84 protein-coding genes and 1 pseudogene (1 of these 85 running past the window's edge) are annotated in these 115,343 nt (G+C 49.7%); 69 read left to right on the top strand and 16 right to left on the bottom strand.

Translation table 11 applies throughout. The annotated features are described in order from the left end of the window. The 12 genes from AC0LWT_RS00425 to AC0LWT_RS00370 form a co-directional block, all read left to right on the top strand. Positions 1-2,540: the 3' portion of a glycosylhydrolase-like jelly roll fold domain-containing protein gene (locus AC0LWT_RS00425; RefSeq protein ID WP_474679825.1), read on the top strand. 145 nt of this gene lie to the left of the window's left edge; only the last 2,540 of its 2,685 coding nucleotides appear in the window; its start codon lies beyond the left edge, outside the window; the stop codon is at positions 2,538-2,540. Between the two features lie 157 nt (positions 2,541-2,697). Next, positions 2,698-3,906, top strand: coding sequence for an MFS transporter (locus AC0LWT_RS00420; protein ID WP_474679251.1), 1,209 nt, complete (start codon positions 2,698-2,700; stop codon positions 3,904-3,906). A gap of 60 nt (positions 3,907-3,966) precedes the next feature. Beyond that, positions 3,967-4,170: a fibronectin type III-like domain-contianing protein gene (locus AC0LWT_RS00415; RefSeq protein ID WP_474679250.1), complete on the top strand. Its 204-nt coding sequence runs from the start codon at positions 3,967-3,969 to the stop codon at positions 4,168-4,170. Positions 4,171-4,445: 275 nt separating this feature from the next. After that, positions 4,446-5,300 (top strand): aldo/keto reductase, encoded by an 855-nt coding sequence (locus AC0LWT_RS00410; protein WP_474679249.1) that lies wholly within the window; start codon positions 4,446-4,448, stop codon positions 5,298-5,300. Between the two features lie 73 nt (positions 5,301-5,373). Beyond that, positions 5,374-6,555 (top strand): MFS transporter, encoded by a 1,182-nt coding sequence (locus AC0LWT_RS00405; RefSeq protein ID WP_474679248.1) that lies wholly within the window; start codon positions 5,374-5,376, stop codon positions 6,553-6,555. A 56-nt stretch (positions 6,556-6,611) separates the two neighbouring features. Next, a complete protein-coding gene (locus AC0LWT_RS00400; RefSeq protein WP_474679247.1) occupies positions 6,612-7,256 on the top strand; it encodes an NAD(P)H-binding protein in 645 nt (214 codons plus the stop codon). A 21-nt stretch (positions 7,257-7,277) separates the two neighbouring features. Continuing rightward, positions 7,278-8,537: an ankyrin repeat domain-containing protein gene (locus AC0LWT_RS00395; protein WP_474679246.1), complete on the top strand. Its 1,260-nt coding sequence runs from the start codon at positions 7,278-7,280 to the stop codon at positions 8,535-8,537. 359 nt (positions 8,538-8,896) lie between these two features. Further along, positions 8,897-10,414, top strand: coding sequence for a spore germination protein (locus AC0LWT_RS00390; RefSeq protein WP_474679245.1), 1,518 nt, complete (start codon positions 8,897-8,899; stop codon positions 10,412-10,414). 29 nt (positions 10,415-10,443) lie between these two features. After that, positions 10,444-11,613 carry a Ger(x)C family spore germination protein gene (locus tag AC0LWT_RS00385; protein ID WP_474679244.1) on the top strand — a complete coding sequence of 390 codons (1,170 nt, stop codon included), beginning with the start codon at positions 10,444-10,446 and terminating at the stop codon, positions 11,611-11,613. A 17-nt stretch (positions 11,614-11,630) separates the two neighbouring features. Beyond that, positions 11,631-11,873: a hypothetical protein gene (locus tag AC0LWT_RS00380; RefSeq protein WP_474679243.1), complete on the top strand. Its 243-nt coding sequence runs from the start codon at positions 11,631-11,633 to the stop codon at positions 11,871-11,873. 21 nt (positions 11,874-11,894) lie between these two features. After that, positions 11,895-12,992: a GerAB/ArcD/ProY family transporter gene (locus AC0LWT_RS00375; RefSeq protein ID WP_474679242.1), complete on the top strand. Its 1,098-nt coding sequence runs from the start codon at positions 11,895-11,897 to the stop codon at positions 12,990-12,992. Between the two features lie 190 nt (positions 12,993-13,182). Beyond that, positions 13,183-14,082, top strand: a complete 900-nt coding sequence (locus tag AC0LWT_RS00370; protein WP_474679241.1) for a carbohydrate-binding protein — start codon at positions 13,183-13,185, stop codon at positions 14,080-14,082. A gap of 82 nt (positions 14,083-14,164) precedes the next feature. Here the strand turns inward: AC0LWT_RS00370 and AC0LWT_RS00365 are convergent, their stop codons facing one another. Beyond that, positions 14,165-15,070, bottom strand: coding sequence for a helix-turn-helix domain-containing protein (locus AC0LWT_RS00365; protein WP_474679240.1), 906 nt, complete (start codon positions 15,068-15,070; stop codon positions 14,165-14,167). Between the two features lie 171 nt (positions 15,071-15,241). Here AC0LWT_RS00365 and bglB point away from each other — a divergent pair, with 171 nt between their 5' ends. From bglB to AC0LWT_RS00340, 5 genes are all read left to right on the top strand, one after another. Next, entirely contained in the window at positions 15,242-16,336 is a 1,095-nt protein-coding gene (gene bglB / locus AC0LWT_RS00360) for a beta-galactosidase BglB (protein WP_474679239.1), read from the top strand. Next, entirely contained in the window at positions 16,333-17,343 is a 1,011-nt protein-coding gene (locus AC0LWT_RS00355) for an NAD(P)-dependent alcohol dehydrogenase (protein WP_474679238.1), read from the top strand. Before bglB ends, AC0LWT_RS00355 begins: the two co-directional genes overlap by 4 nt. Before the next feature lie 388 nt (positions 17,344-17,731). Then, positions 17,732-26,125, top strand: a complete 8,394-nt coding sequence (locus AC0LWT_RS00350) for an immunoglobulin-like domain-containing protein (protein ID WP_474679237.1) — start codon at positions 17,732-17,734, stop codon at positions 26,123-26,125. 270 nt (positions 26,126-26,395) lie between these two features. Further along, complete coding sequence (locus tag AC0LWT_RS00345) at positions 26,396-29,209, top strand: fibronectin type III domain-containing protein (RefSeq protein ID WP_474679236.1); 2,814 nt, start codon at positions 26,396-26,398, stop codon at positions 29,207-29,209. Then, positions 29,151-32,078 (top strand): fibronectin type III domain-containing protein, encoded by a 2,928-nt coding sequence (locus AC0LWT_RS00340; RefSeq protein ID WP_474679235.1) that lies wholly within the window; start codon positions 29,151-29,153, stop codon positions 32,076-32,078. Before AC0LWT_RS00345 ends, AC0LWT_RS00340 begins: the two co-directional genes overlap by 59 nt. A 147-nt stretch (positions 32,079-32,225) precedes the next feature. On the opposite strand, the gene AC0LWT_RS00335 is transcribed toward AC0LWT_RS00340, so the two are convergent. Next, positions 32,226-32,525 (bottom strand): DUF3817 domain-containing protein, encoded by a 300-nt coding sequence (locus AC0LWT_RS00335; RefSeq protein WP_474679234.1) that lies wholly within the window; start codon positions 32,523-32,525, stop codon positions 32,226-32,228. A gap of 334 nt (positions 32,526-32,859) precedes the next feature. Between AC0LWT_RS00335 and AC0LWT_RS00330 the strand changes: the two genes are divergently transcribed. Continuing rightward, positions 32,860-33,198, top strand: coding sequence for a nuclear transport factor 2 family protein (locus AC0LWT_RS00330; protein ID WP_474679824.1), 339 nt, complete (start codon positions 32,860-32,862; stop codon positions 33,196-33,198). A 180-nt stretch (positions 33,199-33,378) separates the two neighbouring features. Here the strand turns inward: AC0LWT_RS00330 and AC0LWT_RS00325 are convergent, their stop codons facing one another. The 3 genes from AC0LWT_RS00325 to AC0LWT_RS00315 form a co-directional block, all read right to left on the bottom strand. Next, complete coding sequence (locus tag AC0LWT_RS00325) at positions 33,379-33,810, bottom strand: universal stress protein (protein WP_474679233.1); 432 nt, start codon at positions 33,808-33,810, stop codon at positions 33,379-33,381. A gap of 5 nt (positions 33,811-33,815) precedes the next feature. Next, positions 33,816-35,048 (bottom strand): CynX/NimT family MFS transporter, encoded by a 1,233-nt coding sequence (locus tag AC0LWT_RS00320; RefSeq protein ID WP_474679232.1) that lies wholly within the window; start codon positions 35,046-35,048, stop codon positions 33,816-33,818. A gap of 216 nt (positions 35,049-35,264) precedes the next feature. Then, positions 35,265-35,825: a helix-turn-helix domain-containing protein gene (locus tag AC0LWT_RS00315; protein WP_159881278.1), complete on the bottom strand. Its 561-nt coding sequence runs from the start codon at positions 35,823-35,825 to the stop codon at positions 35,265-35,267. A 373-nt stretch (positions 35,826-36,198) separates the two neighbouring features. Between AC0LWT_RS00315 and AC0LWT_RS00310 the strand changes: the two genes are divergently transcribed. The 8 genes from AC0LWT_RS00310 to AC0LWT_RS00275 all read left to right on the top strand — a co-directional run bounded on the left by AC0LWT_RS00310 (position 36,199) and on the right by AC0LWT_RS00275 (position 45,745). Further along, entirely contained in the window at positions 36,199-36,603 is a 405-nt protein-coding gene (locus AC0LWT_RS00310; RefSeq protein ID WP_474679231.1) for a MarR family winged helix-turn-helix transcriptional regulator, read from the top strand. Between the two features lie 84 nt (positions 36,604-36,687). After that, complete coding sequence (locus AC0LWT_RS00305; RefSeq protein ID WP_474679230.1) at positions 36,688-37,710, top strand: NADH:flavin oxidoreductase/NADH oxidase; 1,023 nt, start codon at positions 36,688-36,690, stop codon at positions 37,708-37,710. A 125-nt stretch (positions 37,711-37,835) separates the two neighbouring features. Then, the gene (locus AC0LWT_RS00300) at positions 37,836-38,876 is read left to right on the top strand and encodes an NADH:flavin oxidoreductase (RefSeq protein ID WP_474679229.1); all 1,041 of its coding nucleotides are present in this window, start codon (positions 37,836-37,838) and stop codon (positions 38,874-38,876) included. A 226-nt stretch (positions 38,877-39,102) separates the two neighbouring features. After that, positions 39,103-40,908: a sensor histidine kinase gene (locus AC0LWT_RS00295; protein WP_474679228.1), complete on the top strand. Its 1,806-nt coding sequence runs from the start codon at positions 39,103-39,105 to the stop codon at positions 40,906-40,908. Positions 40,909-40,919: 11 nt separating this feature from the next. After that, complete coding sequence (locus AC0LWT_RS00290) at positions 40,920-42,518, top strand: response regulator (protein ID WP_474679227.1); 1,599 nt, start codon at positions 40,920-40,922, stop codon at positions 42,516-42,518. Between the two features lie 107 nt (positions 42,519-42,625). Continuing rightward, positions 42,626-43,930, top strand: coding sequence for an ABC transporter substrate-binding protein (locus AC0LWT_RS00285; protein WP_474679226.1), 1,305 nt, complete (start codon positions 42,626-42,628; stop codon positions 43,928-43,930). A 75-nt stretch (positions 43,931-44,005) separates the two neighbouring features. Then, positions 44,006-44,887: a carbohydrate ABC transporter permease gene (locus tag AC0LWT_RS00280; RefSeq protein WP_474679225.1), complete on the top strand. Its 882-nt coding sequence runs from the start codon at positions 44,006-44,008 to the stop codon at positions 44,885-44,887. Positions 44,888-44,902: 15 nt separating this feature from the next. Next, positions 44,903-45,745, top strand: coding sequence for a carbohydrate ABC transporter permease (locus tag AC0LWT_RS00275; RefSeq protein WP_474679224.1), 843 nt, complete (start codon positions 44,903-44,905; stop codon positions 45,743-45,745). 147 nt (positions 45,746-45,892) lie between these two features. On the opposite strand, the pseudogene AC0LWT_RS00270 reads toward AC0LWT_RS00275, so the two are convergent. After that, positions 45,893-46,213: pseudogene (locus AC0LWT_RS00270) on the bottom strand (cytochrome P450); the annotation flags it as partial. Positions 46,214-46,780: 567 nt separating this feature from the next. Here AC0LWT_RS00270 and AC0LWT_RS00265 point away from each other — a divergent pair. Genes AC0LWT_RS00265 through AC0LWT_RS00240 form a run of 6 tightly spaced genes read left to right on the top strand, consistent with a single transcriptional unit; the run spans position 46,781 to position 55,961 of the window. Continuing rightward, entirely contained in the window at positions 46,781-48,568 is a 1,788-nt protein-coding gene (locus AC0LWT_RS00265) for a sulfatase (RefSeq protein ID WP_474679223.1), read from the top strand. 47 nt (positions 48,569-48,615) lie between these two features. Continuing rightward, positions 48,616-49,989, top strand: coding sequence for an MFS transporter (locus tag AC0LWT_RS00260; RefSeq protein ID WP_474679222.1), 1,374 nt, complete (start codon positions 48,616-48,618; stop codon positions 49,987-49,989). Positions 49,990-50,038: 49 nt separating this feature from the next. Further along, entirely contained in the window at positions 50,039-51,091 is a 1,053-nt protein-coding gene (locus tag AC0LWT_RS00255; RefSeq protein ID WP_474679221.1) for a LacI family DNA-binding transcriptional regulator, read from the top strand. Between the two features lie 37 nt (positions 51,092-51,128). Next, on the top strand, positions 51,129-52,676 hold the full coding sequence (locus tag AC0LWT_RS00250) for a sulfatase family protein (protein ID WP_474679220.1): 1,548 nt from the start codon (positions 51,129-51,131) through the stop codon (positions 52,674-52,676). Positions 52,677-52,707: 31 nt separating this feature from the next. Beyond that, on the top strand, positions 52,708-54,957 hold the full coding sequence (locus tag AC0LWT_RS00245; protein ID WP_474679219.1) for a glycoside hydrolase family 3 protein: 2,250 nt from the start codon (positions 52,708-52,710) through the stop codon (positions 54,955-54,957). Between the two features lie 17 nt (positions 54,958-54,974). Continuing rightward, on the top strand, positions 54,975-55,961 hold the full coding sequence (locus tag AC0LWT_RS00240) for a formylglycine-generating enzyme family protein (protein WP_474679218.1): 987 nt from the start codon (positions 54,975-54,977) through the stop codon (positions 55,959-55,961). A gap of 87 nt (positions 55,962-56,048) precedes the next feature. On the opposite strand, the gene AC0LWT_RS00235 is transcribed toward AC0LWT_RS00240, so the two are convergent. After that, positions 56,049-56,432 carry a DnaJ family domain-containing protein gene (locus AC0LWT_RS00235; protein ID WP_474679217.1) on the bottom strand — a complete coding sequence of 128 codons (384 nt, stop codon included), beginning with the start codon at positions 56,430-56,432 and terminating at the stop codon, positions 56,049-56,051. Positions 56,433-56,650: 218 nt separating this feature from the next. Here AC0LWT_RS00235 and AC0LWT_RS00230 point away from each other — a divergent pair, with 218 nt between their 5' ends. From AC0LWT_RS00230 to AC0LWT_RS00215, 4 genes are read left to right on the top strand one after another with little or no spacing between them, the layout of a single operon-like run. Then, on the top strand, positions 56,651-58,465 hold the full coding sequence (locus tag AC0LWT_RS00230; protein WP_474679216.1) for a cache domain-containing sensor histidine kinase: 1,815 nt from the start codon (positions 56,651-56,653) through the stop codon (positions 58,463-58,465). Continuing rightward, positions 58,440-59,975 carry a response regulator gene (locus AC0LWT_RS00225; protein WP_474679215.1) on the top strand — a complete coding sequence of 512 codons (1,536 nt, stop codon included), beginning with the start codon at positions 58,440-58,442 and terminating at the stop codon, positions 59,973-59,975. Before AC0LWT_RS00230 ends, AC0LWT_RS00225 begins: the two co-directional genes overlap by 26 nt. A gap of 22 nt (positions 59,976-59,997) precedes the next feature. Continuing rightward, positions 59,998-60,969 carry a sugar ABC transporter substrate-binding protein gene (locus AC0LWT_RS00220; protein ID WP_474679214.1) on the top strand — a complete coding sequence of 324 codons (972 nt, stop codon included), beginning with the start codon at positions 59,998-60,000 and terminating at the stop codon, positions 60,967-60,969. 38 nt (positions 60,970-61,007) lie between these two features. Further along, the gene (locus AC0LWT_RS00215; protein ID WP_474679213.1) at positions 61,008-62,039 is read left to right on the top strand and encodes an ABC transporter substrate-binding protein; all 1,032 of its coding nucleotides are present in this window, start codon (positions 61,008-61,010) and stop codon (positions 62,037-62,039) included. A gap of 1,142 nt (positions 62,040-63,181) precedes the next feature. On the opposite strand, the gene AC0LWT_RS00210 is transcribed toward AC0LWT_RS00215, so the two are convergent. Further along, entirely contained in the window at positions 63,182-63,358 is a 177-nt protein-coding gene (locus AC0LWT_RS00210; protein WP_474679212.1) for a type 2 periplasmic-binding domain-containing protein, read from the bottom strand. A 213-nt stretch (positions 63,359-63,571) separates the two neighbouring features. On the opposite strand from AC0LWT_RS00210, the gene AC0LWT_RS00205 reads away from it, so the two are divergent. The 10 genes from AC0LWT_RS00205 to AC0LWT_RS00160 all read left to right on the top strand — a co-directional run bounded on the left by AC0LWT_RS00205 (position 63,572) and on the right by AC0LWT_RS00160 (position 74,797). Then, positions 63,572-64,600, top strand: a complete 1,029-nt coding sequence (locus AC0LWT_RS00205) for an ABC transporter substrate-binding protein (protein WP_474679211.1) — start codon at positions 63,572-63,574, stop codon at positions 64,598-64,600. 138 nt (positions 64,601-64,738) lie between these two features. Further along, complete coding sequence (locus AC0LWT_RS00200) at positions 64,739-66,259, top strand: sugar ABC transporter ATP-binding protein (protein WP_474679210.1); 1,521 nt, start codon at positions 64,739-64,741, stop codon at positions 66,257-66,259. After that, complete coding sequence (locus tag AC0LWT_RS00195) at positions 66,256-67,272, top strand: ABC transporter permease (RefSeq protein ID WP_474679209.1); 1,017 nt, start codon at positions 66,256-66,258, stop codon at positions 67,270-67,272. Before AC0LWT_RS00200 ends, AC0LWT_RS00195 begins: the two co-directional genes overlap by 4 nt. Further along, complete coding sequence (gene yjfF, locus AC0LWT_RS00190; protein WP_474679208.1) at positions 67,269-68,252, top strand: galactofuranose ABC transporter, permease protein YjfF; 984 nt, start codon at positions 67,269-67,271, stop codon at positions 68,250-68,252. The genes AC0LWT_RS00195 and yjfF overlap by 4 nt, the downstream gene beginning before the upstream one ends. A 1-nt stretch (position 68,253) precedes the next feature. Continuing rightward, positions 68,254-68,493, top strand: coding sequence for an HPr family phosphocarrier protein (locus AC0LWT_RS00185; RefSeq protein ID WP_474679207.1), 240 nt, complete (start codon positions 68,254-68,256; stop codon positions 68,491-68,493). A 238-nt stretch (positions 68,494-68,731) separates the two neighbouring features. Continuing rightward, the gene (locus AC0LWT_RS00180) at positions 68,732-69,961 is read left to right on the top strand and encodes a cytochrome P450 (protein ID WP_474679206.1); all 1,230 of its coding nucleotides are present in this window, start codon (positions 68,732-68,734) and stop codon (positions 69,959-69,961) included. A 275-nt stretch (positions 69,962-70,236) separates the two neighbouring features. Next, complete coding sequence (locus tag AC0LWT_RS00175) at positions 70,237-71,685, top strand: DHA2 family efflux MFS transporter permease subunit (protein ID WP_474679823.1); 1,449 nt, start codon at positions 70,237-70,239, stop codon at positions 71,683-71,685. 279 nt (positions 71,686-71,964) lie between these two features. Further along, entirely contained in the window at positions 71,965-73,023 is a 1,059-nt protein-coding gene (locus AC0LWT_RS00170) for a Gfo/Idh/MocA family protein (RefSeq protein ID WP_474679205.1), read from the top strand. Continuing rightward, entirely contained in the window at positions 73,020-73,880 is an 861-nt protein-coding gene (locus AC0LWT_RS00165; protein ID WP_474679204.1) for a sugar phosphate isomerase/epimerase family protein, read from the top strand. Before AC0LWT_RS00170 ends, AC0LWT_RS00165 begins: the two co-directional genes overlap by 4 nt. Positions 73,881-73,918: 38 nt before the next feature. Further along, the gene (locus AC0LWT_RS00160) at positions 73,919-74,797 is read left to right on the top strand and encodes a sugar phosphate isomerase/epimerase family protein (protein ID WP_474679203.1); all 879 of its coding nucleotides are present in this window, start codon (positions 73,919-73,921) and stop codon (positions 74,795-74,797) included. 66 nt (positions 74,798-74,863) lie between these two features. Here AC0LWT_RS00160 and AC0LWT_RS00155 read toward each other — a convergent pair whose 3' ends face one another. Together AC0LWT_RS00155 and AC0LWT_RS00150 are read right to left on the bottom strand one after the other, a co-directional pair. Further along, a complete protein-coding gene (locus AC0LWT_RS00155; protein WP_474679202.1) occupies positions 74,864-76,939 on the bottom strand; it encodes a S9 family peptidase in 2,076 nt (691 codons plus the stop codon). After that, the gene (locus AC0LWT_RS00150; protein ID WP_474679201.1) at positions 76,936-77,292 is read right to left on the bottom strand and encodes a cupin domain-containing protein; all 357 of its coding nucleotides are present in this window, start codon (positions 77,290-77,292) and stop codon (positions 76,936-76,938) included. Before AC0LWT_RS00150 ends, AC0LWT_RS00155 begins: the two co-directional genes overlap by 4 nt. Before the next feature lie 454 nt (positions 77,293-77,746). Here AC0LWT_RS00150 and AC0LWT_RS00145 point away from each other — a divergent pair, with 454 nt between their 5' ends. Further along, positions 77,747-80,083, top strand: coding sequence for a tetratricopeptide repeat protein (locus tag AC0LWT_RS00145; protein ID WP_474679200.1), 2,337 nt, complete (start codon positions 77,747-77,749; stop codon positions 80,081-80,083). Between the two features lie 11 nt (positions 80,084-80,094). Beyond that, positions 80,095-81,369, top strand: coding sequence for an MFS transporter (locus tag AC0LWT_RS00140; RefSeq protein ID WP_474679199.1), 1,275 nt, complete (start codon positions 80,095-80,097; stop codon positions 81,367-81,369). A 56-nt stretch (positions 81,370-81,425) separates the two neighbouring features. On the opposite strand, the gene AC0LWT_RS00135 is transcribed toward AC0LWT_RS00140, so the two are convergent. Beyond that, complete coding sequence (locus tag AC0LWT_RS00135; RefSeq protein WP_474679198.1) at positions 81,426-82,673, bottom strand: MFS transporter; 1,248 nt, start codon at positions 82,671-82,673, stop codon at positions 81,426-81,428. Positions 82,674-82,941: 268 nt separating this feature from the next. Here AC0LWT_RS00135 and AC0LWT_RS00130 point away from each other — a divergent pair, with 268 nt between their 5' ends. Then, positions 82,942-84,615, top strand: a complete 1,674-nt coding sequence (locus AC0LWT_RS00130; RefSeq protein WP_474679197.1) for a cellulase family glycosylhydrolase — start codon at positions 82,942-82,944, stop codon at positions 84,613-84,615. A gap of 136 nt (positions 84,616-84,751) precedes the next feature. Here AC0LWT_RS00130 and AC0LWT_RS00125 read toward each other — a convergent pair whose 3' ends face one another. The 3 genes from AC0LWT_RS00125 to AC0LWT_RS00115 all read right to left on the bottom strand — a co-directional run bounded on the left by AC0LWT_RS00125 (position 84,752) and on the right by AC0LWT_RS00115 (position 86,781). Next, positions 84,752-85,618 (bottom strand): SDR family oxidoreductase, encoded by an 867-nt coding sequence (locus tag AC0LWT_RS00125; protein ID WP_474679822.1) that lies wholly within the window; start codon positions 85,616-85,618, stop codon positions 84,752-84,754. 2 nt (positions 85,619-85,620) lie between these two features. Continuing rightward, positions 85,621-86,124, bottom strand: a complete 504-nt coding sequence (locus tag AC0LWT_RS00120; protein ID WP_474679196.1) for a hypothetical protein — start codon at positions 86,122-86,124, stop codon at positions 85,621-85,623. Between the two features lie 90 nt (positions 86,125-86,214). Continuing rightward, on the bottom strand, positions 86,215-86,781 hold the full coding sequence (locus tag AC0LWT_RS00115) for a MarR family winged helix-turn-helix transcriptional regulator (RefSeq protein WP_474679195.1): 567 nt from the start codon (positions 86,779-86,781) through the stop codon (positions 86,215-86,217). 159 nt (positions 86,782-86,940) lie between these two features. Here AC0LWT_RS00115 and AC0LWT_RS00110 point away from each other — a divergent pair, with 159 nt between their 5' ends. From AC0LWT_RS00110 to AC0LWT_RS00095, 4 genes are all read left to right on the top strand, one after another. Further along, positions 86,941-88,392 (top strand): spore germination protein, encoded by a 1,452-nt coding sequence (locus AC0LWT_RS00110; RefSeq protein ID WP_474679194.1) that lies wholly within the window; start codon positions 86,941-86,943, stop codon positions 88,390-88,392. A gap of 15 nt (positions 88,393-88,407) precedes the next feature. Beyond that, the gene (locus AC0LWT_RS00105) at positions 88,408-89,574 is read left to right on the top strand and encodes a Ger(x)C family spore germination protein (protein WP_474679193.1); all 1,167 of its coding nucleotides are present in this window, start codon (positions 88,408-88,410) and stop codon (positions 89,572-89,574) included. A 6-nt stretch (positions 89,575-89,580) separates the two neighbouring features. Continuing rightward, positions 89,581-90,693, top strand: coding sequence for a GerAB/ArcD/ProY family transporter (locus AC0LWT_RS00100; RefSeq protein WP_474679192.1), 1,113 nt, complete (start codon positions 89,581-89,583; stop codon positions 90,691-90,693). A 330-nt stretch (positions 90,694-91,023) separates the two neighbouring features. Beyond that, a complete protein-coding gene (locus AC0LWT_RS00095) occupies positions 91,024-92,385 on the top strand; it encodes a DJ-1/PfpI family protein (RefSeq protein ID WP_474679191.1) in 1,362 nt (453 codons plus the stop codon). 594 nt (positions 92,386-92,979) lie between these two features. Here the strand turns inward: AC0LWT_RS00095 and AC0LWT_RS00090 are convergent. Next, positions 92,980-93,174, bottom strand: coding sequence for a tautomerase family protein (locus tag AC0LWT_RS00090; RefSeq protein WP_474679190.1), 195 nt, complete (start codon positions 93,172-93,174; stop codon positions 92,980-92,982). A gap of 495 nt (positions 93,175-93,669) precedes the next feature. Between AC0LWT_RS00090 and AC0LWT_RS00085 the strand changes: the two genes are divergently transcribed. From AC0LWT_RS00085 to AC0LWT_RS00010, 16 genes are all read left to right on the top strand, one after another. Beyond that, on the top strand, positions 93,670-94,287 hold the full coding sequence (locus AC0LWT_RS00085; RefSeq protein ID WP_474679189.1) for a DNA-3-methyladenine glycosylase family protein: 618 nt from the start codon (positions 93,670-93,672) through the stop codon (positions 94,285-94,287). Positions 94,288-94,320: 33 nt separating this feature from the next. After that, positions 94,321-95,004 carry a DNA alkylation repair protein gene (locus AC0LWT_RS00080; RefSeq protein WP_474679188.1) on the top strand — a complete coding sequence of 228 codons (684 nt, stop codon included), beginning with the start codon at positions 94,321-94,323 and terminating at the stop codon, positions 95,002-95,004. A gap of 112 nt (positions 95,005-95,116) precedes the next feature. After that, positions 95,117-95,794 carry a response regulator transcription factor gene (locus tag AC0LWT_RS00075; RefSeq protein WP_474679187.1) on the top strand — a complete coding sequence of 226 codons (678 nt, stop codon included), beginning with the start codon at positions 95,117-95,119 and terminating at the stop codon, positions 95,792-95,794. Next, complete coding sequence (locus AC0LWT_RS00070) at positions 95,791-97,158, top strand: HAMP domain-containing sensor histidine kinase (RefSeq protein ID WP_474679186.1); 1,368 nt, start codon at positions 95,791-95,793, stop codon at positions 97,156-97,158. The genes AC0LWT_RS00075 and AC0LWT_RS00070 overlap by 4 nt, the downstream gene beginning before the upstream one ends. 90 nt (positions 97,159-97,248) lie before the next feature. Next, complete coding sequence (locus AC0LWT_RS00065; RefSeq protein ID WP_474679185.1) at positions 97,249-98,955, top strand: S41 family peptidase; 1,707 nt, start codon at positions 97,249-97,251, stop codon at positions 98,953-98,955. A 217-nt stretch (positions 98,956-99,172) separates the two neighbouring features. Beyond that, positions 99,173-100,408: a glycosyltransferase family 4 protein gene (locus AC0LWT_RS00060; protein ID WP_474679184.1), complete on the top strand. Its 1,236-nt coding sequence runs from the start codon at positions 99,173-99,175 to the stop codon at positions 100,406-100,408. Next, positions 100,405-101,649, top strand: coding sequence for a glycosyltransferase family 4 protein (locus tag AC0LWT_RS00055; protein ID WP_474679183.1), 1,245 nt, complete (start codon positions 100,405-100,407; stop codon positions 101,647-101,649). Before AC0LWT_RS00060 ends, AC0LWT_RS00055 begins: the two co-directional genes overlap by 4 nt. Beyond that, on the top strand, positions 101,639-101,803 hold the full coding sequence (locus AC0LWT_RS00050; protein WP_474679182.1) for a hypothetical protein: 165 nt from the start codon (positions 101,639-101,641) through the stop codon (positions 101,801-101,803). The genes AC0LWT_RS00055 and AC0LWT_RS00050 overlap by 11 nt, the downstream gene beginning before the upstream one ends. Positions 101,804-102,450: 647 nt before the next feature. Then, the gene (locus AC0LWT_RS00045; protein ID WP_474679181.1) at positions 102,451-102,699 is read left to right on the top strand and encodes a hypothetical protein; all 249 of its coding nucleotides are present in this window, start codon (positions 102,451-102,453) and stop codon (positions 102,697-102,699) included. Between the two features lie 778 nt (positions 102,700-103,477). Beyond that, positions 103,478-104,536, top strand: a complete 1,059-nt coding sequence (locus AC0LWT_RS00040; protein ID WP_474679180.1) for a LacI family DNA-binding transcriptional regulator — start codon at positions 103,478-103,480, stop codon at positions 104,534-104,536. 103 nt (positions 104,537-104,639) lie between these two features. Next, positions 104,640-105,998 carry an ABC transporter substrate-binding protein gene (locus AC0LWT_RS00035; protein WP_474679179.1) on the top strand — a complete coding sequence of 453 codons (1,359 nt, stop codon included), beginning with the start codon at positions 104,640-104,642 and terminating at the stop codon, positions 105,996-105,998. 76 nt (positions 105,999-106,074) lie between these two features. Next, positions 106,075-107,022: a carbohydrate ABC transporter permease gene (locus AC0LWT_RS00030; RefSeq protein ID WP_474679178.1), complete on the top strand. Its 948-nt coding sequence runs from the start codon at positions 106,075-106,077 to the stop codon at positions 107,020-107,022. Positions 107,023-107,026: 4 nt separating this feature from the next. Then, positions 107,027-107,878 (top strand): carbohydrate ABC transporter permease, encoded by an 852-nt coding sequence (locus AC0LWT_RS00025; RefSeq protein ID WP_474679177.1) that lies wholly within the window; start codon positions 107,027-107,029, stop codon positions 107,876-107,878. 39 nt (positions 107,879-107,917) lie between these two features. After that, on the top strand, positions 107,918-109,444 hold the full coding sequence (gene arfA / locus AC0LWT_RS00020) for an arabinosylfuranosidase ArfA (RefSeq protein ID WP_474679176.1): 1,527 nt from the start codon (positions 107,918-107,920) through the stop codon (positions 109,442-109,444). 18 nt (positions 109,445-109,462) lie between these two features. Beyond that, complete coding sequence (locus AC0LWT_RS00015) at positions 109,463-111,448, top strand: glycoside hydrolase family 127 protein (protein ID WP_474679175.1); 1,986 nt, start codon at positions 109,463-109,465, stop codon at positions 111,446-111,448. Positions 111,449-111,883: 435 nt separating this feature from the next. Continuing rightward, on the top strand, positions 111,884-115,141 hold the full coding sequence (locus AC0LWT_RS00010; RefSeq protein ID WP_474679821.1) for a DUF5695 domain-containing protein: 3,258 nt from the start codon (positions 111,884-111,886) through the stop codon (positions 115,139-115,141). Here AC0LWT_RS00010 and AC0LWT_RS00005 read toward each other — a convergent pair. Then, positions 115,090-115,343: hypothetical protein (locus tag AC0LWT_RS00005; RefSeq protein WP_474679174.1), on the bottom strand; the 254-nt coding region annotated here is incomplete at its 5' end. The two genes, AC0LWT_RS00010 and AC0LWT_RS00005, sit on opposite strands and share 52 nt — an antisense overlap.

Below are 115,343 nucleotides of genomic sequence, written 5' to 3'. Positions count from 1 at the left end.
AGGCGCGGCCGCATCCGGATTTTCTCGGACCGAAATGGTGGAAAGACATGGACATCATTATGGATGAAGCGCGAAAGCGCGGCATGAAGGTATGGATGCTTGATGACGACCATTTTCCGACGGGTCATGCGGCAGGCAAGGTGAAAGAAGCTCCGGAAGAGCTTCATCGCATGTTTTTAGGTGAACGGTATATCGATACCTTCGGTCCTGCCCAAGGAACATCTCTGCTGCTGGATACTTTGCTGATGCGTGGGCTTCGGCCGACCATCTCGCACAGCCAAAACGCGAGCGGTAAAAATAAGCTGATTTCAGTTATCGCGGTCCGTCGCAATCCATCTAACGGATCATTAACCGGTGACACGGTTGACATAACAGAACTTGTACAAGATGGTATCCTTTACTGGGATATCCCTGAAGGGTATTGGCGTGTATTTATTATCTCAGAAAATAAGGATGGCGGAAGCAAGGAGCAGGCAGATTATTTGAACCCGCTGGACCGGGATTCAGTTCGCATTTTGCTCGATACGGTGTACGAGGCTTTTTACGATCGGTATAAAGCGGATTTCGGAAAGACATTTGTTGGCTTCTTTTCAGATGAACCCGGATTTTACAATGATGAGAAAACATTTGATTTCAATTCGAAGCCTGGAAAGCAGGGAGTACCGCTCCCCTGGAGCCGGGAAATGCCGGCCCTGCTGGAGGAAGCCTTGGGGCCCGACTATCGGAAGCTGCTGCATCTCCTCTGGCACGATGCAGGAGAACAGTCGAATATTGTACGGTACCATTATATGAATATCGTCAGTAAGCTCTACGCCGAAAACTTCTGCAGCCAAATCGGGGTATGGTGTAGAGCCCACGGGGTAGAATACATCGGACATGTACTCGAAGACAACAACGTTCATGCAAGGCTCGGATCCGGCGCCGGACACTTTTTTCGCGCGCTATGGGGACAAGATATGTCAGGCCTCGATGTGGTGCTGTGGCAGATCGTCCCTGGCTTCGATGAATTGAGTTTCCGCTGCGTTTCGGGGGAAACGGATAGTGAATTCTTCCACTATGGCCTCGCTAAGCTTGGCGTGTCGCTTGGACACATGGATCCGAAAAAACAAGGCCGTACGATGTGTGAATTGTATGGGGCATATGGCTGGACGGAGGGCCTGAAGCTGATGAAGTGGCTCACAGATCATATGCTCGTTCGAGGTGTTAACTATTTTGTCCCGCATGCCTTTACTCAAAAAGCTTTTCCGGATCCGGATTGCCCGCCGCATATGTATGCGAGCGGGAAAAATCCGCAGTACCGATATTATAAGCACTTAAATCGATATATGAATCGGATTAGTCACCTGATTACAGGCGGAAGACATGTGGCGACCGCAGCCGTCGTTTATCATGCTGAAGCCGAATGGTCCGGGGCATCGATGTATTTTCATAAGCCTGTGAAGGAATTGATGCAGCATCAGATCGACTGCGACGTTCTTCCTGTCGAAGTTCTTTTGGAAGCGGCGAGCGTGCAAGACAAGAAGCTGTACGTACATCACGAGGATTACGAGTGCCTGATCGTCCCCTATGCAGAAGCGCTTCCGGCGGCGATGATTCTGCGCTTGGCCGAGTTTGCCGAACAAGGACTAGCCGTTCGCTTTATTGACGGGCTGCCATTGCGATCGAGCGAGGGCAGTGATGTTTCTGCCGAACTGTCTTGTCTGGCCGATCACCGGAATGTGAAGCTTGCAGCTTTAGAAAAGCTGGCGCAAGACCTTATTGCAGACGAACATTACGAGATTAGAGCCGGCCAATACGAACCGTATCTTCGGAACTATCACTATCTTCAGCAAAATTTGGATGTTTTTATGTTCTTTAACGAACACCCGAATCAAACTATTCATACGAAGATTGTTTTGCCCATCCAAGGTGATGTATTTGCCTACGATGCCTTCCGGAATCAGTTGATCAGTTTATATGCAGAAAGGGAGAACGGCACAACGGCGGTTCGGCTTGTCCTTCATCCGTATGAATCCATCATCCTGCTCCATGGATCTGATCTTGAAGGTTATGCCGCCCTTCCAAGGCATACTGTTGGGGCGGATCTTGAGCTTAAAGGCGAATGGACTGTTTCCACCGCTGATGCCGAACAGTATCCTCATTTCAAGGAATGGGGGAAACTGACGGCATTGACGAACATGAGCGAGCCTGATTATTTACCGCGATTTACCGGTACTTTCCGTTATGAAACGGAATTTGAGTGGAACGAATCCGCAAACCAAGCTCTGTTAGATTTGGGTGAGGTCTATGAAACGGCAGAAGTATGGTTAAATGACGAACAAGCGGGGGTACGCATATGTCCACCTTACAGCTTGGAAATCAACGGTCTGATAAAAAAGGGCAAAAACAAGCTTGTCATTGAAGTTACGAATACGTTAGTGAAAGATCAGCGCGACTTCTTGTCATCGTTTGCGCAGCAGGAACCAAGCGGACTCATCGGGCCGGTCCGGATTGCGGCGGCAGCTGGGCACCCGGCATCAGTTTCATTTGAATTTAATTGACGTGAGTCCGTGCCTTATGGCACGGGCTTTTTAAATCTAACTCTTATTTTTTTCGAATGAAGTTTTGTTGAAAACCTTTTTCCCCGAAGAACTTGATTTATACTGAACATTCGTTCTATATTATTATATATGATTTTGACAGAGGAGAGAAAACGATATGTCTTTGTTATTGAAAAACAATGGAGCGCTCACCTTATTGATGGCCAATCTTTTCCTTGCGATGGCGGCATACGGGCTTGTGGTTCCCGTTATGCCCACGTTGATGAAAGAGTTGGGATTAACCGGAGCTGCGGTGGGTTTATTGACAGCCGCTTTTGCGGTTACGCAATTGCTATTTTCCCCTCTGGCAGGAAGACTTTGCGATACTGTCGGCAGGAAAAAGGTCATCGTCGCCGGTCTTGCTTTGCTTGCCATTTCCGAGGCCATATTTGGGTTTGCTTCTTCCCTTTACCTGTTATTCATCTCCAGGCTGCTAAGCGGAATTGGAGTTGCCTTTATTTTTCCGGGTATTATGGCCTTTACGGCCGACGTCACCACGGAGGATGAACGGGCCAAAGGAATGGGCTTTGTATCCGCGGCGATGTCGACAGGATTCATTATCGGCCCGGGGTTAGGAGGATTCCTAGCGGAATACGGTATACGCGTGCCGTTCTATACAGCCGCTATCGTCGTTGCATTTTCGGCGGTGTTAACCTTACTGGTGCTGCCTGAATCCTTGAAAATGGTGAATACCGGCACCGCATATCCGGCAGCCGGCACCGCTGCCAAACAAAGCCTGATCTATCAATTGATAAACTCCAGAAAAGCGCCTTACTTTTTTGCGCTTCTTGTGCTGCTCATTCTCGGGTTTGGCCTTTCGAACTTTGAGACGGTTTTTGGCCTGTATTTGGATGCCGAGCATCAATTCGGTCCGCGGGATATCGCCTTGATCATGACGATTGGCGCCATTGTCGGAGTCGTCATTCAGATTGGTCTGTTGGACGTTCTCGTGAAAAAGGTTGGCGAAATCAAAGTGATATATATAAGCCTCGCTTTGGCAGGCGTGTCGATTCTGGCCATTTTGTTGGCCCATCGTTATTGGGCGGTCTTGCTCGTTACCATTATTATTTTCGCCGCTTGCGATCTTCTTCGGCCGGCGGCCAACGCGTATTTGTCCAAATCGGCCGGCAACGATCAAGGTTATGTTGCAGGATTGAACTCCACTTTCACGAGTCTCGGGACGATTGCAGGTTCGACGGCTGCCGGAGCATTGTACGACCTATCCTTGTCCCTTCCGTACCTTGTTGCAGGCATCACTTTCTTGGGCTGTTTTGCGGTACTGGCGATTCGGCAAAACCGCTACCGACAAACCGCCCGAGAATTGTGATGCTCCCCCGAATAATAAAACAGACCGACGCGGCAGTCTGTTTCTAAGCACGGCAGCGTCGTGCGTCCGGTGAAGGAACTGAAAGGGTTTCGCAAGGCGGTGCTGGCCGCCGGCGAAAGCCGGGAAGTCAGCTTTACCGTCACAGTCTCCGATCTTGCTTTCTGGACGGCGGATTTGAGGCACGAAGCGGAACCGGGCGGCTTCAAACTGTATATCGGTTCCAATTCGCGGGATCTGCAAGAAGTGGATTTCGAGCTGTTGTAAGAGAAGCTCCGTCGTGCGGACTCCTGGGAGGTTAACAAGCAGCCAAGATCGTACAATAACAAGCCCATTGACTTTATTGGTCAATGGGCTTTGTTTAAGATTTCTATGGAAACGATAGAATTAGGCAAACATTTGCGACAAATGAGATAACTGTTTTTTGTCGGATGTTTCATAATAAGGTCATGGGCGTGGTTGCGGCCATTGGTACCCGGCAGGTTCAGATTTTGCAAAAAGAGAAGGAAAATAACGATAAATATTGACAGGAGGATTTTGTCATGCAAACTGTGACTTTGAACAATGGTGTTAAGATGCCCATACTCGGCTTTGGGGTTTATCAGATTCCGGATGCAAATGAATGTGAACAAAGCGTTTATAATGCCATAACGGCGGGTTATCGCCTGATTGATACGGCTGCATCTTATTTAAATGAAGAAGCGGTGGGCAGAGCAATCCAACGAAGCGGCGTTTCAAGAGATGAATTGTTCATTACGACAAAACTCTGGGTTCAAGATACCGGGTATGAGCCCACAAAGAAAGCATTTGAAAAATCATTGAGAAGAAGACTGCAATTGGATTATTTGGATCTATATTTAATTCATCAGCCGTTTGGCGATGTTTATGGCTCTTGGCGTGCGATGGAGGAGCTGTATCGAGAGGGAAAGGTTCGGTCTATTGGAGTTAGCAATTTCCAAATGGACCGTCTGATCGATTTGATTATCCATAATGAAGTAATTCCGGCAGTAAACCAAGTTGAAACGAATCCTTTTTGCCAGCAAATAGAAAGTGCAACATTCATGAAAGAAAACAATGTGCAGATCGAGTCCTGGGCGCCTTTTGGTGAAGGAAGAAATAACATGTTCAATAATGAAGTTTTGGTATCAATCGCCGAAAAGTATAATAAATCCGTCGCACAAGTGATTTTACGCTGGTTGGCACAAAGAGAAGTCGTTGTGATTCCAAAGTCTGTTCGGAAAGACAGAATGATCGAAAACTTCAATATCTTTGATTTTGAATTAAAGCAAGAGGATATGGAGACGATTGCTGCATTGGATACGAACAAGAGCTTATTCTTTTCACATAATGACCCTGAAATTGTGAAAAGGATCGGTACCCGCAAACTTGATATTTGATTGAAGGGCCACTGCAAACAGTGGTCCATCTCTCTCTTTAAAGACTACATGGAATTTAGGTGGTTAGGATAACATGAATAATACTTGGAAAATCTATATGCTTGCTTTGATCTGTTTCTTAGTTGGCACTTCACAATTTGGCATCGTTGGTATGTTGGACAAAATTGCCGCTTCCGTCGGTGTATCGATATCGACAGCCGGGCAGCTCATAACAGTATTCGCGCTTGGCAACGCGCTTGGTGCACCCTTGGTCGTGCTGGCGGCGGCAAAGATGAATCAACGCAATCAACTGCTCCTGGCTCTCTCCCTCATCTTGCTTGGTATCGTCTCCATGCTGGCCCTTTCGGGCTTCGGCTTTCTGATGGCTTCCCGCATTGTGCTTGGAGTCGGAACCGGCGTCTTCGTCGTCACGGCTTATTCTATAGCGTCCAAGCTGGCTTCTCCCGGCCGCCAGGGGGGAGCAATGTCCACTGTCGCTATGGGCTTTAGCTCCTCTCTCGTATTCGGCGTTCCCATCGGTCGCATGGTCTCTGCGGTCTATGATTGGAAGACGATCTTCTGGGCCATCGGCGTTTTGAGCCTGCTGGCTTTTGCTGCCATCGTACGGTCGATCCCTGCCTTGGAAGGCGAAGCGTCCGTCTCATTGGGCAAGCGGCTTGCTTTCTTGAAGCAGCCGAGGATCACACTCACCCTTGGCATAACGTTCTTCGTATTTATCGGCTTTTCGATAGTCGATACGTATATCACTCCGTTTCTGTCCGCCGCCATGCCGACGATGGAACGGCATATGAGCGGTATTCTCTTGGCATTAGGCGTCGGGAGCTTGATCGGCTCCAGACTTGGCGGCTTCTTGGCAGATCGGATCGGCATACCCCGCACGATCTTCGGATCAATGGCTATCCAAATCCTTGCCTTAGTCGTGCTATCCTCTGTTTCCGGCTTCGGCTCCGGTTCCGTCGTAATGACGATTCTATTACTCATGATCTGGGAGATCGCTTGCTGGGTATTTGGGCCAACCCAGAACTTTAACTTGGTCTCGCTTGCTCCGGAAGCTTCCGGTATCGTCCTTAGTCTGAACAGTTCTTTTGTACAACTGGGTTTTGCTGCAGGAGCCGGCATTGGGGGAATTACCGTTGGCAGCTTGTCCATCCTATCGATCACTTGGATCAGTGCTGTTTCGGTCGTGATCGCGGCGGGCATCGCGTTCGTATCTACCGGCCGTGTCGGTTCGTTATTGAAGGGAAATGCAGGCTGACGGGAAAACAGATTTTGATATTTATGTAGCATTAATTAATAAAGAGGAATGATATTATGAAAATTTTGATTTTAGGTGCAGCAGGCCAAATAGCTCGTATGTTAACAAATAAATTGCTCAATAACACGGACAATCTCATCATTCTTTATGCAAAAAATGGCCATAAGCGGTTAACTATCACTGATGATCGTCGAGAAACTATTATTGATGGTGATTTTAAAGACAAAGATAAACTGATCGAGGCTATGCAAGATATCGACCTCGTTTATATTAATGACATGGGCGATGAAAAATCCACGAAAACCATTATTGATGCAATGAATTTTGCTGGAGTGAAAAGGGTAATCGCTGCTTCCGTTTTGGGTATTTATGATGAAGTGCCTGGAGCTTTTGGCCAATGGAATAAGAAAATGATTGGTGGAGGCAGTAGAATGCGTTCTCAGACTGAATCCGCACGGTTGCTTGAAAATTCAAATCTAGATTATACACTTTTACGCCTTACATGGCTTTACAACCAAGAGGGTAATACGAATTATATGCTCACGCAAAAAGGAGAATTATTTAAGGGTGCACAGGTTACACGTCAAGCGGTAACTCAATTAATCATCGATATTATTGAAGAAAAAAGTGATAAATATGTTAAAATCAGTCTAGGTGTAAGCGAACCAAATACCGATTGGGCAAAGCCATCATTTTATTGAGGTATAAGGAGGGAGAATAACATGGTCATCGAACAATTCAAACAGGCAGTTGATAATAACGACACTGAAGCTTTAAGGCGTCTATTGCAAAACCATCCATCGCTTGTCGCACAGATCGACGAACCATGGTTTGTTTTCGACACGCCGGCGATTGTGATTTCTGCAAATAGAGGAAACCGTGAGATGGTGGATGTATTATTGCAGTACGGGGCTGACATCAATGCCAAAAGCAACTGGTGGGCGGGAGGATTTGGTGTTCTGCATCATGATCATCACGATTTATCCCGTTATCTTATTGAGCGGGGAGCTCATGTCGATCCGCATGCTGCGGCTGCATTGGGAATGCTGGATATCCTGCAAAAGATGGTAGAGGAGGATCCGGAAGTTGTCAATCAACGCGGCCCGGATGGGCAGGTTCCTCTGCATTATGCCATTTTGCCTGAGATCATCGATTTCCTGCTGGATCACGGGGCTGAGATTGATAAGCGGGATATCGACCACAACAGTACACCGGCTCAGTATGCTGTCAATAACCCGGACAAATGCAGACATTTAATTGAACGCGGCGCTCAGACGGATATCTTCATGGCTTGTAAGTTGGGGGATATCGAACTCGTCCGCAAAATTCTGAAGGAGGATCCGAATGCCCTTCAGGCCCAGGTGGGGAAAGGGAATTTCACCTCCGTTGGCGGGCATATATATGCGTACCATATAGGCGCAGCTGTGAGGCCGATCTTTCTTGCGGATCACCTGGGTTATGAAGCCATTACGGAGTTAATGCTGTCGTACAGTTCAGTTAAGCAGAAATTCCTGTTTGCCTGTATGCGGGCAGATACAGAAACCGTCCATAGCATGTTAAGGGAACATGCAGATATTGTCCGATCCCTGGAGCCGGAAGAGCAGAGTGTAATTACGGATGCAGCATGGAAGCATAAAGCAGATGCAGTGCGACTCATGTTGGATGTTGGTTTTCATGTGGATGCATGGAGCAACGCCCATTCGATGACAGCCCTTCATTGTGCCGCAGCACAAGGAGACTACGAAATCGTCCGACTGCTAATTGAACGCGGTGCTTCTATGGACATCCTGAATGAATTCGGAGGGATTCCAATGAATAGCTGTATCTGGGGATCACTTCATATTCAAGCTCCCAAGGGGGATTATGCCGCAGTTGCGGAGAGCCTCATAGAAGCAGGGAGTAAACTTCCAGATCAAGCAATGGGTAGTGAGAATGTGAAGAATGTTCTTATTCGGCACGGAGTACTCGGCGGGAGAGATTAACAATACAAGGAATCTACAACGCAGAAAACTTGCGGGGAAAACATCAATACTGTAATAACGATCCGACCGACGTGGCGAGTAAACAGGCTCGCGCAAATTTACGATTCCCTGTTTGACTACAAGCAGCAGTTGTCAAGCTAATACCGGTCCGCGAAAGACTTAAATCCGTTTAAGTCTTTTGCGGATTTTTCCATTTCCGGATTCGTCCGGATTCTGACACGACACACCGCGTACTGTCATAAGGTTGGTTAGTCACGGGGACGAACTTAATTTTATCCTGAATTTCGAAAAAGCATAAATAAATCTTATTTGAGTTGGAAATAATTGTAGCATAGTTCTTACTTCCGGAGGTTAACCGCATGAACCAAACGAACTTTGCCGGTACCCGTTCAGAAATGGATATACAACCGATTTCACCCGTATTGGAATCTAATTTAAAGTGGCTCGAAACGCGTTTTGAATCCTGCGATGATTTATCTGTTTTTCAGTGGCACTTTGGACCGGAGCTCCGACACACAGCATTTTCCGTTTATTTCGAGTCGTTATTCGAACATAAAACATTAAATTATATGAAAGCATCACTTCAGGACCTTGTTCCCCACGAAGTAGGCCCTGCAAGTTCTGTCACACCTGAAGATGTAATTCGCTTTTTCAGCAACCACGGTGTTTCCTCGCAATCTGCCAAGCTTGTAAACGATCTAAAAGAAGCAATTGATGATATTGTTACAGGGCATCTTGTTATCTTCTTTAATGGTTGGGATCAAGCTTTGTCTTACAAAGTTGCTTCACTAATAACCAGGCAAGTGAGCGAACCGGTTGCAGAATCCGTAGTTCATGGTCCGCGCGAGAGTACAGTTGAAAATTTGCAAAAGAATATCGGTATGTTACGGCAGCGGTTAAAAACTCCTAATTTTAAATTAGAAAAGTTTACGCTTGGGGTAGAAACCAAAACTGAAATCAATATCGCTTATTTGATAAATACAGTTAATTTGGAAGTCTTAGCTGAGTTAAAAGAGCGGATTTCCAGACTAAAGCAAGTTAATGTTCTTGAGACCTCTTTTATTGAAGAGGGGATTGAGGATTCGACTTATTCTCCATTCCCTCAATACCGCTATACAGAACGGCCGGATACCGCTACTGCAGCTATGTTGGACGGTAAAATCATCGTGCTCGTCGAAGGCACAGGTTCGATTTTAATATGTCCGGGACTATTTACAGAAATGTATCAATCCTCGGAAGACTTTTACCAAGGAAGTATAATTGCCTCCCTAATTCGCTTAATGAGGATATTTGCATTTTTTATTGCTTTAAGTTTGCCCAGCATATATATTGCTTTAACGACTTTTCATCCGGAATTAATTCCTACTGTTCTTTTACTTGCCATCATGAATGCGCGTGAGGGAATTCCTTTCCCTGCGTTTTATGAAGCCGCCATCATGGAATTTTTCTTTGAACTTCTTCGGGAAGCCGGAGCGCGATTGCCAAGACAGATTGGCGCCACGATAAGTATTGTTGGCGCTCTCGTTATTGGTGAAGCAGCCATATCTGCAGGTATTGCCTCTCCGACGATGGTCGTGGTCGTTGCATTAACCGGAATTGCTTCTTTTGCCATTCCTCAATACAACATGGCTACCGCTTTAAGAATTATAAAGATTCCGCTCATGATTTTAAGCACATTCCTGGGCGGATTCGGTCTGATGATAGGTTTTCTCTGGATCTTGCTGCATTTAACGAGTCTCAGATCCCTTGGGCAGCCATATCTAACCCCTGTAGCACCTCTTCAACCGAAGCAATTATTGGATGCATTCATTCGTGCCCCGTTTAAAATTTTGCTGCGTTCACCGCGCAGCAAGAAGATATTCGGATCTGAAAAATAAAAGACAGTTTTTTTGAAAGAAGGCCTATTATGCGAAAAATCGCATTTGTCGGCTGTCTGATGGTATGCGTTCTATTGCTGCCGGGTTGCTGGGATAAGACAGAACTTACGGATCGGTCCTTTATCTTAGGACTTGCCATCGACAAAGCCGATAAAGGAATGGTTGATCTTACGGTGCAAATATACAAACCGGTACATTCCGGCGGTTCACAAGGAAAGCAAAGCGGAGATATTTCCTATATCAATGTGCAAACAAAGGGTGAAACGATGTTTGACGGGATTCGGGATATTATCCTTCATATAGGACGCAAAGGACAATGGAGCCATTTGAGGGCTATCATTGTAGAAGATCAGTTAGTACAAATACATCCTATCGGCGAGGTTTTGGATTTCTTTTATCGGGATCATGAGGCTAGACTTAGTTCTTCATTTTTTATTGCCCACGGGAAAGCATCGCAATATTTGAAAATGAAGCCTTTAATCGAAAAAACAGTAAGTCAACAGTTATTGCAAATTTCAAAATATTCCGATCGGCACAATTACAAAACGACTAACACTTCTTTACTTGATCTTTTCGTCGGTCTTCGCAGCCAGACGGGGATTTCGTTAGTTCCTTACATCACTAAAGGCGGAAACAAAGGAGAGGATCTGGTAGCTGCCGGAATGGCAGTTTTAAAAAAAGGAAAATGGGAGGGGGTCGTTTCTCCTCAAGATTCGCAAATGATACAAATGTTACACAATAAGTACAAGGGAGGAATTATCCGCGTGCCGTGCGAAACTCAAAGCGATTCGAGCGATGCAAGCAATAATTCCCTGGAAGTATTATCCTTCTATTCCAAACTAACTCCACAAATTGAAGGGGAAGCAGTCAAACTTCAAATATTCGTTTATTTCTCGGGAGCTATTGGAGAAATGAGGTGCATGAAATTAAAAACTCCGGAAGATGAAAAAAAATTTGCCGCGGCCGCGGCTCGGACAGTTGAACAATCTTTAAGTAAAACTTTGAACCGAATGAAACAAAAGAAATTAGACCTAATTGGACTAGGGGACCAAATATACCGTAAAGACCCAGCCTTATGGAAACGATGGAAGAAGAATTGGGGAGAGCGTTTCGCTAATACTCAAATCGATATTAAAGCAAAAATTGAAATAAAAAATAGCGGAACTGCAATATCAAAACCGCTTTCTATAGACAATTAGTGAAGGAGCACGAACGGATGGCTGAAAAAATGATTGTTGTGATCTCGAGTTATTTGTTAATGACGTTCTATAATCTTGCCAAAATAAAGAAAATGGCGCTGCGGGACAAGATCGCATACGGAGTGACCGTTATTGCCTCTATTTATCTTGGTATTGAGTATGTTGGGGAATTTGGAATGCCGATTCTTCATGACATCGCATCATGGCTGTATAAAGATTTGGCTCATCATATAGTTGAGTATTTAGATAAAGATTCTTAGAAAAGGAGCAACATGATCTTTATGAATAAACAAATCATAAGTCAAGATCAATTGATCGTATTGTTTTTTGTTTATTTGACTGGCTCAGTTATTGTAAACCTTCCCGGTCCATTAATTGGATTCGCCCATAACGGTGTGTGGATATCTCTGCTGCTCTCCGGCACGGTTGCCATGATTCAATTACTGTTTGTTCTTTACATGGATAAGGAATATCCCGGACTATCTTTTAGTGAATATAGCCAAGCCGTTTTGGGAACCTGGCCCACCATTGTTATTGTTATTCCATTTATTTCGCTCTTATTTGAAATGAGTACAGATATCGTACATGAAGTAGGTAAATATGCTAACAGTTCTTTAATGAGGCAAACCCCTCAATACATATTTGATATCTTTATCTTCACCACAGTGGCCATAACTGTACGTGCAGGGATTGAAGTCATGAGCAGAATGTTTACCATTTTAATTTTCATCGTGATGCTGTTCATCATCTTGACTTTGCTGTTGTCCATTCCTAATTATCACAGAGAGTTTCTTTTACCTGTTCTTCCTGATGGCATAAAACCTGTATTACATGGCGCTTACCTTTCATATGGTTTCACCCACGCAGAACCGGTCTTACTCGCCCTACTTCTTCCTTTTGTTCGTCGGCCGGCCCGAGATTTACATAAAAAGCTGGTTATTGCGTTTGGTATCAGCGTCATCACATTGATTGCGGTCTCTATATCAACCATTCTTGTTTTCGGACCCTTAGCCGGGGAAAGAAAGTATTCGATGGTAGAGGTTGCACGAATGATTGATATACAACCTATTCTTCAGCGGGTAGAATTCATTATTGGGATAGCTTTAATCGTAGGTTCTTACATGAAAGCTTGCATTATACTTTTCATATTAAATCATTTAGTTGTACGTATATGTAAATTAAAGGACGAGAAAGTGTTTATATTACCTCTGACTTTTATCAATATGATTTTTGCTTTTCTTTTACAAAGAAGCGAAGCAAAATTGACCGAGCACATCACGGTAATCCTTCCAATTTGGAAGTTGACCGGATTTACAATTCCTTTGTTACTCGTGGTTACAATTCATCTGCTGAAGAAAATGTTGTTATACAAACAATAAAGTCGCCTCGACTTCTCAATGATACAATGAGTATTGTTTGATGAGGAGGGGCGAATTTCTCTACCCTTTACTCTAGATCGCATTTACGCAATCTTATCAATGGACTATATTGAAAATACCATAGGCATAGATTACGATTCCCTTAAGATTTAACGCGGAAAGGTGAACTAAAGAAGGGAGAGGAAGTTTGGTGGCAATCCATCGCAAGAATCAAACAGCTCAAGACGGGGCTCTGCCTTTTGTTTCTGCTTCCGTTCCTATGGATGATTTCAACTTCGTTAAAACAAGGTTCTCAGATATACATCCATCCCCCGCAATGGATACCGAATCCGGTTCGATGGTCGAATTACCCGGATGCCATAGAACATATCGCGGGTATTCGGGCAATAGCGCGAGCTGCCCGGCCGATGCGGCGGTGGAGGTTCGGATAGGCGGCGTCAACGGTACGCTGATCGGGAAGGTTAACACGCCTCCGACAGCCGCATCGTGGGGCACTTACAAAACCGTTACGGCGCAGCTCACCCAAACGTTGACGGGTATCCAGGATGTCTACCTCGTGATGACGGGCACGGGCAGCGCGGTTTACAAATACATCGGCAACTACGACAACGCGAGCTTTACGTTAAGCCCGCAAGCGCCGGAACAGGATGTGACGGTCGAATTTGAAGCCCGTTCCGCTTGGACAACGGCGGTGAACACGTTTAATAACAATCCGTTAAAAACGGAAAGCAATAATAACGGGACGACCGTGGGCAACACGTTTAACGGCGCTTGGATGACCTACAACGATGTGGATTTCGGAGCAAAGGGCAAAAACTATCTTGAAATCGTCTATGATGCGCCCAGCCAAAAATCGCCGGCCAACGTAGTTGCGGAAATCCATGTGAACGATAAAGACGGTGCTATCATCGGTACAGTAAGCTTGCCCAATACGGGCACCGGCTGGGGAACCTACAAAATGGCCGGCGGACGCCTGGATCAACTGGTGAGCGGCAAGCAAACCATCTGCGTCGTGTTCAAGGGGACGACGACATCCGGTCTTATGTATGTAGGGAATCTGGATCGGATGAAGTTTTCCTTGAAGGAGTAAATTGTAAAATAAAAAATTTTCGAAGGTTTCAATTCCTCTTAGCGCTTGGGCTTCCAAGCGTTTTTGTTTTTCTTCGGCGAAATCAATTGAAAATTGAGGAGACAGTGTTCTTTTGAAACTGTCGAGCATATTTTCCCGGAGCCGTACCTACGGCATTACTAAAAGTACGTATGAAATGAGCATAATCATTAAAACCGCTTTCATAACATGCTTGAGTTGTGGATATGCAGCCCTGCTCTAATAGTTCCCGTGCCTTTATAATCCGCGTATTCACCAGATATTTATGAAAGGAAATGCCGGTAACTTCCTTGAAAAGCCGGTTTAACTGATGTCGGTTTAGACTGAAGAGTTCAGCAACCTGTTGAGCATTTAAATCCTGTTGATAATTGCTGGCGATAAATTCCATAACATGCATCAAGACATGATGGGAAGCAGTTTCAGCGTTATTAGAATCTGTTGAACGTATTCCCCGCATAACCACTTCATTGAGAAAGATAAGGATTTCAGCCAGAAGAATCCTTCGCTTGATATCCCATGCATATGAATTCGAATTCACATCAGCATCTAACAATTCGTCACCATAGTATGATAATAGCTTTTGGGCTTCCTCCGTAGTTAGTTTAAGGCAGTGGGTACGGTTTGAAGCAAGTATGTCGAAACATTCCAGCAGATTGGTATTAGAAGTGCAAAGAGGCTGGATATATAAAGGATTAAAATAAAGAAAGTATCTTTCATACCCTTTTCGGTCATGAATGATGACCCGGTGCTGGTCGCGAGTACTCAACAGGAAAAGGTCATTGGCGGAAACCATGTATCGTTTATTATCGATCCACATTTCTGCTCCCGGAGTGAGGGCCAGATAAATTTCGAAAACATTGTGGAAATGGTAATAGTTCATCACTTCCTTATCTGTCCCAATGACGTGTTCCAATTTAAGATCTACATCGTAGGGTTCTCTGACTTTTTTTAGGCCAATTATGCTATCCAATAGTATCAGCCCTTTTTGTTAGATATATTTGAGTAAATTCTAATCGCGCTTAAACAAAAATGCAATAAATAAAGACAATATTGCAATAATATTTTTTTACAATTCAATATAATCGAAATATGGCGAAAAAATATTTTAAATATGAGCGAAGCGGAAGGAAGAGATGTAATCATGAGAAGAGACGAATTGCTGAAACTATTTGAAAAAGTATCCTACAGGATGCAAACCCTCGACAATGAAACAGGTGTCAATGAGATCTGTCCAATAAGCATCATTGATATGGGGACCTGGGAGTGGGCTCAGGGAGTCGGTTTATACGGTATGCAAAAATACTATGCCGAAACGGGTAATCAAGAAGCGCTTGATTTCTTGATCAAGTGGTTTGACACCAATATCGCAAAGGGCCTGCCGGAAAAAAATATTAACACCGTATGCCCTCTCTTGACACTAACCTATGTGTATGAATATACAAATAATGGAATTTATTTAGATGTTTGCAGGGAATGGGCTGAGTGGGTCATGAAGGAACTGCCTCGGACCGAAGAAATGGGTTTTCAGCATATCGTTTCCGGAGTAGAAAATCCGGGACAGATCTGGATCGATACGCTTTTTATGACGGTACTGTTCATGGCACGAATGGGCAAATTATTAGATCGAGAAGATTATTTGGAAGAGTCATCCAGACAATTTCTGCTCCATATTAAATACCTGACGGACAAGAACACGGGGTTGCTCAATCATGGTTTTGACTTTAACGGACGACACAGCTTCGGTGAAATTCAATGGGCTAGAGGTAACAGTTGGTATACCTCTGGCGTGGTAGACTACCTTGATATCATAGGGAATTCAAACTTAGGGGTAAAATGGTTCTTATTAGATACTCTCCATGGTCAGATTAAAGCTTTGGAACAGCATCAGAACGAAAACGGCATGTGGCATACTCTCATCATAGAACCGGAATCCTATGTTGAAGCTTCAGCTACAGCTGGCTTTGCTTATGGAATCTTGAAAGCAGTACGGATGGGGTACATTCCCGAAACATATCGTGAATGTGGAATTAAAGGGCTTCATGCTATCCTGGAAAGAATTTCGGAGGATGGGACTGTGACTGAGGTATCATACGGCACGGCTATTAGCGACCGACTGCAGGACTACAGGGATGTTCCCATTTGCCCCATGACATACGGCCAAGCGTTAACACTTCTTCTTTTAACAGAGGCATTAAAACTGAAAGCGGACCATCATATACAGGGGCTGAATATATGAAAATGAATAGAAAAGCATACCTCGATAAAGAACATAGATTTACAATACAAGAAGAGGAAATTCCGGTACCGAAAGCAGATGAAGTTTTAGTCAAAATTAAAGCAAATGGTATTTGCGGATCAGATATTCATTTTTACCGGGATGGAAGATTAGGCAATTTCGTTGTAGAAGAGCCCTATGTTCCAGGACACGAATCCAGTGGAATTATTGAAGCGGTGGGAAGTGAAGTTAGAGGCTTTTCTGTAGGCGAACACGTTGTTATCGAGCCTGGTATTACTTGTAGGACTTGTATCTATTGCAAATCCGGGCGTTATAATTTATGCCCGGACGTTATCTTCCTATCAGCGCCTCCGGTCAATGGTACCTTTTGTGATTACATTTCTATACGTCAAGATATGGTATTTCATATTCCCCAAACACTATCCTTTGAAGAAGCGGCAATGGTTGAACCAGTTGCAGTGGGGCTTCACGCAGTAAATCGAGCCAGATTTAAAAATGGCGATACGGCAGTAATCCTTGGTGCAGGTCCCATTGGTCTGCTTACTGCGCAAGCTTTTAAAGCGGCAGGCGGAGGAAAGGTAATTTGTGTTGATTTTAATGAAGCTAGACTCATTTTGGCCAAAAAAATAGGAATGGATAGGGTAGCCTTACCTAGTGATACAGGTATAGAAGGTGCTGTCGTTTTTGAAACTGCCGGATCAAGTAAAGCTACAGCATCGACAGTAAATTATTGCCGTCCAGGTGGCTGTGTTGTACAGGTAGGTTGGCCAGGCGGAAATATCGTGGAGATGAACATTGCTGCCTTTATAGAAAAAGAATTGGACTATGTCGCAGTACATAGATATGTAAACGCATATCCTGCTGCGATACAATGGATTTCCGATGGCAAGATCAATGTAAAAGATCTAATTACGGATACTTTCTCATTTCATCAAATTGCTGAAGCTTTTGAGTATTCAAGTACACATCCGGATAAAGTTGTGAAGACCGTAGTTGTTAATGAGTAAGCGATACATGGGGATAATCACATGGGGAAAAGAGCTTTAGTCATGCAAGCGGTTGTGCTGGAATGACAGGAAGATCCTATCAACCACATTAATTGGAATAGATACAATAAGAAGGCAGCGCTTTGGAAGCACTTACGTTAAGATATTATGTGGTTTCTGAAACCATATAGACAAAGTTAATTATCCATTGTTATATTTTTGGGGAATAAGTCGAATTTTGCGTTCAAGTTTGAAAGGAGTCATCATGTTACGAAAAAAAGTGCTTTCCTCTCTGTCGATTGCTTCCCTGCTAACAGGCATGTGGGCCCCCAATCTAGCTGTTCCAACGGTACACGCAGCATCGGGTGACCCATCTGCAGACTCAACTTCCGCAAGCGCAGGAAGGTGGATGACCGGTGAGTACCATGCCCATACCGTAGAATCGGATGACGCGAAGACGGCGTTGACGGATGTATTGGACAATGCATTTGAGAAAAACGGTCTGGACTGGCTGGCGCTCTCCGATCATTTGCGCTTATCGAGCCATGATGACACCGGAGCATCCCTGTCCGGTTCAATCCCGTTGTCCATGGGTGTTGCTCAATATCAAGCGCCGAAAATCAAGCAGCTCCAGGATGCCGGCAAATACCCGGGCAAAACGATTTTCACCGGATTCGAGTGGGACATGCCTACTCGGGATCACAGTTCTGTCGGAATCGTTACCGACACGCCGGGATCGAATGAAGCGCTGAAGGCGATCCAGCACTTCGAGTATTTATTCTCAAACCGGGCCGCCAATTTGTTCGATCCCGCGGATGTTGCAACATGGAGCTCTGAAACGAGAGCTTATTCGACGCTGGACGATACGAAGAAAGGTTTTCAATGGCTTCGTGACAACTATCCGAACAGCTATGCGCTCTTCAACCATCCTTCAAGGAAGAATGGCACGTCTTCGGAATTGAAGGTTGCGGACATTCGCGACATCAATAATTTGGCACCTAATGTTGCGTTTGGCTTTGAGGGGATGCCGGGCAACCAGATGGCCCCTGATCGGGGTGAGACGACCGACTTATACGGCGGCGCAGACGTTAGAATCGCCAAGGTTGGCGGCGAGTGGGATGCGCTTTTGGGTGAAGGCCGCAGATTTTGGAACTTCGCCAACTCCGACTATCACTTTAAAATCGACAGCACGCGTTCCTATTCCAGCGGATACTATCCGGGCGAATATTCCAAGAACTATACGTGGGTTAACGGTTCCGGCATGAATGCCGTCGTCAGCGGCATGCGTTCGGGCAAGTCGTTTTCTGTATTCGGGGATATTATCAACGCGCTTGACTTCAAAATCTCAAACAACGGCACCTCCAAGGGAATGGGCGAGGAGCTGCAGGCTGCACCGGGAGACAATCTGCAGCTGACCATCCGGTTCAAAAGCCCTGAGAAAAACAATAACGGCGACCCGGTTCAGCTGGATCATGTAGACCTGATTGCCGGCGATGTAACCGGCAAGGCGCAGCCGGGAACGGATGCATACAACAAAGATTCCAACGATACGACCAAGGTCGTCAAGCGTTTCACCAGCGCAGACTGGACGACAGATGCCGAAGGCTATCACACGATTACTTATGCATTGGGTTCGGCGAGCAAGAACCAGTACTTCAGGCTGAGAGGCACCAATCTGGGGACGGATATTCCTGGCGAAACGAGCAACGGCGAGCCGATGATCGATGTGAAAAACGTGACCAAGGACAACGAAACCCGGTTTACCGAAATCAATAAACGCAATTATACCGATATGTGGTTTTACTCCAACCCGATCTTCTTGAACGTGCCGTATTCCGATAGCCAAGCCGTCTCCAGTACGCTGGCCAACCTGAATATCGCCACATCGGGTGTGACCGCGGATTTCCTGCTGCCTTCGACGAGCGCATACGGCAGCGCGACGATCCAATGGAATACATCAGATTCCAGCGTTATATCGATAGCAGGTGGAACGGCGCATGTTACTCGCCCTGCAAACGGCCAAGCGGATGCCCAGGTGACGCTGACGGCGACAGTTACATCCGGAGCGGCAAGCCAAACGAAGACGTTCGTGGTAACAGTCAAGGCTAATAATGTTACTGCCAAGGATTCCATGCTGTTGTGGTATAAATTCGACAATAATCCCGGAAACGGCGTTACTGTTCCTGATGCTTCGGGAAATGGCAAGAACGGTACGCTGCTGAACGGCGCAGCGCTAACCGGCGAGCATGGCGGAGCGGTAGCCCTGGACGGTACGGATGATTCCGTGAAGATGACCGATGAACTGTTGAAGGGCTTGACGAATGCCAGCTTTACCATGAGTGTGAAAGTGGACCCGGCGTATGCCAAGCCTTACTGGTTATACTCGTTTGGCACGGCTGATGCGGCTTGGACCGGCCAAAAGTATCTAGGTATGGTGGAGGATGGGAGCGACGTATTCCGGGTGGCCACTGCAACAAACGGATGGGTCGGAGAATTGAATGTCTCCAAAGGCTCGAAGCTCGCGGCAAACGTATGGAAAAATGTTGCCTATACGGTTTCCGGCACTACGGCGTCGCTGTACGAAGACGGCGTTCTGGTAAAGCAAGGCACCGTTGCGACATTGCCGAGCGCTATCGAGAAGACAATCGCCAACTATCTCGGCAGACCGGCGTATTCAGGCGATAAATATTTCAAAGGCAAGATTTCCGACTTCCGTATTTACAACAAAGCTTTGAGCGCGACGGAAATTGCCGCAGTAGCGGCAGAGGAAAACGCCGGGGTCGTATTCGATGACAAAACGGCTTTGACTCTCGGGGATACTAGTGCCGTAACATCCAATCTGACTCTGCCTGCAACTGGTACGAACGGAAGTACCGTCAGCTGGCAGTCCAGCGATCCTGCTGTCGCAGCAGCAGATGGAACAGTCAGCCGGAGCGGCGCAACGGCTAACGTTACGTTAACGGCAACGATTGCCAAAGGAACGGCATCGGATACCAAAACATTTACGGTTACGGTATTGGGAACAGGTGACGCAGGAATCGTCGGTCTCGATGCACAGGCGCTCAGTCTCGGAACGTCGAACATTATTTCAACGAGCACCCTGACTCTGCCTGCAACCGGGGCAAACGGCTCTGCGATTAGCTGGTCCAGCAGTGACAGTACACTGATCGAACCAAACGGAACCGTGCATCGTCCGGCCGGGGCTAACAATGGCAAGGTTACTTTAACAGCTGCTCTTTCTTATGGCGGTGCAGTCAGCACCAAAACATTCGATCTGGTCGTTTTGTCGCAAACGCCGGTCTTGGCGGATTGGAAATTCAGTCAGGATAATGTCATCTCGGGCTCCTTGAGCAATGGGGACATGCAAATCGGAGACCTGTCCGGCTATGGCAACACACTTTCGCTGGTAACGACAGGCAACGGTCTGAACGCAGCCGCTTCCAGCATGATGAGATGGTCTGACGATGGTAAAAGCCTTATTTTTAACAACTTCCGCGGCCAGTCGGTCGGCAAGTATTTGAAGACCATTTCCGGCGCGCCGATTAACAACGAGACTTTCATGAACGGTTTTACGATTGAAGTTCTGTTCAAAATGCCCGAAGGCTTTACGGCCGCCAACAACCAATGGTCAGGCATCCTGACCCGGCAAGGGACGGGTACGGCAATTGGAAAAACGGGCGGGGAAAAAGAAATCCTTACGACTCTGTCGGTATCCAATATTAGGGAGCTTCAGTGGGAAAGCTTTCCGACCAATTTGAACTATAATCCTAATGCCTGGTCCTTCGCTCTGGATAGTGCAAAGAACTGGTACCATGCCGCCGTCGTAAATGATGGTCACAAATCAAAAATCTATATCGACGGTGTCACCGATTTCCGTAATCCTTCCGACGAAGTGAATGGTATTGCACTCAATAGCGGCAAGGGATGGAATATCGGGGCGTCCGAATGGAACGGTGCGCTTGACGGGCTTTTTGCAGGAACCATTCAGGAAATCAAGATTACGGCGAACGCATTGGATAAGAGCCAATGGATCACCACGAATTTTGATACCGATGGAATTATCGACGGCAACAATAATAACACGCCGGTTGTCAGCAATAGCGGTACGTACAGCTTTGCATTTTTACCGGACACCCAAAATATGGTCAGGTATCAGCCGGAGATTTTTAGCAGTGAGCTAGGTTGGATTGCAGACCATCACACGGACAACAATATCAAAATGACCGTGTCTCTCGGGGATATCGTAGACCAATACGATCAAGTTGCACAGTGGAAGGCCGCCGCTGCCGGCTTCGACAAGCTGGATACGGCAGGAGCGTCCTATATCACGATGAGGGGCAATCATGACTCGCGCGGCTCCAGTGTTTATAATAATTACTTCGGAAGCAGCCGATTTGCCAACAAAACCTACTGGCACGGAGGGTTGCCAAGCGGATACAGCTCCTATGCCATCTTTGAGGCCGGCAGTTACAAGTACATGATCCTCAGTATCGACGGGTACAATTTCAAACAAGAGTTGTCATGGGCACAGGGCATATTGAAGGATAACCCGAAGATTCCTACTATTGTTGTTTCGCACCAAATTCTCATCTTGGACAGCTCTGGTGTGCTTAGTTACGACACTACCGACTATGATTCCGGCGTATCGGGCAACGGACAATCGATATTCGATAATTTGGTTAAAAACAATAATCAGGTGTTCATGACGATCTCCGGTCACAATCACGGTACGAATTACCGGACTGTGAAGAACGCCAGCGGAAATGATGTACTCGAGATGCTGGTGGACTATCAGTCGTATTATCACGGAGGCAACGGATGGCTCAGACTGATGGAGTTCGACGAAGGCAACAACCACCTGAACTTCAGAACCTACTCTCCGTGGGTGGCATCAATGAGCGAAGCCGACCGGACGGTGTTTGACCTGACAAACCTGACCGGAAGTAAGGACGCTTTTACGTATAATTTTGATTTTAACAAACGGTTCAGTTTCTACGACAAAATTGGCAGCTTGACCGGTACGGTAACCGATGGAACGAAACCGCAGGGAGATGCCAAAGTAAGCCTGACGGTTGGCGGAGTTGAATATTCCGCAACAACGGCGTTAGACGGAAGCTTTAATATCGGCAATATTCCTGTCGGCACGGGCTATACGGTAACGGCAAGCAAAGCAGGCTACGGAAACGCAAGCCTGACGAATGTGAGTATAGCATCCAATAAACCCGCTTCCGGCACCATGGCCTTGACTCCTTTGTCATCAACCTATTATACGGTGACCTTTGACAAGAATGGCGGAGACACGGAAGCGACCCCGGCAGCAAAGACGATCATTGTAAACGGACCGATGGGTTCGGTTACAACGAAGCCGACCAAAGTTGGCTATGTCTTGTCAGGCTGGAATACGAAGCCGGATGGAAGCGGCACACAGGTTACGGCAAGTACGCTCGTTACCGGCGATATGACCTTGTATGCCCAATGGACGGATAAGCTTTTGTGGTATAAATTCGATAACAATGCGGCAAACGGCACAGTTGTAACGGACTGGTCCGGGAATGGCAATAACGGTACACTGCTTGGAGGCGCTGCTTTAGCCGATGAGCATGGCGGATCGTTAACCTTCGACGGCTCGGATGATTCCGTACAGATGCCTAACGGCCTGTTAGCAGGATTATCGGATATCACCATATCCATGAACATGAAGATGGATCCGTCAATCGCCGATACTGCGTGGATCTACTCCTTCTCATCCGCACCCGCTGCTGTTGCCGGCACAAAGTACCTGTCGCTGCTGGAGTCTACGGGGGGCGGTTATTTCAGAGGATCGATCACGAAAAACTGGTACACGGATGAACAGACTGCGGGCAAGGGCGCGCTCCTTACTCGGGGCGTCTGGAAGAACATCGTCTACAGGATCTCGGGAACTACGGCAACGCTGTACGAGGATGGACAACAGATCGGGCAGATTACGGGTTTGACCGTATTGCCTAAAGATATCGAATCCACTATTGCAAATTATATCGGCAGACCTGCGTATAACGGCAGTGGCGATAAGTATTACAAAGGTAAAGTGTCTGACTTCCGTATTTATACGAGAGCTTTGAGTTCCAACGAAATTACGGCGCTTGCCGCAGAAGGTCTTGCGGACCAAGGTGCGGTTAAAGGTAATGTCACAGATGGAACGAACCCGCTCCAGGGAGCTTTCGTAACACTGACGACGGGAAGCCAAGGCGTATATACTGCAACTACGCTGGCGGACGGCAGCTATACGATCCCTGATGTCCCGGTAGGCAAGGGCTATACGGTGACAGTCAGCAAGAACGGTTATGAGAGTGGCAGCGCAGGGAATGTGAACGTTGCTGCGGATGCAGCCACAAAGGGAGTGAACGTCACGTTGGCTGCACTTCCGGGCACGATCGGCGGAACGATAACAGACGGGACGAACCCGATTGAGGGAGTAACCGTAAGTCTGACGGTTAACCAAAGCGTGTACAGCGCAACTACAGCGGCGAACGGCAGCTACATCCTCACCGGAGTCCCGGTAGGTACGGGGTATACCGTAACAGCCAGCAAGAACGGTTATGCAAGCGGCAGTGTCGGGAATGTGAGCGTAACGCCAAATGCAGCCACAACGGGAGTGAACGTCACGTTAACTTCTCTTCTGGGTGCGATTAGCGGAACGGTAACAGACGGGACGAACCCGATTGAGGGAGCAACCGTGAGCCTGACAGTCAACCAAAGCTTGTACTTGGCAACTACAGCGGCTAACGGCAGCTACACCATAACCGGAATTCCCGTAGGTACGGGGTACACGGTCACAGCCGCCAAGAACGGTTATGTAAGCGGCAGTGCGGCGAACGTGAGCGTAACGGATGGCACAGCTACGACCGGCGTGAACTTTGCTCTGACCGCGATTCCCGTTGTAGTTATACCAGGCTCCATCAGCGGAACGGTCACCGACGGAGCAATCCCGATCGCGGGGGCGACCGTAAGCCTGTCCGTTTATCAAACAGTATACTCTGCCACTACAACGATGAACGGCAGCTACGTCATACCGGGCGTTCCGGCTGGAACGGGCTATACCGTCACGGTGGTTAAGAGCGGTTATGAGAGCGGCAGTGTAGGGAACATAAGTGTGACGGAAGACAGAGCGACGACCGGCGTGAACTTTACTTTGAGTCGGACTGTGTCGCATCGTTCGGACTTGACGGCCCTGGCGCTTAGCAGCGGCACCTTGAAACCTGTATTTAACAAAGATGTTTTAACCTACCAAGCCCAGGTTGGAAATAGTGTGGACAGCGTAACGGTAACCGCATCGGTATATGATCCGGCTGCAACCTTGAAGGTGAACGGTGTATCCATAACAAGCGGTATGGCAAGCCCGCCGATCCGTTTAGTCTCGGAGACCACTAGTCTGACCGTAGAAGTGACGGCGCAGGACGGTGTTACCAAAACCGCTTATGTTATTGCCATTACCAAGGATAAAGCGGACAACAGCAGCTCGCCTTCCACTTCACCAAGTACTACGCCAGCCAATCCGGATACGAAGATCGACATTCCGGCAAGCGTCAACGGCCGGAATGCGGAACAGCTTGCAGCAGGCGAAATGGTGAAGCAGGATGGAAGATCTGTCATTAAGGCGACAATCGACGGCTTCAAGCTCCAAAACAAGCTGGCCCAAGAAGCTGCAAAATCACATGTGGTCATTCCGGTAACACAGGCATCGGACGGCGTCATCGTCTTGTTGACAGGAGACACGGTGAAATCTATGGAGAACAAGCAGGCGCTCCTGGAAGTTCAAACTCCACACGCCAACTATAAGCTGCCTGCTTCGGAAATTGTGATTGACCAAGTATCCAAGCAGCTTGGCAGCTCAGTCAAGCTCACAGATATCTCTGTACAGGTAGCTATTACCAAGAGTGATGCGAAGACGGTTCAGGATGTTCAGAACAGGTCGGAAAAAGAACGGTTCTCCGTCGTGGTGCAGCCTGTAGAATTCACGGTAACGGCTTCGTACAATGGCAGAACCGTAACCGTGGGCAAATTCAGCTCCTACGTGGAACGTGAGATTCCGCTGCCTGCAGGCGTCAGCCCGGATAAAGTGACGACGGCTATCGTGATCGAGCCGGGCGGAACTACCCGTCATGTTCCGACTTATATTACGAACCGTGACGGCAAATATTACGCGGTGATTAACAGTTTGACCAACAGCGCCTACTCGTTGATCTCGCATCCGGTGACATTTGCCGACCTGCAGGGGCATTGGGCGAAAGCGGCTGTTCATGATCTGGCATCCCGTATGGTAATCAAGGGAACGGATGAAAGCCGCTTCAGTCCGGATGCTGCGATTACCCGTGCAGAACTTGCGGCAATCGTCGTTCGGGCCCTCGGCTTGGCGGAGGACGGCAGCCATTTGTCGTTCACCGATGTGAAATCCGGCGATTGGTTCGCAGGCGCAGTGGAAAAAGCGCGGGAATACGGTATTATCAACGGATACGAGGACGGAGCCTTCCATCCGGAGAACATCGTTACCCGCGAAGAAGCGATGGTCATGATCGCCAGAGCAATGAAGCTGACCGGCCTTGACGCCAGTGCCGACAAACAAGAGCAGCAGCAAGCGTTCGCTCCGTTTGCCGACCGCAGCCTTGTGTCGGAGTGGGCGAAGCAAGAGATGGCGGCCGCTATCAAAAATAAGCTGGTAGAGGGCTCCGCAGGAGCGAAACTGCTCCCCGGCAGCAGCATTACCAGAGCGGAAACGGCAGCCATCATCGAACGGATGTTGGTACAAGCCAAGCTGATCAACTAAGTCAACCGGAAGCCTTCATCGTCATACGCCATGTGTGACGATGGGGGCTTCTGTTTGTATATCCGCGGCAGTGGATAAGCAAAGTCCGGTGCCGACGATCATTAGATTCTGCGAAGTGGTTTTTATCGACCTGTCATTATTATAAATTTATTAACAAAAAATAGGAGGTTTTTCTCGATCTATATCGAATAGTGTGATTAGTTGGGAAAATGTTGTAAAATAAGTCTGACAATAATGATACGAAACGTATCAAAAAGAGGTGGGATTTGAATGTTAAAAAGCATGCTGAGTCTGTTGTTCGTTGTGTTCTCCGCTTTTATCTTTGCAGGAAGTGCGAATGCGGCGGGAGAGGTTCGCGTTACGATCGTGTACCTGAATCAATCTACCCCACTTGAAGGAGATCCGTTTTACAAGGACTTGAAGATCAGCGCTCAAGTAAAGTCCGACAGTGAGCTGAAAACTGTTATCGCCAGAGTGGATGATAGGGAGACCGCTCTTCAACAAGATTGTGAATCTTGTATGTGGACAGGGACACTTTCGCTGGATGGTTTGGCAAAAGGGAAGAAGACGCTTATCGTAGAAGCGACCAATCAATTGAATCGAACGGGACAAGCGTCTTTTAAGTTTGTCCATGACGCTCCCCCAGAGGTGACTGTCGCACCTGCGGACCAAACTGTGATCGATGCATCAAGTCCATTTAAAGTCACCGTTACAACGGAGGATGACCGTTCCGTTCCGAAGATCTACATGGAGCTCTCTGTACAAGATGGAGTCGGATTCGGGACCTTAATCGGGGAAGGGAGCTTGGAGCATACGTTTGACCTTAAGGATTATCTGGGGAAAACGATGCAGTTGAAAGTGGAAGTATACGATTACGTGGACGGAGTAAATTCACTGGAACGGTTTAGAGGGTATTACACTTATCATGTCGTGTCGGGGGCATCGCTTGTAAAAGCGGATGAAGCCGACGGCATCGTTATTGATTATAACGATACCCAAATCCTTTACAGACAAATAAGCGACGGTTCGCTGTATGTGAAAAACCGTTCTACGGGCAAGAGTACGCTTGTCTACAAGGGTTACGGTCATATAACTGAAACCAAACTTACGTCGGAGGCTATCGTTCTTTGGCTTTTAGATACCTCGACCAGGGATGGCCGAATTTACATATGGAAAAACGGTGTGCTTACCGACACGGATGTCAAGTTCACCGAGAGATGCTGCACTGATTCAAACGTCATGCAAATAGAAGGAAAGTATGCACTGATTCCAATACCGTCAGATCAAGTAGTTTGGATAAATACGGAAACCGGTGAAGTGGACAAATCTGTCAAAAATGCCGGAAGAGCGAGCCTTGCTGCTAACGGGCAATTTGTTTTTGATTATAAACCTGGCGGAAGCAGCCTAACCAACATTTATCGTTTTGCAGCCAAAAATCAGATAGAACCTTTTATCCAAGATCCCAACTATTCGAGCCTTGATCCTGCTTGGGACGGTGACACCTTGATCTATACCCGTTCGGACGGAAAGCTGATCAAACAGTCGAACCAATCGGTTTCGGAGGTGGCCGCTTCAACTTCTTCCGATCATTACTTGGTCAATCAGGGGTGGGTCGCTTTTCCGGGAAGAACAAATGAAGGTACGAACCAAATCTTTTTGCAAACGCCTCAAGGCACGGTGACTCAACTGACCTACAATTTTACGGGTAATCCTCGCCTTGATCGATTGGCGGCGGATGGATCCGTTACGCTTACGAATGCGAACAAATTATACATTCGTACACCTGATAATGTAACACCGGTCCAATTAGGCTCCGATCAAGGGAAAGCAAAAAATTTGAATGGAACATGGTACGCGGCATACGGGAAAGAAATTCTTAAGGTCAAGCAAATAGTCTCGGATACCATTCCGCCAACGTGGCCTGCACAGGGTGGACTGAAGGTATCGAGCATCACAGCGCAAACTGCATTTCTTCAGTGGGAGCCCGCTGAAGACAACTTGGGCGTGATCGGCTATAACGTCTATCAAAACGGCAGCCTGGTGACGACGAGAGCTCGTTATGAGCCTGACATAGTCGTATACGGGCTTACCCCGAATACGACATATACGTATGAGGTCGAAGCTTTTGACGATGCCGGCAATAAAAGCCCCAGGCTGAGTGTAACGTTCAGTACAGCTCCCGTTTCAACCAAAGACACCATTCCTCCGAAATGGTTTGCCGGTGCTGAGTTTTTTGTTACTGGTCTCACCTACAGCACAGTGATGTTCCAATTGCCTTTGGCCTTCGATAATGTAGGCGTAACTCAGTACCGAATTTACCGCGACGATGAATTAATCGATACCATTGCCGGATCGGTATACAGCTACCAGGCTGTCGGCTTGGCTCCGCAAACCACTTATGTATTCTCCGCGGTGGCGCTTGATGCAGCAGGGAACGTCAGTGTGGATAATCCAAGCCTGAGCGTTACAACACTTGCGAATGATACGGCTTCGGCTGCTGCAATAGCTTTCAGCTCGAGCTCGGAAATTGCCGAAGTCGGCTCCACAATCGATGTGCAGATACGCGCCAACGACGCCAAGGACTTGTACGCGTTCTTGCTGAAGCTGCAGTACGATACGAGCCGCTTGAAGTTGACGAAGATTGCCTACAGCAGCGAGTTCGGCACGGAGAATGTCACCGCTGTGTTCGGCAAGGACAACCAAGCGGCCGCTGGACTCTTGAAGCTGACCGGCGTGCAGCTGGGAGCGGTGCCGGGCAAGAACGGCAGCATCGGTTTAACCACATTGAGTTTCACGGCGCTCAAAAACGGTGAAACGGCGCTTACGCTGCAGCCGGAGTCAGCTATAACCGACAGTAAGGGGCAGCAGCAGAATTTATCGGCAGCCTCGTTCAATATCGCAATCGGCGGCGGGGATTTCGATCATGACGGCAAGGTAGGGCTTAGCGACCTCTTCCTCATATCGCAAAAAAATGGTTTAAAGAAAGGGCAGCAGGGCTATGAAGAGCAGTTTGACTTAAAGCCGGATGGCATCATCGACAGTAAAGATATTCAGTATGTTGCCAATAAGGCGGCGAAAGGATAATAAATCGAAAGGTGGAAATTGTATGAGAAGAAATATTCTCGGTTTGAGTGTGTTCAGCTTGTTGTTTGCTATCGTGGTCAGTTTATTATTTTCAAGCAGCACCTATGCTGCCGGGGAGATCAGTGTCAAAATCCTCGAACCAAAGACAGCAGGAGACCCTATCCCTGTTGATACTAATTTCGTTGTCCAGGCGGAAGTAAATCCACCGGATATTGAGATCAAGACCGTTAAGGCAAAAGTTGAAAGCAAAGAGATTTCTCTACAAAAAGAGTGCCGGCGTGAGTATGATTGCGTATGGAAAGGCGAAATTCCGTTGGAAGGACTCGAGAAAGGCAACAAGACACTTGTGGTTACAGCAACGAATCAGATCAATCAATCCGCACAGGCGACCAGAGCAATCAAATACGACTCGGCGCCGGTGCTGACCATTGATGAACCGAAAGATCAGTCTGTCCTTACATCGAACAAGCTTCATATCGGTATGAAGGCAACGGATGATTTTTCGGTGCCTGAGATTAAGGTGGAATTGTTCAGCATAGATGATTTTAAAGTGGTTGGGACGGCTACCGGCAATGGAGTTATCGATCATTGGTTTGATGTTACGGATTATGCAGGTAAAGCTCTTCAGCTTTATATTGCGGTCTATGATAATAATTATGTTGACGGGCGCCCGTTTCCACGAATTAACAAATATGACACAACCATATATGCCGAGATTAGCGATCGATTAAACAAGGTCGACCAGGCAGAAGGGGAAATTCTCGACTTTGATGACAATCGCCTGTTGTACAAAGTGTACAATTCCGGTTTATATATTAAAAATCGTTCTACCGGTGAGATTACACTTGTGAAGCCATTAGCCCAGGAATATGTGGTTGAGGCCAAGCTAACAGCGGGTGGGGCAGCTCTTTTGATCAAAAGCACCGCAAATATAGAAACCAGGCTGTATACTTGGAAAAACAATAAACTGACATTTACCGGGATCGAATCTAAAGATTATTGCTGCTCTAATACAGACCTAATGCAAATTAAAGGCGATTACTTTCTCTACCCCTCTGGTATTCAGATAAATACGGTAACGGATGAACAGGTCGCACTTAAAGGATTCGAACAGAATCTAGCGGCAAATGGAGAATTTGTATACGTTAGTAGAGCAGATGAGAGTCAGAAATACAACATTTACCGTTATCGCTCTAATGGCCAGACAGAAACAGTCGTTCAAGACAAAGATTACGATAGCCATTTGCCGAAATGGGATGGAAATGTGGTCGTTTATCAACGAGGAGGCAGCAGTATTTTCAAAATAGAGAATGGCACCAAGACAGAGCTTAGCTCTAATTCATCTCAAATTGATTACGAAATCAATCAAGGCTGGATCGCGTTTACAAAGGAATTGCAGGGGCAAACACAGCAAATTTACCTGCAGTCTCCAGAGGGCACAGTGACTCAGGCGACCTACTATTTTACCAATAAGCCACAGATTGATAACCTTGCGGCGGACGGTACGTTCTCGTTCACGCATTCCAATCAGTTGTATATACGCACGCCGCACGATGAGACGCCTGTTTATTTGGGATCATCCAGAGGCAGAACCAAGATCGTAAATGGCAAGTGGTACAGAGCCGTTAGTAAAGATCTATTCGAAATCAAATTAACCCCGGGAGATTCGACTCCGCCGGCATGGCCGTCACCGGATGTGCTTACGGCGGCCGATGTCACTGGACTAAGCGCGCGCTTGCAGTGGCAGCCTGCTATAGACGATGTTGGCGTGACTACTTATAATATTTACCAAAACGGCGTCCTGCTCGATACGGTCAGCGGCGATATACACAGCTACTACGTAAGCGGACTTGCGCCGAACACAACGTATAGGTTCGAAGTAGAAGCCGTTGATGCGGCCGGCAACAAAAGCGCGGTAAAGCCGGCGGCATCGGTTACGACACCACCGGTTTCGACCGGTGACAATGTCGCTCCCATTTGGCCGGCCGGCGCACAGCTTTCCGTGTCGGACGTAACCTACAGCAGCGCGAAGCTGCAGTGGCCGCAGGCGTCGGATAATGTAGGCGTGAGCCAGTACCAAATTTTCCGAAACGGCGAGCACATCGATACCGTGAGCGGATCCGTATACAGCTACCAGGCTGCCGGCTTGGCTCCGAAAACAACGTATACGTTTTCTGTAGTTGCGCTGGATGCGGCCGGCAATGCCAGCACAGGCAATCCGAGTGTGAGTGTGACGACACTCAGCAGTGTCCCGGCCCAGACTGCGGGAATCACGTTTACATCCGCTTCTGAAATTGCCGAAGTCGGCTCCACGATCGATGTGCAGATACGCGCCAACGACGCCAAGGACTTGTACGCGTTCTTGCTGAAGCTGCAGTACGATACGAGCCGCTTGAAGCTGACGAAGATTGCCTACAGCAGCGAGTTCGGCACGGAGAACGTCACCGCTGTGTTCGGCAAGGACAACCAAGCGGCCGCTGGACTCTTGAAGCTGACCGGCGTGCAGCTGGGAGCGGTGCCGGGCAAGAACGGCAGCATCGGTTTAACCACCTTGAGTTTCACGGCACTCAAAAACGGTGAAACGTCGCTTACGCTGCACCCGGAATCAGCGGTAACGGACAGTAAAGGGCAGCAGCAGAATTTATCGGCAGCCTCGTTTTACATCGCAATCGGCGGTGGGGATTTCGATCATGACGGCAAGGTAGGGCTTAGCGACCTTTTCCTCATATCGCAAAAAAACGGTTTAAAGAAAGGCCAGCCGGGCTATGAAGAGCAGTTTGACTTAAAGCCGGATGGCATCATCGACAGTAAAGATATTCAGTATGTTGCGAATAAGGCAGCCAGGAGTCTGTCCTATGAACCTCAGTAGAAGGTATCAATATCATGTAAATCAGGAATGGTACAATATGGATTAACAAAGAGACTGTCGCGGCACATTAGCGACAGTCTTCTGCGTATTTGTATCTCTCATCCGGAAGATTCGGGTTAGCGGCGGTGGCAGGCTGCTTCGCGCAGATCATCGGCTCCGCACGCGTTTCTTCAAGCGGATGTCCAGCACGAAGTTGCCGAACGGCAGCAGCGACGCCAGGAACGCAACGATCGTCAGTCCGTAGCTCCAGCGGTCGGCGAATTTCACGTAAACGAGGGCGAGCACGTAAATGCCGAACAACCAGCCGTGCATAGTTCCGGCAAACGCGACGGCCTCCGGGATCTCGGCCCAGTATTTTAGGGGCATGGCGATGAACAGAAGCATTAAGTATGAGATGCCTTCGAGGTAGCCGATTATTCTGAACCGACCGAGTGGTGTGCTTAGCATGCGGGCTTTATCTCCTTTTGTATTGAAAATGTCAATTTAAGTATAAGAAAGTCCCGGCGGTCTGCATAGTGAACAATAAGTGACATATCTCACATACCGCCGGGTTTGCCTGACAGCACTCAATTGGTATCAAGGGTTATTTGAGATGCCTTGGCTAATGCTCTTATCTGTAATGATGGGGCTGGCATCAATCAAAATCCCACGAAATTTCCCGCTTGACAAAATAAAGGGTTACATTTACTATTTCAATTGCATGCACATGCATATAATATCCAAAAGGAGAAATGAACAAAATGAGTAGAACGACATTGAAAGACTATGAAGAAATGAAGAAATCGTCAATGCACTGATAAGCTATATTGAAGGTAACATTTCAGGGAAAAGTGAAGTCATGAAATCGACTTTCCATGATGACGCGATTATGTATGGTTACACAAACGACGGCAACCTCAGTGCGGGATCCATTCAAAACTTGTATGATTTAATCGATCAGTTGGGGCCTGCAAAAGATCTCCAATATAGAATTGATGTTCTGGACGTCGCAGTCACTGTTGCTGTTGTTCGTGTCATTTTGGAAGGTCCAGGGGTTGTATATACGGATTACCATACTCTTTTGAAAGTAAATGGCGAATGGTTGTTCGGTGAAAATAAAGTTTTAGACTGGAGTCGTTGATTTAACGTGGTTTTTGAATTGATGAATCGTCAGCTTTTGATAAATAAGTTTTAGACTGATCCCTTAAAAGAAGCAGCGGCGGACCAAGACTTGAAATAAAGTCTTAGACTGCCGCTGTAGTCATTCAAATAACGTATCCTTTAGTATAACAATGCATCATCTCTGCAGTCCCCGAAAGAGTTAATGCACAATGAGGACTGGGCAACTTGATAGCTGTGAAACCTTGTGGCTGACACTTCCAAGCATCATTTCTTTTATGCCACTTAGCCCACGGTTCCCAATAATAATGAGTTGCTGCTCGGTATCCCCTGCATATTTTAATATTTCATGTGCAGGATCTCCCTTAAGATGAACTGTTTCCGGGTTAATCCCCGCAGATTTTAATTTAGACTTGGCTTGTTGCAGCTGTTCCAAACTCGCTTTCTCCATTTCGTTCAATATTTCTTCCAAGAATTTCTCTGGTACATATGTCATGCCATTCGACACATATTCCTGGCTGACATTAACCAAGGTAACTTGAGTTTGTTTGTTTCGGGCTATTTCAATGGTTGCATCGAGGAGTTTGTTCGTTATTTCAGCTTTATCAATGGTCACCATAATTTTGTCAAACATATTTATCATCCTTTCCGTGGCAGCTCGTAACTATTTCGGCTACCTACAAAACGGTTTCTTGCTGCTCCTATACCGACTAAAAAGAGCAAGACCGCAGCGCCAAGCAGAATGAAAAGTGGCAGGTTCCAACTATTTGTCGCATCATGCAGATATCCTATAAGAGCAGGACCGACTGCGGCAAGAAGATATCCGATCGATTGCGCCATGCCAGACAGTTCCGCTGCTTGATGCGCATTTTCAGCACGTAACCCGAAAAACATCATGGACAAACTAAAGGCGAAGCCGCCACCAATTCCGAGCATGATGATCCACAACAGAATGATATCAGAGCTTCCGTAAAGAAGTCCGATCGTTCCCGTCAAAAGCAAAATGGTTGTAATGGCCACTAACATCCGTTGGCTAGACATGCGCCCAGCAATAACGGGGACAATAAAGGCAAATGGAAGCATAGCTAGCTGCATGATCGAGAGGTACCATCCTGATTGGTTTGAGTCAATTCCTTGCTGCTTTAAAATTTCAGGCAACCATGCGATCAATACATAGAAAACCATGGACTGTACACCCATAAACATGGTTACTTGCCAAGCAAGCGGGGATCTCCAAACATTCACATCGTTGCTGGCCATCTTTTGACTCGTCGTGGCTGTTTGCTTCGTTTGATTTCTTAATTGGGGTAACCAACAGAGGATCGATACAAAGCTTAGAATCCCCCATATTCCCAATGCTCCCTGCCATTTTAGACCTGCGTTCAGGGCTAGAGGCACACTGATTCCCGATGCGATTGCTCCACATAAACTCATTGAAATGGAGTAAACACCTGTGATGAAGCCAATTTTATTTGGAAAATCCCTTTTGATTATACTTGGCAATAATACATTACATACGGCAATTGCGAATCCAAGAATTGCTGTCCCAATAAACAGATTAGCTGCGCCAGATAAAGAACGTATTACAATACCTACAGTCAGAAAGAGTAAGGCGATCATTATGATACGTTCAACCCCATACCTTTGTCCTAATTTTGGTACTAGAGGCGATAAAAAAGCAAAGGCAAGCAAGGGTACCGTTGTAATCAGGCCTGCTAATGTATTTGAAATATGAACGTCATCTCTTATGAGACTCACTAAAGGACCGACTGATGTTAAGGGAGTACGTAAATTAGCTGCAATAACAATAATGCCGAGAATGATCAGCCCTATAGAGGATGGTACGGCTTTATTATTTTGTTTGTTCGGCATTCTTAATTTCTCCTTCCTGAATTCTTACGTATTATTTGCTTCCTGCTGATTGAAAAAAACGATACATCCGCGCGAATAAATAAAGTATATTATAGTATATTATTTTTATCAATAATTACTTTATAATATACTTCCGTTCATCTAAAAACAAAAATACAACTCTGAAATTCCCGTCATGGAATTCAGAGTTGTATTTAATAAGTGGAATTTTCGACTTTAGAAACCGTACTTTAAGGATATATGGAGCACTGTTTCGCTATCCGTATGATTGGTATAAGAATGAGGACAATCTGCACGAAAACTGATAGTATCATATTGATTCAATGTGTAAATCTCTCCATTGACTTGAATTTCAATGGAACCAGTCATGACTGTCGCAATTTCAGATGTATTGACATGATGACCTTCAGGCTGATACGAGCTATTTGGCTGTAAGTAAGCCCGACACATTTCAATATCGTTACTTTTAAAGACTGGTTCAATGATCCAATTCTTTTGATCATTAGAAAACCGCAGTCCTTCACCTGCTCGATACAAACTAGCAGAGTCTTCTGATTTGAACAAAGCCAATAGCGGTAAAGATATACCTTTTGAAATTTTCCATATAATCGCCAAAGTTGGATTTGTCTCGCCACGTTCGATATTCCCCAGAGTAAGTTTGCTTACGCCCGTTAGTTCCGATAAGTCGTCTAAGCTCATGTTTTTTTCTTTTCTGTACTTTTTCAAGGCAACACCAATTTGTAATACAATTTCTTTTGATTCATTGATTTCATCCATTAGATTCACCTCAACAAAAAACAGTTATAGCTAGTATATTATTTATCTAGATTCTTTTCCATACGAGTAGTATTTGATGGTGGACTATACTCCTATGAAAAAATAATCTGCCCGTTTAGCTTAATGAAACTTTGTCAGTCTAATACTTTATTTTCTCAGTCTAACACTATATTTTTCAGTCTAGAACTTTATTTTCTTCTAACAATGGAAAGTGATTTCCAAAATATTTCATCAGCACTAATGCACAATAAGCAGCATCTGCCCCTGCTCGATTCATGCCTTTTAGGCTTTGGATCGAGCTTTTGGTTTATGAAATGCGGTCATAAGGGATTTTTCTAAAAGTATACTTTTATATAGATCGGGTGTGCTGAAGTTGAAAGCGAAAAACGGACTTTTGGATACTTGGCTGTCTTTGACTCAAATTCACTGCAACATAAACGATGAACTGGAACAAGCGCTGCAACAACAGTATGATTTATCTTTGAAAGAGTTTTACGTTCTGTATTTCATATCTCAATCAGAACATAAGGAATTGCGGTTACAGCAGCTGCAAGAAATGGTTGGTTTAAGCCAGAGCGCTGTATCGAGGCTTATAGTAAGAATGGAAGCCAAAAACTGCGGGGCCCTGGAAAGAAATATATGTGAGGACGATCGCAGAGGTATTTATACTGGAATTACTGAATTAGGTGAAAATAAATTACAACGGGCACTGAAAACTTTTAACGAGGTTTTACAATCTGCACTTCAAAAAGATGGAGTGGCGTACTGTGTGAGTTGACAAAAGAAAATAAAATGGTATTATATATGCGTGTGCATGCATATTTTAATTCGCTATCCAAACAAATAGAGAGGAGTCTTTCTCATGAAAGATTTATTTAGTCCTTATACAATTAAAGGCCTGGAATTAAAAAACCGCATTGTAATGTCCCCGATGTGCCAGTACTCGGTCGACAAAAAAGACGGTATTGCAACAGAGTGGCATTATTTACACTATGTAAGTCGCGCGGTTGGCGGTGCCGGATTTATTATGATTGAAATGACAGATGTAGAGCCGGATGGACGTATTTCCGACTATGATCTTGGATTGTGGTCAGATGAGCAAATTCCGGCTTTAAAACGAATTGTCGATGCTTGCCACAGTTATGGCGCCAAAGTGGGAATTCAGATTGCTCATGCCGGTCGCAAAGCGGAAGATGCCGAAGTTCCCGTAGCGCCTTCCGCCATTGCTTTTGACGAAAAATCAAAACAACCTAGAGCTCTTTCAACAGAAGAAGTTAAAGGTCTAGTGGAAAAATTCCGCAGTGCCGTAGCTCGCGCTGTTAAAGCCGGATTTGATGCCATTGAACTTCATGGGGCTCACGGATACTTAATTCATCAATTTCATTCGCCCCTCACAAACAAAAGAGACGATGAGTACGGAAAAGACCTCACTAAATTTGGTCGGGAAATTATTGCGGCAGCAAAAGCAGAAATGCCGGAAGACAGGCCGCTTATGATGCGCATTTCCGCTAAAGAATACGTTGAGGGCGGATATGGGATTCAGGAAAGCATCGCTTTTGCTAAAAAATATCAGGAAGCGGGAGTGGATATGTTTGATATCTCATCCGGCGGAGAAGGACCGATTGCTGCATGGGGCAGACCTGGCAGCCACGCGGCTTATCAAGTACCTCTAGCTCGAGAAATCAAACAAGCCCTTAATATTCCGGTAATAGCTGTCGGAAGACTCGATGATCCAATTTTGGCGAATGCCGTAGTAGGCAATGAAGACGCCGATCTGGTCGCTGTGGGAAGAGGGCTGCTAAGAAACCCTTACTGGGCACTGGAAGCCGCAGCGAGTCTGAGAAAAGAAACAGCGGTCCCGAAACAGTATACGACAGGGTTTTAAGATAGAAAGCTGTGTTGAATAATGTATCCCTTCATACACAATAATACCGTTGCAGGTTTGTAATTGATGCGTCCACGTTGTAATCTTTAATTAACTATTATAAGAAAAAAGCTCGGAGGTATACTATGTCTTATTCCGAATCTGTGCAATCATTATTCCGTCCATTCTCATTGGGAAACCTTACTTTATCTAATCGTACAGTGATGGCGCCAATGACTCGAAATATGTCACCTAATGGCGTTCCAGGCTCAGATGTTGCTGCATATTATCGCCGTAGAGCAGAGAATAGTGTTGGCCTTATCGTGACGGAAGGTACGGTCGTAAATCACGTTGATGCATCCAATCAAGAAAATGTACCGTATTTTTATGGTGAGGAAGCATTAAACGGCTGGGCAAAAGTAGTATCTGAAGTGCACGAAGCAGGCGGGAAAATCATCCCGCAGATCTGGCATATGGGCGCACGCGGCAGCGTTAACGATTATTCCGAATCGGAAATCCGTGAAATTGTCGATGCCTTTGCCCAGGCCGCAGCCGAGGCCAAGCGGCTCGGATTTGACGGGGTCGAAATTCACGGCGCCCATGGATATTTGATCGACCAATTTTTCTGGGAGAAAACAAATACACGTACGGATAGTTATGGCGGCAGCATGGTAGCACGCACCCGTTTTGCAGCAGAGGTTGTAAAAGCTTGCCGTCTTGCTGTGGGTCCCGATTTCCCGATCGTGCTGCGTATCTCGCAGTGGAAAGGATCGGACTATACAGCGAAACTGGCCAAAACGCCGGACGAACTGAAACAATTTTTGGCACCGCTGGTCGAAGCGGGAGTTGATATGTTCCACTGTTCGACACGTCGGTTCTGGGAACCCGAATTTGACGGTTCTGATCTAAATCTTGCCGGTTGGGTTAAAAAACTTACCGGTAAACCAACCATTACCGTTGGCTCTGTCGGCCTGGACGGTGATTTTATGACACTTTTTACCGAAGGAAAAGGTGCCGGCAACGCAAGTGTCGAGGGATTGGTGGGTAAGTTAGAGAATCATGAGTTTGATTTGGTAGCCATCGGAAGAGCATTGCTGGTAGACCCTGCGTGGGTCAGCAAAATTCGCGACGGACGAACAGACGATTTAGTTCCGTTTAGTCCTGAAGCACTCAAAACGTTATATTGATTTGGTATCCGAAAATTGGATTATGACAAATTATTCCAATATGAACCGGAGCTGGGGCGATTGATTCGATCCAGTTCCGGTTTTTTAGCTTTTCCAAGGATGCCGGATGGAAATGATGACATTTTCCTTCTACGCTCTGCTGCTTCCAGAAATGCCGGAGTTGTTCCTTCCGCAACAAGATGTATAATGAATAATCGAAAGTCTAATGGAAAGCCGGTGAATCGTCATGAGCATCATTCAGCGAAGCAGTCTGTCGCAATGGTTTCGCAACCAGCGCATTCGAACGAAAATATTCGCGGTATACATTCCCTTGATTCTAGTCCCTCTCCTCGTTCTGGGCTACACCTCCAAGGTTATCTACTCGGAGGCGATCATCGAGAAGACGAAGAAGAACGTGTCGGACAACTCCTCGCTCATTATTACGCGGCTGAGCGGAATGCTGACGAACGCGGAGAGCTACGCCAATATGTTGACTCTGAACCTGAACAAGCTGGCTCCGGAGCTGGCGACGCCCTCAGAGCAGTTGAATCTGCAGCGCTACACCGCGATCACGAATCAGTTGAGCTTCGGATTGCTCGTGTTTCCCGATGTGGATTCGGCGGCATTCATCGACGAGCAGGGGGGCGTGTACGGCTCGACCGCACGCGTGGAGGTCAATTCCGCCACTGCTGTCGATAGCCCGCTGCATCGTCAGGTTGTCGACACGAACGGCCTGAATGTGTGGCTGCCGATGCAGCGACGCGACTATCTCGTAACGGACCCGTCCGTACCGGTGTTAACGCTTGGGAAGAAAATCGTCAATATCAATACAGGCCAAACGCTGGGCGTTCTGATTGTGAATGTCAAAGAATCCTCGCTATCCGCTGTGTACCGAAATATGGGCGCACTCCCTTCCGGCAGTTATTTCATCGCGGACAACGAAGGGAGAATCGTCTCCTCTGCGCAGCCGTCCGAGCTGCTGAAGCCGATTGCCGACCCCAGCCTGTGGCGGTGGGTGCATGATACGGAGCATGCGGCCGACATTCGTTCCATGGAGGGGATGGATCGGCTCGTCACGAGCCATAGCTTCCCCCAGCTCGGCTGGAAGCTGGTCAGCATGATTCCGCTGCGCGAGCTGACGGCGGATTTGGACCAGATCACGCTGGTTATTGCGGTTATCGGCGCACTGTGCTTGCTGTTCGCGCTGGGCGGCGCTGCGCTGCTCTCGAAGTTGATCGCCGGCCCGATCATCAAGCTGGCCAAAGGGATGAAGGGCTTCCATGAAGGCAACCTGGATGTGCGCATCGAGGTCAATTCCGCCGACGAGATGGGGCTGTTCTCGCAAGGCTTCAATACGATGACCCGGCGCATCAAGGAACTGGTGGAGAACATTACGCAGGAACAGAAGAAGAAGCGGGAGTACGAGCTTGCGCTAATTCAGGCGCAGATCAAGCCGCATTTTCTATACAATACACTGGATGTCATCTATGCCCTGGCCGAAATGGGCCGCACCAAAGATGTATCTCGGACGACGAAGGCGCTCGCCGATTTCTACCGGGTGGCACTCAGCAAGGGACGGGAGCGAATCCGAATCGATGAGGAGCTGCGTAATGTGAAGGATTACCTCGCCATTCAGCATATCCGCTATTCGGATGTGTTCACGTACCAGTTCGAAGTGGAAAGCGACATCATGCTGCAAGAAATTCTCAAGCTGACGATCCAGCCGATTGTGGAGAACGCTATCTACCACGGACTTAAGGAGAAGGGGGACATGGGGCGGCTGCTAATCCGAGGCTATCGGGACGCAAATTCGATCGTCCTTGAGGTGCATGATGACGGCGTCGGGATGACGCGGGAGAAACTGGCGGAGTTAAAGCGGCACATGACGGCTCGGGATAGCGGCGGACAGAGCGGATACGGATTGCATAATGTGGACGACCGGATCAAGTTGTTTTACGGAGAGGAATACGGCCTGCATATTGAAAGCGCCCCCGGCGAGGGAACGGTCGTTACGATCACGCTGCCGGCGCAGCAGGTAAATGTGGAAGGATAGGTGGAGCCAGTATGCTCAAAGTCATGATTGTCGATGATGAAGTCATTTTCAGAGATTACCTGCGAACTAGCATTTCGTGGGGGGAGTACCGTTTAGAAATATGCTGCGAGGCGAAGAACGGCGTCGAGGCGCTGGAGCTTGCCCGTGAGCACCGGCCGGCCATTGCGCTGATCGACATCAATATGCCTTTCATGGACGGTCTGGAGCTGACGGAGCGGCTGAAGCTGGAGATGCCGGATATCGGGATCGTGCTGGTGACGGGCCACAGCGAGTTCGAATATGCACGGCGCGCGCTGAAGCTGGGGGTCGAGGATTACATTCTGAAGCCGTTCTCCAAGGAGGAGCTCATCCTTACGCTGCTAAGGCTGCAGACGAGCATCGTCCGCGCCCGGGAGGAGCGGATGACGCTGCAGGCCAACCAGGTGCTGCTGAAGGAGGGCTTCCTGAACCATCTTGTGAGCAGAGACTACAACCTGACGCAGGAGGAGACGCGTCAGCGTCTGGAAACCCTTGGGATTAAGGCGCTGTCTGGCCCGCTTCAGGTGGCATGCATCGAGATCGACAGTATGGATCAGAAGTGGAACAAGGTCAGCGACAAGCTGCTCTGGCGTTTCGCGGTCACGAATATTCTTCAGGAAACGATGGCTGCGGGAGAGCCGCCGCTTGTATTTAACGGCACGGAGGGCCGAATTCTCTGCATTCGGGAGCGGCAGGCCGGACAGGAGCCGATGCAGGAGCAGGAAGGCTATGAGAAGCTTTGCTTCCTCATCAAGAAGTATTTGAAATTCACCATTACTATCGGCATAGGCGGGTGGCATGAGGGCTACGCAGGGATTCGTACGTCGTATGAGGAGGCGCTTAATGCGCTTCAGAAGAAATTTCTGCTGGGCAACGACCGAGTCATTCGGTACGAGCAGCAGGGGGGCGGAGGAGCCGTAACCGATCCAAGCGGCTTCATTTCGCCGGAGACGAACGAGGAACTGCTGATCCGGCTGCGCATGAGCGATTGGAGCGCGGTAAGAAGCGGGCTGGAAGCGATTTTTACAAAAATTAACGAGCAGCGGCTGTCCATCGAATATACGTATGTCATCTGCATGGGCTTGGTATCGCTATGCCTTTCGTATGTGTCGGAAAGCGGACATCCTATTGAGGACTGCTTCGGGGAGGATTTTTTCCCGTACAGCGAGATTACCCGGATGGAATCGATCGACGCTGCAGGCCAATGGATCGAGGGATTGTTCCACAAAGCGCTGCAATACGGGCAGATGCACAAGCAGACAAAGTCGCGCAAAATTGCGGAAGCGGTGAAGAAATATATCGAGGATTATTATCAGGACTCGGAGCTGCAAGTGGAGCAGATCGCGCAGCATGTATTCATAAATTCGAGCTATTTGCGGGTGGTATTTAAGAAGGAGCTAGGCATGACGGTGACCGACTATCTTACACATACGCGGATGCAGCGGGCCAAGGAACTCATCGGCCGCGGAGGAAGCAAGCTATCGGACATTGCCGAGCAGATCGGCTACAATGACCCGGCCTATTTCAGCAGAGCTTTCAAAAAATATTACGGCTATTCGCCAAGCGATTACGAGAATCAGCGCAGTCATTAGCCGATATGCGCGAATAGTGCAAGAATGCATCGTTTAATCCATTAACGGAATGGCCGATTCCCGGTAAACTCATGACTTGCAGGGAAGATAAAAGGGAGGTTATACAAATGAAGAAGGCGCTTTCGACTATTCTAATTGCAGGTGTGGTGGCAAGCCTGGCGGCGTGCAGCTCAGGCGGGCAGAAGCCGGCGGAGCAGGCGGCCGGCGGCAAGGACGCGTCGACAACCGGCGGCACAACCAAGCTGCGCATCTACGCGCAGTATGCCGATGACGATACAAAGCTTCCGTACGACTACGCCGTTGCGGAGCTGAAGAAGGAAATGCCGAACGTGGAGCTGGAGCTTGAGGTTCAGGCGCAGGATGACGGCCAGAAGCTGAAGACGTATGCTGCGACAGGCAACCTGCCGGATATTTTCCAAGCGGGTTTGGATCAGATCAATACGTTCAAGAAGTCAAACAACATTCTGGTGCTGGACGAGTATGTAGATAAGTTCAAGTTTAAGGAGAAGATGCAGCCAAGCGCGATGAACACGCTGTATGCTCCGGATGGCAAGGTGTACGCGTTCCCTTACGCGGGTAACGAGCTGGTGCTTTTGTTCTATAACAAGGAGTTGTTCGAGAAGAACAGCGTGAAGGTGCCGACGACCTTTGATGAGATGATGACTGCGGTGAAAACGTTCCAGGAGAAAGGCATCACGCCGATGTCCCTGTTCGCGAAGGAAAAATGGCCGACAGTGGCGCTGTATGATATTTTTGCAACGCGTTATAACCCGGCTGGAATTACGGCGCTCGACCAAGGCAAGGCGAAACCTTCCGACGAGGCGTACAAGAAGGCGGCTCAAAACGTTGTGGACTTGGTGAAGGCGGGTCTGCTGCCGAAGGGCGCAACGAACCTGAACTACGACCAAGCTGCGGCCATGTTCCATGAGGGCAAGGCGGCGATGTTCTTGAACGGCCAGTGGGAGATCGAGGCGGCAACGAAGGCGCTTGGCGATAAGGCAGCCTACATGTACTACCCGGCTCCGGACGCGGCTTCCTACGAGAAGAGCAAGCTGGCATTCAGCGGCTCCGGCGGTCCTTCCGGCTACGCGGTATCGGCGAACACGAAGGATAAGGAGCTGGCTGCGAAGGTGGCAAGCTTCATGTCCCTGAAATACGCCGAGTACAAGTACACGCAGCGAGCCAACCCAATCGTAGCGACGAAGGTAGACAAGCCGATTGAGAAGAAATACCCGCCAATGATGGAACAGCTGTCCAAGGACATTCCCAACATTACAAGCACTACCGCTTTCACCTGGGGCTTGTCCAATCCGAAGTTCAAAGCCGCTGTAGAGGATGCGGCGCAAAACCTGATGACAGGAACCTACACGGCAGATCAGTTCGTTAAAGATTTGGAAAATGCAGTGAAGTAAACGTCGTCTCCCTCGCACCGGTCATGCAGTTTTGTGGCCGGTGCGAGTACTTTCTAGGCAGGGGAGAGAAATGCTATGAAAAAATTTATGGGCAATAAGCTGGCGATCGCGCTTTTCACGTTGCCGACGCTGCTGCTGTTTACCGTCATGGTATTCTGGCCGATTATACAGGTTTTTTACCGCAGTCTGTTCGATTGGGACGGACTTACGCCAGGCACGTTCATCGGACTCGACAATTATGCGCGGCTCTTCAAAGACCGCATTTTCTATACGTCACTCTATAACGGTATCGTTTTCGCAGTCGTGCTGGTGGTGCTGCAGATCGGGATCGGCACGCTGCTGGCGCTGGCGGTATCGGATGCGAAGCTGAAGGGGCGCAAGCTGCTGCGAATCAGCTACTTCATACCGGTAGTGCTCTCGATCACTGTAGTATGCCAACTGTGGTTGGCGATGTATAACGGGCAATACGGTCTCATCAACAAGCTGTTCGAGATGTTCGGCTGGGAATATCGTCAGGACTGGCTGACGAACGAGACTACGGCGATCTTCGCGATTGCGGCTGTCAATGCATGGCAATATATGGGCTACCACTTTGCTTTGCTGTTGGCGGCGGTTCGCTCCATCCCTGAGCAGTATCTCGAAGCGGCGCGCATTGACGGAGCCGAGCGCTGGAAGGCGCACTGGCATATTACGATTCCGCTCATGGCGGAAACGTACAAGTTCTGCCTGGTGCTCGCGGTGACGGGCGGGCTGAACGCCTTTGCCAACATGTTCATCATGACGGGGGGCGGTCCGGGTACGACGACGTATACGCTCACATATCTGATGTACCGTGCGGCGTTCCGCGTCAATGAGTTTGGCTACGGCAGCGCGGCTGCGGCGTTCCTGGTCATCGAATGTCTTTTGGTGACGCTCGTGATTAACCGTCTGGTGGCTCGAGAACGGATCGTATATTAGAGGAGGTGAGGGAGAATGATCTGGGCAGCCAGAATGAGAAAGAAGCAACCGGTTTTACAATTGTTTCTGTGGATTTATGCAGTCATTTCGGTGTATCCGTTACTTTGGATGGTTTTTTATTCTTTGAAAAATAATAACGAAATTTTCGTCACGAACCCTTTCGGTCCGCCGACGAGCTTCCGCTGGGAAAACTATATGCAGGCGTGGTCCAAATTCAACGTGCCGATGTATTTTATGAATAGCCTGTTTGTTTCTGTAGTAACGGTGGTGGGGACAATTGCGTTGTCCGTCATGTTCGCTTATGCGGTATCAAGAATGCAGTGGCGCCTCAAGGGAATTGCGAACACCTATGTGATCATCGGGATGTTCGTGCCGGTACAGGTCATCATGATTCCGCTGGCGATTCTGGTGAGAGATTTTCATCTCGCGAATACTTACTTGGCACTGATCGTGCCGTATATTGCGTTCAACTTGTCGTTCTCCGCGATGGTGTTCTACGGCTTTTTCCGCAGCATTCCGGTGGAACTGGAGGAATCCGCCTGTATCGACGGGGCGACGATCTACCAGACTTTCCTGCGCATTATGCTGCCTATCGTGAAGCCGGCGATTGCGACGATGGTCATCTTCGTCTTCCTCGCTGCGTGGAATGAATTCCCGATGGCGCTAATGCTGATTACGAAGGAGACCTTGAAGACGCTGCCTCTAGGCCTGCTGTTCTTCCAAGGGCAGTTCACGACGGAGTGGGGCGCGATGGGCGCTGCCATGACGATTGCGAGTTTGCCGACGGTGCTGATTTACGTGCTGTTCAGCGAGCAGGTGGAAAAGGCGCTCACGGTCGGCTCGGCGGTGAAGGGGTAAGCGTTGCGTACATGAGCAGACGACGGCAAACAGAGGAAAGAGGCTGGTTCCCTGGGCAAACAAGTGTTGCCTATGGGTTAGCCTCTTTTTGTATTGGCTTATTTTGCAAGCTGAGTCTGTTTAGATGATCGCCTATGCCGATAAGCGTTAAGCTAAGCGAATTGGAAGGCTTTTAAGAGATTGGCCCATCGCTGAATCGGTCAAATGTTCGGTCACCGCGAATTCCTCCACCGAATGAATATCGGTGAACCGTTTCACAAATGCGGTTAAAGCGGTGTACGCTTCCATACGAGCCAGCGGGGCGCCCAAGCATAAATGCGGGCCGGACCCGAAGGTGAGATGGTGTTGGTTTCCAGGTCGATGGATATCAAACTTTTCCGCATGGGCAAATTGAGATTCATCGCGGTTGGCGGCGCCGGTCCATACCATAATCATTTGACCTTGCTTCATCTCGGGCCCAAAAACTGAGTGATCAAACAGCACACGCTTGACATGTTCATATAAAAACACATTCCAGACATCCTGCTCGGCGGCAAATTCCTCCTTATGATTTACTCACACTGGTTAAAATATCCGAATCAGAGGGGGAAAATTGCAGATTTTGGAAAAATGATGAACGGGACCGGTTGAAAATCCCTTATCCAAGCTGTCCCATAAACTTTATTCCATTTTGAAATTTTTACAAGCCATTTCAAAAGAATTTTCACGGAAATTTCAAGGAAATTTCGCCATGTTTCTATTTTTCTTAACATGTTTTTATCTTTTTGAATTTTAGTAGTTGCACAACGTTCTGTTTTGATTTAAAATTGAGTCAAGAAAGCGCTCGCTTTATAAAATGTAGAAGCGCTTCCACAAAAACAAATCACAATAAGTATTCGTTTTTAGCGATAAGCTTGGTGTTTTTTATTCAATGTGGAAGCGCTTCTAGAACAGGGCGCTCAATCTTATCTTGGATGGAGAGAAATCAGAGATGAACACGAAAGTAGGCCGGCAGACAGCAGTATCGATCGGCAAAATGAATATGGGAGGTGAAGCATGATGCGGGCTATCATGGTGATGTTTGATTCGCTGAATCGTCATATGCTTCCGAACTATGGGTGTGAATGGACCGTTGCCCCGAATTTTAAGCGATTGGGTGAAAGAACGGTTACTTTTGATCAATGTTACGTCGGGAGTATGCCTTGCATGCCGGCTCGACGGGATCTTTTGACAGGACGCTATAATTTCTTGCATCGAAGCTGGGGGCCCATTGAGCCATTCGATGATTGTATGCCCGAGAGACTCAAAAAGAATCAGGTGTATACGCATCTTGTTACCGATCATCAGCATTATTGGGAAGATGGTGGGGCAACATACCATACCCGTTATAGTTCTGCGGAGTTTTGCCGGGGGCAGGAGGGCGACCCGTGGAAAGGGGAGGTTAATCACCCTGATATTGCTGAGTCCGAGATTCCTGTCGCAAAGCATCCCGTGTTTCAGAATATGCTCCGGCACGACACGATTAATCGCAAGTATATGCAAGATGAGGAAAAACATCCGCAAACAAAAACCTTTAAATATGGTTTGGAGTTTATAGAAAAAAATAAAGATGTGGATAACTGGTTTTTGCAATTGGAGACGTTTGATCCGCATGAACCTTTTTTCACTTATCAGCAATATAAAGATTTATACCCTCACGAATATAATGGAAAACCGTTTGATTGGCCGCCGTATTATTTTGTTCAGGAATCCGAGGAAGTAGTCCAACACGGAAAATATCAATATGCCGCACTGCTTAGCATGTGTGATCGTAACTTGGGCCGTGTACTTGATCTGATGGATGAACACGACATGTGGAAGGACACGATGTTGATTGTCAATACGGACCACGGCTACTTATTGGGGGAACACGGATGGTGGTCCAAGTCGGTCATGCCGCTTTATCAGGAAATTGCCAACACTCCATTGTTTGTCTGGGATCCCCGGGCGGGCGTTAAAGGGGAGAGAAGGTCGGCGCTTGTCCAAACCGTGGATCTGGCTCCTACGCTGCTTGATTTTTTTGGTGTACCGCTTCCGGAACATTTGAGCGGAAAGCCGTTGAAAGATACCATACGGTCGGATGCTAAAATCCGCGATGCAGCATTATTCGGCTTTCACGGCAGTCATGTAAATATAACGGACGGTCAATATGTATATATGAGAGGCCCGGTATCTCCGGACAATGGCCCGCTATTCGAATATACGCTCATGCCCACACATATGCGTAGCTTATTTTCACCGCAGGAGCTTCAGGATATTGAGCTGCAGGACCCATTCTCATTCACAAAAGGCTGCCGGACCATGAAAATTCATGCAGGACAAGGCAGGACAAATCCTTTTCAATACGGTTCAAAACTGTACGATCTGCTGCAAGATCCGAAACAAACCGAAGAGGTGGAGGATCTCGACGTAGAATTGCGGCTCATTCGGATGATGGCCGAAATGATGAATCGGAATGATGCTCCGGTGGAGCAATATGAGCGTCTGGGCATTCCGGCGGACGGAAACATGAGCCCCTCCGAATTAATTGTTCAAAAACAAGAAGTAGCGCAAGCGATCGTACTCCCGGGCCTTGAACATCTTTCCTGGACCAAGGGAGCAAAATATCAAATGTGGACGCTTCTAAACACGGTTCCTCAAGAAATGAGAGAACAGATGCTGGAGAGTTTTGGGCATTATACGAATGGCGGAGGCATAACGGAAATCCAAGAGGATGTCATTTTGGGTTTTGTGAACTTGAAGCTGCCCCATGAAAGAAAAGATATGGCCCTATACTTTATCCGGCTCGCAGGAAGGACAGTCTGACATCACTTGCTTTCAAAATATAATGCCCAATATGGAGGACAATAACCATGAGCACCGGTAAGCTGCAACTTGCCCAAAAAAGCGAAATTTTTCAATATGCTTTCGGCGGACTTGGCTCTAACATATTTTTCTACATTCAGCTATCGTTTCTCATGTATTTTTATACGGATGTTTTCAAAGTATCCCCGGTCGCAGTAGGGTCGCTGTTCCTGGGGGTTAGGCTCCTTGATGCCATATTCGATCCCATTATGGGAATGCTCACCGACCGTACACGAACGAAGTGGGGCAGTTTTCGGCCTTATCTTATTTTTGGGGCACCGCTGCTGGCGGCAGTAATGATCTTGATGTTCACAGCGCCGAATTTGAGCCCAACGGGCAAAATTGTCTACGCAGCTCTCACTTATTTATGCTATTCGTTCATGTCTTCCGTTGTTAACATTCCTTACCATTCACTGACGGCGGTCATGAGCAAAGATCCGAATCAAACGACCACGATTACGATGGCCAAGCAATTTATGCTAGTTCCGGCAGGCCTCATCGTTAACGCAGGGGTTCTCCCGATGGTTGCTTTTTTCGGAACAGGCCAACAAGGATGGTTTGTTACCGTATTTATTCTTACCATTATTGCATCGCTTTCTTTCTGGATTTGTGCAAATGGCGTTAAACGCCATGATATGACGGCGGATCGGAAGAGTACTCAGCATCAGCATCCTCCCATCAAGAAACAGTTGAGCTTGATTGTGCAAAATAAGCCTTTATTGATCTTGATGTTATCCTTTTTCATGAACTTGACGGCAACGACAACCAATGGCGCGGTATCTCTTTACTTTTGGAAGTACAATGTAAATCATATGGAACTGTATTCCCAAATTTCGCTGTGGGGCACGATATTATCTCTTCCGATCTACGCGTTTACCCCGTATTTAGCCAGGAAGATCGGTAAAAGAAATGTATTCCTTTACGGTAGTCTTGCAGCGGCCGTACCGACCTTAATCATGATGCTGATTCCTACTGATAATGTGACCGTTATTTTAATCGCGACGATTTTGAAGCAGGTTCTTGGTACATTTTGCGGTTCGATCGTATGGGCATTGATTCCCGATTGTGTGCAATATGGGAATTGGAAAACCGGAGTTGAAGGTGCCGGAACGGTTACTTCCGCCTGTACGTTCGTGAATAAGCTCGGATCGGCCCTTGGCGGCAGCTTGACGGGAGCGATCTTGGGCGCTGTCGGTTACGTGGCCGGACAGGTACAGAGTCCCGAGGTGCTTAAAGTCATTCTGTACTTATATGCTGGGGTTCCGCTTGTGGCCTACATTGGCACCGCAATAGCCTTAAGATACTTTAAAATCCCGCAAGAAGTTTTTCAAACTTCCCTAACAAAAAAAGAGCATTCAACAACGGCGGAACTCCATGCTTAATGCCTTTTTTTGATATACTGAATGAAAAAAGGTTTTGGTGGTTGGAAAAATGAAAGTTTCTATTTACGATGTGGCAAAATTAGCGGGCGTGTCCATTTCTACTGTATCAAGAGTGCTCAATAAAAGCGGGTATGTTAGCCGTAAAACGGAAACGAAGGTAGATCAGGCTATGAAGACGCTGGGGTTCGTTCCGAGCATTACCGCTCAAAACCTGGCGAAGCACCAAACTATGCTGATCGGATTATATTTCCCTCATTTTATTAGTTCGAAGCACGGATTTTCGACCTATCCCATGGAGTTTATAAGGGGAGCTACTGAAAAGGTTATGGAGCAAGGATATCACTTGCTCCTTATTAACGAACCCTGTGAAGAGGATAAGCTGGCATCCGGCGCATGTCTCCCGCAGTATACGTCCTTTTTGAAACAAAAAAGAATTGACGGGCTGTTGTTCGGAAGTGCTCCATTGAGAAATTCCTCGTTCTTTGAGCTGATCGAGAGCGAAGCGCCGATGGTCTATATTGGGGAAAGGCTCGTTTCGGACCGCGGGTTGAATGTGTACGCACAGTTCAAACAAAATATCTGGAAATCACTGGATTATTTATATGAACGGAATCATCGAAAGATAGCGATATTTAATTTCGTCAGGTCGGAAGTCTCCACATTCGTCACTCAATACAAAGAGTGGAGAAAAGACCCGCTTTTGCAAGTGGAAATCCGAGAAAGCAGGCGTGACCTTGACGCGCATATCGAAGTGCTTGCAGAAGTGTTTTCGCGGAATGAGAAACCGACAGCGCTTATGATCAGGGACATTGGCAAGGTGCAGCCTACCATCAATTATTTGAATAATATCGGGATGCGCGTTCCGGAGGATGTTTCGATTATAACGGAAGAACATCACTATAAAGATGGGGAACAATGCTTCCCGGCTGTTACAAGCGTATATGTGCCCGTTTACCAAATGGCCGTTGAAGCCGCTGGACTGCTGTTCAATTATATAAATGAGAAGGAAAATTACGATAAGCAAATTTTATTATCTCCTCAAATTATTGAACGCCAATCTGTAGCGATTCGCAGAGCGTCGGAAGAAAGATCGCTGATATAGGGCAAAACGGATCTTAAATAAGAAAGGACGAAAGTAAATGAGAATTTTATTTCTGGACTTGGATTCTACCAGTCCCGACCATTTAAGCTGCTACGGGTATCATCGGAATACTTCTCCCAATATTGACAAAATAGCTAGTGAAGGGGTTCGTTTCACCAACTATTACACTTCGGATGCCCCTTGCGCTCCTTCCCGGACAGCGCTCATGAGCGGCCAATTCGGGATTCGCAACGGTTTGGTCGGACATGGCGGTACAGCGGGAGACATGAAGCCCGAAGGCAGCAAGCGGGAATTGATGGGGAAGCTTACACGCGGAGGTTCGTTCCCTTCTTATTTGCAGCTGATGGCAGACATGAATACCGTTTTAATTAGTCCGTTTGCCCAGCGCCATTCCACCTTCGGATTTTATGCAGGCTTTAACGAGATTATCAATACCGGAAGATATGGCAATGAATCGGCAGAGCATGTCACGCCGGTAGCTCTTGACTGGATCGAGCGAAATGCGCAGAAGGATGACTGGTTTTTGTATATCAATTATTGGGACCCGCATACCCCTTATCGTGTACCTATGGATTACGGAAATCCGTTTGAGAATGATCCGCTGCCTGATTGGCTGACGGAGGACGTTCTGGAGAAGCATAAGCAAAAAGTCGGTCCGCATTCGGTCCATGAACTAAATATTGATTTCCGCAACAAAACGTTTAACAATGAGACGGCTCCTCATTTCCCGCGTCATCCGGGGGAGATTGCCGACATGGATGGAATGAGAACCATGATCGACGGCTATGATTGCGGAATCCGCTATATGGATGAGCATATCGGACGTTTAGTCGCGGCACTTGAGAACCACGGTGTCATGGAGGATCTGATCATTATTATCACCGCCGATCATGGCGAAAATATGGGGCAGCTCGGCATCTACGGGGAGCATGGCACCGCCGATCAAGGGACCTGCCGGTTGCCGATGATTATCCGCTGGCCGGGAATGAAGCAGGGAATCGTGAATGAAGATCTTCATTACCATTTGGATTTGCTTCCTACGGTGGCGGAGATGTTGGGTACCCCGGCGATGCCGGATTGGGACGGCGCAAGCTATGCTCCGGTGCTTAAAGAAGGGACAGACTGCGGACGGGACTATCTGGTTGTATCGCAATGTGCCCATGTCGTGCAGCGAAGTGTCCGTTTCCGTGACTGGATTTACATCAGAACCTATCATGACGGCTTCCATCTCTTTGATCAAGAGATGCTGTACAACCTGGCGGAAGACCCTCATGAGCAAAATAATGTGGCGGCAAAACACAAAGAGATTTGCATGGAAGCCGTTTACTATTTGAACGAGTGGCATGATGAGATGATGCGCCGCTCCGGTGACGATACGGACCCCTTATGGACTGTGATGAAGGAAGGCGGGCCTTTCCATGCCAGAGGGTATCTGAAAGGATACATGCAGCGGTTGGAAGAAACAGGCAGAGGCCACCATGTAGAGGAATTAAAGCGCAGGCACCCGAGCGAGTTTCCGGAAGAAACGAATCAGATTGCTGCAGCCGTTCAAAAGAAAATCGGACAAAGAATGGCCGGGCATTAGGCACACGGAAGTATTTTTAGAAAGGGTGTACATGTTGGCGATTAACTATGTGAAAAATGAAAAAGGACCTACGTTAGGATATTCGACAACTTCCGGAATCGGAATCCTTAATTTCGAAGGGCATGCTTTTAAGGACTTGAATAAAAGCGGAAAACTAGAACCTTATAAAGACTGGCGTTTATCCGCAGAGGAGCGGGCCCGCGATTTGGCCTCGAAGATGACCGTTGAGCAAATAGCCGGTCTTATGTTGTATAGCCGCCATCAGTCGGTTCCAGCTGTAAAGAGAGGGCAGTTTGACAGCACCTACGGCGGAAAACCTTTTGCTGAAAGCGGAGCTAAGGCTTGGGATCTTTCAGATCAGCAAATCGAGTTTTTAACTGAGGATAATCTCCGTCATATACTCGTCACTACCGTTGAAAGCCCGGAGGCTGCCGCTCGTTGGAATAATGAGGTACAAGCTTTGGCAGAAGGTATTGGCTGGGGAATTCCGGCGAATAATAGTTCCGATCCCCGACACGGTTCCGATTCAAGCAAGGAATTTAATGAAGGTGCAGGCGGAACGATTTCCATGTGGCCGGAAACCTTGGGGCTTGCGGCCGCATTCGATCCTGAAGTGGTTGAAAAATTTGGAGAAATTGCCTCGAAGGAATACCGGGCTTTAGGTATCGCAACCGCCCTGTCGCCTCAAGTGGATATCGCGACTGATCCTCGCTGGTATCGGTTTAGCGGGACGTTCGGCGAAGATCCCAAGCTATCGGCGGATATGGCCCGTGCTTATGTGGATGGATTCCAAACTTCTGCGGGAGAGCAGGAGATCAGTGAAGGCTGGGGCTACGATAGTGTAAACGCTATGGTCAAGCATTGGCCTGGCGGAGGATCCGGTGAAGGTGGGCGGGATGCGCACTGGGGTTTTGGGAAATATGCAGTTTATCCAGGAAATAATTTTGAAGAACATCTGATTCCTTTTGTGGACGGCGCTTTTCAGCTATCCGGCAAAACAGCAAAGGCTTCCGCCGTGATGCCTTATTATACGATTTCGTTCAATCAGGATACAGCCAATGGGGAGAATGTAGGGAATTCTTACAACTCTTATCTGATCCAGGATTTACTTCGCCGGAAATATGGTTACGATGGCGTTGTTTGTACCGATTGGCTCATCACCGCGGATGAACCCGAAACTGTGGATCAGTTTGCGGGTAAACCTTGGGGCGTGGAACAATTAACGGTGACCGAAAGACATTATAAACTGCTGATGGCCGGCGTGGATCAGTTTGGAGGCAACAATGAAGCGGGTCCCATAATCGAAGCTTACCATAAGGGAGTCGAGGAACACGGGGAAAGCTTCATGCGCAAGCGTTTCGAAGAATCGGCTGTCCGTTTGCTCAAAAACATTTTCCGCCTCGGGCTGTTCGAAAATCCTTATCTCCAGGTGGAAGAAAGTGCAGCCGTCGTTGGGTGCCCCGAGTTTATGGCAGAAGGATACCAGGCTCAGCTGAAATCGATTGTCATGCTGAAAAATAAAGATCATGTTCTTCCTCTGGCGAAAGGCAAAACCGTGTATATACCGAAGCGGTATTTCCCGGCTCAAACCGATTGGTTCGGCAACCGGATCGAAGGAAAAGTGGATAATCCCGTGAATCTGGATGTCGTAAAGAAATACTTTAACATAACGGATCAACCTGATCAGGCTGATTTCGCTCTTGTTTTCATACATGGCCCTAATTCGGGCAGCGGTTACAGCAAAGAGGACCGTGAGGCAGGAGGGAACGGCTATGTTCCGGTCAGTCTCCAGTATGGACCTTATACCGCTGCACAAGCCAGAGAGACGAGTATTGCAGGGGATCCGCGGGAAGTGCTCAATCGTTCCTACAAAGGCAAAACCGTGGTCGCAACCAACTCCACCGATCTTGATCTTGTTTTGCAAACCAGAAAAGTTATGAAGGGAAAACCGGTCATCGTATCGATGCTATTATCGAACCCGGCGGTCGTTGCTGAATTTGAAAAAGAAGCAGACTCCATTCTAGTGAACTTTGGCGTCCAGGATCAAGCTATTTTGGCAATTGTAGCGGGTGAAACGGAACCTTCCGGGCTGCTTCCGATGCAGATGCCGGCCGATATGAGTACGGTTGAAGAACAAAAGGAAGATGTTCCCCATGATATGGAGTGTTATGCGGATTCCGCAGGCAATCGCTATGATTTTGCCTTTGGTCTGAATTGGAAAGGCGTCATTGCGGATCAAAGGACGGAGAAGTATAGAAAATTTGTCGATTTCACCCGTTAGAAAGAGAGGCCATAACTATGACAGATCCGATAAAGCCTTCTTGCTGCTCCGTTTCCAGAATGGAGGCTTCCTTGACGATCAACTCCGGCGGAGTGGACAAAGAGGATAAGGGAAACCAGGTTGCTCCCGCCACTCCCGCCGCACAACCGGCCAAACAGGATATGATTTATTTGCCGGGCGGGGAGTTTCTGATGGGGACCGACGATCAAGAAGGCTTTCCTTCGGATGGAGAAGGTCCGGTGCGGGCCGTCACCATCGATCCGTTCTACATCGATCCGTATACGGTAACGAACGCGGAATTCAAGAAGTTTGCAGACACTGCCGGGTATTCGACGGAAGCGGAGAAGTTTGGCTGGTCGTACGTGTTTCATCTGTTTGTTCCCGAAGCCGGAGTCAAAATTTTAGGTGCGCCCAGGCAAACGCCTTGGTGGCTGGCAGTCGAAGGCGCCAGTTGGCACGATCCGGAAGGGCCCGGCTCAGGGATTGAAGGCAGGCTCGACCACCCGGTCACTCATATTTCCTGGAACGATGCGCAAGCTTACTGCAGATGGGCCGGCAAACGGCTTCCGACGGAGGCGGAATGGGAGTTTGCCGCGCGGGGAGGACTCGTTCAGAAGCGATATCCGTGGGGAGATGAGATTAAACCCGGCGGCAAGCACATGTGCAATATATGGCAGGGGAAATTCCCGGAAAAAAACAACGCCAGTGACGGATTTCTCGGGACGGCGCCCGTGCAATCCTTCGAACCGAACGGATACGGACTGTACCAAGCTGCCGGCAATGTTTGGGAGTGGTGTGCGGACTGGTTCAGCCCCACCTTTCACTTGAACGGGCCGCGGGTGAACCCGATCGGTCCGGCGAAAGGGACGAGCCGTGTGATGCGCGGCGGCTCCTATTTATGCCACAAATCCTACTGCAACCGATACCGTGTGGCTGCCCGCAGCCAGAATATGCCGGATAGCTCGTCAGGAAATATGGGCTTCCGCTGCGCAGCCGATGCTTAGGTTTTCAATGTCGCAAGCCCGTGCCTTGATGGTGCGGGCTATTTTTCATTTTCGACATTCGTTCTAAAACCTGTTACAGCTTATGTATTATTCACCGTTGTCTGATAACTTTTGTTGGATTTGACGCTCGTATTCGGTAAACGCTTCCGATGCCGGCCATCCCCGTTCGGACATCAGTGATTGGTAGCGGAGCCTCTTGGCCGACAACTCACGTTGAAGCTTTGTGTGCTCGGAATCGTCCCGGCAGACGGTGAGCAGGTAGCCAAGCGTTACCATTTCTTTGCGAAGCTGCATTTCCTCGGGAATGAGCCCGGCATTTTTGAGCAGCTTGAAGCCGATTCGAAGCTTCTCCGGGACGTTCTCCAGATCATCAGGGGGAAGCGGCTTGCCTGCGCCCGGCAGATTGTTTAATTCCCCGCGACGGATGGACTTCAGGATTTTCTCCTCTGCGATCGTGCGCATAAATTCCATCGGTGTATCAACTCCTCGAAATCATTTTACCATACTACAGTAAATTTCTTCATACATATACCATTTTGAAAACCTGGATTTAAATTGGGCTGCCACAAAAAATCAAAACATTTTCGAATCATTTTCTATTTTCTAAGCATCAAAAAAAGATTACAATAAGGAGTACTGCAAGCGCTTTAATTTGGTGGGCGAGAACGATGAAACCCGGGGGTACCTTCATGAGATTGTTTCGTTGGATATCCTCCAGTTTGAGGGCGAAAATGTTAGTCATGTTTGTGATGCTGACCGCCATCCCTTTAATTGTCGTAGGGATTATCAGTTACACCAAATCGTATAATACCGTTTCCAGGCATAGCATTGCCACGACAGAGCTTGTGGCGGAGCATCTGAAAAACGATATCGACGTGCTGTTTTCGGACAACCGCAAATTTTTGGACATTAGCAAAAACTCAAATGTACTGCGGTTTCTGCTGATTCAAAGCGAAACTTATGATGAAGCTAAAGATATATTAAAAACGTTCAGCCTGTATCGGGATACGTACCGGTTCAGCAACGGCCTGACGAATATTATACTTTTTAACAGGTACGGCAAGGGGATTAGCGAGAAAAAGGGCATTTTCCAAATCGATGAGGACCCGTTTCTTTATCCGGAGTTCAAAAGCTTGTTGGCCCATCGTGATGAGGTGCTTATCATACCGCCTGCCGGTTCGCGGGGGATCAGCAATTTGGACCGGGCGGAGGAGGATAATCCTCCCCTAATATCGATCGTCTCGACGGTAAAACAGGAGATTACGGACGAAGTCATCGGATTTATGGTGATGAACTTGGATGTGTCGGTCATCGAAAACTTTTGCAACAATACAAAGATGGGCGACAGCGGCTTCTTTTACGTCATGGACCCGCAGGGGAAGCCGATCATCCTGCCTGAGAGTATGAAATCAGCCGGTGCCGCTGTGGGCTTAACGAAGCAACAATTGGGAGCGGCTTCGGGCAACGACATTCGTGAGGTGGCAGGACGCAGGCAATTTATTGTGTATACGACTTCGGAGTTGACGGGCTGGAAGGTCGTCGGCGAAGTGCCTTTGCAGGAAGTGATCAAAGATGCAAAACAGATTGAAACGCTCATTTTTGTCAGCGTTATCTTCACGATTATGTTTACTATTTCGCTCTATGCCTATGTGTCCAACCGGCTGATCCGTCCGATCCGGTATTTGAAAAATAAGATGCGCCAAGCGGCGTCAGGCTATTTGGATGCCAAAGTGCCCGGCGGAGGGCAGGATGAAATAGCTGATTTGGGCGTCAGCTTCAATACGATGCTCGACAAAATCAAGCTGCTGATCGAAACCAGCATGAAAGAGCAGGAACAGATGAAGCTCGCGGAGCTGCGGACGCTGCAGGCCCAGATCAATCCGCATTTTTTGTACAACACGCTGGACTCGATTATTTGGCTGGCGGAAAATAAAAAAAGCGAAGAAGTCATCGGCATCGTGAACGCGCTTGCAACTTTTTTCAGGATTTCATTAAGTAAAGGTAAAGATGAGATTACGCTCAAAGAGGAATTGGATCATATCGCCAACTATTTAACGATCCAGCAGATGAGGTACAGGGACATTCTCGACTACGAGATCGATGTGCAGGACAATGTGCTGGGCTGCCTTATTTTGAAAATGACGCTTCAGCCGCTGATCGAAAACGCTTTGTACCACGGCATTAAAAACAAGCGGGGCAAGGGCTGCATTCGCATTACAGGAGGCTATGGAACGAACGGCAATATTGAGCTGCGAGTCTCGGACAACGGCGCGGGCATGACGAAAGAGAAGCAGGAGCAGCTTAGAGAGCTGCTTGCCGAGAGTAAGCATACCCAGGCTCAACCGGCAGGGTTTGGGATTATCAATGTGCATCAAAGAATCAATCTTTATAACGGAGATCCGTACGGTATTCGGATCGAAAGCGAATATGGCTTTGGCACGACAGTGTTCGTGAGCATACCGATAAGGAGAGAATTTGATGAAAAAAGTGTTGTTGGTGGATGATGAGGTCCTTGTCCGAGAAGGCATCCGCAACCGGATTGAGTGGGAAAAGGAGGGATTTGTGTATTGCGGTGACGCGCCGGACGGCGAAATGGCGCTTCCTTTAATCGAAAGTCTGGCGCCGGATATTTTGCTGACCGATGTTAAAATGCCTTTTATGGACGGGCTGCAGTTAAGCCGGATTGTGAAAGAGAAGATGCCGGCGATCAAAATCATTATTTTGAGCGGTCATGACGAATTCAACTATGCAAGGGAGGCTTTGCGGATCGGGGTGGAGGAATATTGCCTGAAACCGATCAATGCGATGGAGCTGATCCAAGTGCTTCAAAGTGTTGCAGCCAAAATCGATATGGAGCGCGAGGAGTTGAAAAAGAAAGAGCTGCTGCAGCTGAAAGCCAGCATCAATCAGGAAACGGTCAGAGAGCAATTGCTGATCGATTTGTGCTCCGGCTCCATCCCGACAGCGGAGGCTATTCATGCCGCCGAGACATTAGGCATCGGTCTGATTGCGAAGCATTATCTCGTGGTGCTTGCGGAGATGCCCGGCGGCGTTGAGACGCATCCGCTATTTCAAGAAGCGATGCGCGACATGGCGGACCATTTGCATATGAGGCGCAGTAAAAAAGAACATGTGTGGATTTTAAAAGGAGACGATCCGGAGCATGTGGAGTTTGCGGCCCAAAGCTTTATCCGCAAGCTGAAGCTGCTGGAGGAGCGGCTTGGCGGCACGCTTTATCACGGCAAAGGAACGGTCAGAGGGCGCGTCCAGGAAATCGCGGTCTCATTTTCCGAAGCGGAACGAAATAAAAGCTACCATTATTTTTTGCGCAACCGTCCGATTGTCAGCATCGATAAAGGAGGATTGGCCGGTTACGACCGCAATCAAGTGCCCAATTTTTTGAAAATGGGCGATGTCTCCAAGATCGACAGTTTTGTTTGCGGTTACATACAAGGTATCGGCGATCATACGGAGGCTGAAAGCAAGTTTTATTGGCATTATCTCATTTTGGATATGATTGCAGCCGTAACTGCGTTTATCCACGAGTCCAATGGAGACGTGCAGTCTTTTTTGTCGGAGATGGCCGCGGTGGAGGAAGCGCTGTTGATCAGCAATAGGCTGGAGGAGGTGCGGGCCTGCGCTGTCTCTGTACTTGCGCTCGGTCTTAAACACCGTGACCGCATTACGGACAAATACGGCGAGCTGCTTGCCAAGGCCAAAAATTACATCGATAAAAACTTTGACAATCCGGATATTTCCTTGCAGGTTGTTGCGGCTTATGTGAACGTAAGCGCAAGCCATTTTAGCGGGATTTTTTCTCAAGGAATCGGGCAAACGTTTATTGATTATTTAATTAAAACCCGCATTAAGAAGGCGATGGAACTGCTCAAAACGACAAACGCCAAGTCATATGAAATTGCCGCCATGGTAGGCTATAGCGATCCGCATTATTTTAATTCGGTATTTAAAAAAATCGCCGGCGTCACAACCAAAGCATTTCGTAATCAGGCGTAGCCATGTGAAGGAGGAAACGGCCATGCGGACTCGCTATAGGAATATGGCATTCCTGTTTCTATGCTGCATCCTCGTGAGCCTGACGGCGGGCTGCGGGCTTGAGCCGGCAGCGCCTGCCGGTCCGGAGCATAAGGAATCCGCCGTTGAAGTGCAGAAGCCGGGGCGGACGTTCGCCATCGTTTATTCGACAGCCGATGTTTTTCATAAGGTGGTGACGAGCAGGGCGGAGGCAGTCTCCCGCAATCTCGGTACTGAGCTTATTGTCAAGGCGCCGGATGAAGCCAATCTCGAGCAGCAGATCCGGATGATGGAAAATTTGATCAAGCAGCATGTCGACGGCATTGCAATCAGTCCGGTGAACGCCGCCGCGCTGGAGCCCTACATTAATAAAGCCGTTGACGCCGGCATTCCAGTCATTTGCTTCGATAATGACGCTCCGCAAAGCAAACGCGCCGCCTTCATAGGAGTCAACAATTACGAGGCCGGCCGTATGCTTGCTGCGTATATCGATCGCGCCTTGGGCGGAAAGGGCATGATCATTGCCGAGACGGGCACTGCCTCGTTTTCCAGCATTCAGCAGCGGGTTGCAGGCTTCAAAGATTATTTGGCCAGACTGCCGGATATACAGCTCCTTGAGCTGAGAACGAACGGAGACAGTCTGGATAAAGCGATCGTCAATTTGGAAAAGATGATAGACGCGCATCCGCATTTTGAGGCTTATGTCGGGCTGGATTCGTTGGCGGGTTCCGCGGCTATCCTCGTCTGGAAAGCCAAGGGCTTAAGCCAATTATCGGTTACGACCAGCGGTTCGCCGGAGCTGCTGGACGGAGTTGCGAACAAGCAGATTACCGCTTTGATGTCGCAGCAGGAAGAGGCTTGGGGAGATATGATTGTCAATCTGCTGAACGACGCTTGCGACGGAAAAGCGGTGCCGGAACTGAATCAGTTAGAGCCGACTTTTGTTACGCACCAGTCGCTCAAGAGCATCAAGTAAAATTCGTGAGTCTTCATTTCAGGAAGGAGGGTGAATTTGTGCATAAGCGTTGGGGGAAGGCGGTCATCCTTTTGTTCGTGTTTCTCTGTGCTTGTTCATCTGTGCCCGGACCGCAGGAGAGCCCTGCGAAGACTCCCGTCATGCTTCAAACGGATTCCAGTACGACAACAGCTCCCGCGGCAGAGGAGAGGCCGGTCGTATTGGGGTTTTCGCAGGTTGGTTCGGAAAGCCGTTTTCGAAACGCCAATACCAAATCGATTCAAGACGCCGCCAAACAGGCAGGCATCGATTTGAGATTTTCGAATGCTGAACAGCAGCAGAACAAACAAATCGAAGCGATTCGTTCGTATATTGCGGCAGGAGTAGATGTGATTGCTTTTTCACCCGTCGTGGAGACCGGTTGGGACAGCGTGCTGAAGGAAGCGAAGGAGGCCGGCATTCCTGTCATCGTAACGGACCGCTCGGTAGATGTACAGGACCACTCTCTGTATGTCACGCTCATTGGCTCTAATTTCGTGGAAGAAGGCCGCAAAGCCGGCAAATACGTACTTGACAAAATGAGGGACGTTAACGGACCGATTCATATTGCGGAAATTCGCGGCACGGAAAATTCGGCGCCGGCTTTGGACCGGAAGCGGGGCTTTGAGGAAGTCATAAAGGATAATCCGAATATGAAAATCATCGCCAGCGAAACGGGCAATTTTACGAGAGAAGAGGGCAAGGAGGTCATGACGCGTTTTTTGCAGCAGCATGGTCATGATATCCAGGTGTTGTTCGCTCATAACGACGACATGGCGTTCGGTGCGATGGAAGCGATGGAGGCCGTCGGCTTGAGGCCCGGGAAGGACATCGTTATTGTCTCGGTGGACGGGGGGAGAGAAGCGTTTCAAGCGCTGCTGGACGGCAAGCTTAACTGCACGGTGGAGTGCAACCCGCTGTTCGGACCGCTTTTAATGCAAGCTGTCCGTGAGCTTGTGGCGGGAAGAAATTTGCCGAAGCGGATCGTGGTAAAGGAAGGCGTATTCACCCAAGGGACCGCCGCCCGTGAGATTGAAAACCGCAAATATTGAGAAAAACCAGAGCCGATCGTTACAATCTGCCATGCACTTTGCAAAAAATGCCCGCAAAAACTCCCATGACGTCGTGACGTCACTCCATAGAATGAAGATATTCAGGTCTGCTGCGTTCTATTTTCGTATAAAGTGCAGCTTTTTGCCCGCTGACGCTACCCTGACCGCAAAATATTTCTGCAATTGTGCAGGCTGTGGAAAAAACCACACGTTAGAAGAGATAACCATAATTTGCGCGGCTGCACGAAGAAAACCTGCAAAAATACATGAATTTGCGTCCTTGATCGCCGTCCACGAACAATTCCTGCAATAGTGCAGGCTTTTCGCCGAACCCATAGGCTCATACTCACTTTCAGCGAAAATTCCTGCACTTTTGCAGGTTTTTCGCCAAAATAAGCCGATTTCCGATGAAAAACCTGCACTTTCGCAGGTTTTTCCCTGTCAGTCTGCCTTGTGTCCCCTGCATCAGATACGCATCCCGTGCAAAAGAGGCGCGGGGCGGGGATGCGTGCTCTAAGATGTATCTCTCAACAGACCTGAAGCCTCATAAAATGAGGCTTATTTAACCATTTATAAGTTTTGGGGTGACCTAGGGGTTGGGTCACCCCTTATTTATTCGCGCCGTGCCGAGTGGCCGGCCGTCGAAAAGCTGTTGGGGCCAGGACAACGCCGGCCTTGCGAAAAAAAACTGCAAAAGTGCATCCTTTTGCCCCAAGATGCGCTTGCAGCGATAAATTCCTGCAAATATGCAGTTTTTTTCGCCGAATTCGGGGCTCAGTTCTATCTGGAGCGGGAATTCCTGCACTATCGCAGGCTTTTCCTCCAAACGAGCCGCTTTTGCCGAAAAAGCCTGCACTTTTGCAGGTTTTACGGCTAGCGAGCCGCTTCACAAACGGCAGCCCCGGTTTCTGGGAGGTAAAAGAATAGTTACCCACGCGTCCCCACGCACACGCAATAGCGCACTTAGCCGTCCTGGTCAGTCGCCCCCCCCACGCAATAGCGGACTTAGCCGTCCGCGTCGGCCGCCCCCCCACGCAATAGCGCACTTAGCCGTCCGCGTCGGCCGCCCCCCCACGCAATAGCGCACTTAGCCGTCCGCGTCGGGCCGCCCTGCGCTCGCGCTCAGCGTGTTAGGCCGCCAGCTAAAATCCTTGTTCTTCAATTATGCCTTTCAGTACTTTGACGAACTCTTGGGCAGCTCGGGATAAATGTTTGTTTTTGGGGCGGATCCAGCCGAAACAGAGGATCAGATCGTTGTTTTCGATCTCCAGCGGGATGACGTCGCCGGACTGCACGTAGGCGTTTTTTTTTATTTGCAACCCGCTATATGGAGGGGTATTCCGGGTCTCTCCAGCTAGACACGTGAAAAAATTCAAATTGATTCGTAAAAAAACAATATTTTGGTCCCCGCCGCCGCAAATAACCGAATAAGAGTCTAATTTATTCAGAATGGATTCTATTCATTCGCAGTTGAAAGCGTTTTAAAATGAAGCTACGCCAAACGATGGTGAACCATAAGGAGGGTTTAACGAATGAAAAAGATGTGGAAATCAGGCGCTGCCGTTTTGATGGCAGCAACGATGCTTCTTACTGCGGCGTGCGGAAGCGCACCGGCAAGCGGGACCAAGGACACGGCAGCCAAAGGAGCCGAGGCGACTAAGCCGGCCGACAAAAAAATTACGCTCGGCTTCGCGCAAGTTGGTGCGGAAAGCGGCTGGCGGACAGCGAACACCAAGTCGATTCAGGATTCGGCGAAGGAAGCGGGAATTGATCTAAAGTTTTCCGATGCCCAGCAAAAGCAGGAAAACCAAATTAAGGCGATCCGCAGCTATATTGCGCAAAAGGTGGACGTTATCGCTTTTTCCCCGGTTGTTGAATCCGGTTGGGATACGGTTTTGAAAGAAGCGAAGGATGCGAACATTCCGGTCGTGCTGACCGACCGTGCGGTAGATTCCAAAGACACCTCACTCTATAAAACGTTCCTTGGCTCCGATTTCGTAGAAGAAGGCCGCAACGCGGGCAAATGGCTGCTTGGCAAAGTGAAGGATCAGAAGGGTCCGATCAACATTGTTGAGCTGCAAGGAACGACTGGCTCCGCACCGGCTATCGACCGTAAAAAAGGCTTTGAAGAAGTCATTAAAGATAACCCTAACCTGAAAATCGTAAAATCCCAAACCGGCGACTTTACGCGCGCTAAAGGGAAGGAAGTCATGGAGGCGTTCATCAAATCCGCGAAGGCGGAGAACACCAAAATGGACGTGCTGTATGCGCACAACGACGATATGGCGCTGGGCGCTATCCAAGCCCTTGAAGAAGCAGGCATTAAGCCGGGCAAAGATATTCTCATCATCTCTCTGGACGGAACCAAGGACGCTTTCCAAGCAATGAAAGATGGCAAAATCAACGTGATTGTCGAATGCAACCCTCTGATGGGGCCGCAAGTGATGCAAATCGTAAAAGATGTCGTAGCGGGCAAAGAAGTGCCTAAACGCATTTTGACCAAAGAAGGCGTATTCCCGCAAGAAACGGCGGAAAAAGAATTGCCGAACCGCCAGTACTAATTTGATCTGACTGTAACATGGATTGGACCGGGATGACTCTCGCAAGCTGTCAAACAGCTCACTACGCCGCATCAAAAGTGCAGCTTGGCGAGAGATTTTCCGGTTCCGGATCGTTATTCAGGATAGGAGGCCAAGAAGGTGACAGATAAAAAACCTCGCTTGCGCATGGAGCATATTCATAAGCAGTTTCCCGGAGTCAAGGCTTTGACCGATGTGAACTTTCGCCTGTTTCCGGGGGAAATTCACGCGTTGATGGGCCAAAATGGTGCAGGTAAATCGACCCTCATTAAAGTGTTAACCGGCGTGCATGCCATTGACGAAGGCCAAATTTGGCTTGACGACCGGCAGATTCGCGCGGAAAGCCCGCTGCAAGCGCAGGAGCTCGGCATCAGCACCGTTTATCAGGAAGTCAATTTATGTACGAATTTAACGGTTTCCGAAAATATTTTTATCGGCCGCGAGCCGATGCGCAGAGGCCTTATCGATTGGAAAGAAATGAATTCCCGTTCCAAGGAGCTGCTCAAACGATTACATATGGACATCGATCCGTCCAAGCTGCTTGGATCGTATTCCGTAGCGATTCAGCAAATGGTGGCGATTGCCAGAGCTTTGAATGTTTCGGCGAAGGTCTTGATTTTGGATGAGCCGACGTCCAGCTTGGATACGAATGAAGTGAAACAATTGTTTCATGTGATGCACAAGTTGAAATCGGAAGGCTTGGCGATTTTATTCGTCACGCATTTCCTGGATCAAGTCTATGAAATGTCGGATCGGATTACGATTTTGCGAAACGGCCAATTTGAAGGGGAATATTTGACCGAAGAGCTGTCGCGCATGGATCTCGTATCCAAAATGATCGGCAAAGATATGAGTGAATTGGAACAGTTGCCTAATAGAATGGCTTCACATAAAACGAATAGCGCAAAGCAGCCTTTCCTGCAGGCCAAGCAGGTTGCGCGCAAAGGCTCGATCGAGCCGTTCGATTTGAATTTGTACCCGGGAGAAATATTGAGCCTGGCCGGTTTGCTGGGTTCCGGCCGAACGGAAATCGCCCGCATTTTGTTCGGAGCGGACCGTGCGGATCAAGGGGAAATTCAAATAAACGGCAAAGCCGTCCAGTTGAATTCGCCGCGCCAAGCGATAGACGCAAGGATCGCCTTCTGCCCTGAAAACCGGAAAACGGAGGCCATCATCGAGGATCTGACAGTGCGGGAAAATATGATTCTCGCCATGCAAGCGACACTCGGCATTTTCCGGTTTTTACCGAAGAAGAAGCAGACCGAGCTTGCGGATCAATATATCGAGCTGCTCAATATTAAAACGCCGGGTCCCGAGGCATTAATTAAAAACTTAAGCGGCGGCAATCAGCAAAAGGTGATTCTTGGGCGGTGGCTGCTGACGAATCCGGAGCTGCTCATTCTGGATGAGCCGACGCGGGGGATCGATGTCGGAGCGAAGACGGAAATCCAGAAGCAAATGGCGCTGCTGTGCGAGGAGGGAATGTCGATTCTGTTTATTTCTTCCGAGCTGGAGGAAGTCGTTCGTTCTTCCCAAAAAATTGCCGTCCTGAGGGACCGGCGTAAAATTGCCGAAATCGCAAACGTTGGCATAAGCCAGCAAGATATTATGAAAGCAATCGCAGGAGGGGAAGCCAAATGAGCAGCCGTTTGTTCTGGCCTTTAGTCACTTTGGCTTTCTTATTGATCGCCAACGTCATTCATAATCACGATTTTTTTTCCATTACGATGAAGGAAGGTCATTTGTTCGGCAGCCTGATTGATATTTTGAATCGCGCGGCGCCCCTCGTACTCATCTCAATCGGTATGACTTTTGTCATCGCCACTAAAGGGATCGACTTATCCGTAGGCTCCGTCGTTTCCATCGCAGGCGCAATGGCCTGCCTGCTCATTTCCAAGCAAGGCGCCGGCGATATGAGTACGTTGTTTATGGCTGTAGGTATTGCGCTATTACTTTCCTTGGCTGCAGGGGCATGGAACGGGCTGCTTGTCAGCTTCCTCGGCATTCAGCCGATCGTTGCAACGCTGATCCTGATGGTCGCCGGACGCGGCGTAGCGCAATTGATCACGAACGGACAAATCATCACCGTCTCCTCCAAACCTTATTCCTTTATCGGAGGCGGATATTTGCTAGGTCTCCCGTTCTCGATATTTATTATCGCGTTCTTCTTCATTATAGCTGCAGTCTTAACAAGAAAAACTGCAATCGGGCTGTTTATCGAATCGGTTGGTTCCAATCCGACGGCGAGCCGTCTGGCGGGAATCCGGTCGAGCTCCATCATTTTTACCGTCTACGTGCTGTGTGCTTTCTTGAGCGGCCTTGCCGGCATCATTTTGAGTTCCAACGTATCCAGCGCAGACGGAAACAATGCCGGGCTATGGTATGAGCTCGATGCCATTTTGGCGGTCGTTATCGGCGGCAATTCGCTGAACGGCGGAAGATTTTATTTGTCCGGCACGATTATAGGTGCGCTCATTATTCAGACGCTGACGACTTCCATCTACTCGATCGGCGTACCGCCGGAAATTACGCTGGTCGTCAAAGCGGTCGTCGTACTGATCGTCTGCCTGATCCAATCGGAAGCGTTCCGCAAATCGCTCGCATCCAATCGCAAATCCAAACAAAAAACAGTGGAACAGGAGGTTGCCGCATGAGGCTGCGCACCATAGATAAAAGATATCTTCCGCTGCTCGCGACCGTCGCTTTATTTATTGTCATGTTCGCGGCGGGCTCGATAGAGTACAGGGGATTTTTCTCTCTGCAAGTATTTTTTAATCTGCTGATCGATAATTCATTTCTGCTCATTGCAGCCATCGGGATGACCTTCGTCATCATTTCGGGCGGCATTGATTTGTCAGTCGGCTCGGTAATCGCTTTAACTACAATGATATCGGCAAGCCTGGTACAAAATCATCACTGGTCGCCGGGCGTCGTTATTCCGTTAGTACTGGTCATGGGCAGCGTATTTGGCTGGTGCATGGGCAGCCTGATACATCACTTTAACCTGCAGCCTTTCATCGTGACTCTGGCGGGGATGTTCCTGGCGAGAGGATTGTGCTACGTCATCAGCATCGAGAGCATTACGATTGAGAACGAATGGTACAAAGCGGTTTCGCAAACCAAAGTGTATGTACTTGGCGGCTCGTATGTGTCCATAAGTGTCATTATTGCCCTATGCGTGGTGGCGGGGGCGATCGTGCTGGCTCATTACACCCGGTTTGGCCGCAACATTTATGCGTTAGGCGGCAACGAGCATTCCGCCATGCTGATGGGTTTGCCTGTAAAACGGACAAAAGTGTTCGTATATACCCTGAGCGGTTTTTGCTCTTCCCTGGCCGGCGTCGTCTTCACCTTCTACATGCTGTCCGGTTACGGTTTGCATGCGCTGGGCGCAGAGTTGGATACGATAGCTGCTGTTGTGATCGGCGGTACGCTGCTGACGGGCGGAACCGGCTTTGTGGCGGGAACACTGATCGGCGTTCTTATTCAAGGCATCATCCAGACGCTGATCATGTTTGAAGGCACCTTAAGCTCCTGGTGGACGAAAATTGCGATCGGACTGCTGCTGTTCTTGTTCATCGTTTTGCAAAAAGTGCTTGGGGTAAGAAAGAAGGTCGGCGAGGAGGCCGCTTAACATGCATAATACGACGGAAATCGGTTGGGAAATCTCGAAGACGGCGAATCAATTCGAATCCTCATGCGTACTGAAGTTCGGGAATGTGATTGTTGACGCCAAAAGCATTCTCAGTGTTTTTGTAACACTGGCGGATCATCACAATTACGAGCTGTACGTCATGGGGCCGGACGCGGCGGAAGCCAAGAAAGCGATGTCGGATTTATTTGCCCGTTATGATTTATCGTACGCGATTAAATAACCCGGACCCGGGTGGCAAGCAGCAGAGAAAAAAATGGAGACGGTCGGCGACGATGGCGGGCCATTTTTTTTGTCTATTTTTGACGTAAATATTTACATATAAAGGATTTATTGTTTGGGTCTAATGAATCATTGATAAAAGATATACGGATAACTTAAAATATATACTAATGGTATAAAAATATACTAAAAGTACAAATTTCGGATATTTCAAATTTCTAAATGGAGGTGCATTTCTTATGAACAAAGAATTGATTTCACTCCAAGACATTACCAACTTTCAAACGAGATCCGAACAATTTTTCCCGCTTGAATGGTACAAGAAGATGCTGCTTGATAACCCTGTACATTATCATCAAGAAACAGATACCTGGAATGTATTCAGGTACGATGACGTCAAACAGGTATTGAGCAACCATGAACTATTTTCAAGCGAAGGCTCGAGAACGACGTTCATTGTCGGAGCGAATAATAAAGAAGGATCGCCACCTGAGAAAACAAGTATTTCAAACATGGATCCGCCGCGGCATCAAAAATACCGTTCCCTGCTGTCGGGAGCTTTCACCCCTCGCAGCTTGAAAATATGGGAACCGCGGATCCAACAGGTTGCGAATAAACTTGTCGATGATATGGAGGCAGGCGCCACGGTCGATATCGTCCACGCACTGGCAGGACCCTTGCCTTCCATGGCAATGGCTGACTTGCTTGGTATCCCTTTAGAAGATAGTTACAGGTTTAAAAGCTGGGTCGATATTTTATTCCAACCTCCCACCGCAGAAAACAAACAGGAAATCGAGTATAAAAAGCAGGTTGCTGCCAAAGAGTATTACCAATACCTGTATCCGATCGTCGTTCACAAACGATTAAATCTAGCTGATGATATCATCTCGGACTTGTTGAATGCCGAGCTCGACGGCGAGAGATTTACGGACGATGAGGTCGTTCGAACGACAATGCTTTTATTAGGAGCGGGCATCGAAACGACTAGCCACATGCTATCAAGTACTTTTTACTCCCTTCTGTACGATGACGAGACTTTATATGAACAATTAAGAAACGACTTGGAACTCGTTCCGAAAGCTGTCGAAGAAATGCTTCGCTACAGGTTTCATATCTCGAAAAGGCATCGTACCGTCAAACAGGACAACGATATGTTGGGTGTCAAGCTGAAAAAGGGGGATGTTGTCATAGCGTGGATGAGCGCGGCCAATATGGATGAAAGTATGTTCGAGAATCCGTATGCACTTGATATTCATCGAAATAATAACAAAAAGCATTTAACCTTTGGCAATGGCCCGCATTTTTGTCTTGGCGCACCTCTCGCAAGATTGGAATTGAACATTGCCTTGACAGCATTCCTGCAACGAATTTCTCGCATTGAGCCGATTGAGTTCGACTTGGAAAACAATCTGGTTGCTTCCGCTCCGGGCCAATCCTTGAAACATCTACCGTTGAATATATATAAATGAGTAAATGACATCGTACCAAGCAACAAGCCGTATGTTAAAATATTGTTATATTTAAAAAAGGCATTGTGCAGGGGTCTACGTTCCTGTACAATGCCTTTATGCTATTGTTGATGCAAGCTGCAGAGGCCCTGCTAACATAGCAATCGATAAGAAATGACGGTCTGGGCCGCATGTTACAATAGTTTGGCATGCAGAACCGTCTTACCGGAAAAGGAGAGAGGAGAAAGAGAGTGGATACAGTAAACAAACAAGCGGCGCATCCCGGCAGCGAAGGGATGTTCGGGAGCAAAGGCAATCTGCTGGTCGTCATGGTGATGATTCTTGGCGTGTTCGTTGCGATCCTGAATGAGACGCTGCTGAATGTAGCTTTGTCGAAAATTATGGCGGACATCGGGATTTTGCCGAGTACGGCTCAATGGCTGACCACCGGCTATTTGCTGGTGATCGGCGTGCTGATTCCGGTCACGGCTTTTCTCATCCAACGCTTTACAACAAGAGCATTGTTCCTTACGGCTATGTGTCTGTTTTTCGCAGGCACAGCCATAGCGGCACTAGCTCCGGGGTTCGCAACGCTGTTCATAGGCCGGATGCTGCAAGCGTCGGGAACGGGGCTGCTCTTTCCGCTGCTGACCAACGTCGTATTCTCCGTCGTGCCGATGGAAAAACGGGGCTCCGCTATGGGCACGATCGGCATCGTCATCACGTTCGCTCCGGCGATCGGACCTACTTTGTCGGGGATTATCGTCGAACATTTCAGCTGGCGGGTTCTTTTTTACAGTGTGCTGCCGGTTGCGTTATTTGTCATTGTTTTCGCCTTTATCAAGCTGAAAAATGTAACCGAAACGACGAAGCCGAAGATCGACTTGCTGTCCTTGCTGCTCTCTACGATCGGTTTCGGCGGTATCGTATACGGCTTCAGCAGCGCGGGCGAGGGCCATGGAGGGTGGTCTAGCCCTGAAGTTGTTGCCCCTGCGGGCATCGGCGTCGTTGCGCTGGCGCTGTTCACCTGGAGGCAGCTGACAATGGAGCAGCCCCTGCTCGATTTGCGGACCTTTACGTATCGGATATTCAGAATATCGACGGTGATCATGATGATCGTCATGATGGCGATGTTCTCCGCGATGATGCTGCTCCCGATCTTCCTGCAAAATGCGCTGGGCTACAGTCCGCTGCAGGCGGGTCTGGTCATGCTGCCGGGCGGTATCCTGATGGGCATCATGTCCCCGATCACCGGCCGGCTGTTCGATAAATTCGGCGCCAAGTGGCTGGCGATTATCGGATTGGTGCTGGTGGGCAACACGCTATTGCAGTTCGCTTTCATCACCTTGTCGACCTCCTACATCACGATCATGATTCTGAATACATTCTTGATGCTGGGGATTTCGATGCTCATGATGCCGGTTATGACCAATGCGCTGAACGAGCTTCCGGCCAGGCTGTATGCACACGGGACAGCTGTTATCAGTACGCTGCAGCAAGTATCGGGCGCAGTCGGCACGGCATTGCTGGTGACGGTGATGACGAACAGTTCCGGCAAATATTTGGCCCAAGCAGGCGGCGGTGAAACGGCGGAGCTCAAGATTTTATCCTTGATAGCGGGAATGAAAAGCGCCTTCCTGGTTGCTTTTGCGCTGGTTGCCATTGCCTGGCTCGGCGCGTTCTTGCTGAAGCGCGCGGCTCAGCCGGAGGGAGAGCCCGAAGGGGAGCGTTTGTCCGCGCATTGATGCACTAATGAAAGTCTGTTCATTTGGAGTGAGTTCGCTCATGCCTAAAGGAACAGGCTTTTTTGTTTTCGTACGCAATCATCGCAAAATAATACAAATTATCGGCTGAGCTTGATCCCGTAATGCAACTCGTTGCTGTTCACGACGATAAGTCCGCCAGTCCTTAGATAGCACAATCGTGCAAATAAAGAGCATGCTTATTCATGGTCATATACGTCTATCCCATTATAATACGATTTATAGAGCAAATGCTTGGCGAACTAGAGGAGAGTGGCGTGTATGAATCAGATTAACATCGGCATTATTGGCACGGGATCCATTTCGGAGCTTCATTTGAAAGCGTACGCAAGCCATCCCGTCGCAGTCATTGCGGCTATCTGCGATTTGAACGAAGCAAGAGTCCGTGCAGTAGCGGCGGCATACGGCGCGGGGAAAACGTACACGGGCTACCGAGATCTGCTCGCCGATCCGGACATCGATGCCGTCAGTATTTGTACGTGGAACAATACCCATGCGGAAATTTGCATCGCCGCGCTGGAAGCCGGCAAGCACGTTCTCGTGGAAAAGCCGCTTTGCCGCACAGTAGAGGAGGCGCTGCGAATCGAGCAAGCGGTCAAGTCGTCCGGGAAGCTGCTGCAAATCGGCTACGTTCGCAGGTTCGATCCGAACGTCCAAATGCTGCGCCGATTCGTCGATAACGGCGAATTCGGGGATTTGTACTTTGCGAAAGCGTCCACGATTCGCAGGCTCGGCAATCCCGGCGGATGGTTCGCCGACGTCGAACGTTCCGGCGGGGGGCCGCTGATCGATATCGGCGTGCACATCATCGATTTGTGCTGGTATTTGATGGGCAGGCCGAAGGTAAAGACGGTCAGCGCCAATACGTACCGGAAGCTTGGCAACCGGGCGAATGTCCGCAATATGTCTTTTTACAAAGCGGCGGACTACGATGCGTCGAGAAATACGGTCGAAGATCTGGCAAGCGCGCTGATCCGCTTTGAGAACGGCGCATCGCTGGTCGTCGATGTGAGCTTCACCCTGCATGCCAAGCAGAATGAGAATACAGTGAAGCTGTATGGAGATAAGGGCGGCTTCGAAATCGATCCGGAGGTCGTCATCGTAACCGAAAAATACGATACGATGCTGAATGTCCATCCGCAAACGGATCACGCCGGACTCGATATTGAATCGGCTTTTCGGAATGAAATCGATCATTTCCTTACATGCGTTCTGACAGGAACACTGCCGCTTAGCCCGGTGGAAGACGGGGTGGAAATGATGAAAATTTTGTGCGGCATCTACGAGTCCGCGGAGAAAGGCGAGGAAATCCGCTTATGAAAATCGGCGTCAGCACCTACAGCTTTTGGCAGGCTATGCAGACAGGGGAGATGACCGTCGTCGAAGCGATCGATCATATTGCGGCGATGGGCGGGGAGCACGTTGAGATCGTGCCGCTTGGTTTCAGCTTAACGGACAACCCGGACCTCATCGAAGCCATTCGCAAAAAAGCGTCAGAGGCCGGCCTCGACATTTCCAATTACGCCGTCGGCGCCAACTTCGCAGGCTTGGACGAGGCGGCCTACGAGCGGGAAATCGAACGCGTGATGCGGGAAGTCGACATTGCGGCCGCGCTTGGCGCAAAGCGGATGAGGCACGACGTTGCGGCTTCGCCCGACACCTCGATTCGCAGATTCGCCGCGGACTTGCCGCGGCTCGCCGAAGCGTGCCGGCGAATTGCCGATTACGCGGAACCGCTCGGCATTATCACAAGCGTGGAAAACCACGGCTACTACGTTCAGGCCAGCGACAGGGTGCAGGCGCTGCTGCATGAGGTGAACCGCAGCAATTTCCGGACGACGCTCGACATCGGCAATTTCGTTTGCGTGGATGAAGATCCGCTCACTGGGGTTCGCAATAATGCACCTTATGCATCCATGGTTCATGTCAAAGACTTTTACCGCAGACCGGTGACCCATGATCCTGGGGAAGGGTGGTTCAGATCGGCAGGCGGAAATTATTTGCGGGGCGCGATTGCCGGGCACGGAGACCTCGATGTCAGGGGGGCGCTGCAAATCGTGCGCCGTTCCGGCTATGACGGGTACTTATCCGTTGAATTCGAAGGGATGGAGCCTTGCGTACGGGGAACGAAGCTTTCTTTGGACAATGCCAAACGCTTCTGGGAAGAGGCCGAATAATCCGATCCGATATGGATCAATGGAAGGGGAAATGCGAATTGGCGGCAGCGAATCGCAACAAAATCGGCGTCATTGTGGACAGCTTTCGCGTTGGAGTAAAGGAAGGACTGATCAAGGCGCAAAAAATCGGGGCGGACGGGGTGCAAATATACGCTGTGCACGGCGAAATGGATCCGGCGAACCTTTCCGCCGCGGCACGCAAAGAATGGAAATCGTATATCGCATCGCTCGGGCTGGAGATTTCCGCCTTGGTCGGCGACCTTGGAGGGCATGGCTTTCAGGATGAAGCCGCCAACCCGCACAAAATCGAGAAGTCGAAGCGAATTCTCGATCTGGCGGCAGATCTGGGGACGAACGTGGTGACGACGCATATCGGCATTGTGCCGGACGACCCGAACGACCGGGTCTACGAGGCGATGCACCGCGCTTGCGAGGAATTGAGCCGATACGCGACCGGGATGAACGCTTACTTCGCGATCGAAACGGGACCTGAACCGGCTGCATGCCTGAAGCAGTTTCTCGACGGGCTTGGCTCGAAGGGCGTCTCGGTCAATTTCGATCCGGCCAATATGGTCATGGTGACCGGCGACGATCCTGTGCAAGGCGTCTATACGCTCAAGGATTACATCGTTCATACGCATGCCAAGGACGGCATTCGCCTGCGTGAAGTCGATCCCCGCGAAATTTACGGCGCGCTCGGTTATGAGCCGCTTGATCACCAGGCAATCGCCGACATGGCCGAATCGGGAGAAGCGTTTCGAGAAGTGCCGCTCGGCGAAGGAGCCGTGGATTGGACCGGCTATTTGAACGCCCTGCGGGAGATCGGGTATAAGGGCTACCTGACGATCGAGCGGGAAGTCGGCGCAGATCCCGAAGCGGACATCGCTAAGGCCGTTAACTTTTTGAAATCATTCTAAACGGGTCGGCATGCCAGATATCTCCTGATTTTTGCTGTATACGGAAAGTCAGGGGTCTCATCATCGTCAAATCCGGATTGCCTGGTCCACATCCCCCGAGGTGTATGAGATCCAGGCTTTTTCATCGTTCTTCAAATGCTTGTCAAACCAGGCGAGAAGCAGGCGTCGAAGCATCCATTTAGCCCGGGGCCGGCCCCGGATGCCGTGATCCTCCTCGTGAAAAATAATCAAGGAAGCCTCTTTGCCGAGCGCCTTCAAGGCGGTAAACATTTGCTCCGACTCCGTTAGGGGAACAACAGCGTCAAACTCCCCGTGAACGAGCAGCAGCGGCGCGGCGATCCGATCCGCTTGAAAAAGCGGGGAGGATTCGACGTAAAGCGCCGGATTTGTCCACGGAAATGACCGGGGCAAAGCGCTGAGCCCATATTGGTATCCGTAATGGCTGGAGCCCCAATAACTAGCCAAGCTGCCGATCCCTGAAATCGAGCATGCAGCTTTGAAAAGCTTGGAATGCGCAATGCACCGCATCGTTAAAAAGCCGCCGTAGCTGCCCCCATAGAGAGCGACACTAGCAGGGTCTAATTGCGGATGCCGCTGGAGCACAATGCCGATGCTCTCCAGCGTCTCCGGGACGGTGATCGTCCCCCAGTCATTCAGGTGCCGGTCCGCCCGGGTTCGGCCGAATCCTGCGCTTCCGGACGAGTTGATGGCCAGCACGGCATAGCCTTGATTCGCAAGCAGTTGATGCGTGTCTTCATAGGCCATGCAAAGGGGGGCGGCGCCGCCGTACACGTAAACGATTAGCGGCACGGAAGCGGGCGGCGCGCCGTTCCCCTGACGCGGCGTGTACAGCCATGCCCCGCTCGCCGGAATGCCCTCTATCTCAACAGGGGGACACCATGTCAACTCGGATGGAAACATGAAGGGCAGCATTTCCATGAAAATACGCATCCTGGGGCTGTCCGCGGAAAACATGGCGGGAACGAAGGGGACTCCGTCCTCCGAGTGGATGCACAGGCATGTGCCGTTCGAGGAGAAGCTGTGGCAGCGGGAAGAGCCTCTGCCGAGGACGTCCCACAACAGCGTTGTCTCATCGCGAATATGCTGCCGGGCCAGCGCCGTTTTATTGCCGCAGGTGGCAATATAGCAGATTTCCTCTTCGCCCGTCCAATGGATCTCTTGTGTAACCACGCCCATCCCTACGGGGATGCCGGCGCATAGCGGGGCCTCTGCCCCAAGCTGATAAAGGAGAAGATCGTGCTGATCGAGTATATGGATTCGGGTATCGTAGGCGTTTACCCCGAAACCCGTCGGATCGGAATTCTCATGAACGTAATCCTGAAGAGCAAACGGAGAAGTCTCAAGTTCTTTCGTCCGGGCGCCGACATAAGCAAGATACCGCCCGGAAGGCGAAGGGACGGGAGTGCCCATGAAGCTGTGAGGCAGCGGAATACAGTTTCGTCGTTCCTTTGATTCCAAGTCCAATTGGTGCAGTTGAAGCTGAGTATGGACCCGGTTCGCGCAAATTTCTTCTGCAAAATAAAGCGTATCTCTTCGGGGAGAGAGTGCGAGGTGACTGATCTCGTAACAGGGCCCGGCAAGCTTCTCCAAATGGCAGGCATCCGATTCGTTCGAATGCAGGGGCACGTGCTGGAGAACTCTCCGCTTGCGCCACCAGGACCATCGTTGGGGGATGCTTGCGATATGCCAATAATCGCTGAACTCCTCTTCGGACTCGGAACAGGGCTCGTCGCATACGACGTAAAATCCTTTTCCGTCCTTGTCCCAAACTAACCAAGCCGCGCCGTTCAGCTTATGGGTCAAGGTTTGGACAGAACCGTCCCGCAGCGTCATAACGGAGATTGCATCGTGATCGCCTTCATTCGACGCGCCGAGGAAAGCAAGGAAGCTTCCGTCCGGGGAAAAGCGCGGGCATCGAACGCCGGCCGATTCTATCGACCACAGACGGTTCAATGAATCTTCCCGGCACGCGCATACATGCAGCCCGGAAATAAACTGATCGGTTCCAAGATCCCCGCGGCTGCTGATCAAGGCGGCATGTTTGCCGTCCGGAGAAAGCATCGCTTCCTTGAATTCGGTGCTTTCCGCCAATCTCCGTAGCTCTGCAACCCCGATTTTCATTCGTTCAACTCCTCATGAAATAAAGTCCCGGAGTCGGTATGTTCAAAACACAAGTTGACTGTGCGCACCAGCGAACGGGTGCGGTGAATAGTTCCGGCAGGAATCGTAACGAAATCATTCGGCTGCAGAATAATCGGGTCCTGCCCCGAAATCTCGATAATAAGCTCGCCTTCAACCACGAGAAACAATTCGTCCGAGTCCGGATGAGAATGCCAAGGATAGTCGCCTGTGAACACGGCAAGCCGCAGACAGCTTTCATTGATATGCCCCACAATAAAATTTCGGTAATTCTCGGAAATTGCCTGATGCAGAGCAGTCAGATTCTGCTTTTGAAGCCTAGTCTCCAAACTCATAACCTACCTCCCAATAGTAATAGGCATTAATGATTTCTGATAAATGTAATGAAATATAACGCGAAATACACTTAATATTGTAAAATATTCCTGTTTATGATGCAATGAAATTATATGAGCAAAGTAATTGCATATGAATCTTAATTTTAATGTGAGAAATTTTAACAAAATTGCGTCAGGTATATTGTAAAAAAGTCCCAAGCGTGATATGCTTGTTTCAGATGGGCATTGTAGTATATTATGTAATTTTTATACTATTGATTTAACGTGTCCATACATTTACTTGGAAGCGAGGTGTGGAAAATGATTAAAAAAACTTCCAAGAAATCCAGCACAATTCGGACAACAACGCCTTACATCGCGAACTAATTGCAGTGAAAAGAGAGACCTAAAGCTTGACTTTAGGTCTCTTCTTTTCATTGACGCTAATCCATTCTCAGGGAGGTATGTTATAATGATCCATACAGCTATGAGAGTCAGGCTTGAAATATTTCCGCAATTGGACCAGGCCTGGAGCCGGCTGCTTGAAGGAAACCGTCTCTTTATTTCCGTTTATGGAGAATCCGGCATCGGCAAAAGAGATACGGTACAGGCTTGGGCAAATAAGAAACTAGCGGATGAGTCCGTCCTTTTATCGAACGGAGGTCAATTAACGCACGGATATTTTGCCGCATTATATCCGCTTCTCCGGACGGTATTGCGTGACGCGTCGGAAACGAAACCTGAACTCATTCATCGTCATGAGCAATCTTTGAAGCGGTTGTTTCCTTTTCTGCCTTCCGATTATTTCAAGTATCCGAAGGATTTGACGAACCTGGCTCCCCAAGAGGAGCGCACCCGCTTTTATCATCATGAATATCAAGAGAAGCTGCTTCACGGTGTGTATGAATTTCTACTCGATTACTGTCAGACTCTGAACCGCCGGTTTATGCTTATTGTCGATCAGGGTCATGACGTTTCACAGACCGTAAAATCTTTTTTGCGCATTCTGATGCGCCGCCGCAAGCTCGCCGCTTCCCTGCGGGTTATCCTGCTGTGCGACCGTCCTTTGGATCAGGATATTGAGGAAGCCTGCGCCATGACAGAGATAAATCGGATGAGCCGCGGGGAATTCGAGGCGTTTCTTTCATCCGTCCCTCAGACAATCAAGGTGTCTCCCAGACAAGCCGATCAACTCTACGCGTTGTCGGGCGGTAATCCTTCCAAGCTGCATTCCTTGCTGGACGGAGCCGCGGTCGGCCTGGAGGCAAATCCGTATCTCTCATTCGACACCTACCTGGATTTTTATTTGAATCTGAAGGGGGAGAAGTTTCGTTCCGCTTTATTGCAGACCTATATCGAAGACCACTGCGTCTCGGACGACCCCGCGGCGGTTCGGAACTACGAGACGTTCCATCCGCAAATCCGCGCCAAATACCACAGAGAACAAATCATGAAGCTGAACGCTGCGGGCGGCGGCGAATCGCTTTTACATCCGGTTCATTGCCTGGCGCTGGAGACGCAGACCGAACAATTGGAGGCGCTCGCCCCGGTCTCGATCAAATTGCAGGAAATCGGCCTGTACGATACCTGGTTCGAAATGTTTTCGCCCTATTACACTTCTTCTCACTTGCGAATTCTACCGGACGGCGAACAACCGCACAACGCGGTGTTTATCCGCATGTCGTTCATTTTGTATTCGCTCGGCTTGGCGCGGCTCTCGATTCCATACTTGGAATTTTTCTACCAGCAATTTCCGGAAAGCCACTCCGTCCCTATGATTTTGTATTCTCAGAGCATGACCTACGGACGCTATCAAATTCCCGTCGATTTGCCCAGAGCTGAACATTACGCGCTGCTTAATTTAGAGAAAATCGACAGTCTGTTTCACAATCATCCCAAGTACGATTACATAAAGGTTTTTGCGGAAAATGCGCTCGCCTACATCCGTGCCCGGCAGGGCCGTCTGGAAGAAGCGATTGAGCTATGCACGCGAGGTCTCGAAAGAATGGAGCAAATTTACGGCAATGAACGTTACGCGCTGCATCAATCGATCCTCGTTTACAATACGGGACAGGTATACGAGATCATCGGCGATTTCCCGAAAGCTTACGAGACTTACAAGCAAGCGATCGCGCTCGATCCAAATTACGGCGAATATTATAACGATATGGCTAACCTGCTGAAAAAATACGATCGCGACGAAGAAGCGCTCTCCTACTACAACCAGGCGATAGCTTTATGCCCTCCCTATTACGAGGCGCATATCAACCGGGCCGATTTGTATGACAAATTGGGAGAAAGCGAGCTGGCGGAAGCGGATTACCTTCGCGCTCTGGAACTCAAATCGGATGCTGTTCCCGCATTTGTAGGGCTCGGCTTGATCTACTACAACGCGGCCCGGTACGAAGAATCGCTGGAGATGCTGAACATGGCCGTCTATTATCAGCCTAAAGAGGCTCAAGCGTATAACAACCGTTCTCTGGTATATCAGGAATTGGATCAGTTGGATAATGCCCGACAGGATCATGACATGGCCATCTCCTGCAATCCGAAGCTGAGCGAAGCTTACAATAATCGGGCTGTCTTTTATTTTCAAAACGGCCTGTACGAGGAGTGTCTGAACGATTTGCGCCAAGCGATCGATCTTCAGCCTGATCCGGAATATTACATCAATCTCGGCCTGCTGTATCGCCGGTTAGGGCGGACAGATGAGGCGCTGCGCCAATTGCAAGCGGCCAAACAAAGCTTCGGAGCATCGGAGCAGCTGGACACATTACTGACAGAATTGGAAGATGAAGTTGCTTCCTGAGGAGGATATACATGGAAAGCTCACAGCCTGCTGCGCCGGAATCCCATCTTCGGCTCCGATCGCTATGGCCGCTGTTCATCGCTTATGCCGTCAGCCAGCTAGGCAATTGGATGTTCCGGGCAGGGGCGGTATATGACATATTCGATAAACAAGGCGGGGCGGGGACACTGCTCGGATGGACGATCTTATGCGTATACTTGCCCATATTGGCGGGCGGAAAATGGCTGGCGCCTTTAGCGGATAAATATAACAGCCTCTTTATCCTGATTCTGCTGGACCTGTTATGTTTGTTTCTATTGATTCCGATTATGATTTGGTCGGACATGAGCCGTCTATCGAATGTTATTCTGGCGTTGATTGTCATCGTCGGATTGAGCTTGGCGACTCCGCTTTTTACATCGGCCCAGTCCAGCATCATCAGGAAAAACGTCGCACCTGAACAGGTAGCCTCGGCAATGTCGGTGCTATCCAATATCAGTTGGGCGACCAACGTGCTTGGAGCCATGTGCGGTTCCTTGCTTCTGCTTGTTTTAAACTTCAGGAGCATTATCATAATCGATTTGGCTACCTTTGCCATTTCGGTTTTGATCCTGTTTGTCTTTATGAGGCGAACGGCATTCTTATCCGCGGCTCCGCAGGCCAGACAAATTTCCGCATTTGCGCCGGATGCGTCCAAGGTAAAGTGGGTGCTCCTGCTATCCATATTTTTTCTTAATTTGGGAGCCGGTGTGATCAACATGTTTCCGGCAGTTGCGGCTCGAGACATTTACCATACCGATCAAATCGGGCTCAGTTATTTTTATTTGGGCAACGGAATAGGCGGATTTCTCGGTACTTTGCTGATTCCCGGATTGCGCAAAAGCGCAGCCGACGTTCCGTTGATGGCTGTGTCCAGCCTGCTGGTCGGCATATTTTTGCTGGCGATGGGATGGTTTCCCGGCGCGTTGTTTTCCGTTGCGGCCAGTTCCCTGATGCTGCTGTGCGGACAAGTGTTTGGAGTCGTCGCACATTCATATTTGCTGACTTCGCATGCCCCGGAGCAAGCGGGACGGACTTCCGGGCTCTTTATGTTTGCGACGTTTCTGGGAGTAGCTGTGAATGCCGGTTTGTTTTCGCTCCTGTTCGCGGAAGTGAAGGGCAGCGTCTTTTCCGCTTTTTTGCAATTTTGCGGCGTATGCAGCCTGATCGCGTTTGCGATGCTGGCCGCGCATGAGTACCGCAAAGGGCACAAGCTGAAATATGCCCGGGATTCGCGGACGGAATCGTCAGGCAAAGGAATACGATGAAGCTTGCCAAGGGCTGTTCCTTAAGCGGTCGCCGCTGCTTTTGGAATAGCCTTTGCTTATAGTTCCGCAGACTGCTTTTCCGAAGACGTTATGTTCCTGTCTTGTTCTCGCTCGCCTACGGGCTTCGCGGCTTGGGACAATAATCCTGCGACGGTTACGCCGACAAGCACGACGATCAACGCCTGCAGCAATCCGACGGATTTGCCGATTACGCCCAAAAGAGGCGGTCCTACGAGGAAAGCAAGATAACCGGCCGTCGAGACCGCCCCTACTCTGGCAGCAACCCCGCGGGGATCGTCGCCTGCGGCAGACAGGCCCACAGGAAATCCGAATGCGGCGCCGAATCCCCACAATACGACGCCAATCGAAGCGATCATATAAGCCGGACTGAATATGACAATGAGCAAACCGGCAACGGCAGACACCGCGGAAGCCCTTAATATGGCGACTCTGCCGAATTTGTCCAGCAGTATGCCGCCTGCTGCGCGGCTGATCGTCATCGCGGCTACAAATAGGCCGTATACGAACGATCCCGTTGCCGGCGTGACCTGATAGCCGTCCACCATGATCAAAGGCAGCCAATCGTTCGCGGATCCTTCGGCAAAAGCCATTCCCAAAACAATGATGCCGATCAGAATTGTCCGCGGTTCTTTCCATACGGCCAAGCGATCCATCGCGGTCATCGGCGGTTTGTCCGCATCGCCCGTGCGATCCTGGCCCGTTCCGGAAGGAACGAATCGATATATATAAATAATTGACACCAATACGATGATCGCCGCAAGCATCAAATGAACAAGCACCGGGATATTAGCCCTGGCTGCAGCCGATCCGGCGATTGCGCCGATCAGGTTGCCTACGCTGAAAGCTGCATGAAAGCCCGTCAAAAGCGTCTTTTTGGCGGCACGCTCCACCGCCGTTCCTTCTACATTCATGGCTACGTCACAGATGCCGTTCCCAAAACCAAAAACAGCCAGCCCGATGAACACAACGATCCCGTACGGCAGCCACGAAGCGCCTGCTCCTACGATTAGGAGCCCTATTGTTGTAACGATTAATCCGGCCACCATGACAAAACGCCCGCCCCTGCTTGCAATGAGGTGACTGGCGCAGAGCAGCCCGATAATGGAACCTACGGCCAATCCGAAAATAATCCAGCCCATCTCATCCGTTGCGGCGCCCAATGTATCCCGTATAGCGGGTGTGCGCGATACCCAGGATGCAATTGCAAAGCCGGGCAGAGCAAAAATAAAATAAATCGCAATACGCCATAATTGAATTTGCCGGACACTAAGCAGCTTTTCCATGTGAAACTCCTTTGTACGATTAGTCGTGCCATCAAACTTATTAAAGATCTTTAATAATTACGAACATAACACACAAAACACTGGAAATCAATTAAAATAATCAATTTTTAAATGAGAAAATAGTTAATTATTGGGGTATTTTTACAAAACAAGTACTGGTAAAATTTTTTGTAAACGCTATCATAATAGTGGCGTTGAACTTGACCGGCGAAGGAGGGATGGTTCGGAAAGCGGCTGTTCACATTTTATAAGCAAAGGAGAGTATGTCATGTACACAAAAAAATCATTTTTATCAGCGATGATGGCCTTTTTCTTGTTGTTTGGTCTCTTTTCATTCACCGCTTCGGCCAGTGCCGCACCAACGAACATTCAGACCTATGTCAGTGCAATGCAGCCAGGGTGGAATTTAGGCAATTCGTTCGACGCGACAGGCGCTGACGAAACGTCTTGGGGCAACCCGGTCGTAACCAAAGCGTTTATTCAAAAGATTGCTGCCCAAGGCTTCAAAAGCATCCGGATTCCGGTAACCTGGAAGCAGCACACAGGTCCGGCTCCGACTTATACGGTCGATCCGGCGTGGATAAGCCGGGTTCAGCAAATTGTCGACTGGTCGCTGGAATCGGGTTTGTACGTCATGATCAACATGCACCACGACTCGTGGCAATGGGTCAATACGATGGGGGCGAATCATGACCAAGTGCTGGCCGAATATAAGGCTATTTGGACTCAAATCGCCAACAATTTTAAAAATCATTCCAATAAACTGATGTTCGAGAGCATCAACGAACCGAAGTTCGATGTGGATACGTCGACGCAAATTACGCTGCTCAATGAGCTGAATACGGCCTTCTTCCAAGTTGTCAGAGGTACCGGTGGCGGGAATGCCGTTCGTCCGCTTGTTCTTCCTACGTTGTCGACAAATGCCGGACAGCAGTATTTGGATGCTCTGCACAGCACGATCGTCAATCTGAACGACCCCAATTTAATTACCACCATCCATTATTACGGGTTTTGGCCGTTCAGCGTGAACATTGCGGGCTATACGAAATTTGATTCCACTTCGATCAACGATATCCAGACATCGATTGACGCCGCCTATAATACGTTTGTGGCAAAGGGGATTCCGGTTATCCTCGGGGAATACGGGTTGCTCGGCTTTGACAGCAGCCTGGATGCGGTCGAGCACGGCGAGATGCTGAAGTTTTTTGATTACCTGCTGCAATATGCGAGAACGAAGAACGTCACCCATATGCTCTGGGATAACGGCCAGCATTTTAAGCGCACCGCATACACGTGGAGCGATCCGGACCTATACAATGTAATCAAGCAAAGTTGGACGGGACGTTCGTCCGCCGCGGATACCGATCTGATTTTCTTGAAGAACGGTGCGACCGCCCAGGACGCTGCGCTCAATCTAAATTTGAACGGCAATAGCTTCGTCTCACTTAAGAACGGCAGCACTACATTAAAAGCCGGCAAAGACTACACGATAAACGGCAGCGTGTTGACCGTCAAAGCAAGCTATCTCTCCAAGTACGCTTCCGGCGCTTTCGGCGAGAAAGCGGTATTGTCGGCCCAATTTAATTCGGGCCCGGCCTGGAAAATCCATGTGCGCTACCATAGCGCGCCGACTCTGAGCGCCGTTTCGGGCACGACCGGCAGCTTTGCGATTCCGGCGTCCTTCAACGGCGACCTTCTTGCCACCATGGAGGCCGTATACGCCACCGGAGGCAACGCCGGTCCGCAAAACTGGACTTCGTATAAGCAGTTTGCTTACGCATTCGCCCCCAATTATACGAATAACAATATTACGCTTACGCCGAACTTCTTCGCTGAAACGAATGACGGAACGATAAAACTGACGCTTCACTTTTGGAGCGGACAAATCGTCCAATATACAATTACGAAGAGCGGTACGACGGTTACAGGCACTGCTTCATAAAAGCCTGTCCGCAACCGGGAGGCTTGGAAGCGGGCGCGCAGGAACTGCTGCCAATCTGTCTCTTGCGCGCAACAACAAAAACGGAGCCACGCGGATATGCGGGCTCCGTTTTTTTTATCGAATGCTCGTGATTCCGCTATTGAAATCGTTCTGCATGCTCACGCAGAAACTCATCCAAGGTGCGGGGGGCTTTGCCGAGCAAACGGGCTACCGTGTCCGTAGGCTTTTCCGGGATGGCTATGGACATCGTCTGAATTTCCACGACATGATCCGCAAGCCAAGGTGGCATGTGTCCGTACTGGATGAGATCGCGTCGCAGCGCTTCGGGATCCATATTGATATAACGGACGGTTCGTCCCAGCAGGACGGAAAGTTTAGCTGCAATCTGCGGGTAGCTGAAAAGCTCGGAACCTGTCAATGTGTACACCTGGCCGGCCAGCTCGGGGCGGATCAATGTTTGAACGGCAACTTCCGCGATATCCCGGCAATCGATAAAATTGCAGGAAGTATCGCCCATGGAGCCGTAAAATACGTGTTGAGCGGCGATGGATGGCGCATGGCGCAGCAAGTTTTGCATAAACGCATATGGGCGCAAGGCGGTACAAGCGATGCCGGATTTAAATAGGAAGTGTTCGGCTTCTTGATGCCATTTGGCGACTGTCACCGGAGATTTAGGATCGAAGGCTGGACTGGATATTTTGACGATATGTTCAATTCCGGCTTGAACGGCGGCGCGGATGACCGCTGTTTCCAGCTCAACCTGCTTTGGACTGTTGGACATGGCGAGGAAAAGTTGGTTGGCTCCGGCAAATGCGCGGCGCAGTGATTCGGGATCGGAAGCGTCGGCAGATGCGATTTCAAGCGTTGTTCGGTTTATTGCGCCATGCCGGGCAAGCAATTTTTCAGGCTCTCTGCTCAGTGCGCGGGCGGGCATGCCCAAGTCCGCCAACCGTTTTAAAACCTCGCTGCCAATTGTTCCTGTTGCTCCAATAATAACAATCATCATCAATCTTCTCCTTGGAATAAATTTCTTTTGTTCAAAATGAGACGCCATCGCCATGTTACGATCGTGCTTGCGATCGCCCCGGACAAAGCGAAATCGCTCCACACCCGGCCGAACCAGGCCAATTGATCGAACGGCAGCGTCATTGCCAGTAACTCGGTTGTTACCCACGCGAGGATAAGGCCCAGCGCGACCCCGATTCCTGTGAAAAATCCCGTCACCACCAAAGGATTTGCGCCGCCAACCCATTGGTTGCGGATCCCCCGGATCTGCAGCCAGAGACCAATCATGCAGGCGATCAAGGCTGATGCTCCACCGATCGTAGTCATTGCCGCGATGAGAAGATCCCGGTCGCCGATAACCATGCCTCCAATGCCTGCCATGATGGCAGGGGAAGCATAAGAAGTAATAACTTCACGCCACAGCACAAACGGCATCGAACTGGAACCCGTTGTCTTGGTCACGCAAGCGAGCTGTGTTTTGTCCGCAATGATCCTTTTGCTCATCCATGTCCCTCCAATAGTTAGCAGCATCTATCCCATATAATTAGGAGCCTAACTATATGAGGGATAAAACGGGCCGGTTTTTCCAGCCCGTCACACCCGTTTCCTGTTTGTTTCTTTTCCTCCGCTTGATATGTCCGCCAACGCTGAGATACCTTGCGTCACTCGGTCAAGCAGTTCGAGAAAGACGCTTCGTTCCTCAATGCTGAGCAAGCTGACCATGGCTTCCAGCCATGCAAAATGCTCCGGAGCCATATCACGCAGCTTTTTTGCACCTTGTTCCGTTAACACGACCGATCTCTGACGTCCGTCCTCTGAACTGCTCCGGCGGGAGACCAGACCATCCCGGTCAAGAATGTCGATAAGACCGGTGACAGTAGCCCGCGTCACGCCCAGATGCTCCGCCAATTGCGAGGGCAGCTCTTCGCCCCCGTTATCTTCCAGGTCGGCTAATAAACGATACCGCCCGGTCGATAAACCGAATCTGGAGAAATGAATTTCCGACGCGTGTCCAAGCTTGGCTCCGGCGGCCATCAGCCTGGCCGCGACGAGCACGGCTTGCGCGTCAACGTCAAGGTTGTAGCGCTCAATCTGGCGTTTGGATTGCAGAAGCGAAGGAATGGCGTCGTTGATTGAGGGAAATTTATTTTCGTTGTCCATGGATATAGTATGGTACCTAACTAATTTAGTGTCAACATTTTTTTGTTGTTCCGGTAGGAAGAGCGGAAGAACGCTGGCCCGATTTAAATTTTTTGTCGTATATTGGCATGGCTTTCGAGAATAATAGGAAGAATACGGATTATCGGGGAGGGCCCCCAGGTGCAGCAGGATATGTACAGCAGGCAGCTTCAAGAGAAAATCGAATTTTTCCGCAAAGAAATGGGTTACAGCTCCGATCTATCCGTACGGGAATGCATAATCGGGGGAAATGAGGTCCCTGCCGCCGTGATCTGGATCAGCGGAATGGTCAACGCGCAATTGCTTAATGAGAACGTTATGGCTCCGCTGCTCCACCAGACGCCGGAAGCCGGCTTGTTCGAATCTGCGGAAGAGCTGTACGAGTGGCTTAGCAACTCCATTATTTCGGCGGTCGTATCTTATGAAGATTCGTTAGAGCAGGCGGTATCCATGCTGCTTTCAGGGCAGACGATCGTGCTTGCGGAAGGTTTCTCGGGCATTGTCACCGTAGGGACGCAAGGTTACGAAATAAGAAATATTGAAGAGCCGGCATCCACGGTCGTTGTACGCGGCCCGCGGGACGGATTTGTAGAATCGCTTGAGGTCAATGTTTCCCTCATCCGCAGACGGATTAAGAACAAGAAGCTGCGCGTCGAGTCATTGATGATCGGAACGGCCACGCATACCTCGGTTGCCATGGTTTTTTTGCAAGATCGGGCGCCGGATACGATGATTGGCGAAGTGCGCGAGCGTTTGAGTCAGATCGACATTGATGCCGTGCTGGAGTCGCAATATATTGAAGAAGTGATCAGAGATAATCCGGCCTCGTTTTTTCCGACCGTCTTCAGCACAGAACGCCCGGATGACGTGGCAGGGGGGATTCTCGACGGCCGGGTGGCGATCATCGTAGACGGCACTCCGTTTGTGCTGCTTGTGCCCTGTACTTTTTTCCATTTGATGAAATTTTCGGAGGATTATTACCAATCCTATGCAGTGTCGACCTTCATACGCTGGCTTCGCTTTATCGGATTTTTCATTACCTTGCTGTTTCCGTCGGTTTATGTTGGGGTGCTTATGTTTCATCCCGAAATAGTTCCACCGCAGCTATTGAGCAGCATCCTGTCCTCGCGCGAAGGCGTGCCGTTTCCCCTGTTGGTCGAAGCGCTGCTGATGGAATTAACCTTCGAGGGATTGCGTGAGGCGGGTGTTCGCATGCCACGCGCCATCGGCAGCGCAATCAGCATTGTCGGGGCGCTCGTGATCGGCGATTCGGCGGTAAAAGCGGGAATCATATCTTCGCCGACGATCATCGTCGTCGCGGGAACCGCCATAGCGTCTTTTACCATTCCGTCAGTCGAATTGTCCGGGGCTGTGCGCTTGCTGCGGTTTTTTATGTTAATTTGCGCTTCGCTGCTTGGATTGTACGGCGTTTTTATCGGGTTGCTCTTGCTTGGCATCCATTTGACAACTATGCGCTCTTTCGGGATGTCGTATTTGGCGCCGCTTGCGCCTTATTCGCGGGATGAGGCTGTGAAAGCCGTAACAAGGGTTCCACGATGGGCATTTTGGTCAAAAATGAGAGGACATCGATGATTGGCGGGATCGCAAGTGAAAAAACGGACGACGTTCGCAGACTTTATAAAAATAGCCGCTCTTGCCTGTCTGCCGCTGCTTGTCAGCGGCTGCTGGAGCCAGAACAATTTCGATCAGATCACTGTTGTTTCCGCGATCGGCTTGGATGCGGCTCCGAACGGCCAGGTTGAAGTCACCGTCCAATTGGTCAACCCTAAGCTGCCTGTGGCGGCGGGGGGAACCGAGCAGCGGCGGCCGTTTGCCATGTATTCGGCTGTCGGGGATACGATTTACGAGGCGCTGGATCAAATTCGCAAAGAAGCGAAAAAAAACGTTTTTATGGCCCAGACGAGAATCGTGCTGATCGGCGAGAAGCTGGCCAGACGGGGGATCGAGGATTATATGGATTTGTTTTGGCGCGACAGCCATCAAAATATGAGCAGTTGGGTGCTGATTTCCAAACAAACCGCCCGTCATACGCTGCAAACATCCAAGGAATTGGAGGACGTTCCGGCTGACGAGTGGGGCAGATATTTCAAACGGCGGAATCGGGCATCTTCATCGGCGATGGAGATGTACAGATTCCTGCCCCGTCTGGAGCAAGTGGGCTACCAGGCGACATCGGCAGGTATATCGGTGGCGCCGGACCCTGACGGACAGTCGACGATGATGATCGGCAAAACGGCTGTATTCAAGGGAGACAAGCTTGCAGGGTGGCTGATGGATGACGAATCGCTGATCGTTTCCTGGCTGCAAAGCAAAATAAGGGACGGCATGTTCGAAATCAAGCTGCCCGACGGGGAGGCCAAAATCGTCGCTTTCGATCTAAACCGGATTCGGGTTCAGGTTACTCCAGTTCTCTCCGCCGACAAGGTGGCGATGCGCATTCGTGTTAAAGCCGATGCCGATCTCAAAATGTCGGAGAAAAAAATAAATTTGGCGGATATCCGGACCTACGCGATGCTTGAGACGGAACTATCGGAACAAATGAAGCGGTCCTTCGAACAAACCATAAGCAAAGTAAATCGAACTTTTAACAGCGATATCATCGGGTTCGGCGAAGCGCTTCATCGGAAATATCCGCGGCAGTGGAACAAGATGCAGAACGACTGGAACACGCAGCTTGCCAATCTGGATGTGCAGGTAAGCGTATCGGTCAGCATTATCAAGTCCGGCATGAAAAAAGATGTGCTAAGGAAGTGAATCTGTGTGCAACGAATCCAATTGTCGGGCGGCCAGTTTTTCTTTATCATCTTTGTTTCGATTACTTCGCTCACCTATTTTTCTCTCCCCACACAGCTTATTGCGCTTGCGAAACAAGATGTATGGCTATCGATGGTCATAGGAACGTTAATTGATATTTATGTTGCCTACATTCTTTTTTGGTTGGGACGGAGATACCCCGATCAATCGCTTATCCAGTACAGCGGCACTATACTTGGAAGGATTGGGTGGCTGATCGGGTTCATTTTTGTCCTGTTCTTTTTCGTAGTGATCGTATCGGCCATGTGGTTGTTTTGTAAATTTTTGTCATCCTCCTTTATGTCGGATACACCGGGAATCATCTTCTCGGCGACGATGACGCTGGCCGCGGGACTGGCTGCTTATTGCGGCTTGGAATCGATCGCAAGAATGGCGCAAATTATCGCGATCCTCATTTTGCTCGTTACGGTCGCTCTGTTCCTGCTCTCTATTCCCGAGATGGATCTGCATAATTTGCTGCCCCAATTCGAAAATGGACTCGGACCGGCTGTGAAGGGGGCCGTTTACCCAGGGAGCTGGTTTGGCATATGTATAATGATGGGCCTATTAATGCCGCATCTCGCGACCCCGGAGCAGACATTTCGCATGAAAGCTTCTGCGGTTATTCTCGGTTCGTTCATTATGACGCTTATGCTGCTGTATTCCATAGCGGTACTTGGGTCTTACATGGCAACCCATGTGGATTTTCCGACTTACGTGTATACCCGGGTGATCCATTTGGCTTTTTTGGAGCGTTTTGATATTTTGTTGATGCTGATATATATTTCCGGAACCTTTATTACGTTTTCGACGCTGTATTACGTTTTGTCGGAAGGGGCCGCTCAATTGTTCGGAACTCGAACGCACCGCAGCTGGGTGCTTGGTTTTGCCATTTTTTTTGTGGCTAGCCCGCTGATTCCTTTTAGCAGCAATTCCTCGTTTTCTTTTCTGTACTTTAACAATTGGTTTCCGGTATGCAGTTTGGCGATTGAGGGAGGATTAACGACGATTCTTTTCGTTACCGCCTGGGTAAAAAGCAAATATAGAACAAGAAAGGAAGCAACTTCTGATGAACATTAAGGAAATATGTTTAGGCACGAAGCAGCTCGAAGCGATCTCGGAATGACAGTCCATGCTTCGCCGGCGCTGCGAGAATAGCCCGATCGAGTCATATTCAGAAAAGGGCCGGTCAGTTATGATAATAAAAGAAGCATTTGGCCGCAGTAGATGCAGTCATTATTCATTTGGCATGCACAAAAGTAACTCCGTCGGATAGAATGCTAGACCTTAGTCCGGGAAAAATACAGTCTTCGGGTCAGTTTATTAATTGGTCTTCTCCCTATACACTTGAATTAAGGAGGTAAATAGTAATTAATAAGCAACTAGAAAAAACCAAGGGAGAGAAAGTAATTGAAAAAAGTATGGCGTTTCATCGTGTATGTGTGTGTTTTTGTTTTGGTTGTGGGAGGAATGGGGGCGATCGGTTCCATGAGCACGATGCAGGAGGCGATGTCGGTTTACGATAAGCCGGTTCCTGCTTCTTTACAAAGCATCCAGGCTCCAGCCTATGATTCGAAAAAGCCGACCGTAGCCGTTATTTTGGCGAATGAAGTGACCGAGGTGTTCGATTTTCTCGTTCCATACGAAATGTTCTCCATGACGGACTCGTACAATGTGTTTGCGGCGGCTCCCGACAAAAACATCAAATCGTTGACCGGCGGTGTTGATGTTGTACCGCATTACACTTTCGACGAGTTGGACAAACTGACGGGCAAAGGTCCGGATGTGATCGTGATCCCATTCATGCCGATTATGGATGAGGCGAAATACAAGCCTGTCCGCGATTGGATCAGGAAGCACTCAGGCAAGGAAACGACCTTGCTATCGATCTGCAACGGGGCGGAAAATTTGGCGGATACCGGCCTGCTGAACGGGAAGTCTGCGGCAACGCATTGGGGAGAAATCGCCAGATTGGAAAAAACATATCCCGAGGTGACTTGGAAAAGGGATCAGCGTTACGTGCCTGACGGCAACATAGTCTCTTCGGCAGGTCTGACTTCGGGAACCGATGCCACGCTGTACGTCATATCCAAGCAAATGGGAGAGCCGGCGGCGGCAAAAGTGGCGAAGGCAATGAATTATCCTTCCTACGATTTTGTTCAGCATCCGCAAATGGAGCCTTTCACGGTCGGATTGAGCGATATCGTCTATGTTATGAACAACGCGTTTCAGTGGAGCAAGAAAAAGAACGGGGTTCTGCTGTATGATGGTGCCGACGAGCTGGCGTTGTCCTCGGCTTTTGACACGTATGGGGCTTCCGGCACGACGACGACATTGACGATATCAAGCAAACGCGAGCCGGTAGTAACCCGGCACGGTCTGAATCTGGTCGCCCGCTATCAAATAGCGGATGCTCCGAAGCTCGACAAAATGATTTTTGTCGGGGCTGACGTTAAGACGCGCGCTGCGGACGATATCCGAAGCTGGAACGAGCACGGCGGCAAAGCCGAGCAGCTTTATCTGCACAGCGATGCGCCGCAGCGGTTCGCGATGGAGCCTGCGTTTGAAGACTTGGCGAAGCAGGAAGATGTCCGGACGGCGAAATTCGCCGCCAAGCGGCTTGAGTACCGCGCCACAAGCCACCTTAAGCTTGAGGGAGCGCCATTTTCGTACGAAGCGTTCGGCATACCGATCGGTGTCGGCTTGTTGTCTCTGATCGTCGTTTATTTGGCGGACAGACGATTCGTAAGGAAAAAGGCCGTTCCCGCATAAAACGGGAAGCCAAAGAAGCATCGCAGACAGCGGGTCTGGATGCTTCTTTTTCGTTGAGCCGGGAGGCGCAGCCGGAAAGGGGCCGGGGAGGCGCTGCGGCCTGCAAAGCGGCTTGGCAGCGTGAAAGCCTCCCACGCGCCGGAGCCGGCCGCGCCGCGCGCAGCCCCCGGCGCGCGAGTTTCGCAGCCTGCCGGCGGTCGGTCGACTGCGTGCAGAAAACCTGCAAAAGTGCAGTTTTTGCTCGCTGGATGCGCTGCTCACGGAAAATTCCTGCAATTGTGCAGGCTTTTCGCCGTGAACCTGCGCTCAGCGCCATTTTCACCGAAAATTCCTGCACAATCGCAGGCTTTTCGCCAAAACGAGCTGCTTTCATGGAAAAAGCCTGCACTTTCGCAGGTTTTTCTCCCTGTCAAGCGGTCTTGCCCTCCCTTCAGCACCCCAACAGTAGAGGGGCGGGTTGGGGAAGAGCGGCTGTGCCCCCTCTGGTTTCTGATTTTCGCAAGTTTTCTACGTGCATTTGCCGGCGACTGGCATCTGAGAACGAGCAGCCGTTAACCGATGCTTCCGGCTCCTCTCCGAGAGTTGCACAGCAAGTTACCGCTTTTTGAAATCATCGGTAAGCACGCCGGCAAAGCCCCAGTTTTCATCCTCAATTTCTTGAATGACGATATGCGTATGTTCAGGTTTTTTGCCGAGCACGCGGACGAGCGTATCGGTAAATTCTTTCACAATCTGCGCTTTCTGGTCGCGGGTGGCGCCTTTTGTAATTTGCAGGTTGATATAAGGCAATGTGATTCATCTCCCTATCTATTTTTTTGCTTTGAAGAGTACTCCATCCTGAACGGTTGGATTACTAGCCATTTTAGGCCAAAGAGATCCGATTGTAAACATCGTCCAAGCGTAGCGGCTCTTGCTCCTTGTTCTGCTCGTGCCGAGCAGTGGGTGAAACCGGCGTAATCCGCCTTCGGAAAAGCCGAAGACGATGATCGTGGAAATTTTCGGCTTCGTCGGCGAATACGCGTCCCGGTGGGATATGGTGTTCGCCGGAACGGCCATTTCGATCGTCCCCGTGCTTGTTGCGCCGCCGGGGCGACAAAGGGCTGACCGTTCCCCGGACCGCAGCAGGCAGAACCTCCGTGTTTCATCGTTTCGCGCGATGAGCCGGAGGTTTTGTGCGCTGCGCTTCATTTTGCTATCTTGCGATTATATTCGATTTTTCTTACTTTTCGAGTCTGTTCAAGTATACTATTGTTAATGCATTGAATATGTAGTGGAGGAAAACGCTTGCAAACCGTTCGAACAAAGTTTTTTGACTATGGCCAGGAAGAGATCGATTATCTGAAAAGCGTGGACGAGACGCTCGGGGCCGCGATGGCACGGATGGGCAAGGTGGAGCGCGTTATCATTCCCGATCTGTTTGCGGCGCTCATTCATGCCATTGTCGGCCAGCTGATTTCGGCCAAGTCCGCGCAAACGATTTGGGAGCGCATGCAGGTTCAGTTCGGGGACATTTCTCCGTCCAATTTGGCCAGGCAGTCTGCCGACGATATTCAAAAATGCGGGATGACGATGAAAAAGGCGGTTTGCATCCGGCATATCGCGGAAATGGTCGACCAAGGCTTGTTTCAACTGGATGAGCTGTACGATTTGTCCGATGCGGAAGTCATCGAAAAGCTGACGACGCTTCAAGGAATCGGCAAATGGACGGCGGAAATGATGCTGATCAATTCCATGGAGCGTCCGGATGTCGTCAGTTGGGGCGATATCGCCATACGCCGCGGGATGATGAAATTGTACGGCCTCAGCACGATTACGAAAAAGCAGTTTGACCAATACTGCCGCACATATTCACCGCTGGGCTCGGTCGCGTCCATTTATTTGTGGGCTATTTCATTTGAGTAATGCGGCAAACATCAAGCGTAAGGAGCAGTATAGGTGGAAAAAACGTTGAAAGCGCAATTGCTGGAGCTGGCGGACGAGGGCTATCAAAAATTTTCCGCAGCGCTGATCCCGAATATCAACAATGTGTTGGGCGTCCGGCTGCCGGAGCTGCGCAAGCTGGCCAAGTCGATCGCCAAGGGCGATTGGCGCGCTTATCTTGCACATGCCGAAAGCGAATATTTTGAAGAAGTCATGCTGCAGGGCATGATCATCGGATATGCACAAGCAGACGCGCCGGAAATACTGCGCCATATCGCCGATTTTGTGCCCAAAATCGATAATTGGTCGGTATGCGACAGCTTTTGCACAGGATTAAAATTTACCAAAGCGAATATGGAGCCGGTGTGGAACTTTTTGCAGCCCTACCTGTCGTCCGACCAAGAGTATGAAATACGTTTCGGCGTAGTCATGCTGCTTGATTTTTACGTGGAAGCAAACTACGTGGACCGGGTATTGCACATATTGGACGGCATCAGGCATGAAGGATACTACGTCAAAATGGCGGTTGCCTGGGCGGTATCAATTTGCTATGTGAAGTTCCCCGAGCCAACCATGGCGTATTTGGCGAACAATTCCCTGGACGATTTCACCTTCAACAAATCGCTGCAAAAAATTACCGAATCCTTCCGGGTGGACCAGGATTCAAAAGCATGGATCCGCAGCATGAGGCGGAAATAATGGGTGGCATTACTATTGCTTTTTGGAAAGGAGTCCTAACCCTTGTTCGTCGAATAAGATAGAAATCGCCGGGAGTTGTCGGCGATATACGAATTCAAAGGGGCGCAGTAAGATGGCCAAAATACTTGTCGCAGATGACGATGCGCATATTCGCAAGCTCATGGCGCTGTATTTGAAGAACGAAGGGTTTGAAATTGTCGAGGCGGCTGACGGTGTCGAGGCGCTTGCCGTTATGGAAAACTCGGCAGTCGATGTCGTTATCCTCGACATTATGATGCCCCATATGGACGGGTGGGAGCTGTGCAGGGAGATCCGCAGCCAGTATCCGGACATTCCGCTTCTGATGGTAACGGCGAAAGGTGAATCGGGACAGAAAGTGAAAGGCTTTCAGTTGGGGACGGACGATTATGTAACCAAACCTTTCGATCCGCTCGAGCTTGTGATGAGAGTCAGAGCACTGTTGAAACGGTACCGTATTGCTGCCTCCCAGATCATCCGGCTAGGCGGGATTGAGTTGAACCGGCTGGCTTTCAAAGTTTTCCGCGGTGACGAAGAACTGGTTATTCCGTTCAAAGAGTTCGAGCTGCTGTTTAAGCTGGCTAGCCATCCGGGGCAAATTTTTACAAGAGAACAGCTCATCGTACAAATTTGGGGGATGGATTATGAAGGCGATGACCGGACCATCGATGTTCACATCAAAAGAATAAGGGAACGTTTTGCCGGCGATGCGAATCATTTCCGCATTGAAACGGTCCGCAGCCTCGGATACCGGCTTGAGGTGAATAAATGACGAGATCTTTATACGTCCGCATCGTGCTCACGTTTGTGGCCGCAATGACAGTAGGCTTGCTCGTATCCGTTCTTGCCGGGCTTGCCCTTTTCGAGAAAAAAATAAATGCTGTCGGACAGAACGATTTGATAGCTGCCGGCAAGGAGATCATTCGGGTCTACGAACAGACGAGTCCGGAAAATTTGGATCGGTTCCTGGAAAGTATGGTGGCGCTTACCTCCTATTCTGTACAACTATACACCGGTTCCGGCGATGTAAAATCATTTAAATATAGTCCTGACACGGACGATTTTGCGATTTCCCGGCAGTCCGTTCAACAAGTCCGGGAAGGAGGGATTTACCGATCGACCTCCGAAGATCATGAGACATTCGTCGGGCTGCCGTTTCCGATCAACGGTGAGCGTCAAGCACTATTTCTGAAACCTTCTTCCAAAAACGAAGCAACTATCATTCGCTTGTTTCTGACTATTTTATTGTTCGTCCTAGTGACGGGAAGCGTCTGCATTCTCATTGCCGCGATGTATGTCGTGAAGCCGATCAAACATTTGACCAAAGCGACCAGACGGCTTGCGAAGGGGGATTTCGAGGTGGAGCTGGGAACCCGGCGCAAGGACGAATTGGGAGAACTGGCGCAGAGCTTTAACGAGATGACGATTGGCCTCAGGCAGTTGGAGCAGATGCGGCAAGATTTTGTCTCGAATGTATCGCACGAAATTCAATCCCCGTTAACGTCCATATCCGGGTTTGCAAAAGCGCTAATGGACACCGATCTGATTGCCGAAGGTGAGCGCGTGCAGTATTTGGATATTATTTTGGCGGAGTGCGGGAGACTATCCAGGCTCAGCGACAATTTGCTCAAGCTCGCTTCTCTTGAATCGAATCACTATCCTTTGGAGCAAGATACATTTCATCTCGACGAGCAAATCAGGCAAGTAGTCGTGAGCTGCGAACCTTTATGGTCGGGAAAAAGCATTCGCATTGATCTGGACCTGCTCAGGGCCGTCAAAATAACGGCTGATCGCGATCAGCTTAATCAAGTGTGGATAAATTTGCTTGGCAACAGCATCAAATTTACGCCCGAAGGCGGGCGTATTCATATTCGGATAAACTCCCGCATGAACGGATATTCCGTGACGATAGCCGATTCCGGAATCGGGATTGCGCCGGAGCAGTTAGGCCGTGTTTTCGAGCGGTTTTACAAGACGGACCGGTCCCGGAACCGCAGCGAGGGCAGCGGTCTTGGGCTCGCCATCGCTAAAAAAATTGTTGATCTTCACCAAGGAAGCATTCATATAGAAAGCAAGGCAGGACAAGGCACGACAGTGGTCGTTCAACTGCCTGCCGCTCCGCCTGCCAACTCATAGATCCGTTCACGCTCCGTTCATATTTCTCCACTACTCTTCCGAATGTAATGCATGAAACATTAGGAGAAAATGAATGGGAGGAGATTGGAAATGAGCATGATCGGCACGATGGATTCGATGAAATGGCTGACGGTATATGAACTGGTTTTGTACGCCATTGCGCTATTCGTTTTGACGATGCACGCAGTACCTTTTAAGAAATACTACAGATGGATGGATTATTTACCGAGTTTGGGCATGCTGGTATCCATTGCTAGCCTGCTGTCAGGAGACGCTACGCTGCTGGCTCTGGTCCTTTACTCGCTGGTGTTGATCCTTTTTTTGTGCACGCTCAGGAGACTGTTTCGGCCAGGCCGGCCTTGGGCCGCTCCGAAGAAGAAGTTGTTTCGGTTGTTCAGGCTCGCAGGCTGCACATGTGGGGCTGTACTCCTTGTATTCGCGATTATGTACGCAGGTGTATTGCGTTACAACCCGCCCGGCGATTTCAGCGGGATGAGCTACTCCGCAGCATTTCTGGCAATGAACGAGAGATTGTCGCGGGAATATCCGTTCGGAACATGGAAGCAAATCGATTGGAATGAGCGAAAAGACAAGTACGAACCTATATTCAAACAGGCCGAGAAAGACAAAAACATTGACTTGTACTACAAAACTTTGCGAGAGTATTTGTTTTCTATGCGGGATGGACATATCAAAATTGTGAACGACAACGTATATGACGGCAACAAAGTGTTTAAAGACGAGGTGGGCGGCGGCTTTGGCCTAAGCACCGTTCAACTGGATGACGGCAAGGTGCTTGTCAGCCTTGTTCTGGAAGGCAGCCCGGCTTTCAAAAGCGGCATCAAGCTGGGGGCGGAAATTATCGCCTGGGACGGAAAATCCGGGAAAGAAGCTTTTGACCGGACTGTCTGGAGCGAGACCGGCATGGCAACGGATGAAGTGAAGAAGTTCAATCAAGGGCGGTTCATGGTCCGGGCTCCAATCGGCAAGGAAATACAAGTGGTGTTTCGAAATTGGGGAGAAGCGGGCTCCGTCAAAACGAGCCTGACCGCTTATGACGATCAATTCGAGACTTTAAAGAAGACGAAAATAAAACTCACACAAGCAGATTTGGACGGCTCGCCCATCGAAGGCAAAATTCTCGACAATGGATATGGCTATGTGAAAATCAAGCATTTTCTTCCCAATTCAAACGTCGGTTCACCTGAAAAAAGCGTGGCTGATACATTGAAACTGTTTCAGGAGAAGGGCATTAAAGGCCTGATTATCGACCTTCGGAACAATCCGGGCGGAGATGACCAGCTTGCCGCCAATTTGGCCGGCTTTTTTGTCAACGAGGAGAAGCACTATGAATATGTCAGTTATTACAATAGATACACGGGAAAATTTGAGCTGAACCGCAATGAAGTTGTCAAAGTCAAGCCTATGGAGCCGTATTACGACGGAAACGTAGCCATATTGGTCAACAGCAGAACCGGAAGTTCGGGAGAAGGGATTCCGCTGGTTTTAAAAGGTTTGCCCCGCGTTAAGATCGTAGGGTTTACATCTACGGCCGGTTCTTTCGGACTGATGAGCCGCCCCATAGAAATAAAGATGCCGGAAGGATACGTGATCGAATTCCCTGATGGAAGGTCGCTTAATCAAGACGGGGTCATTCAAGGCGATGCTGACGCGACAGGGGTAGGGGGCGCAGTCCCCGACATCAAAATTCCCCTGAACGAAGAAACGTTCAAAGAAAGCGTAATGGACGGACAGGACGTCGAATTGAAATACGCGATAGAAAAAGGATATCGGTAAGCTTTTGGAGCGGAAGGTAGATTTTTTTATTTATCAGCCGCCTGCATGCAAAATAGGTAACTCGCTCAGGGAGATGGCACAGTCTCATATACTTTTTTTTCATACATTGTAGATGTAGTAGAAATAAATCCATATAAACGCATTTGCTTCGGAATATGGGCTAGTCGGCATATTTTTGTTAATCGCGTGTCATAGCTGCATGAAGGAGGGATAACTATTGCGCATACTTCTAACGACCAAATGGGGGATTCCGGACGTAGGCGGCGTATCGGCTCATATGCTGCAAATGCAAAAAGAATTGACATCAAGAGGGCACGAAGCAGATATTATGGGCTATTCGCTGGACGGCTCTGCATACCATTTTATCAACCGAAATCTGGCGCTCTCCATCCAAGAATTAACCCCTCTCTTATATGCAAAAAATCAGGCGATGTTCGCCGGCTTGCGGGATCCCCGGGTTATGTACGCCGAAGTCAGCCGCTATTGTATGGAACTTGCCGCCGCTTATTTCGGATTGAACGAATACGATATCATCCATGCCCATGATGCTATTGCGGCTTTGGCGATCAGCCGGGTAAAGCCTTCGCATATTCCTCTGCTGGCCAGTATCCACGGAACGATTCCGAAAGAAGTGTACCTGCAAATGAAAAACGAAAACATTCACTTGACTGAAGATGAGTTTAAAGAATCGTTCATAGGCCGGTACTATTTGATTTTGGAACGAAGCGGCATCCAGGCGGCCGGCAAGGTGATCGTCTCGAATCAATGGATGAAAACAATGATCGTTCGGGAGCACGGCATTTCCCAGGATAAAATCATCATTTCCCATAACGGGATGGACATCGCTTCCTTTTTGCAAAAAGCCGATATGTATGATTCCGTATTGACACCTCTTCCCGGCAAAAAGATCATCCTCTGCACGGCCCGGTTGACTTTAATCAAAGGCATTCACCACCTCTTGCCGGCTCTTGCGCTGCTGAAGCAGGAACGGGATGATTGGGTATGCTGGATTGCCGGCGACGGCGATATGAAAAACGAACTGCTGCAGCAAAGCGCAGCGCTTGGGATCGAGCAGCATGTTGCGTTTTTAGGCCAACGCCAAGATGTGCCGTATTTGCTCAAGCAGGCGGATATTTTTGTACTGCCGAGCATTCAGGATAATCATCCTTTTTCCGTCATAGAAGCCCAAGCGGCCGGCAAAGCGGTGGTCGTGTCCGATTCCGGCGGCTTGCCGGAGATGGTGGATCACGGGCATACGGGGCTGGTTTTTCCTACGGGTCAAAGCGACATATTATTTCAGCATGTAAAACTCCTTTTGGAAAATGACTCCTATCGACACCGGTTGGGCCATAATGCGCAAAAGTGGGCCGCGGATAACTGGTCTATAGACAGTGCGATGAAACGAGTGGTATCGATTTATGAAAGTTTGATCAAAAAGGAGGGACATGCTTGAAAATATTGCTTGCCACATATTGGATCATTCCTCATTTAGGCGGCGTTTGGACCTTCATGCAGCAGTTGCAAAAACAGTTGGAATCCATGGGGCATGAAGTCGATATATTGGGCAGCACTCCTGACGCTACAGGGTTTCATCTCAATCATCACGCAGTGATATCGAAGCAGGAGTTTCTCCCCTTGCTGCATGAAAAGCTGAAGCAGCCTATGTTTGCGTACTATTTTGCGAATCAGCAAATTTTGAGTGCCGAAGCGGACCGCCTTGGCATGGAACTTGCAGCAGCGTATTTCGGACTGGACAAGTATGATCTCATCCATGCTCAGGATATTATTTCCGCCCGGGCGATCGGCCGGGTCAAGCCGCCGCATATTCCGCTGATCGCCAACATTCATGGAGCCGTTTCACGAGAATTGTTTCTCGTTTCACAAACGGCCAATCCTGCTTTAACGGAAGAAAATTTTCAAAAAACGCAGGTTGGACAATATTATTTGGCTCTTGAAAGGGAAGGCCCGATGTCGGGCGATATGATCATTACGTCGAATCACTGGCTTAAAAACATATATGTCAACACGCTCGCTATTCCCGAACAAAAAATAACCGTGTGCCCGACAGGCATAGATATCCCGGCTTTTCTGCAAAAAGTGGATACTTATGACGCTCCGCTTTCCCCGCCGCCAGGCAAAAAAGCGATTCTTTGCACGGCGCGTCTTACTTTAGTCAAGGGCATTCATCATCTGTTGTCGGCTCTGGTCCGGCTCAAGCAGGTGCGCGATGACTGGGTATGCTGGATTGCCGGAGAAGGCGAGGTGGCGGCGCAATTGAAGCAGCAGTGCATTCATTTTGGCATAGAGCACGACGTTTTGTTTTTGGGATATCGCCATGATGTGCCGTATTTGCTGAAACAGGCGGATATTTTCGTTATGCCGAGCATTCAGGATAACCAGCCTTTTTCCGTTATCGAGGCCCAAGCGGTCGGAAAGCCTGTAGTCGTGTCCGACGCTGCCGGACTGCCGGAAATGGTGCTGCACGGACAAACAGGGCTTGTTTTTCCGTCCGGCCAAATCGAGGTTTTATTTGAACAGCTGAGGCTTCTCCTTGAAAACGACGACTTTCGAAAGCATTTAGGCATGACTGCGCAAATATGGGCTTCGAACTATTGGTCTGTAGACGCCATGATGGGCAGAATTATGAAAATATACGGAAACGTAACGAAGGAGGCGAAACCGCATGGTTCCTAGCGACATGTATATCTCCTTTTTTTATGATATGACGCCAACCCCGCATATATGGGTGAATGAATACGTTTGGAACAAAATCAAAGAGGCCGTCCCGGAAGGGTACAAAATTCCCGACTTGGCGATCATTAATTTCCTCCTCGCCAATAATGGCTGATGCGCTGCTGTCAGGGTGACTTCCCTGACGGTTTTTTTGTTGTGCCGGCGCAGCCGGCGGGAAAAGCCTGCGAAACCCCCATGACGCCATAGACGTCACCCCTAGGAACCTTCCGCTCGCCAGAGGCGGTCGCATCATTTGCCTGATGCGGCGAAGAAAGCCTGCAAAAGTGCAGGCTTTTGCTCGGGTGAGACGCTGGCCACGGAATATTCCTGCAATTGTGCAGGCTTTTCAGCACGAACATGGGTTTACATTCAATTTCATCGAAAATTCCTGCACAATCGCAGGCTTTTCACCAAAATGAACTGTTTTTGCGAAAAAAACCTGCACTTTGGCAGGTTTTCCCTTTGCAGGCCGTCTCGTGCCTCCCGCTTTATCACCACAACCTTTGCGGGAGAGGTGTGAGTTGGAGGGGAGCGGCTGAAGAATGGTTGAAGAGCAGTTGCGCCGCCCTCTGATTCCTCTACCCCCTCACTTTATCGACAATTTGCAGAATTGCAGGAATGCTGTCAGCACGAGCACATCAACGAGCAAAAAGATGCATGTTCGCGGCTGTTTGTCAAACTGGACAAAGTGCGTATGAACCGCGTCATTGCCAATTTGATCGGCAATTCGCTCAAGTATAATCCGGCGGGAACCGTGTTGTAGTGTCTTGCGAAAGCAAGGACGGGCAGGCTGTGCTGCGGCTCGGGAATAGCGGCATCGGTGTTCAGGAGCCGATCAAAGAGCTAGTTTTCGAACAATTTGTGCACAGCGACAGTCCGGTGAAGGATAGTACAGGGATAGGTCTTGCGATTTGCAAAAAAATTATCGGCTTCATCACGGCACTATCGAGCTGGAGGCGGACCCGCGATATTCCCCCCTGTTCAGAATCACTCTGCCGTGTGCGGAAGTAAAAGGCGGGGCGGCGAACCCGGGAGCGAGCGTGCATCGCGGGCAGAGAAAGCAGTTCAAATTTTTAAAATGTTCTCCTTGGAGTCTGGCGGGCGGAGTTGCTTTTGTGCATACGCAATGAATGATGGCTGCATCTTTACCGCTAAAGCTGCATAAATCAAGCTGCCCGAGAAAGTGTGGTCGACCGACCGCCATCATGCAGCGCAACACCGCGCACTTGGAGCTGTGCGGAGGGCTAGGGGAACAAGAGGGCCTTAATTTGGGGGCCAGCCGCTTTTTCTGGGCGCTCGCCTCTCCCGGCGTAGGTCGCGGAACTGCGCAACTAGGCAGGAAGCAGCTTAATAGGGGAAAAACCTGCGAAAGTGGCAGGTTTTTTCTGCAATAATGGTCCATTTCGGCGATCAGGGATGCAAATTCATGTATTTTTGCAGGTTTTCTTCGTGCGGCTGGGCAGATTGTGTCCGCGTGTGGTCGACCGACCGCCGACATGCAGCGCAGCACCTCGCGCTGCGGGTCGGTTCGCAGTCATTTTGAGTCATTTTGCATAAACATACCGTCTACATAAGTACATCAGACAGACTCCTTGCTGCCCCATCTGCGGAGTGGCGAGGAGACAATTTGTAGCAATTAAATAAAGCGCTTCCATAAAATCGGCGCAAAGGTTGGAATTTTTAAAAAAGTGGTTGAAGTTTTGGGTCGTCAAACAGGCCCGATTTCAGTATGATGAACTTGTAGCGCTTACAAAAAAGTTTAATCGTTTAACTTGAGGGGGCAGGATCATTGTCCAGAATCAGCATGAAAGATATTGCGGCACAGGCCAATGTATCCACGGCGACGGTTTCTTACGTGATCAACGGCACCCGCAACGTTCGCTCAAAAACGAGAGAGCGCGTTCTTGAAGTTATTCAGCAGTTGAATTACAAACCCAACGATATCGCCAAAAGCTTAAAGCGCAGAAGGACGAACACGATCGGCGTCATCGCCGAGGACGTAACGGTGTTTAATGTGCCGGAAATTATCGACGGCATTCACGACTATGCGGACCGCCACGACATGCATGTTCTGCTGACGAATCTGCGGCTTGACAAAAGGATCGGCAAAAATTTTACCGATGTCGATATTTACCGCAAATACGCGGAGGAGGCCGTATCCGAGCTGCTGAGCAAGCAGGTGGAAGGCGTTATCTACATCAGCATCCATACGAGGGATTTGACGGGTTTGATCGATACCGGCGACAGACCGCTTGTGTTTACATACGGCTACGCGCAGACGCATGCGTCCGTTCAATACAACGACGAGCAGGCGGCTTTCGATGCGATGACGTATTTGGTCAAGCAGGGACACCGCCGCATCGCGCTCATTAGCGGCGGCATCGATTCGATGCCCTCCCGCCTGCGGCTGCAGGGATATTACAGATCCGTCACGGAGTGGGAGCTCCCTTTTGACCCGGAACTGATCAAGATCGGCGATTGGGAGAAACGTTCCGGTTACTTGCTGGCGGTGGAGCTGCTGAATGCGGCGCGTCCGCCAACGGCGATTTTGGCGATGAATGACGTGATGGCCGCCGGCGTCCTGCAGGCTGCCGCCGAGCTCGGCGTCGCCGTTCCCGGGCAGTTGTCCGTCATGGGCATCGACAACCGCGAGTTTTGCGAGTTTTTGACGCCGCGCCTGACGACGATGGATTTGCCGCTGCATGAAATCGGTTATTACGCGATGGAGGAGATTACCCGCATGATCGGCCCTGACCGGAGTATGCCCGGGAAAATGCTCGCTTGCCGGCTCGTGGAACGGGATTCGGTAGCGCCGCCTGCAGCCGCGCCGCAGTCGCATGAGGCTTAATTTAAACGTTTAACAATGAAGAACGATCCGCCGCCATTTTCAGCTTGAATCCGACAAGGGTTAAGCATAGATTGAAAAAATGAAAAATTAGGGGATGAAAGAAATGAAGAAAACTTTGTTTACGACGATGGCGCTAAGCTTGGCTATCTCCAGCGTGCTGAGCGCATGTTCAAGCACCCCGGAAGCAAAATCATCGCCAAACGCGGCGGCCGGAAGCGGCACCCAGGAATCCGCCAAGCCCGAAGGAGGCAAGAAAGGGGCTGCGGCGCCGACCAAATTAACGTTTTGGACATTCGTCGATCTGCATCAGAAATATTGGGAAAGCATGGCGAAAAGCTGGAACCAGACGCATCCCGACGAACCGATCGAGCTCGAGGCGACGACGATTCCTTACGACGATATGCACTCCAAGCTGCTGATCGCGCTGCAAACCAAAACCGGCGCGCCGGATTTGGCGGACATCGAGCAAAGCAAATTCCCGAACTTTGTGCGCGGGCAGTCCAATCTCGTTCCGCTCGACGACATCGTCCCGCCGATGCTTCCGAAGATCGTCAAATCGCGCGTCGATATTTACAGCAAAAACGGCAAATATTACGGCGTCGATTACCACGTAGGCGCAACGGTCATTTACTACAACAAGGAAATTCTCGATAAAGCGGGCGTCAATCCGGACAACATCAAGCTGTGGAGCGATTTGGAAGAAGCGGGCAAACAGGTGCTGGCCAAGACGGGCAAGCCGATCATCACGTTCGAAGGCAACGGCAACTGGTCCTGGTGGCCGGCCATTTCGCAGCAGAAATCGGACCAGGTCGATGCGCAGGGCAATGTGACGATCGACAACGACATCAATATTAAAACGATGCAATTTTTCCAGAAGCTCGTGAACGAAAAGGTAGCGGCCGTAGCGCCGGGCGCCGGTCACGATACCGAGGAATACTTCGGCTTTATGAACAAAGGCGGCGCCGCTTCCGTATTCATGCCGTTCTGGTTCATGGGCAGATTCACCGACAAAATGCCGGATCTGAAAGGCAAAATGATCGTTCGTCCGATGCCTGCCTGGACGGAGGGCGGCAACCGCTCTGCGGGAATGGGCGGAACGGCCACATCGATTACCGATCAGTCCAAGCATGTCGAGCTGGCCAAAAAGTTTTTGACTTACGCCAAGCTGACCAAAGACAGCGGCATCCAGATCTGGAAGCAGCTCGGCTTCGATCCGATCGTAACGGAAGCCTGGACAGATCCGGCGATGAAAGAGTCCAACAAATTCACCGACTATTTCGGCAACGACATTTTCGATACGCTGCTCAAAGTGAAAGACGAAATCGCTCCCGTCAACATTACGGATAACGAGCCGATCGTATTCGATGCGATCCGCAATAAAGCGATGCCGCAAATTTTCCTCGATAAAAAAGATCCGGCTCAAGTGCTCAAAGCGGTCGGCGACGAATTGCGAAAAAAATAAAGCTTTGCGAAAATAGGTCGCTGGCACGGTCATGAACATGGCTGTGCCGGTGAACTGTTCTTTTCGGCGGAGGAGGATGAGTATGCGTATTCTGGGCCAGCAAGCAACCGAACGAACGCCGGCGCGAATCGCCGGACAAAGGGCCGTAACAAGGAGATCGTTATCTCTGGCTCCGTATTTGTTCGTCATGCCGTTTATCGTGTCATTTCTGCTTTTCTTTGCTTATCCGATCGTCAGCTCGGTCATCATGAGCTTTCAGCAAATGATTCCGGGCGAAGAGAAATTCATCGGCGTAGGCAATTACGTCAAACTGTGGAATCCCGATTTCTTCAAAGCGATTTACAACAACGCGCGCTATACGTTTTGGACGCTGCTGATTTTGATTCCCGTGCCGATGGTGCTGGCGGTATTTCTCAACGCCAAGCTGCTGCCGGCCCGCAATTTTTTTCGTTCGGCGTTGTTTATACCGGCGCTGACCTCGGTCGTCGTGGCCGGCGTTATTTTTCGCCTTATTTTCGGCGAGCTGGACGGCTCCTTCATGAATTCGGTCATGCATCTGTTCGGGCTGCCGAGCCAGAAGTGGCTGCTGACTTCGAATCTGGCCATGGTGGCGATGGTCGTGCTGGCGTCGTGGCGCTGGATCGGTATTAACATTTTGTATTACTTGTCGGCGCTTCAAGGCATTCCGAAAGATTTGTACGAATCGGCGGAAATGGACGGCGCAGGGACGCTCAGCAAGTTTTTCCGCATTACGGTGCCTATGTTGAAGCCGATCACGATCTACGTGCTGACGATCAGCATCTACGGCGGATTCGCGATGTTTACGGAGAGCTACATGCTATGGGCGGGCAAACCTTCGCCGCAAAACATCGGGCTGACGATCGTCGGTTACATCTATCAGCAAGGGTTCCAATATTTTAATCTCGGCTTCGGGGCGGCGATCGGCATTGCCTTGCTGGCCATCACGCTGCTGGTCAATCTCGTGCAATTAGTCATATTCGGCTTGTTCCGGAAGGAGGAATAGGGGCATGAAAACAGGTCGCGCCCAAGCGGTTTCAACGGCGTTGCTGGTTATTCTGTTTGCGGTTTTGTCCGTGCTTGCGCTTTTTCCGCTTTACGCGCTTTTTCTCGGTTCCATGAAACCTTCGACCGAATTGTTCCGGTACGGGCTGAACGTCAGATGGGACTTCGATCTCATGAGCTTCAAAAACTATAAGGCGATATTTGCCGGCACAGGCTCGGCCAAAAATTATTTTGTGTGGTACAAAAACAGCGTGGTCATCACCTTTTTGTTTACGTTGATCAGCTTGCTGTTCTCGTCTATGGTCGGCTACGGCTTGGCGATGTATAAATTCATTGGTAAAAATTTCATTTTTTCCCTCGTGCTCGTGACGATGATGGTGCCGGTGGAAATCATTATTTTGCCGCTTTACAAAGAAATGATCGCGCTGAAGCTGATCAACACAATCTGGGGCGTTATTTTGCCGTTCGCGGTAGCGCCGCTGCCGATTTTTTTCTTCCGCCAGTTCGCCACCGGGCTGCCCAAAGATTTTATGGATGCCGGACGGATTGACGGCTGCAGCGAAGGCGGCATCTTTTTCCGCATCATGGTTCCGCTTATGCTCCCGGCTTACGGGTCGATGGCGATTTTGCAGGCGTTGTCGAGCTGGAACAATTTCCTGTGGCCGATCATCGTCATGCGGACGACGGACCAGTTCACACTGCCCATCGGGCTCGCCACCTTCTTATCCCCGCTCAGCGACAACTATGACGTGCTCATCGCCGGGGCGGTGCTGTCGATTGTGCCGATTTTGATTTTGTTCGTGTTTTTCCAACGCTTTTTCATAGAAGGTCTCACCGTGGGCGGCGTCAAAGGCTAACCGCGACTGCCGGCCATAGAGATAACAGGAGGAAGAGAAATGGCTGCTGAATTGAAAGCTGCAATGAAAATTGATAAAGATTTCCGCGTGGCGGAAGTCGACAAGCGTCTCTATGGCTCTTTCATCGAGCATTTGGGACGCGCCGTATACGGGGGCATCTATGAGCCCGGCCATCCCGCAGCGGACGAACTGGGATTTCGCCAAGACGTCCTTGAGATGATTCGCGAAATCGGCGTGCCGATCGTCAGATATCCGGGTGGCAATTTCGTATCCGGCTATAACTGGCAGGACGGCGTAGGTCCTGTCGCGGAACGCCCGGCCAAGCTTGAGCTGGCGTGGCGGGTGCTGGAGCCGAACTTGTTCGGCACGAATGAATTCATGGCCTGGTCAAAGCGCGCAGGCGCAGAAGCGATGATGGCGGTGAATCTCGGCACAAGAGGAATCGACGAGGCCAGAAATTTGCTGGAATATTGCAACCATCCCGCAGGCTCGTACTGGAGCGATTTGCGGGTTGCGCACGGATACAAGGAGCCTTACGGCATCAAGACATGGTGTCTCGGCAATGAAATGGACGGCCCGTGGCAAATCGGCGCCAAAACGGCCGACGAATACGGCCGGCTGGCGAACGAAACGGCAAAAGTGATGAAATACGTAGACCCGGGCATCGAGCTTGTCGTCTGCGGCAGTTCATTCCGCAGCATGCCGACATACGCCCATTGGGAAGCCGCCGTGCTTGATCATACGTATGAGAACGTCGACTATTTGTCCCTGCATACGTATTACGGAAACGCAGATAACGATACCGCCAATTACTTGGCCAGATCGCTGGATATGTCGGCCTTTATCCGGGAAATTACGGCGGTGTGCGATTATATAAAAGCGAAGAAGCGCAGCAAGAAGACGATGATGCTTTCCTTTGACGAGTGGAACGTGTGGTTCCATACGCTGGAGTCGGACAAACAAATTACGCCTTGGCAGGTCGCGCCTCCGCAGCTGGAGGATGTGTACACGTTCGAGGATGCGCTCATGGTCGGCAGCATGCTCATTACGCTGCTGAAGCATGCGGACCGGGTGAAAATCGCCTGTCTGGCGCAGCTTGTCAATGTCATTGCGCCGATTATGACCGAAACGGGAGGGGCGGCGTGGCGCCAAACGATTTTCTTCCCCTATATGCATGCCTCGGTGTACGGCAGAGGAACTGTCCTGCATGCGTTTGTCGATTCGCCCAAATACGATTCGAAAGATTTTACCGACGTTCCTTATTTGGACGTTGTCGCGGTTCACGATGAAGAACGGGAAGAACTGACGCTGTTCGCCGTTAACAAAAGCCTGGATCGCCCGATGAGCTTCGAATGCGACGTGCGCAGCTTCGCAGGATATCGCGTCGCAGAGCATATCGTCCTGGAAAATAACGATGCGAAAGCGGTCAATACCGCTCATCGCATGCACGAAGTGGCGCCGCATTCCCGAGGGGACGCCGCCGCTCGCGAGGGTCTGCTCAGCGCGCGGCTGCCGCAGCTTTCCTGGAACGTCATCCGGCTGCGCAAGCAGGACACACAGCCATAAAAGAAAGAGGTGCTTGATATGATAAAGCCGCAAGCGGCGCAATTCCGGGATTCCGTCAAAGTCAGGATTGCCGATGCATTTTGGTCCCCCTATATTCAATTGGTTAAAAATGTCGTGATCCCGTACCAATGGGATGCGCTTAACGATCGGATCGACGATGCAGCGCCCAGCTACGCGATACGCAATTTCCGCATTGCGGCGGGAGAAGAGCAGGGCCCGTTCGGCGGCATGGTGTTTCAGGACAGCGATTTGTACAAATGGCTGGAAGCCGTCGGGTTCATGCTGGAAATACAGCCGGACCCCGATCTGGAAAAGGTGGCGGACGACGTCATCCGTCTTGTCGAAAAAGCCCAGCAGCCGGACGGCTACCTCAACACGTATTTCACGCTCAAGGAGCCGGACGGCCGCTGGACGAATTTGGCGGAATGCCACGAGCTATACTGCGCCGGGCATTTGATCGAAGCGGGCGTCGCGTATTACCGCGGAACGGGCAAGCGGGCGCTGCTCGACGTATGCTGCCGGTACGCGGACTATATCGATGCCGTCTTCGGCAGCGCCCCGGGAAAGCTGCGGGGATATGACGGGCATCAGGAAATCGAGCTTGCGCTCGTGAAGCTGTACGAAACGACCGGCGAGGAGCGCTATTTGAAGCTCAGCCAGTTTTTTCTGGACGAACGGGGGCGTCAGCCGCACTTTTACCGGCAGGAGTATGAAAAGCGGGGCCGCAAGGTCCATTTTCCGGAGCTGGACATTGCCCATGATCTGGCTTACAGCCAGGCCCATCTGCCCGTTCGCGAGCAGGAGTCGGCGGTCGGACACGCCGTGCGGGTCGTCTACATGTGCGCAGGCATGGCCCATGTCGCGGCGCTCTCGCAGGACGAAGGGCTGCTCGAAGCATGCCGAAGGCTGTGGGCCAACATCGTCGGCAAACAGATGTACGTTACGGGAGCGATCGGCGCCATGGCTTACGGCGAAGCGTTCACGCTCAATTACGATTTGCCAAACGACACGGTATACGGCGAAACGTGCGCTTCCATCGGACTCATTTTTTTCGCCAGACGCATGCTGGAGATCGAAGCGAAGGGCGAGTATGCGGACGTGCTGGAGCGGGCTTTGTACAACACGGTCATCAGCGGCATGGCCCGGGACGGCAAACATTTTTTCTACGTCAACCCGCTTGAGGTTTACCCGCCGGCCAACGCCGTCAACAAAATTTACGAGCACGTCAAGGTGCAGCGCCAGCGGTGGTTCGGCTGCTCCTGCTGCCCGCCGAACATAGCCAGGCTGCTGGCTTCGTTGAATCAGTACGTGTACACATGGAACGACGGCACGCTTTACGCGCATCTGTATATCGGCGGCGAAGCGAGCATTCAGGCCGGCCGGCGCCAATTGAAGCTGGAGCAGGTGTCGCAGTATACGGCCGACGGCAGCGTCAGCTTCCTGCTCGGGACCGGCGGTCAGCCGGCCGACTTCACACTGGCGCTGCGCATTCCCGGCTGGTGCGGCCAGTCGTTCAGTGTCCGGGTGAACGGGGCCGATTGCCCGGTTTCGCAGGCGGCGGACGGGTACGCCCGCATCACCCGCAGCTGGAACGACGGCGACCGGGTCGACGTGCGCTTCGCGCTGGAAGTGAAGGCGGTCAAGGGGCATCCGCTCGTCCGCCAGCTTGCCGGCAAAGCGGCTTTGCAGCGCGGGCCGTTCGTGTACTGCATGGAGGAAGCCGATAACGGCGGCAATCTGCATCTCATCTATTTCAACGGCGAAGAGGATTGCCGGGTGGAGTACGACGAAACTTTGCTGGGCGGCATGCACGTCATCAAGGCGCCTTGCGTGCGTACCGCGGTGCCCGAGGAGGGGAACGCGCTGTATGTCAGCGGCAAACAATGGCCTGCCAGCGCTGCCGACGTCACGTTCATTCCGTATTACGCCTGGGGCAACCGCGGCGTCGGAGAGATGAGCGTATGGGTGAAGGAAAATCCGGCGGCAGCCCCAAATCTGCCATGATTTGAGCCCTCCCGGCGCATGAAGGAGCACTTTCCGGCCCGCCAAGCTGTGCGAAAATCCGCGGCTGCGAGCGGGGGACGTGCTCCTTTTTCATGCGCGTTTTCATGCGGTTAAAGTTGAAATTTTTAAAAAAGGTGTTGGAAAGATTAATGTCAATTGCGCTCGCATCCTATATGATACTTGTGTATACAAACTCCGGGACGAGCTTGATGGAAAGAGATGGCTGCGGAGAATTGAACAGACAAGGCGGTGGTTGGAAGGAGCGGCAGCAGGGCAATTTGGCAGCGGGTTAAAAGCATCCCGGCAATTTGGTAAGCGAATACAATAATGAGGAGGACAATGATGAAACGAACGTTGCTTAATTATTGGAACAAGTTTTCAAGTTCTCGGAATCTTCAAATGTTAGTCGCTTCGACCATTACTGCAAGCGCTATCATGTTGATTCCCCAGCTGGCTTCGGCCAACACGATCTCGAACGGCAACTTCAACGTGCAGACGGGAACGAACGGCGAGATTACCTCTTTGCAAATAACGGGAGATACGTATCCGACGAACTATGTATTGAATGCGACGAACGCGCCGAATCAAAATACGGCCGATCACCAATGGGTCGGGGAGCTGATGTTCACCTACCGGCTTGGCAGCGGCGCCTGGACGCCGGCGCTTACGAACAAGTCGTCGGATGCCAGAACGATTTCGCAAAGCGGCAACACTATTAATGTAACTTACCAAAATTCGAGCAACAGCCAGGGAATCCGCAATTTCAAAGTCGACGAATCTTACTCGCTCGCAGGCGACTACTTGAAATGGCAAATTACCGTGACGAATACGAGCAACCAAACGCTTGAAATCGGGGATTTCGGCCTGCCGATCCCGTTCAACGAATTTTTCACCGCCGGCAACAACGATGAAATCTATGAAACGCGCACGATATCGCATGCTTTCATCGGCAATAACAGCTCCTACCTCGTAGCCCAGCGGCCGAGCGGGATCGGTCCTTTCCTGTTGATGGTTCCCGACACGACGACCGGCGCGGGATTTGAGTACCAGGACAACTGGAGGGTGGAGGAGCATCCGAACAGCATGTGGGCAGCCGATCAAGGCGGCTACGCCAAAGGGCTGAACGTGTATTATATTCATTCGAACGTGATCAAAAGCAACAACCGGGGCTATTTGCCGAACACGAGCCTGACGCTCGCTCCGGGAGCAAGCAAAACGTATGCGTTCAAATTTTTTAAAGTCGCAGACGAATATGCGGTTCAAGACAGACTGTACAACGAAGGCATGGTCGATTTCAACGTAGTGCCCGGCATGATCGTGCCGACGAATCAGACGGCCAAATTCGACCTTCACACATCCAAAACGATCACTTCCGTAACCCCGCAATATCCTTCCGAAACGAACGTTTCGTTTGTGAACACGGTAGGAACGGATCATAAAATTTACCAGCTGACGATGAGTCATTTGGGCCAGAACAACATTACGGTGCAGTACGGCAACGGCGAGAAAACCGTGCTCCAATTTTACGCGATCGAGCCGGTCGACACGGCCTTGCAGCGGCACGCTACGTTTATGGTCAACAACCAGCAGTGGAACGTGCCCGGCGATATCCGGGATAAAGTGTTCGACGACTGGATGATGCAGTCGAAGGCCAAACGCAACAATTTTGCCGGTTATTGGGGCTGGGGCGACGATTGGGGATACACCCACGCACAGTTCTTGGCTGAGAAAAACGCAATGTCGCCTGTCGCTACCGAGGTGACTGCGCTTGACAATTATTTGGAAACCGCGATCTGGACGAACTTGATGAGCGGCCATCACAGCGATTATCTGGTGCCCGATTTCCTGATGGCGCCGCCGAACACGACGCCGACGTATCGCGGCTACGCGTACCCGCACATTTACAACACGTATTTCAGCATGTACAAAATCGCCAAGATGTACCCGAATCTCATCACGTACAAAAACCCTAAAAATACGTACTTGCTGCGCGCCTACAACATCTTCAAAGCGCTGTACGACGGACCTGTCTCCTACAACTGGAATACCGGGCTGATGGGCGAAATGACGACACCGGACATTATCAAAGCTTTGCAGGATGAAGGCTACAACACCGAGGCCAACGATATCATCAGCAAAATGGCGACCAAATACAACAACTTCTCGTCCAGCCCTTATCCGTACGGTTCGGAATACAGCTATGACAATACAGGCGAAGAATCCGTCTATATGCTGGCCAAAATGAACAACAACAACACGATTAAAGGCAAAATCAACGCCAAAACGAGAGCGTCGCGCGGTCATATGCCGATTTGGTACTATTACGCCGATCCCGTCACGATTACCGGCGACAACTGGTGGAACTTCCAATACACCACTTCGCTCGCAGGCTTTGCGATGGATGACTGGATCAAGAACAACTCGGCGACTCCGGAGGTTGAGCAGCGCTTGTCCTATGCGGCCAAAATCGCCAACATCGGTGCCATCAACTCCGGGCAAATCAGCAGCGATCCTGCCAACATCGGCGCCGTATCCTGGACGTATCAGGCGAACAAAGGCAACTACGGCGCGCTTGGCCTGGACGGCGGTCCGCTGTTCAACGGCTGGCGCGGCATGAGCGGCGAAGCCGATCTCGGTTTGTTCGGAGCGCTGAAAGTGCTTAGCGCCGATGTATCTGTAGATCCGATTTTCGGCTTGTACGGATACGGCGCAGACGTCACGCTCAGCGGCGGCAAGTACACGGTCACGCCGAAGGACGGCCTCTCCAAGCGGCTGAATCTGATCACGGAGAAATTCTCCATGGAGCTTGAACGCGATCAATACACGACGGCTACGGTTGCAACGGCCAAGAACGATGTCAGCTTCACTTTGAAAAACACAATGACTTCGGCTGCGCATACGACTAAAGTTACGTTCTCCGGGCTGGCCGCCGGCACTTATAACGTGCTGGTTAACAATGTCAGCGCAGGTACGGCGATTGCCACAAACGGCGGCAAAACCGTCGTCAACCTGAACATCGGTACGGCAGCTACTTATGATGTGAAGCTGCAAGCGGGAGGACAACTGCCGGATACGATGGCATACTACAAGTTCAACGAAACGACCGGAACGACAGCGTCCGATTCCTCAGGCAACGGATTTAATGCGACGCTGAACGGAGGCATCACCTGGGCGGCCGGCAAAAGCGGCAATGCCGCCAGCCTGAACGGCACGAACGGCTACGTGTCCCTGCCGTCGGGAGCGATCAACGGTTTGACCGATTTCACCGTCGCAACTTGGGTCAAAGTCAATTCGTTGGACGACTGGGCGCGGATTTTCGACTTCGGTTCAGGAACGAACTCGTATATGTTCCTGGCTCCAAGGGCGGGAGGCGCAGGGCTCAGGTTTGCGATTACGAACAGCAGCAACGGTGCAGAGCAGCAGCTTAATACGACTGCCGCGCTGGCAACAGGCGTGTGGAAGCACGTCGCCGTGACTCACTCGGGCAGCACGGGCATTTTATACGTGGACGGAGTCGAAGTGGCAAGAAATACAAGCATGACGCTATCTCCGGCCAACCTGGGCAATTTGACGCAAAACTACATCGGCAAATCGCAATGGTCGGACCCGTATCTGAACGGCCTGATCGATGAGTTCAAAATTTACGGCAGAGCCCTGAGCGCTTCGGAAATTTCCGCGCTGGCCGCAAACTGATCCGGGAAGGCTTTGCCGGATCGAAAAGAAGCCCCTGCCTGTGACGGCAGGGGAATACAAGAGACGCCTTCAAACCCGTTAGGGATGAAGGCGTCTTTTGCCGTGCCGTGGATGAGATTGCCGTGCCGTGGATGAGATTGCCGTGCCGTGGATGAGATTGCCGTGCCGTGGATGAGATTGCCGTGCCGTGGATGAGATTGCC

The organism is Paenibacillus sp. sgz302164, from assembly GCF_056120505.1.
The sequence above is the reverse complement of the archived record's forward strand: the minus strand, read 5'-3'. Positions and strand labels throughout refer to the sequence as shown.

Coding starts and splice junctions, on each gene's coding strand:
- AC0LWT_RS00245 (WP_474679219.1), top strand. CDS start 52,708: ATGTTGGCGATTAACTATGTGAAAAATGAAAAAGGACCTACGTTAGGA.
- AC0LWT_RS00015 (WP_474679175.1), top strand. CDS start 109,463: ATGATAAAGCCGCAAGCGGCGCAATTCCGGGATTCCGTCAAAGTCAGG.
- AC0LWT_RS00395 (WP_474679246.1), top strand. CDS start 7,278: ATGGTCATCGAACAATTCAAACAGGCAGTTGATAATAACGACACTGAA.
- AC0LWT_RS00260 (WP_474679222.1), top strand. CDS start 48,616: ATGAGCACCGGTAAGCTGCAACTTGCCCAAAAAAGCGAAATTTTTCAA.
- AC0LWT_RS00030 (WP_474679178.1), top strand. CDS start 106,075: ATGAGTATGCGTATTCTGGGCCAGCAAGCAACCGAACGAACGCCGGCG.
- bglB (WP_474679239.1), top strand. CDS start 15,242: ATGAGAAGAGACGAATTGCTGAAACTATTTGAAAAAGTATCCTACAGG.
- AC0LWT_RS00305 (WP_474679230.1), top strand. CDS start 36,688: ATGAAAGATTTATTTAGTCCTTATACAATTAAAGGCCTGGAATTAAAA.
- AC0LWT_RS00345 (WP_474679236.1), top strand. CDS start 26,396: ATGTTAAAAAGCATGCTGAGTCTGTTGTTCGTTGTGTTCTCCGCTTTT.
- AC0LWT_RS00115 (WP_474679195.1), bottom strand. CDS start 86,781: ATGGACAACGAAAATAAATTTCCCTCAATCAACGACGCCATTCCTTCG.
- AC0LWT_RS00225 (WP_474679215.1), top strand. CDS start 58,440: ATGAAAAAAGTGTTGTTGGTGGATGATGAGGTCCTTGTCCGAGAAGGC.
- AC0LWT_RS00165 (WP_474679204.1), top strand. CDS start 73,020: ATGAAAATCGGCGTCAGCACCTACAGCTTTTGGCAGGCTATGCAGACA.
- AC0LWT_RS00420 (WP_474679251.1), top strand. CDS start 2,698: ATGTCTTTGTTATTGAAAAACAATGGAGCGCTCACCTTATTGATGGCC.
- AC0LWT_RS00205 (WP_474679211.1), top strand. CDS start 63,572: ATGAAAAAGATGTGGAAATCAGGCGCTGCCGTTTTGATGGCAGCAACG.
- AC0LWT_RS00355 (WP_474679238.1), top strand. CDS start 16,333: ATGAAAATGAATAGAAAAGCATACCTCGATAAAGAACATAGATTTACA.
- AC0LWT_RS00390 (WP_474679245.1), top strand. CDS start 8,897: ATGAACCAAACGAACTTTGCCGGTACCCGTTCAGAAATGGATATACAA.
- AC0LWT_RS00120 (WP_474679196.1), bottom strand. CDS start 86,124: ATGAGCAAAAGGATCATTGCGGACAAAACACAGCTCGCTTGCGTGACC.
- AC0LWT_RS00230 (WP_474679216.1), top strand. CDS start 56,651: ATGAGATTGTTTCGTTGGATATCCTCCAGTTTGAGGGCGAAAATGTTA.
- AC0LWT_RS00065 (WP_474679185.1), top strand. CDS start 97,249: ATGAGCATGATCGGCACGATGGATTCGATGAAATGGCTGACGGTATAT.
- AC0LWT_RS00010 (WP_474679821.1), top strand. CDS start 111,884: ATGTTGATTCCCCAGCTGGCTTCGGCCAACACGATCTCGAACGGCAAC.
- AC0LWT_RS00135 (WP_474679198.1), bottom strand. CDS start 82,673: ATGGAAAAGCTGCTTAGTGTCCGGCAAATTCAATTATGGCGTATTGCG.
- AC0LWT_RS00265 (WP_474679223.1), top strand. CDS start 46,781: ATGATGCGGGCTATCATGGTGATGTTTGATTCGCTGAATCGTCATATG.
- AC0LWT_RS00275 (WP_474679224.1), top strand. CDS start 44,903: ATGATCTGGGCAGCCAGAATGAGAAAGAAGCAACCGGTTTTACAATTG.
- AC0LWT_RS00405 (WP_474679248.1), top strand. CDS start 5,374: ATGAATAATACTTGGAAAATCTATATGCTTGCTTTGATCTGTTTCTTA.
- AC0LWT_RS00075 (WP_474679187.1), top strand. CDS start 95,117: ATGGCCAAAATACTTGTCGCAGATGACGATGCGCATATTCGCAAGCTC.
- AC0LWT_RS00290 (WP_474679227.1), top strand. CDS start 40,920: ATGCTCAAAGTCATGATTGTCGATGATGAAGTCATTTTCAGAGATTAC.
- AC0LWT_RS00185 (WP_474679207.1), top strand. CDS start 68,254: ATGCATAATACGACGGAAATCGGTTGGGAAATCTCGAAGACGGCGAAT.
- yjfF (WP_474679208.1), top strand. CDS start 67,269: ATGAGGCTGCGCACCATAGATAAAAGATATCTTCCGCTGCTCGCGACC.
- AC0LWT_RS00280 (WP_474679225.1), top strand. CDS start 44,006: ATGAAAAAATTTATGGGCAATAAGCTGGCGATCGCGCTTTTCACGTTG.
- AC0LWT_RS00400 (WP_474679247.1), top strand. CDS start 6,612: ATGAAAATTTTGATTTTAGGTGCAGCAGGCCAAATAGCTCGTATGTTA.
- AC0LWT_RS00255 (WP_474679221.1), top strand. CDS start 50,039: ATGAAAGTTTCTATTTACGATGTGGCAAAATTAGCGGGCGTGTCCATT.
- AC0LWT_RS00385 (WP_474679244.1), top strand. CDS start 10,444: ATGCGAAAAATCGCATTTGTCGGCTGTCTGATGGTATGCGTTCTATTG.
- AC0LWT_RS00285 (WP_474679226.1), top strand. CDS start 42,626: ATGAAGAAGGCGCTTTCGACTATTCTAATTGCAGGTGTGGTGGCAAGC.
- AC0LWT_RS00145 (WP_474679200.1), top strand. CDS start 77,747: ATGATCCATACAGCTATGAGAGTCAGGCTTGAAATATTTCCGCAATTG.
- AC0LWT_RS00325 (WP_474679233.1), bottom strand. CDS start 33,810: ATGTTTGACAAAATTATGGTGACCATTGATAAAGCTGAAATAACGAAC.
- AC0LWT_RS00155 (WP_474679202.1), bottom strand. CDS start 76,939: ATGAAAATCGGGGTTGCAGAGCTACGGAGATTGGCGGAAAGCACCGAA.
- AC0LWT_RS00035 (WP_474679179.1), top strand. CDS start 104,640: ATGAAGAAAACTTTGTTTACGACGATGGCGCTAAGCTTGGCTATCTCC.
- AC0LWT_RS00170 (WP_474679205.1), top strand. CDS start 71,965: ATGAATCAGATTAACATCGGCATTATTGGCACGGGATCCATTTCGGAG.
- AC0LWT_RS00320 (WP_474679232.1), bottom strand. CDS start 35,048: ATGCCGAACAAACAAAATAATAAAGCCGTACCATCCTCTATAGGGCTG.
- arfA (WP_474679176.1), top strand. CDS start 107,918: ATGGCTGCTGAATTGAAAGCTGCAATGAAAATTGATAAAGATTTCCGC.
- AC0LWT_RS00375 (WP_474679242.1), top strand. CDS start 11,895: ATGAATAAACAAATCATAAGTCAAGATCAATTGATCGTATTGTTTTTT.
- AC0LWT_RS00340 (WP_474679235.1), top strand. CDS start 29,151: ATGGCATCATCGACAGTAAAGATATTCAGTATGTTGCCAATAAGGCGG.
- AC0LWT_RS00130 (WP_474679197.1), top strand. CDS start 82,942: ATGTACACAAAAAAATCATTTTTATCAGCGATGATGGCCTTTTTCTTG.
- AC0LWT_RS00300 (WP_474679229.1), top strand. CDS start 37,836: ATGTCTTATTCCGAATCTGTGCAATCATTATTCCGTCCATTCTCATTG.
- AC0LWT_RS00315 (WP_159881278.1), bottom strand. CDS start 35,825: ATGGATGAAATCAATGAATCAAAAGAAATTGTATTACAAATTGGTGTT.
- AC0LWT_RS00180 (WP_474679206.1), top strand. CDS start 68,732: ATGAACAAAGAATTGATTTCACTCCAAGACATTACCAACTTTCAAACG.
- AC0LWT_RS00220 (WP_474679214.1), top strand. CDS start 59,998: ATGCGGACTCGCTATAGGAATATGGCATTCCTGTTTCTATGCTGCATC.
- AC0LWT_RS00335 (WP_474679234.1), bottom strand. CDS start 32,525: ATGCTAAGCACACCACTCGGTCGGTTCAGAATAATCGGCTACCTCGAA.
- AC0LWT_RS00050 (WP_474679182.1), top strand. CDS start 101,639: ATGGTTCCTAGCGACATGTATATCTCCTTTTTTTATGATATGACGCCA.
- AC0LWT_RS00195 (WP_474679209.1), top strand. CDS start 66,256: ATGAGCAGCCGTTTGTTCTGGCCTTTAGTCACTTTGGCTTTCTTATTG.
- AC0LWT_RS00235 (WP_474679217.1), bottom strand. CDS start 56,432: ATGGAATTTATGCGCACGATCGCAGAGGAGAAAATCCTGAAGTCCATC.
- AC0LWT_RS00350 (WP_474679237.1), top strand. CDS start 17,732: ATGACCGGTGAGTACCATGCCCATACCGTAGAATCGGATGACGCGAAG.
- AC0LWT_RS00380 (WP_474679243.1), top strand. CDS start 11,631: ATGGCTGAAAAAATGATTGTTGTGATCTCGAGTTATTTGTTAATGACG.
- AC0LWT_RS00295 (WP_474679228.1), top strand. CDS start 39,103: ATGAGCATCATTCAGCGAAGCAGTCTGTCGCAATGGTTTCGCAACCAG.
- AC0LWT_RS00410 (WP_474679249.1), top strand. CDS start 4,446: ATGCAAACTGTGACTTTGAACAATGGTGTTAAGATGCCCATACTCGGC.
- AC0LWT_RS00240 (WP_474679218.1), top strand. CDS start 54,975: ATGACAGATCCGATAAAGCCTTCTTGCTGCTCCGTTTCCAGAATGGAG.
- AC0LWT_RS00150 (WP_474679201.1), bottom strand. CDS start 77,292: ATGAGTTTGGAGACTAGGCTTCAAAAGCAGAATCTGACTGCTCTGCAT.
- AC0LWT_RS00140 (WP_474679199.1), top strand. CDS start 80,095: ATGGAAAGCTCACAGCCTGCTGCGCCGGAATCCCATCTTCGGCTCCGA.
- AC0LWT_RS00250 (WP_474679220.1), top strand. CDS start 51,129: ATGAGAATTTTATTTCTGGACTTGGATTCTACCAGTCCCGACCATTTA.
- AC0LWT_RS00070 (WP_474679186.1), top strand. CDS start 95,791: ATGACGAGATCTTTATACGTCCGCATCGTGCTCACGTTTGTGGCCGCA.
- AC0LWT_RS00125 (WP_474679822.1), bottom strand. CDS start 85,618: ATGATTGTTATTATTGGAGCAACAGGAACAATTGGCAGCGAGGTTTTA.
- AC0LWT_RS00175 (WP_474679823.1), top strand. CDS start 70,237: ATGTTCGGGAGCAAAGGCAATCTGCTGGTCGTCATGGTGATGATTCTT.
- AC0LWT_RS00025 (WP_474679177.1), top strand. CDS start 107,027: ATGAAAACAGGTCGCGCCCAAGCGGTTTCAACGGCGTTGCTGGTTATT.